This window comes from Streptomyces sp. NPDC058663 (assembly GCF_042716745.1).
Classification (GTDB): Bacteria; Actinomycetota; Actinomycetes; order Streptomycetales; family Streptomycetaceae; genus Streptomyces.
On record NZ_JBHXRV010000006.1, the window covers coordinates 1 to 112,524 of the forward strand.

At 69.5% G+C, this 112,524-nt stretch carries 107 protein-coding genes, 4 tRNA genes and 1 pseudogene; 84 read left to right on the plus strand and 28 right to left on the minus strand.

Annotated elements, in window-relative coordinates; genetic code table 11:
- The first annotated feature begins 203 nt into the window (after nt 1-203).
- The gene (locus ACFWVV_RS05840) at nt 204-815 is read left to right on the plus strand and encodes a TIGR03086 family metal-binding protein (RefSeq protein WP_384350736.1); all 612 of its coding nucleotides are present in this window, start codon (nt 204-206) and stop codon (nt 813-815) included.
- Nucleotides 816-926: 111 nt separating this feature from the next.
- On the opposite strand, the gene ACFWVV_RS05845 is transcribed toward ACFWVV_RS05840, so the two are convergent.
- Entirely contained in the window at nt 927-1,793 is an 867-nt protein-coding gene (locus ACFWVV_RS05845) for a C40 family peptidase (RefSeq protein WP_384350739.1), read from the minus strand.
- 750 nt (nt 1,794-2,543) lie between these two features.
- On the opposite strand from ACFWVV_RS05845, the gene ACFWVV_RS05850 reads away from it, so the two are divergent.
- From ACFWVV_RS05850 to recQ, 15 genes are all read left to right on the plus strand, one after another.
- Nucleotides 2,544-2,903 carry an NADH-quinone oxidoreductase subunit A gene (locus ACFWVV_RS05850; RefSeq protein ID WP_384350741.1) on the plus strand — a complete coding sequence of 120 codons (360 nt, stop codon included), beginning with the start codon at nt 2,544-2,546 and terminating at the stop codon, nt 2,901-2,903.
- A gap of 18 nt (nt 2,904-2,921) precedes the next feature.
- Nucleotides 2,922-3,476 carry a NuoB/complex I 20 kDa subunit family protein gene (locus ACFWVV_RS05855; protein ID WP_384350743.1) on the plus strand — a complete coding sequence of 185 codons (555 nt, stop codon included), beginning with the start codon at nt 2,922-2,924 and terminating at the stop codon, nt 3,474-3,476.
- Nucleotides 3,473-4,210: an NADH-quinone oxidoreductase subunit C gene (locus tag ACFWVV_RS05860; protein ID WP_384350746.1), complete on the plus strand. Its 738-nt coding sequence runs from the start codon at nt 3,473-3,475 to the stop codon at nt 4,208-4,210. The genes ACFWVV_RS05855 and ACFWVV_RS05860 overlap by 4 nt, the downstream gene beginning before the upstream one ends.
- Nucleotides 4,207-5,547, plus strand: a complete 1,341-nt coding sequence (locus ACFWVV_RS05865) for an NADH-quinone oxidoreductase subunit D (RefSeq protein ID WP_384350749.1) — start codon at nt 4,207-4,209, stop codon at nt 5,545-5,547. Before ACFWVV_RS05860 ends, ACFWVV_RS05865 begins: the two co-directional genes overlap by 4 nt.
- Before the next feature lie 17 nt (nt 5,548-5,564).
- The gene (nuoE, locus tag ACFWVV_RS05870; RefSeq protein WP_384350865.1) at nt 5,565-6,449 is read left to right on the plus strand and encodes an NADH-quinone oxidoreductase subunit NuoE; all 885 of its coding nucleotides are present in this window, start codon (nt 5,565-5,567) and stop codon (nt 6,447-6,449) included.
- Nucleotides 6,449-7,822 (plus strand): NADH-quinone oxidoreductase subunit NuoF, encoded by a 1,374-nt coding sequence (gene nuoF, locus ACFWVV_RS05875; protein WP_384350752.1) that lies wholly within the window; start codon nt 6,449-6,451, stop codon nt 7,820-7,822. Before nuoE ends, nuoF begins: the two co-directional genes overlap by 1 nt.
- Nucleotides 7,819-10,329, plus strand: a complete 2,511-nt coding sequence (locus ACFWVV_RS05880; protein WP_384350754.1) for an NADH-quinone oxidoreductase subunit G — start codon at nt 7,819-7,821, stop codon at nt 10,327-10,329. The genes nuoF and ACFWVV_RS05880 overlap by 4 nt, the downstream gene beginning before the upstream one ends.
- On the plus strand, nt 10,326-11,687 hold the full coding sequence (gene nuoH / locus ACFWVV_RS05885) for an NADH-quinone oxidoreductase subunit NuoH (protein WP_384350757.1): 1,362 nt from the start codon (nt 10,326-10,328) through the stop codon (nt 11,685-11,687). Before ACFWVV_RS05880 ends, nuoH begins: the two co-directional genes overlap by 4 nt.
- A complete protein-coding gene (nuoI, locus tag ACFWVV_RS05890) occupies nt 11,680-12,330 on the plus strand; it encodes an NADH-quinone oxidoreductase subunit NuoI (RefSeq protein ID WP_384350759.1) in 651 nt (216 codons plus the stop codon). Before nuoH ends, nuoI begins: the two co-directional genes overlap by 8 nt.
- Nucleotides 12,327-13,172 carry an NADH-quinone oxidoreductase subunit J gene (locus ACFWVV_RS05895; RefSeq protein ID WP_384350762.1) on the plus strand — a complete coding sequence of 282 codons (846 nt, stop codon included), beginning with the start codon at nt 12,327-12,329 and terminating at the stop codon, nt 13,170-13,172. The genes nuoI and ACFWVV_RS05895 overlap by 4 nt, the downstream gene beginning before the upstream one ends.
- Nucleotides 13,169-13,468, plus strand: coding sequence for an NADH-quinone oxidoreductase subunit NuoK (gene nuoK, locus ACFWVV_RS05900; RefSeq protein ID WP_384350765.1), 300 nt, complete (start codon nt 13,169-13,171; stop codon nt 13,466-13,468). Before ACFWVV_RS05895 ends, nuoK (ACFWVV_RS05900) begins: the two co-directional genes overlap by 4 nt.
- Before the next feature lie 15 nt (nt 13,469-13,483).
- Nucleotides 13,484-15,379 carry an NADH-quinone oxidoreductase subunit L gene (nuoL, locus tag ACFWVV_RS05905; protein ID WP_384350768.1) on the plus strand — a complete coding sequence of 632 codons (1,896 nt, stop codon included), beginning with the start codon at nt 13,484-13,486 and terminating at the stop codon, nt 15,377-15,379.
- A gap of 5 nt (nt 15,380-15,384) precedes the next feature.
- On the plus strand, nt 15,385-16,959 hold the full coding sequence (locus tag ACFWVV_RS05910; protein ID WP_384350771.1) for an NADH-quinone oxidoreductase subunit M: 1,575 nt from the start codon (nt 15,385-15,387) through the stop codon (nt 16,957-16,959).
- Nucleotides 16,956-18,620: an NADH-quinone oxidoreductase subunit NuoN gene (gene nuoN / locus ACFWVV_RS05915; protein WP_384350775.1), complete on the plus strand. Its 1,665-nt coding sequence runs from the start codon at nt 16,956-16,958 to the stop codon at nt 18,618-18,620. The genes ACFWVV_RS05910 and nuoN overlap by 4 nt, the downstream gene beginning before the upstream one ends.
- A gap of 199 nt (nt 18,621-18,819) precedes the next feature.
- A complete protein-coding gene (gene recQ, locus ACFWVV_RS05920; RefSeq protein WP_384350778.1) occupies nt 18,820-20,883 on the plus strand; it encodes a DNA helicase RecQ in 2,064 nt (687 codons plus the stop codon).
- Nucleotides 20,884-21,037: 154 nt separating this feature from the next.
- Here recQ and ACFWVV_RS05925 read toward each other — a convergent pair whose 3' ends face one another.
- The 3 genes from ACFWVV_RS05925 to ACFWVV_RS05935 form a co-directional block, all read right to left on the minus strand.
- Nucleotides 21,038-21,718 (minus strand): GPP34 family phosphoprotein, encoded by a 681-nt coding sequence (locus ACFWVV_RS05925; RefSeq protein WP_384350781.1) that lies wholly within the window; start codon nt 21,716-21,718, stop codon nt 21,038-21,040.
- Between the two features lie 60 nt (nt 21,719-21,778).
- On the minus strand, nt 21,779-23,017 hold the full coding sequence (gene fahA / locus ACFWVV_RS05930; protein WP_384350784.1) for a fumarylacetoacetase: 1,239 nt from the start codon (nt 23,015-23,017) through the stop codon (nt 21,779-21,781).
- Nucleotides 23,018-23,268: 251 nt separating this feature from the next.
- Entirely contained in the window at nt 23,269-24,447 is a 1,179-nt protein-coding gene (locus ACFWVV_RS05935; RefSeq protein ID WP_384350787.1) for an epoxide hydrolase family protein, read from the minus strand.
- Nucleotides 24,448-24,510: 63 nt separating this feature from the next.
- Between ACFWVV_RS05935 and ACFWVV_RS05940 the strand changes: the two are divergent.
- A pseudogene (locus ACFWVV_RS05940) lies at nt 24,511-25,474 on the plus strand (helix-turn-helix transcriptional regulator).
- Nucleotides 25,475-25,491: 17 nt separating this feature from the next.
- On the opposite strand, the gene ACFWVV_RS05945 reads toward ACFWVV_RS05940, so the two are convergent.
- A complete protein-coding gene (locus ACFWVV_RS05945; RefSeq protein WP_384350790.1) occupies nt 25,492-27,492 on the minus strand; it encodes a CocE/NonD family hydrolase in 2,001 nt (666 codons plus the stop codon).
- A gap of 9 nt (nt 27,493-27,501) precedes the next feature.
- Nucleotides 27,502-29,028, minus strand: a complete 1,527-nt coding sequence (locus tag ACFWVV_RS05950) for a peptide MFS transporter (RefSeq protein ID WP_384350869.1) — start codon at nt 29,026-29,028, stop codon at nt 27,502-27,504.
- 287 nt (nt 29,029-29,315) lie between these two features.
- On the opposite strand from ACFWVV_RS05950, the gene ACFWVV_RS05955 reads away from it, so the two are divergent.
- From ACFWVV_RS05955 to ACFWVV_RS05975, 5 genes are all read left to right on the plus strand, one after another.
- The gene (locus tag ACFWVV_RS05955) at nt 29,316-30,326 is read left to right on the plus strand and encodes a polyprenyl synthetase family protein (protein ID WP_384350793.1); all 1,011 of its coding nucleotides are present in this window, start codon (nt 29,316-29,318) and stop codon (nt 30,324-30,326) included.
- 386 nt (nt 30,327-30,712) lie between these two features.
- Complete coding sequence (locus tag ACFWVV_RS05960) at nt 30,713-32,050, plus strand: outer membrane lipoprotein carrier protein LolA (RefSeq protein WP_384350796.1); 1,338 nt, start codon at nt 30,713-30,715, stop codon at nt 32,048-32,050.
- A gap of 196 nt (nt 32,051-32,246) precedes the next feature.
- Nucleotides 32,247-33,263 (plus strand): ABC transporter ATP-binding protein, encoded by a 1,017-nt coding sequence (locus ACFWVV_RS05965; RefSeq protein ID WP_384350800.1) that lies wholly within the window; start codon nt 32,247-32,249, stop codon nt 33,261-33,263.
- Nucleotides 33,264-33,432: 169 nt separating this feature from the next.
- Nucleotides 33,433-34,284: an ABC transporter permease gene (locus tag ACFWVV_RS05970; RefSeq protein WP_384350803.1), complete on the plus strand. Its 852-nt coding sequence runs from the start codon at nt 33,433-33,435 to the stop codon at nt 34,282-34,284.
- Between the two features lie 208 nt (nt 34,285-34,492).
- Nucleotides 34,493-35,080 (plus strand): TetR/AcrR family transcriptional regulator, encoded by a 588-nt coding sequence (locus ACFWVV_RS05975; RefSeq protein ID WP_384350806.1) that lies wholly within the window; start codon nt 34,493-34,495, stop codon nt 35,078-35,080.
- A 174-nt stretch (nt 35,081-35,254) separates the two neighbouring features.
- Here ACFWVV_RS05975 and ACFWVV_RS05980 read toward each other — a convergent pair whose 3' ends face one another.
- The 8 genes from ACFWVV_RS05980 to ACFWVV_RS06015 form a co-directional block, all read right to left on the minus strand.
- Nucleotides 35,255-36,589, minus strand: a complete 1,335-nt coding sequence (locus ACFWVV_RS05980; RefSeq protein WP_384350809.1) for a M28 family metallopeptidase — start codon at nt 36,587-36,589, stop codon at nt 35,255-35,257.
- A 234-nt stretch (nt 36,590-36,823) separates the two neighbouring features.
- On the minus strand, nt 36,824-38,512 hold the full coding sequence (locus ACFWVV_RS05985) for an ABC-F family ATP-binding cassette domain-containing protein (RefSeq protein WP_384350812.1): 1,689 nt from the start codon (nt 38,510-38,512) through the stop codon (nt 36,824-36,826).
- A 178-nt stretch (nt 38,513-38,690) separates the two neighbouring features.
- Nucleotides 38,691-39,752: an EamA family transporter RarD gene (gene rarD, locus ACFWVV_RS05990; RefSeq protein WP_384350814.1), complete on the minus strand. Its 1,062-nt coding sequence runs from the start codon at nt 39,750-39,752 to the stop codon at nt 38,691-38,693.
- Nucleotides 39,753-39,995: 243 nt separating this feature from the next.
- Nucleotides 39,996-41,075 (minus strand): 2-oxoacid:ferredoxin oxidoreductase subunit beta, encoded by a 1,080-nt coding sequence (locus ACFWVV_RS05995; RefSeq protein ID WP_384350817.1) that lies wholly within the window; start codon nt 41,073-41,075, stop codon nt 39,996-39,998.
- Nucleotides 41,068-43,083: a 2-oxoacid:acceptor oxidoreductase subunit alpha gene (locus tag ACFWVV_RS06000; protein WP_384350820.1), complete on the minus strand. Its 2,016-nt coding sequence runs from the start codon at nt 43,081-43,083 to the stop codon at nt 41,068-41,070. Before ACFWVV_RS06000 ends, ACFWVV_RS05995 begins: the two co-directional genes overlap by 8 nt.
- A gap of 355 nt (nt 43,084-43,438) precedes the next feature.
- Nucleotides 43,439-44,146: a response regulator gene (locus ACFWVV_RS06005; RefSeq protein ID WP_384350823.1), complete on the minus strand. Its 708-nt coding sequence runs from the start codon at nt 44,144-44,146 to the stop codon at nt 43,439-43,441.
- A 126-nt stretch (nt 44,147-44,272) separates the two neighbouring features.
- Nucleotides 44,273-45,583 carry a sensor histidine kinase gene (locus ACFWVV_RS06010; RefSeq protein WP_384350825.1) on the minus strand — a complete coding sequence of 437 codons (1,311 nt, stop codon included), beginning with the start codon at nt 45,581-45,583 and terminating at the stop codon, nt 44,273-44,275.
- Between the two features lie 244 nt (nt 45,584-45,827).
- Entirely contained in the window at nt 45,828-47,027 is a 1,200-nt protein-coding gene (locus ACFWVV_RS06015) for a sensor histidine kinase (RefSeq protein ID WP_384350828.1), read from the minus strand.
- Nucleotides 47,028-47,323: 296 nt separating this feature from the next.
- On the opposite strand from ACFWVV_RS06015, the gene ACFWVV_RS06020 reads away from it, so the two are divergent.
- The 13 genes from ACFWVV_RS06020 (at nt 47,324) to ACFWVV_RS06080 (ending at nt 60,110) form a co-directional block, all read left to right on the plus strand.
- Nucleotides 47,324-47,755 carry an NADH-quinone oxidoreductase subunit A gene (locus tag ACFWVV_RS06020; RefSeq protein ID WP_384350872.1) on the plus strand — a complete coding sequence of 144 codons (432 nt, stop codon included), beginning with the start codon at nt 47,324-47,326 and terminating at the stop codon, nt 47,753-47,755.
- Nucleotides 47,746-48,381 carry an NADH-quinone oxidoreductase subunit B gene (locus ACFWVV_RS06025; RefSeq protein WP_384350831.1) on the plus strand — a complete coding sequence of 212 codons (636 nt, stop codon included), beginning with the start codon at nt 47,746-47,748 and terminating at the stop codon, nt 48,379-48,381. The genes ACFWVV_RS06020 and ACFWVV_RS06025 overlap by 10 nt, the downstream gene beginning before the upstream one ends.
- Entirely contained in the window at nt 48,378-49,982 is a 1,605-nt protein-coding gene (locus ACFWVV_RS06030; protein WP_384422625.1) for an NADH-quinone oxidoreductase subunit C, read from the plus strand. The genes ACFWVV_RS06025 and ACFWVV_RS06030 overlap by 4 nt, the downstream gene beginning before the upstream one ends.
- Entirely contained in the window at nt 49,979-50,947 is a 969-nt protein-coding gene (locus ACFWVV_RS06035; RefSeq protein ID WP_384349848.1) for an NADH-quinone oxidoreductase subunit H, read from the plus strand. The genes ACFWVV_RS06030 and ACFWVV_RS06035 overlap by 4 nt, the downstream gene beginning before the upstream one ends.
- Before the next feature lie 2 nt (nt 50,948-50,949).
- Nucleotides 50,950-51,723 carry a NuoI/complex I 23 kDa subunit family protein gene (locus ACFWVV_RS06040; protein ID WP_384349851.1) on the plus strand — a complete coding sequence of 258 codons (774 nt, stop codon included), beginning with the start codon at nt 50,950-50,952 and terminating at the stop codon, nt 51,721-51,723.
- A gap of 41 nt (nt 51,724-51,764) precedes the next feature.
- Entirely contained in the window at nt 51,765-52,634 is an 870-nt protein-coding gene (locus ACFWVV_RS06045; protein WP_384350154.1) for an NADH-quinone oxidoreductase subunit J, read from the plus strand.
- Nucleotides 52,634-53,011 (plus strand): NADH-quinone oxidoreductase subunit NuoK, encoded by a 378-nt coding sequence (nuoK, locus tag ACFWVV_RS06050; protein ID WP_384349854.1) that lies wholly within the window; start codon nt 52,634-52,636, stop codon nt 53,009-53,011. The genes ACFWVV_RS06045 and nuoK (ACFWVV_RS06050) overlap by 1 nt, the downstream gene beginning before the upstream one ends.
- Nucleotides 53,008-55,005 (plus strand): NADH-quinone oxidoreductase subunit L, encoded by a 1,998-nt coding sequence (locus ACFWVV_RS06055; protein ID WP_384349857.1) that lies wholly within the window; start codon nt 53,008-53,010, stop codon nt 55,003-55,005. The genes nuoK (ACFWVV_RS06050) and ACFWVV_RS06055 overlap by 4 nt, the downstream gene beginning before the upstream one ends.
- A gap of 3 nt (nt 55,006-55,008) precedes the next feature.
- Nucleotides 55,009-56,583: a NuoM family protein gene (locus ACFWVV_RS06060; protein WP_384349860.1), complete on the plus strand. Its 1,575-nt coding sequence runs from the start codon at nt 55,009-55,011 to the stop codon at nt 56,581-56,583.
- On the plus strand, nt 56,580-58,256 hold the full coding sequence (locus ACFWVV_RS06065) for an NADH-quinone oxidoreductase subunit N (RefSeq protein WP_384349863.1): 1,677 nt from the start codon (nt 56,580-56,582) through the stop codon (nt 58,254-58,256). Before ACFWVV_RS06060 ends, ACFWVV_RS06065 begins: the two co-directional genes overlap by 4 nt.
- Before the next feature lie 156 nt (nt 58,257-58,412).
- The gene (htpX, locus tag ACFWVV_RS06070; RefSeq protein WP_384349865.1) at nt 58,413-59,276 is read left to right on the plus strand and encodes a zinc metalloprotease HtpX; all 864 of its coding nucleotides are present in this window, start codon (nt 58,413-58,415) and stop codon (nt 59,274-59,276) included.
- Nucleotides 59,273-59,665 (plus strand): YccF domain-containing protein, encoded by a 393-nt coding sequence (locus tag ACFWVV_RS06075; protein ID WP_384349868.1) that lies wholly within the window; start codon nt 59,273-59,275, stop codon nt 59,663-59,665. Before htpX ends, ACFWVV_RS06075 begins: the two co-directional genes overlap by 4 nt.
- A gap of 172 nt (nt 59,666-59,837) precedes the next feature.
- Nucleotides 59,838-60,110: a GlsB/YeaQ/YmgE family stress response membrane protein gene (locus ACFWVV_RS06080; RefSeq protein WP_384349870.1), complete on the plus strand. Its 273-nt coding sequence runs from the start codon at nt 59,838-59,840 to the stop codon at nt 60,108-60,110.
- A gap of 39 nt (nt 60,111-60,149) precedes the next feature.
- Here the strand turns inward: ACFWVV_RS06080 and ACFWVV_RS06085 are convergent, their stop codons facing one another.
- The 3 genes from ACFWVV_RS06085 to ACFWVV_RS06095 form a co-directional block, all read right to left on the minus strand.
- A complete protein-coding gene (locus ACFWVV_RS06085; protein ID WP_384349873.1) occupies nt 60,150-60,797 on the minus strand; it encodes an alpha-ketoglutarate-dependent dioxygenase AlkB family protein in 648 nt (215 codons plus the stop codon).
- A complete protein-coding gene (locus ACFWVV_RS06090; protein ID WP_384349875.1) occupies nt 60,794-61,339 on the minus strand; it encodes a methylated-DNA--[protein]-cysteine S-methyltransferase in 546 nt (181 codons plus the stop codon). Before ACFWVV_RS06090 ends, ACFWVV_RS06085 begins: the two co-directional genes overlap by 4 nt.
- A gap of 324 nt (nt 61,340-61,663) precedes the next feature.
- On the minus strand, nt 61,664-62,152 hold the full coding sequence (locus tag ACFWVV_RS06095; RefSeq protein WP_384349878.1) for a YajQ family cyclic di-GMP-binding protein: 489 nt from the start codon (nt 62,150-62,152) through the stop codon (nt 61,664-61,666).
- A gap of 191 nt (nt 62,153-62,343) precedes the next feature.
- On the opposite strand from ACFWVV_RS06095, the gene ACFWVV_RS06100 reads away from it, so the two are divergent.
- Nucleotides 62,344-62,425 (plus strand) — tRNA-Tyr (locus tag ACFWVV_RS06100).
- 240 nt (nt 62,426-62,665) lie between these two features.
- On the opposite strand, the gene ACFWVV_RS06105 is transcribed toward ACFWVV_RS06100, so the two are convergent.
- From ACFWVV_RS06105 to ACFWVV_RS06115, 3 genes are all read right to left on the minus strand, one after another.
- Nucleotides 62,666-63,187 (minus strand): GyrI-like domain-containing protein, encoded by a 522-nt coding sequence (locus ACFWVV_RS06105; RefSeq protein ID WP_384349881.1) that lies wholly within the window; start codon nt 63,185-63,187, stop codon nt 62,666-62,668.
- A gap of 110 nt (nt 63,188-63,297) precedes the next feature.
- The gene (locus ACFWVV_RS06110) at nt 63,298-63,954 is read right to left on the minus strand and encodes an SDR family oxidoreductase (protein ID WP_384349884.1); all 657 of its coding nucleotides are present in this window, start codon (nt 63,952-63,954) and stop codon (nt 63,298-63,300) included.
- 212 nt (nt 63,955-64,166) lie between these two features.
- Entirely contained in the window at nt 64,167-65,435 is a 1,269-nt protein-coding gene (locus ACFWVV_RS06115) for an amidohydrolase family protein (protein ID WP_384349886.1), read from the minus strand.
- Between the two features lie 271 nt (nt 65,436-65,706).
- Here ACFWVV_RS06115 and ACFWVV_RS06120 point away from each other — a divergent pair.
- The 6 genes from ACFWVV_RS06120 to ACFWVV_RS06145 all read left to right on the plus strand — a co-directional run bounded on the left by ACFWVV_RS06120 (nt 65,707) and on the right by ACFWVV_RS06145 (nt 68,314).
- Nucleotides 65,707-65,779, plus strand: a tRNA-Thr gene (locus tag ACFWVV_RS06120).
- Nucleotides 65,780-65,827: 48 nt separating this feature from the next.
- Nucleotides 65,828-65,900 (plus strand) — tRNA-Met (locus ACFWVV_RS06125).
- 89 nt (nt 65,901-65,989) lie between these two features.
- Nucleotides 65,990-66,154 carry a 50S ribosomal protein L33 gene (rpmG, locus tag ACFWVV_RS06130; RefSeq protein ID WP_007265873.1) on the plus strand — a complete coding sequence of 55 codons (165 nt, stop codon included), beginning with the start codon at nt 65,990-65,992 and terminating at the stop codon, nt 66,152-66,154.
- 133 nt (nt 66,155-66,287) lie between these two features.
- A complete protein-coding gene (locus ACFWVV_RS06135; RefSeq protein WP_384349889.1) occupies nt 66,288-66,743 on the plus strand; it encodes a MaoC family dehydratase N-terminal domain-containing protein in 456 nt (151 codons plus the stop codon).
- 1 nt (nt 66,744) lies between these two features.
- Nucleotides 66,745-67,173, plus strand: a complete 429-nt coding sequence (locus ACFWVV_RS06140; RefSeq protein ID WP_384349891.1) for a MaoC family dehydratase — start codon at nt 66,745-66,747, stop codon at nt 67,171-67,173.
- Nucleotides 67,174-67,258: 85 nt separating this feature from the next.
- Entirely contained in the window at nt 67,259-68,314 is a 1,056-nt protein-coding gene (locus ACFWVV_RS06145) for a UDP-N-acetylmuramate dehydrogenase (RefSeq protein ID WP_384349894.1), read from the plus strand.
- Between the two features lie 138 nt (nt 68,315-68,452).
- Here ACFWVV_RS06145 and ACFWVV_RS06150 read toward each other — a convergent pair whose 3' ends face one another.
- On the minus strand, nt 68,453-69,472 hold the full coding sequence (locus tag ACFWVV_RS06150; protein ID WP_384349896.1) for an adenosine deaminase: 1,020 nt from the start codon (nt 69,470-69,472) through the stop codon (nt 68,453-68,455).
- Between the two features lie 122 nt (nt 69,473-69,594).
- Complete coding sequence (locus tag ACFWVV_RS06155; RefSeq protein WP_384349898.1) at nt 69,595-70,821, minus strand: pyridoxal phosphate-dependent aminotransferase; 1,227 nt, start codon at nt 70,819-70,821, stop codon at nt 69,595-69,597.
- A 206-nt stretch (nt 70,822-71,027) separates the two neighbouring features.
- Here ACFWVV_RS06155 and ACFWVV_RS06160 point away from each other — a divergent pair.
- The 13 genes from ACFWVV_RS06160 (at nt 71,028) to tuf (ending at nt 88,516) form a co-directional block, all read left to right on the plus strand.
- Nucleotides 71,028-71,100: transfer RNA gene (locus ACFWVV_RS06160), tRNA-Trp, on the plus strand.
- Nucleotides 71,101-71,206: 106 nt separating this feature from the next.
- Nucleotides 71,207-71,485: a preprotein translocase subunit SecE gene (gene secE, locus ACFWVV_RS06165; RefSeq protein WP_384349900.1), complete on the plus strand. Its 279-nt coding sequence runs from the start codon at nt 71,207-71,209 to the stop codon at nt 71,483-71,485.
- Between the two features lie 83 nt (nt 71,486-71,568).
- The gene (gene nusG / locus ACFWVV_RS06170) at nt 71,569-72,516 is read left to right on the plus strand and encodes a transcription termination/antitermination protein NusG (RefSeq protein WP_384349902.1); all 948 of its coding nucleotides are present in this window, start codon (nt 71,569-71,571) and stop codon (nt 72,514-72,516) included.
- Between the two features lie 176 nt (nt 72,517-72,692).
- The gene (gene rplK, locus ACFWVV_RS06175) at nt 72,693-73,127 is read left to right on the plus strand and encodes a 50S ribosomal protein L11 (protein ID WP_185027986.1); all 435 of its coding nucleotides are present in this window, start codon (nt 72,693-72,695) and stop codon (nt 73,125-73,127) included.
- Between the two features lie 109 nt (nt 73,128-73,236).
- The gene (gene rplA / locus ACFWVV_RS06180) at nt 73,237-73,959 is read left to right on the plus strand and encodes a 50S ribosomal protein L1 (RefSeq protein WP_384349906.1); all 723 of its coding nucleotides are present in this window, start codon (nt 73,237-73,239) and stop codon (nt 73,957-73,959) included.
- 500 nt (nt 73,960-74,459) lie between these two features.
- Nucleotides 74,460-74,990 (plus strand): 50S ribosomal protein L10, encoded by a 531-nt coding sequence (rplJ, locus tag ACFWVV_RS06185; RefSeq protein WP_384349909.1) that lies wholly within the window; start codon nt 74,460-74,462, stop codon nt 74,988-74,990.
- 111 nt (nt 74,991-75,101) lie between these two features.
- Complete coding sequence (gene rplL / locus ACFWVV_RS06190) at nt 75,102-75,485, plus strand: 50S ribosomal protein L7/L12 (protein WP_384349912.1); 384 nt, start codon at nt 75,102-75,104, stop codon at nt 75,483-75,485.
- Between the two features lie 632 nt (nt 75,486-76,117).
- Nucleotides 76,118-79,603, plus strand: a complete 3,486-nt coding sequence (rpoB, locus tag ACFWVV_RS06195) for a DNA-directed RNA polymerase subunit beta (protein ID WP_384349914.1) — start codon at nt 76,118-76,120, stop codon at nt 79,601-79,603.
- A 128-nt stretch (nt 79,604-79,731) separates the two neighbouring features.
- On the plus strand, nt 79,732-83,655 hold the full coding sequence (locus tag ACFWVV_RS06200; RefSeq protein ID WP_384349917.1) for a DNA-directed RNA polymerase subunit beta': 3,924 nt from the start codon (nt 79,732-79,734) through the stop codon (nt 83,653-83,655).
- Between the two features lie 441 nt (nt 83,656-84,096).
- Nucleotides 84,097-84,468 carry a 30S ribosomal protein S12 gene (rpsL, locus tag ACFWVV_RS06205; RefSeq protein ID WP_003948652.1) on the plus strand — a complete coding sequence of 124 codons (372 nt, stop codon included), beginning with the start codon at nt 84,097-84,099 and terminating at the stop codon, nt 84,466-84,468.
- 2 nt (nt 84,469-84,470) lie between these two features.
- The gene (rpsG, locus tag ACFWVV_RS06210) at nt 84,471-84,941 is read left to right on the plus strand and encodes a 30S ribosomal protein S7 (RefSeq protein ID WP_185027993.1); all 471 of its coding nucleotides are present in this window, start codon (nt 84,471-84,473) and stop codon (nt 84,939-84,941) included.
- Between the two features lie 38 nt (nt 84,942-84,979).
- Nucleotides 84,980-87,109 (plus strand): elongation factor G, encoded by a 2,130-nt coding sequence (gene fusA, locus ACFWVV_RS06215; protein ID WP_384349921.1) that lies wholly within the window; start codon nt 84,980-84,982, stop codon nt 87,107-87,109.
- 213 nt (nt 87,110-87,322) lie between these two features.
- A complete protein-coding gene (gene tuf / locus ACFWVV_RS06220) occupies nt 87,323-88,516 on the plus strand; it encodes an elongation factor Tu (protein WP_384349924.1) in 1,194 nt (397 codons plus the stop codon).
- Between the two features lie 168 nt (nt 88,517-88,684).
- On the opposite strand, the gene ACFWVV_RS06225 is transcribed toward tuf, so the two are convergent.
- The 3 genes from ACFWVV_RS06225 to ACFWVV_RS06235 all read right to left on the minus strand — a co-directional run bounded on the left by ACFWVV_RS06225 (nt 88,685) and on the right by ACFWVV_RS06235 (nt 92,875).
- Nucleotides 88,685-90,865 carry a PIG-L family deacetylase gene (locus ACFWVV_RS06225; RefSeq protein ID WP_384349926.1) on the minus strand — a complete coding sequence of 727 codons (2,181 nt, stop codon included), beginning with the start codon at nt 90,863-90,865 and terminating at the stop codon, nt 88,685-88,687.
- A gap of 310 nt (nt 90,866-91,175) precedes the next feature.
- Complete coding sequence (locus ACFWVV_RS06230) at nt 91,176-91,769, minus strand: Uma2 family endonuclease (protein WP_384349929.1); 594 nt, start codon at nt 91,767-91,769, stop codon at nt 91,176-91,178.
- Nucleotides 91,770-91,819: 50 nt separating this feature from the next.
- On the minus strand, nt 91,820-92,875 hold the full coding sequence (locus ACFWVV_RS06235) for a hypothetical protein (protein ID WP_384349932.1): 1,056 nt from the start codon (nt 92,873-92,875) through the stop codon (nt 91,820-91,822).
- 1,064 nt (nt 92,876-93,939) lie between these two features.
- Here ACFWVV_RS06235 and rpsJ point away from each other — a divergent pair.
- From rpsJ to rplO, 21 genes are all read left to right on the plus strand, one after another.
- Nucleotides 93,940-94,248, plus strand: coding sequence for a 30S ribosomal protein S10 (rpsJ, locus tag ACFWVV_RS06240; RefSeq protein WP_003948644.1), 309 nt, complete (start codon nt 93,940-93,942; stop codon nt 94,246-94,248).
- A 14-nt stretch (nt 94,249-94,262) separates the two neighbouring features.
- Nucleotides 94,263-94,907 (plus strand): 50S ribosomal protein L3, encoded by a 645-nt coding sequence (gene rplC / locus ACFWVV_RS06245; RefSeq protein ID WP_189821109.1) that lies wholly within the window; start codon nt 94,263-94,265, stop codon nt 94,905-94,907.
- A gap of 7 nt (nt 94,908-94,914) precedes the next feature.
- Nucleotides 94,915-95,565: a 50S ribosomal protein L4 gene (gene rplD / locus ACFWVV_RS06250; RefSeq protein ID WP_384349935.1), complete on the plus strand. Its 651-nt coding sequence runs from the start codon at nt 94,915-94,917 to the stop codon at nt 95,563-95,565.
- Complete coding sequence (rplW, locus tag ACFWVV_RS06255; RefSeq protein ID WP_185028010.1) at nt 95,565-95,882, plus strand: 50S ribosomal protein L23; 318 nt, start codon at nt 95,565-95,567, stop codon at nt 95,880-95,882. The genes rplD and rplW overlap by 1 nt, the downstream gene beginning before the upstream one ends.
- A gap of 40 nt (nt 95,883-95,922) precedes the next feature.
- Nucleotides 95,923-96,759 (plus strand): 50S ribosomal protein L2, encoded by an 837-nt coding sequence (rplB, locus tag ACFWVV_RS06260; RefSeq protein ID WP_384349938.1) that lies wholly within the window; start codon nt 95,923-95,925, stop codon nt 96,757-96,759.
- 12 nt (nt 96,760-96,771) lie between these two features.
- A complete protein-coding gene (rpsS, locus tag ACFWVV_RS06265; RefSeq protein ID WP_138894198.1) occupies nt 96,772-97,053 on the plus strand; it encodes a 30S ribosomal protein S19 in 282 nt (93 codons plus the stop codon).
- 41 nt (nt 97,054-97,094) lie between these two features.
- Complete coding sequence (gene rplV, locus ACFWVV_RS06270) at nt 97,095-97,442, plus strand: 50S ribosomal protein L22 (protein ID WP_004571827.1); 348 nt, start codon at nt 97,095-97,097, stop codon at nt 97,440-97,442.
- Nucleotides 97,442-98,284 (plus strand): 30S ribosomal protein S3, encoded by an 843-nt coding sequence (rpsC, locus tag ACFWVV_RS06275; protein WP_384349941.1) that lies wholly within the window; start codon nt 97,442-97,444, stop codon nt 98,282-98,284. Before rplV ends, rpsC begins: the two co-directional genes overlap by 1 nt.
- A 5-nt stretch (nt 98,285-98,289) precedes the next feature.
- Nucleotides 98,290-98,709, plus strand: coding sequence for a 50S ribosomal protein L16 (gene rplP / locus ACFWVV_RS06280; protein ID WP_119286204.1), 420 nt, complete (start codon nt 98,290-98,292; stop codon nt 98,707-98,709).
- On the plus strand, nt 98,709-98,933 hold the full coding sequence (rpmC, locus tag ACFWVV_RS06285; RefSeq protein ID WP_138894199.1) for a 50S ribosomal protein L29: 225 nt from the start codon (nt 98,709-98,711) through the stop codon (nt 98,931-98,933). The genes rplP and rpmC overlap by 1 nt, the downstream gene beginning before the upstream one ends.
- A complete protein-coding gene (rpsQ, locus tag ACFWVV_RS06290; protein ID WP_028812368.1) occupies nt 98,933-99,217 on the plus strand; it encodes a 30S ribosomal protein S17 in 285 nt (94 codons plus the stop codon). Before rpmC ends, rpsQ begins: the two co-directional genes overlap by 1 nt.
- 128 nt (nt 99,218-99,345) lie before the next feature.
- Nucleotides 99,346-99,714 carry a 50S ribosomal protein L14 gene (gene rplN / locus ACFWVV_RS06295; RefSeq protein WP_003966950.1) on the plus strand — a complete coding sequence of 123 codons (369 nt, stop codon included), beginning with the start codon at nt 99,346-99,348 and terminating at the stop codon, nt 99,712-99,714.
- Nucleotides 99,715-99,716: 2 nt separating this feature from the next.
- The gene (rplX, locus tag ACFWVV_RS06300; protein ID WP_384349946.1) at nt 99,717-100,028 is read left to right on the plus strand and encodes a 50S ribosomal protein L24; all 312 of its coding nucleotides are present in this window, start codon (nt 99,717-99,719) and stop codon (nt 100,026-100,028) included.
- Nucleotides 100,028-100,585, plus strand: a complete 558-nt coding sequence (gene rplE / locus ACFWVV_RS06305; RefSeq protein WP_345228946.1) for a 50S ribosomal protein L5 — start codon at nt 100,028-100,030, stop codon at nt 100,583-100,585. Before rplX ends, rplE begins: the two co-directional genes overlap by 1 nt.
- Nucleotides 100,586-100,590: 5 nt before the next feature.
- Nucleotides 100,591-100,776 (plus strand): type Z 30S ribosomal protein S14, encoded by a 186-nt coding sequence (locus tag ACFWVV_RS06310; protein WP_030368403.1) that lies wholly within the window; start codon nt 100,591-100,593, stop codon nt 100,774-100,776.
- A gap of 221 nt (nt 100,777-100,997) precedes the next feature.
- Nucleotides 100,998-101,396 (plus strand): 30S ribosomal protein S8, encoded by a 399-nt coding sequence (rpsH, locus tag ACFWVV_RS06315; RefSeq protein WP_384349951.1) that lies wholly within the window; start codon nt 100,998-101,000, stop codon nt 101,394-101,396.
- 21 nt (nt 101,397-101,417) lie between these two features.
- The gene (gene rplF, locus ACFWVV_RS06320) at nt 101,418-101,957 is read left to right on the plus strand and encodes a 50S ribosomal protein L6 (protein ID WP_266659724.1); all 540 of its coding nucleotides are present in this window, start codon (nt 101,418-101,420) and stop codon (nt 101,955-101,957) included.
- Nucleotides 101,958-101,960: 3 nt separating this feature from the next.
- Nucleotides 101,961-102,344 (plus strand): 50S ribosomal protein L18, encoded by a 384-nt coding sequence (rplR, locus tag ACFWVV_RS06325; RefSeq protein ID WP_384349955.1) that lies wholly within the window; start codon nt 101,961-101,963, stop codon nt 102,342-102,344.
- A 46-nt stretch (nt 102,345-102,390) separates the two neighbouring features.
- Nucleotides 102,391-102,993, plus strand: coding sequence for a 30S ribosomal protein S5 (gene rpsE, locus ACFWVV_RS06330; RefSeq protein WP_097866720.1), 603 nt, complete (start codon nt 102,391-102,393; stop codon nt 102,991-102,993).
- A complete protein-coding gene (gene rpmD, locus ACFWVV_RS06335) occupies nt 102,993-103,175 on the plus strand; it encodes a 50S ribosomal protein L30 (RefSeq protein WP_345228942.1) in 183 nt (60 codons plus the stop codon). The genes rpsE and rpmD overlap by 1 nt, the downstream gene beginning before the upstream one ends.
- A 1-nt stretch (nt 103,176) precedes the next feature.
- Entirely contained in the window at nt 103,177-103,632 is a 456-nt protein-coding gene (gene rplO, locus ACFWVV_RS06340) for a 50S ribosomal protein L15 (RefSeq protein WP_384349957.1), read from the plus strand.
- A gap of 106 nt (nt 103,633-103,738) precedes the next feature.
- Here rplO and ACFWVV_RS06345 read toward each other — a convergent pair whose 3' ends face one another.
- The 3 genes from ACFWVV_RS06345 to ACFWVV_RS06355 form a co-directional block, all read right to left on the minus strand.
- A complete protein-coding gene (locus ACFWVV_RS06345; RefSeq protein WP_384349959.1) occupies nt 103,739-104,398 on the minus strand; it encodes a LuxR C-terminal-related transcriptional regulator in 660 nt (219 codons plus the stop codon).
- Between the two features lie 339 nt (nt 104,399-104,737).
- Nucleotides 104,738-105,388, minus strand: a complete 651-nt coding sequence (locus ACFWVV_RS06350; RefSeq protein ID WP_384349962.1) for a hypothetical protein — start codon at nt 105,386-105,388, stop codon at nt 104,738-104,740.
- Nucleotides 105,389-105,491: 103 nt separating this feature from the next.
- Nucleotides 105,492-105,986, minus strand: coding sequence for a hypothetical protein (locus tag ACFWVV_RS06355; protein ID WP_384349965.1), 495 nt, complete (start codon nt 105,984-105,986; stop codon nt 105,492-105,494).
- Between the two features lie 411 nt (nt 105,987-106,397).
- Between ACFWVV_RS06355 and secY the strand changes: the two genes are divergently transcribed.
- The 8 genes from secY to ACFWVV_RS06395 all read left to right on the plus strand — a co-directional run bounded on the left by secY (nt 106,398) and on the right by ACFWVV_RS06395 (nt 112,464).
- The gene (secY, locus tag ACFWVV_RS06360) at nt 106,398-107,717 is read left to right on the plus strand and encodes a preprotein translocase subunit SecY (RefSeq protein WP_384349967.1); all 1,320 of its coding nucleotides are present in this window, start codon (nt 106,398-106,400) and stop codon (nt 107,715-107,717) included.
- Nucleotides 107,717-108,385: an adenylate kinase gene (locus ACFWVV_RS06365; protein ID WP_384349970.1), complete on the plus strand. Its 669-nt coding sequence runs from the start codon at nt 107,717-107,719 to the stop codon at nt 108,383-108,385. Before secY ends, ACFWVV_RS06365 begins: the two co-directional genes overlap by 1 nt.
- 119 nt (nt 108,386-108,504) lie before the next feature.
- Complete coding sequence (gene map, locus ACFWVV_RS06370) at nt 108,505-109,341, plus strand: type I methionyl aminopeptidase (protein ID WP_384350157.1); 837 nt, start codon at nt 108,505-108,507, stop codon at nt 109,339-109,341.
- Nucleotides 109,342-109,789: 448 nt separating this feature from the next.
- Nucleotides 109,790-110,011, plus strand: coding sequence for a translation initiation factor IF-1 (infA, locus tag ACFWVV_RS06375; protein ID WP_003956442.1), 222 nt, complete (start codon nt 109,790-109,792; stop codon nt 110,009-110,011).
- A 58-nt stretch (nt 110,012-110,069) separates the two neighbouring features.
- The gene (rpmJ, locus tag ACFWVV_RS06380; RefSeq protein WP_003956441.1) at nt 110,070-110,183 is read left to right on the plus strand and encodes a 50S ribosomal protein L36; all 114 of its coding nucleotides are present in this window, start codon (nt 110,070-110,072) and stop codon (nt 110,181-110,183) included.
- 220 nt (nt 110,184-110,403) lie between these two features.
- Complete coding sequence (gene rpsM / locus ACFWVV_RS06385) at nt 110,404-110,784, plus strand: 30S ribosomal protein S13 (protein ID WP_384349973.1); 381 nt, start codon at nt 110,404-110,406, stop codon at nt 110,782-110,784.
- Between the two features lie 72 nt (nt 110,785-110,856).
- Entirely contained in the window at nt 110,857-111,261 is a 405-nt protein-coding gene (gene rpsK, locus ACFWVV_RS06390) for a 30S ribosomal protein S11 (RefSeq protein ID WP_003948617.1), read from the plus strand.
- 180 nt (nt 111,262-111,441) lie between these two features.
- Nucleotides 111,442-112,464: a DNA-directed RNA polymerase subunit alpha gene (locus ACFWVV_RS06395; RefSeq protein WP_185028035.1), complete on the plus strand. Its 1,023-nt coding sequence runs from the start codon at nt 111,442-111,444 to the stop codon at nt 112,462-112,464.
- Nucleotides 112,465-112,524: the final 60 nt, after the last annotated feature.

Genomic DNA, 112,524 nt, shown 5'->3' on the forward strand with positions numbered 1-112,524 from the left:
CGCCCCCCCCGCGGGGGGGGCCCCCCCTTGCCCCCAACCAACACGGCCGGGGCTCGGGGCCCCCCCAACACGTGGGGGGGGGGCGGGGGGGCCCCGGCCCGCGGGCCTGCGCCGCCCGCGTCTCCCGTATCCCGTCCCGCCGAAGCACGCCGCGATGGCCGTTCGGCGGTACGGAACGGTCCGGCGCCGCTAGCTTCGGAGCCATGACACCTACGCCTTCCCAGTGGGACGTACTCGACGAAGCCCATCGCGCGCTGCGCGCGGCGGTCTCCCAAGTGCCCGCGGACGCCTGGAAGTCGCCCACCCCGTGCGCGGAGTGGAACGTGGCCCAGGTGCTCCAGCACGCGGCCGGCGACCAGCTCGCGTACGCGGCCAAACTGACCGGCGGCGCGGGGCCGGACTACGACCCGTTCGCTCCCACGGGCACCTTCGCCGAGTCCGGGGGCGGCACCCCCCAAGCGCTTCTGGAGGACGCGCTCAGCCGCACCGCGGAGGCCTTCGCGGTCGTCGCACCGGCTGACGAGAGCGTCCCCGTGCCGCTGCCGCCCTTCCAGCTCCCCGCCGCGCAGGCGGCAGCTGCCGCCGCGCTCGACGCCGCCGTGCACGCCTGGGACATCGCGGTGGCCACCGGAGGCCCGTCCCCGCTCGCCCCGGCACTGGCCCGCACCCTGCGCCCGGTCGCGGACGCCCTCGTCGAACCCCTCCGCGGCTTCGCGTTCGCCGCCGCGCTGCGCCCGCGGCCCGGCGCCGACGAGGCGACCGCCCTTCTCAACCACCTGGGCCGCGACGCCCACTGGGCCCCACCGGCGCACTGACCCGGCGGAAACCCGCACGGCCCTCGGCCCGTTCCCCGAAACCGGAAGGGCCGCCGTCCCCGAGCGGGGGGACGACGGCCCTTCAGCCGTACTCAGAGGCGAACCGGGGGATCAGAGAACGCGCACCGCGCCGGTCGGCGGGTCGTAGGAGAGCGGACGCTCCACCACACCGGTGCTGGAGTTCTGCGCGCCGACGAAGTTGCCGCCGCCGACGTACACGCCCACGTGGTAGGCGCTGCCCGCGGCACCCCAGTAAAGGATGTCGCCGGGCTGGAGGTTGTCGAGGCCGACCTGCGTGCCCGCGGTCGACTGACCCTGGGAGACGCGCGGCAGGTCCACGCCGATGGAGCCGAACGCGGCCTGCATGAGGCCCGAGCAGTCCCACGCGTTCGGGCCCGTGCTGCCCATGACGTACGCGTCGCCGACCTGGGCGCGCGCGAACGCGATGACGGCGGCGGCGCTGCCGGTGGCGTTGGAGGTGGACTTGGCGGAGCTGCCGGAGCCCTCGGAGCTCCTGGAGGTGCCCGTGGAGGCGGAGGTGGCGGTGAGCGTGGTGCGCTCGGTGGAACGCGAGGCACGCTCCTGCTGGGCCTGCTCCTCGGCCTTCTGACGGGCCTCCTCGGCCTTCTTCTTGGCCTCGGCCTTGCGGTCCGCCTCGGCCAGGGCCTGACGGGCGTCCTTCATGGCGTCGTCCGCGGCCGCCTGCTGGCGGGCCTCGCGGTCGTACTCGAAAGCGATCTGCTGGGTGGCCTCGGCACTGGCCGAGGCCGGAGCGGTGGTCGTCGTGGCAGCAGCGGGGGCCGCGGCGAGCGCGGGCATCTCGATGGTCTCGTGCACCGGCTCGGCGTATGCCGGAGCGGCCGCACCAGCCACCGCGATGGTGCTGAGGACGCCACCGGCAACTCCGGCACGGAGCGCCATCTTCGAGGCGCTGCGGCGGGGCTTCCGGTGGCTGGGTATGTGAGCGGTGTGGGACATGAGAACAACCGCTATCAGAGGTAACGAGTCGGCATCAAGAAACGTGGTGTCCGCCACAGTTGCCAACGCGCGGCCCGAATTCGGCGTCCGCGCGCCCTTATTGACGCCGTAAAGGGCAAATCGGGCAGGACTGTTCAACCCTGTGATCATGGGTTTTCCGCGATACGCCCGAATTGCCCTGACGCCTACCATCCGTTCACACGCATGGCCAAGCCCGGCTTTCTGACGGATCATCGACTGTGATGCAGGTCACAGCTCGGGGGTCACTCGCCGACCCGTCGCCGGTCCGTCACCGGCTCGTGAACGCGTGCACGTGTCCACCCGTCGCCGCGAACCCCCTCGCGAGAGTGAGTGGCGGGATCGCGCGGGCCACTATCACCGGATCGCGTCCAGCTCCAATTTGCTTGTAGCGGCCACCCCTTGATAGAGCAACACGCCTCCGACCAGGGATGACGCGGCCGAATGTCACGTCTGGTGATCACTCGCGCGCTTCCGGTACGTAGATCACCGTGCATCCGGCTTCATGATCCTTCGTCAGGTGGTGGAGATCACAAAGCAGTTGTCGCACCCCGTGTCGCAGATCACAGACCGGCAGGCATAGGATGCGGGGCAGTCAGGCTTGTGAACTGCCTCACATATCCGCGATCTTCATATCGTCCTCGCGGCGAGGCGCACCGGCCCCCCGCGACGGGGTTATGCACGAGCCCGGCGCGGTCCAACGGTCAAGGACGACTGGAAGGAGCGAGGAGGGTGAATGCTTACGCGCCCATCCTTGTGCTCGGCGCCCTCGGGGCAGGGTTTGCGATCTTCTCCGTGGTCATGGCCACGCTTATCGGCCCCAAGCGCTACAACCGGGCAAAGCAAGAAGCGTACGAGTGCGGCATCGAGCCCACTCCCACGCCGGCCGGCGGCGGCCGCTTTCCCATCAAGTACTACCTGACGGCGATGTTGTTCATCATTTTCGACATCGAGATCGTCTTCCTCTACCCCTGGGCGGTCTCCTTCGACGCCCTCGGGATCTTCGGGCTCGTCGAGATGCTGCTCTTCGTGCTCACCGTTTTTGTCGCGTACGCGTACGTATGGCGTCGCGGCGGCCTGGAATGGGACTGAGGGGCTGAGGGAACACCCATGGGACTCGAAGAGAAACTGCCGAGCGGCTTTCTGCTGACGACGGTCGAACAGGCGGCGGGCTGGGTGCGGAAGTCCTCCGTCTTCCCCGCCACGTTCGGCCTCGCCTGCTGCGCCATCGAGATGATGACGACGGGAGCGGGCCGGTACGACCTGGCCCGCTTCGGCATGGAGGTCTTCCGCGGCTCACCGCGGCAGGCGGACCTGATGATCGTGGCGGGCCGGGTCAGCCAGAAGATGGCGCCCGTCCTGCGGCAGGTCTACGACCAGATGCCCAACCCCAAGTGGGTCATTTCCATGGGGGTCTGCGCCTCCTCGGGCGGCATGTTCAACAACTACGCGATCGTCCAGGGCGTCGACCACATCGTCCCCGTGGACATCTACCTCCCGGGCTGCCCGCCCCGCCCCGAGATGCTGATCGACGCGATCCTCAAGCTCCACCAGAAGATCCAGGGCTCCAAGCTCGGCGTGAACGCGGAGGAAGCGGCCCGCGAGGCGGAGGAAGCGGCCCTCAAGGCGCTCCCCACCATCGAGATGAAGGGCCTGCTCCGGTGAGCGACAGCCAAGTCAACGGCAAGCATCAGGACGAGAGCGCCCCGCAGGGCGTCCCCGCCCAGCGCGACGAGAACGGCGAGGTGCTGCGCGTCCGCAAGGGCATGTTCGGCGCCAACGACGGCGGGGACACCACGGGTTACGGCGGCCTCGTCCGCACCTTCACCTTCCCGGGCGCCTCCGCACGACCCTACGGCGGCTGGTTCGACGAGGTCGCCGACGAGCTGGAGGGCGCCCTGGAGGAGCAGGACCTGCTCCCCTCGCACGTCATCGAGAAGACGGTCGTCGACCGGGGCGAGCTCACCTTCCACATCGCCCGCGAGCACCTGCTCACCGTCGCCCGCACCCTGCGCGACGACCCGGCGCTGCGCTTCGAGCTGTGCACCGGCGTCAGCGGCGTGCACTACCTCGAGGACAAGGGCCGGGAGCTGCACGCGGTCTACCACCTGCGCTCGCTCACCCACGGCAGGCTGATCCGCCTCGAAGTCAGCGCCCCCGACGCCGACCCGCACGTCCCCTCGCTGGTGCCGGTCTACCCGACCAACGACTGGCACGAGCGCGAGGCGTACGACTTCTTCGGCCTGGTCTTCGACGGCCACCCCGCCCTGACCCGGATCATGATGCCGGACGACTGGCAGGGCTTCCCGCAGCGCAAGGACTACCCCCTCGGCGGCATCGCCGTCGAGTACAAGGGCGCCCAGATCCCGGCTCCGGACCAGCGGAGGTCGTACTCGTGACCACTCCCCCCACTTCCCCCTCCTCCGCCTCGGCCCGCGAGACCACCGAGGGCACCGTCTACACGGTCACCGGCGGCGACTGGGACGAGGTCGTCCAGGCCGCCACGAAGGCCGACGACGAGCGCATCGTCGTCAACATGGGCCCCCAGCACCCGTCCACGCACGGCGTGCTCCGCCTCATCCTGGAGATCGACGGCGAGACCGTCACCGAGGCCCGCTGCGGCATCGGCTACCTCCACACCGGCATCGAGAAGAACCTCGAATTCCGGAACTGGACGCAGGGCACCACCTTCGTCACGCGCATGGACTACCTGACGCCGTTCTTCAACGAGACGGCGTACTGCCTGGGCGTCGAGAAGCTGCTCGGCATCACCGACCAGATCCCCGACCGGGCCAGCGTCATCCGGGTGCTCCTGATGGAGCTCAACCGGCTCTCCTCGCACCTGGTGTGCATCGCCACCGGCGGCATGGAGCTCGGCGCGACCACGATCATGATCTACGGCTTCCGGGACCGCGAACTCATCCTGGACGTCTTCGAGCTGATCACCGGACTGCGGATGAACCACGCGTTCGTCCGCCCCGGCGGCCTCGCCCAGGACCTGCCGCCGGGCGCCCTGGACAAGCTCGGCGAGCTCCTGAAGACGATGCGCAAGAACCTGCCGGAGTACGACAAGCTCGCCACCGGCAACCCCATCTTCAAGGCCCGCATGCAGGACGTCGGCTACCTCGACCTCACCGGCTGCATGGCGCTGGGGGCCACCGGGCCCGTGCTCCGCTCGGCCGGTCTGCCGCACGACCTGCGCAAGACCGACCCGTACTGCGGCTACGAGACGTACGACTTCGAGGTCCCCACCGCCGACACCTGCGACTCCTACGGCCGGTTCCTCATCCGGCTCGAAGAGATGCGCCAGTCACTCGACATCGTCGAGCAGTGCCTGGCCCGCCTCAAGGAGCCGGGACCGGTCATGGTCGCCGACAAGAAGATCGCCTGGCCCGCCCAGCTGGCCATCGGCGCCGACGGCCTCGGCAACTCCCTCGACCACATCCGCAAGATCATGGGCACCTCCATGGAGGCCCTGATCCACCACTTCAAGCTGGTGACGGAGGGCTTCCGGGTGCCGACGGGGCAGGCGTACGCGGCGGTCGAGTCGCCCAAGGGCGAACTCGGCGTGCACGTCGTCTCCGACGGCGGCACCCGCCCCTACCGGGTCCACTTCCGCGACCCGTCCTTCACCAACCTCCAGGCCATGGCGGCGATGTGCGAGGGCGGCCAGGTCGCCGACGTCATCGTCGCCGTCGCGTCCATCGACCCCGTGATGGGAGGCGTAGACCGATGACCGATGTGTCACTGGGCATGCCCCAACTGCCCGCCCCCGCCTACCCGGACGAGGTCCGGGCCCGCCTCGAAGCGGACGCGAAGGAGGTGATCGCCCGCTACCCCGACAGCCGCTCCGCGCTGCTGCCGCTGCTGCACCTCGTGCAGTCCGAGGAGGGATACGTCTCCCGCACCGGCATGCGCTTCTGCGCCGAGGTGCTCGGCCTGACCACCGCCGAGGTCACCGCGGTCGCCACCTTCTACACCATGTACCGGCGCAAGGCCTCCGGCGACTACCAGGTCGGCGTCTGCACCAACACGCTGTGCGCGGTGATGGGCGGCGACGCCATCTTCGACGAGCTCAAGGCGTACCTGGGGGTCGGCAACAACGAGACCACCGGCGACGGCAAGGTCACCCTCGAACACATCGAGTGCAACGCGGCCTGCGACTACGCCCCCGTGGTGATGGTCAACTGGGAGTTCTTCGACAACCAGACCCCGGAGTCGGCCAAGCAGCTCGTCGACGACCTGCGCGCGGGGCGCCCCGTCGAGCCCACCCGCGGCGCCCCGCTCTGCACGTACAAGGAGACCGCCCGCATCCTGGCCGGCTTCCCCGACGAGCGCCCCGGGGCCGTCGAGGCGTCCGGCGGTGCGGGCCACGCCTCACTGCTCGGACTCAAGCTGGCCAAGGGCGAGGCGCCGGGCCTGGCCCGCGTCGTGGCCCCGCGCGGCGAGGCCCAGCAGGAGAGCAAGCAGCAGGAGAGCAAGCAGCAGGACGCCCCGCAGGACGCCGAGCAGGACACGCCGCAGGGCGGCTCCCAGCACCTCAGCTCGCACGACGCACCGCAGGAGACCTCGGCCTCCGACCCGGCTGCCGCTCCCGAGCAGCACCCGGCAGGACCTTCGTCCGAGGAGGGGGAGTGATGACCGTGACCACGGAGATCAGTGGCGGCGGCAGCAACGGGGACAGCCCCGAGAAGCTGCTCTCGCCCGTCCTGTCCGCCTTCTGGGACGACCCGAAGTCGTGGACGCTGGAGACCTACCGCAGGCACGAGGGGTACGAGGGCCTGCGCAAGGCCCTCGCCATGACCCCGGACGACCTCATCGCGTACGTCAAGGACTCCGGTCTGCGCGGCCGCGGCGGCGCCGGATTCCCCACCGGAATGAAGTGGCAGTTCATTCCGCAGGGCGACGGCAAGCCCCACTACCTGGTCGTCAACGCCGACGAGTCGGAACCGGGCACCTGCAAGGACATCCCGCTCCTCTTCGCGAACCCGCACAGCCTCATCGAGGGCATCGTCATCGCGTGCTACGCGATCCGGTCCAGCCACGCGTTCATCTACCTGCGCGGGGAGACCGTCCCCGTGCTGCGCAGGCTGCACGAGGCCGTGCGTGAGGCGTACGAGGCGGGCTACCTCGGCAAGGACGTCCTCGGCAGCGGACTCGACCTCGAACTCACGGTGCACGCGGGGGCGGGTGCGTACATCTGCGGAGAAGAGACCGCGCTGCTGGACTCGCTCGAAGGCCGCCGCGGCCAGCCCCGGCTGCGTCCTCCCTTCCCCGCGGTCGCCGGTCTTTACGCCTGTCCCACTGTCGTGAACAACGTCGAATCGATCGCATCGGTTCCCGCGATCCTGAACCGGGGCAAGGAGTGGTTCCGCTCGATGGGCAGCGAGAAGTCCCCGGGCTTCACGCTGTACTCGCTGAGCGGCCACGTCGCCAACCCCGGCCAGTTCGAGGCCCCGCTGGGCATCACCCTGCGCCAGCTGCTCGACATGAGCGGCGGCATGCGGCCCGGACACCGGCTCAAGTTCTGGACCCCGGGCGGCTCCTCCACCCCCATGTTCACCGACGAGCACCTCGACGTACCCCTGGACTACGAGGGCGTCGGCGCCGCCGGCTCCATGCTCGGCACCAAGGCGCTCCAGTGCTTCGACGAGACGACCTGCGTCGTCCGCGCGGTCACCCGCTGGACCGAGTTCTACGCCCACGAGTCCTGCGGAAAGTGCACCCCCTGCCGCGAGGGCACCTACTGGCTCGTCCAGCTGCTCCGCGACATCGAGGCCGGCAAGGGACAGCTGTCCGACCTCGACAAGCTCAATGACATCGCAGACAACATCAACGGCAAGTCCTTCTGCGCGCTCGGGGACGGAGCGGCCTCGCCGATCTTCTCCTCGCTCAAGTACTTCCGCGAGGAGTACGAGCAGCACATCACCGGCAAGGGCTGCCCCTTCGACCCCGCCAAGTCGACCCTCTGGGCCGACCGGCACGCCGGCAACACGGAGGTGAACGCATGACCGTCACGACTAACAGTGCTCCCTCCGGGGGCGGCGAGGCGGCGGTCCCGTCCGAGGATCTCGTGTCCCTGACGATCGACGGCATCGACATCAGCGTCCCCAAGGGCACCCTGGTGATCCGCGCCGCCGAACTCCTCGGCATCGAGATCCCCCGGTTCTGCGACCACCCCCTCCTCGACCCGGCCGGCGCCTGCCGCCAGTGCATCGTCGAGGTCGAGGGCCAGCGCAAGCCGATGGCCTCCTGCACCATCACCTGCACCGACGGCATGGTGGTGAAGTCCCAGCTCACCTCGCCCGTCGCCGACAAGGCACAGCGCGGCGTGATGGAACTCCTCCTCATCAACCACCCGCTGGACTGCCCGGTCTGCGACAAGGGCGGCGAGTGCCCGCTGCAGAACCAGGCCATGTCGCACGGCGACGCCGACTCCCGCTTCGAGGGCAAGAAGCGGACGTACGAGAAGCCCGTCCCGATCTCCACCCAGGTGCTCCTGGACCGTGAGCGGTGCGTGCTGTGTGCACGCTGCACCCGGTTCTCCAACCAGGTGGCGGGCGACCCGATGATCGAGCTGATCGAGCGCGGCGCGCTCCAGCAGGTCGGCACCGGCGAGGGCGACCCCTTCGAGTCGTACTTCTCCGGCAACACCATCCAGATCTGCCCGGTCGGCGCGCTCACCTCGGCGGCGTACCGCTTCCGTTCCCGGCCCTTCGACCTGGTGTCCTCGCCGTCCGTGTGCGAGCACTGCGCCGGCGGCTGCGCCACCCGCACCGACCACCGGCGCGGCAAGGTCATGCGGCGCATGGCGGCCGAGGACCCGGAGGTCAACGAGGAGTGGCTGTGCGACAAGGGGCGCTTCGGCTTCCGCTACGCCCAGCGCCCCGACCGGCTCACCACCCCGCTCGTACGGAACGCGGAGAGCGGTGAACTGGAGCCCGCGAGCTGGCCGGAGGCCCTGGAAGCCGCGGCCGAGGGGCTGTCCGCGGCACGCGGGCGTGCCGGAGTGCTCACCGGCGGCCGGCTGACCGTCGAGGACGCGTACGCGTACAGCAAGTTCGCCCGCGTCGCACTCGACACCAACGACATCGACTTCCGCGCGCGCGTGCACAGCAGCGAGGAGGCCGACTTCCTGGCCGCCCGGGTCGCCGGACGCGGCCGCGATCTCGACGGCACGGGACTCACGTACACGGCCCTGGAGAAGGCGCCGGTCGTACTCCTCGCGGGGTTCGAGTCCGAGGAGGAGGCGCCCGGCGTCTTCCTGCGGTTGCGCAAGGCCCACCGCAAGCACGGCCAGCGCACCTTCGCCCTCGCCTCGCACGGCACCCGGGGCCTGGAGAAGGCGGGCGGCACCCTGCTCCCCGCCGCCCCGGGCACCGAGACCGAATGGCTCGACGCCCTCACGGCCCGCACGGGTCTGGACGGCGACGGGGCCGCGGCGGCGGAAGCCCTGCGCGAGCCGGGCGCCGTCATCGTGGTCGGTGAGCGGCTGGCCGGTGCGCCCGGCGCCCTCACCGCCGCGGTGCGGGCCGCCGCGGCGACCGGCGCCGAACTGGTGTGGATTCCGCGCCGGGCCGGTGAGCGCGGCGCCGTCGAAGCCGGGGCGCTCCCCTCGCTGCTGCCCGGCGGACGCCCCGCGACCGACCCACGCGCGCGTGAAGAGGTCGCGAGCGCCTGGCGGGTGGCCGAACTGCCGCACCGCTACGGGCGCGACACCGGCCAGATCGTCGAGGCCGCGGCCACCGGCGAACTCCTGGCCCTGGTGGTCGCCGGCGTCGACCCGGCCGACCTGCCGGACCCGGCACGCGCACGGGAGGCGCTCGACGAGGTGCGCTTCCTGGTCTCCCTCGAGCTGCGGCCCAGTGAGGTCACCGCGAAGGCGGACGTCGTCCTCCCGGTGGCGGCCGTCGCAGAGAAGCCGGGCACCTTCCTCAACTGGGAGGGCCGGGCGCGGATGTTCGAGGCCGCGCTGAAGCCGGAGCAGATGACACGCACGCTCCCCCCGGGCGACGCGCGCGTGCTGCACATGCTGGCCGACGCGCTGAACGTGCACTTCGCGCTGCCGGACCTGAAGGCCGTACGGCTGGAGCTGGAGCGGCTCGGCGGCTGGGACGGCCCCTACGCCTCCGCACCGCTGGAGACCGCGGGCCCGCTGCCCCGCGCGGGAGCGGGCGAGGCCGTGCTCGCGGGGCACCGCCTGCTGCTCGACCAGGGCAGGCTCCAGGACGGCGACGAGGCGCTGGCCGGCACCCGGCACGCCGCCGTGGCCAGGCTCTCCGCAGCCACCGCCGCCGAGACGGGCGTCAAGCACGGTGACGTACTCGCCGTGACCGGTCCCGCGGGCACCGTCGAACTGCCGCTGGAGGTCAGCGAGATGCCCGACCGGGTGGTCTGGCTGCCGATGAACTCGACCGGCGGCGGCGTCCTCTCCGACACCGGCGCCCGCCCCGGCCGGCTCGTCACCCTGGCCCCCGCAACGACCCCGCCAAGCGCTCCGACGGAGGTGACGGCATGACGTCGTACCCACTCGCCGCGGAAGACCTGTCCATGTTCGGCACGGACCCCTGGTGGCTCGTCGCGATCAAGGCGGTCTTCTGCTTCGCCTTCCTGATGATCACCGTGCTCTTCTCCATCGTGTGGGAGCGCAAGGTCGTCGCCTGGATGCAGCTGCGCATCGGCCCCAACCGGCACGGCCCCTGGGGCATGCTCCAGTCGCTCGCCGACGGCATCAAGCTGATGCTGAAGGAAGACGTCGTCGTCAAGCGGGCCGACAAGGTCGTCTACATCCTCGCGCCGATCGTCGCGGCCATCCCGGCCTTCATGGCGATCGCGGTCATCCCCTTCGGGCCGGCCGGCAACGAGGTGTCGATCTTCGGCCACCGCACCACGATGCAGCTCACCGACCTGCCCATCGCGATGCTGTACGTCCTGGCCTGCGCGTCGGTCGGCATCTACGGCATCGTGCTGGCGGGCTGGTCGTCGGGTTCGACGTACCCGCTGCTCGGCGGTCTGCGCTCCTGCGCGCAGATGATCAGCTACGAGATCGCCATGGGTGCGGCGTTCGCCTCGGTCTTCCTCTACTCCGGGTCGATGTCGACCTCGGCGATCGTGGAGGCGCAGGCGGACCGGTGGTTCATCATCCTGCTGCCGGTGTCGTTCATCATCTACGTCGTCACCATGGTCGGTGAGACCAACCGGGCCCCGTTCGACATGCCGGAGTCCGAGGGCGACCTGGTCGGCGGCTTCAACACCGAGTACTCGTCCATCAAGTTCGCGCTGTTCATGCTGGCCGAGTACGTCAACATGGTCACCGTCTCGGCGGTCTCGGTCACCCTCTTCCTGGGCGGCTGGCGGGCCCCGTACCCGATCAGCGGCTTCTGGGAGGGCGCGAACCACGGCTGGTGGCCGATGCTCTGGTTCGTGCTCAAGGTGCAGCTGCTGCTGTTCTTCTTCATCTGGCTGCGCGGCACGCTTCCCCGGGTCCGCTACGACCAGCTGATGAAGCTGGGCTGGAAGGTCCTGATCCCGGTCTCCGTGGTCTGGCTGATGCTCGTGGCGACCGTACGGGCGTTGCGCAACGCACAGGTCGAGTACCAGCAGATCGTGCTGTACGTCGCCGGGGGTGTGATCGCCGTGCTGCTGCTGTCGTTCCTGTGGGACTTCTTCCGGCGCGGCAAGGACGAAGAGCCGCACCGGACACCCGAGTTCGACCCGATGGCCGGTGGATTCCCGGTGCCGCCGCTGCCCGGACAGACCCTGCCACCGGTACCGCGCAGGCGTTCGCGCCACGAGCGGGAGCTCGTTGTCAGTGGCGGCGGCAATACTGGCAAGACTGCTACTGAGAGTGACGGAAAGGAGGCGGACGGTGTCTGAGGCATCTTCCCGGGGCGAGGACCCCCGGACCCCCTGGCAGAATCCCGTGGCCGGCTTCGGCGTGACCTTCAAGGCCATGTTCAAGAAGCGGCTGACCGAGCAGTACCCGGAAACGCCGAAGGTGACCGCGCCGCGCTTCCACGGCCGCCACCAGCTCAACCGGCACCCGGACGGCCTGGAGAAGTGCATCGGGTGCGAATTGTGCGCCTGGGCGTGCCCGGCCGACGCGATCTACGTCGAGGGCGCGGACAACACCGAGGAGGAGCGCTACTCCCCGGGTGAGCGGTACGGCCGCGTCTACCAGATCAACTACGCCCGCTGCATCCTGTGCGGGCTGTGCATCGAGGCGTGCCCCACCCGGGCGCTCACGATGACCAACGAGTTCGAACTGGCCGACAGCAGCCGCGAGAACCTCATCTACACCAAGGAGCAGCTTCTCGCCGGGCTGACCGAGGGCATGGTCGAGGCGCCGCACTCCGTTTTCCCCGGCACCGACGAGCAGGACTACTACCGGGGCCTGGTCACCGAGGCCGCCCCGGACACCGTGCGCCAGGTGGCGCTCAGCAAGGGGGAGCGGCCCCAGGAGGGCGCGTCCACCTTCGGTGCGGACGAGCCCGCTTCGAAGAAGGTGGTGGGGGCATGAGCGCACTCGCCGCCGCCGGTTCGGCCGCCTCCACCGGGGAGGCCGTGCAGTTCTGGATCCTCGGCACGGTCGCCGTCATCGGCGCACTGTGCACCATCCTGATGAAGAGGGCCGTGCACAGCGCGCTGTGCCTCGCCGGGACCATGATCATCCTGGCGGTCTTCTACCTCGCCAACGGCGCGTACTTCCTGGGCGTCGTCCAGATCGTCGTCTACACCGGCGCGATCATGATGCTCTTCCTCTTCGTGGTCATGCTCGTCGGCGTCACCGCGGCGGACTCCCTCAAGGAGACGCTGAAGGGGCAGCGCTGGCTGGCCCTCGCCTGCGGGCTCGGCTTCGGCATCCTGCTCATCGCCGGCATCCGGCACGCCCAGCTGGGCGAGTTCACCGGCCTCGGCAAGGCCAACGCCGCAGGAAACGTCCAGGGCCTGGCGGAGCTGATCTTCACCAAGTACGTCTTCGCCTTCGAGATCACCGGCGCCCTGCTGATCACCGCCACCGTCGGCGCGATGGTCCTCACCAACCGTGAGCGCACCGAGCGCGCCAAGACCCAGCGCGAGCTGGCCGAGCAGCGCGTCCGCGAGGGGAAGCACCTGCCGCCGCTGCCCGCCCCCGGCGTCTACGCCCGGCACAACGCGGTGGACATCGCCGGTCTGCTTCCCGACGGCACCCCCTCCGAGCTGACCGTCATGAAGACCCTGCGCGAGCGCGGTCAGATCCGCGACGTGTCGACTCAGGCGCTCAATGACCTGAAGGCCCTGGAGCAGCGCTCCGAGGAGCGCCTGGGCCGGGACACCGACAGCCACCCCGACCGCGGTCGAGCAGAGGAGGCAGCCAAGTGAGCCCGGTCAACTACCTCTATCTCGCCGCACTGCTGTTCACCATCGGCGCGGCGGGCGTGCTGATCCGGCGCAACGCCATCGTCGTGTTCATGTGCGTGGAGCTGATGCTCAACGCCTGCAACCTGACGCTCGTGGCGTTCTCCCGGATGCACGGCAATCTCGACGGCCAGATCATCGCCTTCTTCACGATGGTCGTCGCCGCCGCCGAGGTCGTGGTCGGCCTGGCGATCATCGTGTCGCTGTTCCGGTCCCGCCACTCGGCCTCGGTCGACGACGCCAGCCTGATGAAGCTGTAAGGGGCGTTAAGAAAAGTGGAGAACCTGATCGCGCTGCTCGTCGCGGCGCCACTGCTCGGAGCGGCCGTACTGCTGTGCAGCGGGCGCCGGCTGGACAAGACCGGACACTGGCTGGGCACTGCGCTCGCCGCCGGGTCGTTCGTCATCGGCGCCGTGCTCTTCGTCGACATGCTCGGCAAGGGCGCGGAGAGCCGCACCCTGCACCAGAAGCTGTTCAGCTGGGTCCCGGTCGCGGACTTCCAGGCGGACATCGCCTTCCAGCTCGACCAGCTGTCGATGACCTTCGTCCTGCTGATCACCGGCGTGGGCACCCTGATCCACGTCTACTCGATCGGTTACATGGAGCACGACGAGCGCCGCCGGCGCTTCTTCGGCTACCTGAACCTCTTCCTCGCGGCGATGCTCCTGCTCGTCATCGCCGACAACTACCTCCTGCTGTACTTCGGCTGGGAGGGCGTCGGCCTCGCCTCGTACCTGCTCATCGGGTTCTGGCAGCACAAGCCCAGTGCGGCGACGGCGGCCAAGAAGGCCTTCCTCGTCAACCGGGTCGGCGACATCGGCCTGTCCATCGCGATCATGCTGATGTTCACCACGTTCGGCACCTTCGCCTTCGGTCCCGTGCTCGGGGCGGCGGAGGGCGCGAGCGAGGGCAAGCTCACCGCGATCGGCCTGATGCTGCTGCTCGCCGCGTGCGGCAAGTCGGCGCAGGTGCCGCTCCAGTCGTGGCTCGGCGACGCGATGGAGGGCCCGACCCCGGTCTCGGCCCTGATCCACGCGGCGACCATGGTGACGGCGGGCGTGTACTTGATCGTCCGGTCCGGCGCGATCTTCGACGCCGCCCCTGACGCCCAGCTGGTGGTCACCGTCGTCGGAGCGGTCACGCTGCTGTTCGGTGCGATCGTCGGTTGCGCCAAGGACGACATCAAGAAGGCGCTCGCCGGATCGACCATGTCGCAGATCGGCTACATGATCCTCGCGGCCGGACTCGGTCCGATCGGCTACGCCTTCGCGATCATGCACCTGGTGACGCACGGCTTCTTCAAGGCCGGTCTCTTCCTCGGTGCGGGTTCCGTCATGCACGGCATGAACGACGAGGTCGACATGCGCAAGTACGGCGGCCTGCGGAAGTACATGCCGGTCACCTTCATCACCTTCGGCCTCGGCTACCTCGCGCTGATCGGCTTCCCCGGCCTGTCCGGCTTCTTCTCCAAGGACAAGATCATCGAGGCGGCCTTCTCGGCGGGCGGCGCCCAGGGGTGGGTCCTCGGCGGAGCCACCCTGCTGGGCGCAGGACTCACCGCGTTCTACATGACGCGCGTGATGCTGATGACCTTCTTCGGCGAGAAGCGCTGGCAGCCCGACGCAGAAGGCAACAAGCCGCAGCCGCACGAGTCCCCGAAGTCGATGACGATCCCGATGATCGTGCTGGCCTTCGGGTCGGTCTTCGCGGGCGGCTTCTTCGGCATCGGCGACCGGTTCGTCAACTGGCTGGCCCCGGTCACCAAGTTCGAGCACCCGCACCCGCCGATCAGCATCCCGGTGATCACCGGAGCGACGATCGTGGTCCTGCTGCTCGGCGTGGTCGCCGCGTACTTCCAGTACGGCCGCAAGCCCGTGCCCGTCGTCGCCCCGCGCGGCTCGCTGCTCACCCGGGCCGCCCGCCGCGACCTCCTCCAGGACGACTTCAACCACGTGGTCCTGGTCCGCGGCGGCGAGCACCTCACCCGCTCGCTGGTCTACCTGGACCACTCGGTGGTCGACGGCGTGGTCAACGGCACCGCCGCCTCGGTCGGCGGGCTCTCGGGCCGGCTGCGCAAGCTCCAGAACGGCTACGCCCGCTCGTACGCGGTCTCGATGTTCGGCGGTACGGCGATCCTCATCGCCGTGACCCTGCTGATGAGGGCGGTCTGATCACGATGTCCTTTCCCCTGCTCACCGCGACGGCGGTCCTCCCGGCGGCCGGTGCCATCCTCACCGCCGCTGTCCCGGCCGCCCGTCGCACGGTCGCCAAGTGGCTGGCGCTGCTGGTCTCGCTCTGCACGCTGGTGCTGGCCGCGATCGTCGTCGTACGGTTCGAACCGGGCGGCGACCGCTACCAGCTGACCGAGTCGCACTCCTGGATCAAGGACTTCGGCGTCCGCTACGAACTCGGCGTGGACGGCATCGGGGTGGTGCTGGTCGCCCTGACCGCGCTGCTGATCCCGTTCGTGATCATTGCCGGCTGGAACGACGCCGACCCCCTCGAATCCAAGGACAACAGGCGCTGGCGCCCCACCCAGGGCTTCTTCGCGCTGATCCTGATGGTCGAGGCGATGGTGATCCTCTCCTTCGAGGCCACCGACGTCTTCCTCTTCTACATCTTCTTCGAAGCCATGCTCATCCCGATGTACTTCCTCATCGGCGGCTTCGGCGACCGGGCGCACGCGGGCACGGACGAGGCGGCGGCGACCCAGCGGTCGTACGCGGCCGTCAAGTTCCTGCTCTACAACCTGGTCGGCGGGCTCATCATGCTGGCCGCCGTCATCGGGCTCTACACGGTCACCGGGACGTTCTCGCTCTCGGAGATCGCCGAGATGCGGGCGGCCGGCACGCTGGAGATGTCGACGAACCTGGAGCGGCTGCTGTTCCTCGGGTTCTTCTTCGCCTTCGCGGTGAAGGCCCCGCTGTGGCCGCTGCACACCTGGCTGCCCAACGCGATGGGCGAGGCGACCACCCCGGTCGCCGTCCTCATCACGGCCGTGGTGGACAAGGTCGGCACCTTCGCGATGCTGCGCTTCTGCCTCCAGCTCTTCCCGGAGGCCAGCAAGTGGGCGACGCCCGTCGTCCTCGTACTGGCGCTGATCAGCATCGTGTACGGAGCGCTGCTCGCGGTCGGCCAGCGGGACATCAAGCGGCTGATCGCGTACGCCTCCATCTCGCACTTCGGCTTCATCATCCTGGGCATCTTCGCGATGACCAGCCAGGGCCAGTCCGGCGCGACGCTCTACATGGTCAACCACGGACTCTCGACGGCCGCGCTGATGCTGGTCGCGGGCTTCCTGATCACCCGGCGCGGCTCGCGGCTCATCGCGGACTACGGGGGGGTGCAGAAGGTGGCCCCGGTGCTGGCCGGCACCTTCCTGATCGGCGGTCTGGCCACGCTGTCACTGCCGGGGCTCGCGCCGTTCGTCAGCGAATTCCTGGTCCTGGTCGGGGTGTTCGCCGCCTACCCGGTGGTCGGGATCATCGCCACCTCCGGCATCGTCCTCGCCGCGCTCTACGTCCTGGTGCTGTACCAGCGCACCATGACCGGCCCGGTGAAGGCCGAGATCTCCGGCATGCCGGACCTCAAGGCGAGGGAACTGGTGGTGGTCGTTCCGCTGATCGCGATGCTGATCGGGTTCGGGGTCTACCCCAAGCCGCTGACCGACATCGTCAACCCGGCCGTCACCCACACCATGCAAGACGTGAACAAGCAGGACCCGAAGCCCGAAGTGGAGGCCGCGAAGTGAGCGCAGTGTCTGTCCACAGCCTGTGGACGAATCTGGCGGCGGCCGCTCCGACGGTGCCGGGGGAGACCTTCGAGGCCCCCACCATCGAGTACGCCCAGCTCGCGCCGATCCTGATCGTCGTGGGGGCGGCCGTCATCGGCGTCCTCGCGGAGGCGTTCGTACCGCGCAAGGGGCGCTACTACGCCCAGCTGTTCATCGCCGTGGTCGCCATCGCCGCCGCTTTCGCCGCCGTCGTCGGACTCGCCGCCAGCGGGTTCGCCACCACCAAGGCGCAGATCTCGGCGATGGGCGCCATCGCCGTCGACGGGCCCGCGCTGTTCCTCCAGGGCACGATCCTGCTGGCCTCGCTGGTCGCCGTCTTCACCTTCGCCGAGCGCCGCCTCGACCCGGTCGAACACGGCAACCGCAGCGACTCGTTCGCCGCGGACGCCGCCGCCGTACCGGGCAGCGACGCGGAGAAGGCCGCGGTCAAGGCCGGGTTCACCACCACCGAGGTCTTCCCGCTCGCCATGTTCGCGGTGGCGGGACTGCTCGCCTTCCCGGCGGCCAACGACCTGCTGACCCTGTTCATCGCGCTCGAAGTCTTCTCACTGCCGCTCTACCTCCTGTGCGCCGTCGCCCGCCGCAAGCGGCTGATGTCGCAGGAGGCGGCCGTGAAGTACTTCCTGCTCGGCGCCTTCTCCTCCGCGTTCCTGCTGTTCGGCATCGCCCTGCTGTACGGGTACGCGGGCTCGGTCTCCTACGCGCGCATCGCCGACATCGTCGACGGCACCGCCCAGCGGATCGACCCGGCGCTCGCCGGCACCATGGGCAACGACGCGCTGCTGCTCATCGGCATGGCGATGATCCTCATGGGCCTGCTCTTCAAGGTCGGCGCCGTCCCCTTCCACATGTGGACCCCGGACGTCTACCAGGGCGCCCCGACCCCGGTCACCGGCTTCATGGCGGCGGCCACCAAGGTCGCGGCGTTCGGTGCGCTGCTCCGGCTCCTGTACGTGGTGCTGCCGGGCCTCACCTGGGACTGGCGTCCTGTCATGTGGGGCGTCGCGATCGTCACGATGCTGGGCGGTGCGATCGTCGCGATCACCCAGACCGACATCAAGCGGCTCCTCGCGTACTCCTCGATCGCGCACGGCGGGTTCATCCTGGCCGGTGTCATCGCGGCCACCCCGGCCGGGATCTCCTCCGTCCTCTTCTACCTGCTCGCGTACTCCTTCGTGACGATCGGTGCCTTCGCCGTCGTCACGCTGGTGCGCGACGCGGGCGGCGAGGCCACCCACCTGTCCAAGTGGGCCGGACTCGGCCGGCGCTCGCCGCTGGTCGCCGCGGTCTTCGCGGTGTTCCTCCTCGCCTTCGCGGGCATCCCGCTGACCTCCGGGTTCTCCGGCAAGTTCGCGGTCTTCAAGGCGGCGGCCGAGGGCGGTGCCGGGGTGCTGGTCGTGGTCGGTGTGCTGTCCTCGGCCATCGCCGCGTTCTTCTACATCCGGGTCATCGTGCTGATGTTCTTCAGCGAGCCGAAGGCGGACGGCCCCACCGTCGCCGTGCCGTCGCCGCTGACCATGACGGCGATCGGCGTGGGTGTCGCCGTGACGCTGGTGCTCGGCGTCGCCCCGCAGTACTTCCTGGACCTGGCGGGGCAGGCGGGCACCTTCGTCCGCTAGCCGTCCGCGCGGTGTGCGACCGCGTGGTGTGAGTACGCACGGTGGGCGTCCGCTGCCCGGCATCCCTTCTTCGGGGTGCCGGGCAGCGGCTTTTGGTCGGGGTTGTCGGTGGGTGCCTCTACCGTGGGTGGTGGGTGTGAAACGAGCACGGGGACCAGGGACCACTGCGGGGGACGGCGCGATGAACGGGACGAGCGGTATGGACGCAATGACGGTGACCGGCGGGGCGGAATCGGAGAGCGAAGCGCTCCGGACACTGCACCGGGTCTTCGGGTACGACGCCTTCCGGGGCGAGCAGGCCGAGATCATCGAGCAGGTGGTGAGCGGCGGTGACGCCGTCGTGCTGATGCCCACCGGCGGCGGAAAGTCGCTCTGCTACCAGATCCCCTCCCTGGTCAGGCCCGGCGTCGGCGTGGTGATCTCACCGCTGATCGCCCTCATGCAGGACCAGGTCGACGCGCTGCGGGCACTCGGGGTGCGCGCCGGGTTCATGAACTCCACGCAGGACTTCGACGAGCGGCGGACGGTCGAGGCCGAGTTCCTGGCGGGCGAGATCGACCTGCTCTACCTGGCGCCCGAGCGGCTGCGGCTCGACTCGACGCTGAACCTACTGGGCCGGGGCAAGGTCTCCGTCTTCGCCATCGACGAGGCGCACTGCGTGGCCTCCTGGGGCCACGACTTCCGCCCCGACTACCTGGCCCTCTCGGTACTGGGCGAGCGCTGGCCCGACGTACCGCGCATCGCCCTGACGGCGACCGCCACGGCGGCCACCCACAAGGAGATCACCGAGCGGCTCGGCATGCCGGACGCCAAGCACTTCGTCGCCAGCTTCGACCGGCCCAACATCCAGTACCGCATCGTCCCCAAGCTCGAACCGAAGAAGCAACTGCTCGCCTTCCTGAAGGAGGAGCACGCCGGGGACGCGGGCATCGTCTACTGCCTCTCGCGGAAGTCGGTGGACGCGACGGCCGCGTACCTCCAGGGGCAGGGCATCGAGGCCGTGCCGTACCACGCGGGGCTCGACGGGCCGACCCGGGCGCGCAACCAGGCGCGCTTCCTGCGCGAGGACGGCCTGGTGGTCGTCGCGACCATCGCCTTCGGCATGGGCATCGACAAGCCGGACGTGCGCTTCGTCGCGCACCTGGACCTCCCGAAGTCGGTCGAGGGCTACTACCAGGAGACCGGCCGGGCCGGCCGGGACGGTGCGCCGTCCACGGCCTGGATGGCGTACGGACTCCAGGACGTCGTCCAGCAGCGCAAGATGATCCAGAGCAGTGAGGGCGACGAGGCGTTCCGGCGCCGGGCCGCCGCCCATCTGGACGCGATGCTGGCGCTCTGCGAGACCGCCGAGTGCCGGCGTGGCCAGCTGCTCGCGTACTTCGGGCAGGAGCAGGGGGCCGCCGGGTGCGGCAACTGCGACACCTGCCTGAGCCCGCCGGAGACGCTGGACGGCACCGTGGCGGCGCAGAAGGTGCTGTCGACGGTGGTGCGGCTCAAGCGGGAGCGGAACCAGAAGTTCGGGGCCGGGCAGATCATCGACATCCTGCTCGGGAAGAAGTCCGCCAAGGTCATCCAGTTCGACCACGACCAGCTGTCCGTCTTCGGCGTGGGCGAGGAGTTCACCGAGGGTGAATGGCGGGGCGTGGTGCGCCAGTTGCTCGCGCAGGGCCTGCTGGCGGTCGAGGGCGAGTACGGGACGCTGGTCGTGACGGACGCGAGCGCGGAGGTGCTCGGCGGCCGGCGCGAGGTGCGGCTGCGCAAGGAGCCGAAGCGGGCCGCCGCGGCACGCGGCGGATCCGGGGCGCGCGGCGAGAAGAAGCCGAAGGCGGCGGCGGTGGACCTGCCGGCGGAGGTGGTACCGGTCTTCGAGGCGCTGCGGGAGTGGCGGACGGCGCTGGCCAAGGAACAGGGCGTGCCGCCGTATGTGATCTTCCACAACGCGACGTTGCAGGAGATCGCGACGGTCCGGCCCGGGTCGATGGAGGAACTGGGGCGGATCGGCGGGCTCGGGGAGAAGAAGCTGGCGACGTACGGGGAGGGCGTGCTGGGTGTCCTGGCGGAGCTGGGCGAAGGGGGAACGGCGGACGCGGCGCCTGCTCCTGTCCCGCCGACCACGACCGCAGCCACGACCGTGACCGCAGCCACGACCACGACCACGACCTCGGCTCCGGCTCCGGCCAAGGTGCGGGAGTCGGGGTCCGAACCCGAGTGGGACTGGGACGCGGAGCCGGACTGGGGAATGGAGCCGCCGCCGGAGGACTGAGGGGCGAGGGAAGGCAGGGCTGCGGGGCGGACGGGGAGGGCCTGCTGGGCGAACGAAGGGCGGGCCTGCAGGGGTGCCGGGCGGGAGAGGGGACACCCGCCAGTGCGGGGACACCTGGCGGGGCCGGCAGGGTGGCGGGCGTGAGTCCGGAGGGTCAGCCCCCACCACCACTGGCCGCCGCCTCGTCGTTCTGGACCTCCTTGCGGACCGCCTTCGCGGTCCACTCGCGCCGCGCGAACTCCCGCATGCGGGCGCGCGGCTCCCGCCCCGCGCGCCCCGGGAAGAGGCGTCCGGCGAGCCCGGTCGCGTAGAGGAAGGCGCACAGCAGCTGGTCGCGGTGCTCGGGGAAGCCCGACTTCGCCGCGACGGCGAGCCGGTCGCGCAGCGCCGTCGGCCAGTCCTCGCCCGCCACCGGGTACCGGACCACCGGGAAGACGCCCCACACCTTCTTCGCCTCCTGCCGCAGCAGGCCCCGTTCGACCAGACGCTCCAGACAGCGGTCCATGACGGTCTGCCGGGAGCGCCGCACGAAGTGCGAGGTGCGGACCCCGCCGTGCCGCCCCTTCCCCGGCTCGCCCAGCCGCTCCAGAGCCGCCACCGCCACCGGGTCCGCGGTGGGCCCCGACAGCAGCCGGGCCGGCGGGATCGGGTTGCGGACGTGCACCCTGCCCCGTTCCTGCACGACGCAGCCCGCCAGGTCGAGTTCGGCGAGTACGGCGCCGGCGACGCCGTACTCCACGTAACTTCTGCTGACCCGGGTCGAGCCCCGGTCCGGGCGCAGGCCCAGGAGGAGAAGTTCTTCCGCCAGGGAAAGGTGCGGCAGCGGTTTCTTCACGGCGTCGGCCTCCTCGGAGGCAGGGAAGCCTCCAGAACTCCAGGATTCCCCGACGGTCGTTCAGTCACGCCCCGCGATGCGCCCGGTCACCTCGCCGAGTCCCACCTTCGTTCCGTGGGGCCCCGGTGCCCACGCCGTCAGCGTGACCTCGTCGCCGTCCTCCAGGAACGTCCGCTTGCCGGAGGGCAGTTCGAGCGGTTCGCTGCCGTTCCAGGTGAGCTCCAGCAGGGAGCCCCGCTGCCCGGCCTCCGCGCCGCTCACGGTCCCCGACCCGTACAGGTCGCCGGTCCGCAGTGACGCCCCGTTGACCGTCATGTGCGCCAGCATCTGCGCCGCCGACCAGTACATGGTCGAGAACGGCGGTTCGGAGACGACGTGCCCGTTGACGGCCACCGAGATGCGCAGGTCGAAACCCCCGCCCTCCTCCTCGTCGGAGTCGTCCAGGTACGGCAGCACCGGGACGTCGCGCGCGGGGAGTGCGACCCGCGCCTCCTCCAGGGCCTCCAGCGGAGTCACCCACGCGGACACCGACGTTGCGAAGGATTTGCCGAGGAAGGGACCCAGCGGCACGTACTCCCACGCCTGGAGGTCCCGCGCCGACCAGTCGTTGAGGAGACAGAGGCCGAAGACGTGGTCGCGGAACTCCCCCAGCGCGACCGGCTCGCCCAGCTCCGAGGGCGTGCCGACGACGAAGCCGACCTCCGCCTCGATGTCGAGCTTCACCGAGGGGCCGAAGACCGGAGCGGCATCCGCCGGGGCCTTCCGCTGGCCCGAGGGGCGTACCACGTCCGTCCCGGAGACCACGACGGTGCCGGACCGGCCGTGGTAACCGATCGGCAGGTGCTTCCAGTTGGGGGTGAGCGCGTCGCCGTCCGGGCGGAAGATCCTCCCGACGTTCGTGGCGTGGTTCTCGCTCGCGTAGAAGTCGACGTAGTCGCCCACCTCGTACGGCAGGTGCAGCGTCACCGCGCCCAGCGGGTGCAGCAGCGGCTCTATGTCGTCGCGGTGCGCGGGGCTCGTGACCCACGCGGTGAGCGCGCGGCGCACGTCGCGCCAGGCGGTGCGGCCCGCCGCGAGCAGCGGGTTCAACGAGGGCTGCGCGAGGAGCTGGGCGTACGGGGAGCCGAGCGCCAGCGCGGCGGCGCCCGCGTCCAGCACATGGTCTCCGATACGGACGCCGACGCGGCGGCGCTCCGGCGCGTCCGCGGTGGAGAAGACGCCGTAGGGGAGGTTGTGCGGACCGAAGGGGTCGCCTTCGGGGACGTCGAGCGCGGACGTGAGCGGGGACTGCTCGGGCATGGGGTGCTGCCTCGCTTTCCAGGTCGTTGGCACACACGTTACGTGGGGGAGGCCGGAGACGGCAGTGGCCAAAGCCTGCCCGGCCTCCGACAGCACGCCCGCACCCCGGCATCCCCCAGCACGCCCGCACGTCGGCACGCCCGTACGGCCGCACGCCCAGCGAGCCCCGCACCCAGGGGCCCCCACGCCCAGCGAGCCCCATGCCCGGCGCCCCCGCGCCCAGCGGCCCCCGCGCCCAGCGGCCCCCGCGCCTAGCGCAGACCGCGGAAGAACTCCCGTACGTCCTGTGTCAGCAGCCCCGGCTCCTCCAGTGCGGCGAAGTGGCCGCCGCGGTCCTCCACGTCCGTCCACCGGATCACGGTGTGCTCCCGCTCCGCGTACCGCCGGATGCCCACGTCGTGCGCCAACGTCAGCACGCCCGTCGGCACGCCCGAGTTCTCCGCGGTGACGCCCCAGCCCTGGTTCTGGGCGTAACCGACATAGGCGGCCGAACCCGCCGTCCCCGTCAGCCAGTACAGCATCACGTTGGTGAGGAGCCGGTCCCGGTCGATCACCGTGTCCGGCAGCGCGGCACGCGGGTGCGTCCACTCGCGGAACTTGTCCATGATCCAGGCGAGCTGGCCGACCGGAGAGTCCACCAGCCCGTACGCCAGCGTCTGCGGACGCGTCGACTGGATCGCGATGTACCCGAACTCCTCCTGCATGAAGGCCTCGATCCGTGCGACCCGGCCCCGTTCCAGCTCCGTCAGTGCGGCGGACTCCTCCTCGGAGAGCGGAAGGCCGGGCATCGGCCCGGGGTCGCCGTTGACGTGGATGCCGACCACGCGCTCGGGTGCCACCCGCCCCAGCTCGGGGGCGATCGCCGCCCCGAGGTCGCCGCCCTGGGCCCCGTACCGCTCGTAGCCGAGCCGGTTCATCAGCTCCGTCCAGGCGCGTGCGATCCGCGTCGAGTCCCAGCCGCCCTCGGAGAGCGGGCCGGAGAAGCCGAAGCCAGGAAGCGAGGGAATCACCAGGTGGAAGGCATCGGCGGGGTTTCCGCCGTGGGCACGCGGGTCTGTCAGCGGGCCGATCACGTCGAGGAATTCGACCACCGATCCGGGCCACCCATGGGTGAGGACCAGCGGCAGCGCGTCGGGCTCGGGGGAGCGGACGTGCAGGAAGTGGATGTTCTGGCCGTCGATCTCGGTGCGGAACTGCGGGTACGCGTTCAGCTCGCGCTCCGCCGCCCGCCAGTCGTACTTCTCCCGCCAGTACGAGGTCAGCTCGCGCAGCCATCCGGTCGGAACCCCAGTGTCCCAGTCGTCGCCCGGCAGCGGTGCGGGCAGGCGGGCGGCGTCCAGCTTCGCGTGCAGCGCGTCGATCTCGTGCTGCGGGATCTCGATGCGGAACGGAGTGATCAGGGGGCTGGGGGCCTGCTCGTTTCGGCTCATGAATCCAAGGTATCGACCACCTAGGACAACTACTGTCCTAGGCAACTGGCAGACTGCACCAGCATGTTGGAAACCTCCGCACGCCTCCTCAGACTCCTCTCGCTGCTCCAGACCCCGCGCGACTGGCCGGGCTCCGACCTCGCGGCACGCCTCGACGTCGACATCCGTACCGTCCGCCGGGACGTCGAGAAGCTGCGCGCCCTCGGCTACCCCGTGCACGCCACTCCCGGCCTCCCCGGCTACCGGCTCGGCGCCGGGGCGGACATGCCGCCCCTCCTGCTGGACGACGACGAGGCGGTCGCCGTGGCGGTGGGGCTGCGGACGGCGGTCGGGGGAGGCGTGGCGGGCGTGGAGGAGAACGCGCTCAGCGCCCTGACCAAGATCCAGCAGGTGCTGCCCTCCCGGCTGCGGCACCGCATCGGCGTGCTGGAACCGGTGACGGTCACCCTCGTGCCGGACGGCGGCCCGGGGGGTCGACCCCGACATGCTCACCGCGGTCGCCGCCGCCTGCCGTGCCCACCAGCAGCTGCGCTTCGACTACCGCGGACACGGCGGCGAGACCTCCGTGCGCCGCACCGAACCGCACCGCCTCGTGCACGCCGGTCACCGCTGGTACCTGGTCGCCTGGGACCTCGACCGGGACGACTGGCGCACCTTCAGGGTCGACCGGCTCACCCCCCGCGTTCCGACGGGACCGCGTTTCTCCCCGCGTGAACTGACCGACGAGGACGTGGCCGCCCGCACGTCGTACGGAGTGTCGAACGCCGTCTACCGTTACCGCGCACGGGTCACCCTGCGCGTGCCGCTCGCCGAGGCGGCGGCCGAGATCCCGCCCACGGTCGGGGTGCTCGAGGACATCGACGGCCATTCCTGCACCCTGCGCGCAGGCTCGGACTCCCTCGGTGAACTCGCTCTCCACCTCGGGCTGTTCGGCTTTCCCTTTGAGGTGCACGAGCCCCCGGAGCTGGTGCGCAGGGTCGGTGAACTCGCCGCACTGCTCGCAGCGGCGGTGCCGCCCGGTGAGTAGTCCTGGTCCGCCACGGCTCAGCCCGCCGTCCGGGGGATGCTGCGTTCCCAGACGCGGTGGAAGACGACCTCGCCGCCGTCCCTGCACGTCACCTCGTTGAACGTGTGGAAGTCCCTGGCGTCGCAGGTGATCTCCGAGCGGGTGACGATCTCCACGTCCCATGCCATCTCCGGCCGCCGGAGCCGGATCGTCCAGTCCGAGCGGGTGCGCGCCGACAGCGGGTCCCGCTCGTCGGTCGTGTACGTCTCCAGGGCGTCCTCGGTGAATTCGAGTCCGTCCGGGTAGACGCGGGTGCCGCCGTAGCGCGGGTCCACCTCCAGCCGCCATTCGCCCTTGGCCACGTCCCGTACGACCAGCCGTTCCGGACGCCGATCGGCGGCGGCGGCGGGAAACTCCACGCCGAGCGGAGCCGACTGTTCCGGCTCCTCGAAGGTGATCTCGGGGTGCTCGCTGTGCGCCCGCACCGGGAGTTCGAGCGCCGAGCCCGCAGGGTCCAGTACGAAACCTGACGCGTCCGCCTGCGGCCAGATCCACGGCCAGTACGCCGAGGAGACCGCGAGCCGGATCCGGTGTCCCGGCGGGAAGGTGTGCCCGCTGCCGTTCAGCTCGAACTCCACTTCCTCCGTCGCTCCCGCCGGCCACGCCTGCGCCCGGTCCCGGCCGTGCCGTGAGGAGAGGTTGAGGACACCCCGGGTGACCAGCGTGGACGAACCGTCCGGCGCCACGTCGCAGAGCCGTGCGACGGCCTGGCCCGCGGGGGCGTCCATGGTCAGCCGCAGCCGCAGCCGGACCCGCGCCCGGCCGAGGATCTCGATGGGGGTCCCGGTGACCGGGAAGTCGAAGGCGGCCGACTTGGCGTCCTCGTCGCGCTGGTCCGGCGGCAGGTCCGCGTCGTTGCCGAAGGGGAAGAAGCGGCCGGCGTCGAGCCCGGTGTGCAGGGGCGAGTCGACCACGACGGGCAGTCCCTGGAGCCCGTACGTCACGGGCGTGACCCGCGGGGACGGCCAGGCCGTGTCGCCGACCCAGCGCCCCGGCAGTTCGCGGTAGGCCGTGGCGGGCGGGTGGGACCCGCTGATCCAGGAGCGCAGCAGCGGCTCCTCCATGACACCCGTCGGCTCGTCCTTGAGGTGGTGGTCCCACCAGCGCAGGGTCTCCTGGAGGAAGCCGATCGCGGGCCCCGGCGGAAGCCCCCGGTCCGGGTACTGGTGCGACCACGGGCCGATGATCCCCCGTACCCGTGCCGGGTCCAGGTGCTCGACCAGCCGCAGCACGGTGTCCCGGTACGGGTCGTGCCAGCCGCCCACCGCCAGCACCGCCGCGCCGATCGCCGCGTAGTCCTCGCAGACGCTGCCGTGCTTCCAGTAGTCGTCGCGGGTCTGGTGGGCCAGCCAGGTGTGGATGAGCGGGTCGACCGCCGCCAGCCGCTTGCGCCACATGTCCTTCCACACGTCGCCCACCTGCGCCGGGTCGGGCGGCCTGGACACGAAGGCGAGCATGGTCGCCGCCCAGGCGTGCATGTCCACGGCCAGTACGGAGCCGCCCATGTAGTGGACGTCGTTGTCGTAGCGGTCGTCGGCCGAGCAGACGGTGACGACGGCCTTGAGCGGCTCGGGGGCCAGTGCGGCGATCTGGAGCGAGTTGAAGCCGCCCCAGGAGATGCCGAACATGCCGACCCTGCCGGTGCACCAGGGCTGCTCGGCCAGCCAGTGGACGACCGCGACGCCGTCGGCGAGCTCCTGTGCGTCGTACTCGTCGCCGGGCAGGCCCTCGCTGTTGCCGTGGCCACGCACGTCGACCCGTACCGAGGCGTAGCCGTGACCGGCGTACCAGGGATGGCGCTGGAAGTCCCGGGGCGCGGTCCAGTCGCTCAGCCGGTACGGCAGGTACTCCAGCAGCGCCGGGACGGGTTCCCCGGTGACAGGACGCCAGATCCGGGCGTACAGGCGGGTGCCGTCGGGGAGCGGGATGCGGACGTCCTCGCAGGTCGTCTCATGGGGGAAGGTGTGCCGGATGATCATTGCGTGACCTCAGTGGACGGGGTGCATGGTGCGCTTGAGCCAGGCGCCGGCGCCGATCACGGCGAGGCCGACCGTGACCGCGAGGGCGCCGTTGACGCCGAAGTACGCGGGGTCGGAGACCTTGCCGTACAGCTTCACGGTCTGCGCCTGGATGCCGTTGGCCAGCGCGAGGGACAGGAACCACAGGGCCATCGTCTGGCTGGAGAAGGCCTTCGGCGCGAGCTTGGTGGTGGCCGACATGCCGGAGGTCTGGAGGATCACATCGCCGAGACCCAGCAGCAGGTACGAGCCGACGATCCACCAGGCGGCCATCTTGTACGCGTCGCCCTCGTGCCCGCTGGTGGGCAGGACGAGCAGCAGGAAGGACAGTCCGCCGAGGATCACCCCGATCGCGATCTTGCGGGAGGCGTGCGGCTGCCGGTGGCCCATCCGCAGCCACAGACCCGCCACCACCGGAGCGAGCAGCACCTCGAAGGCGCCGAGCGCGGAGGCGTACCAGCCCGTGGGGAAGGTGAAGCCGAGGATCCGGGTCTGGGCGTTGGCCGCCGCGAGAAGCATCATCGTCGAGTACGCCTGGAAGAGGATGAAGTTGAACGCCACGGACGCCAGGAACAGCACCACGTAGCCGCGAAGCCGGCGCTTCTCGTCGGGTTCCACCCGGGGGCTGCGGAACATCACGTAGAAGTAGACGACCGGGGCGATCACCGAGATGAGCGTCAGTACGTCGACGAAGCGGTCCATGGTGAGCCAGCCGGCCCACACCAGGAGCACCGCCAGTACCGCCGCCGCGACCAGTCCGGCGAGGATCGCGCGGACCGTGCCGCGCATCTTCTGCGGCGGCAGCGCGAACTCGGCGGCGGCCCTGCGCCCCGCCAGGTGCCGGCGCCCGCCGACGTACTGGATCAGGCCCAGTGTCATGCCGACGGCGGCGGCCGAGAAGCCCCAGTGCCAGCCCTTGTGGTCGGCCAGCCAGGCGGTGACCAGCGGGCCGAGGAAGGCGCCGATGTTGATCGCCATGTAGTAGAGCGCGAAACCGGCGTCCCGGCGCTCGTCCTCGGTGCGGTAGAGCTTGCCGACCATGTTGGCGACGTTGGGCTTGAGGAGGCCGGTGCCCGCGCTGATCAGGCCGAGGCCCGCCCAGGTCGAGGCGTCGACCGGGACCGCCATCGCGTAGTGGCCGCAGGCGATCAGGACACCGCCCCACAGCACAGCGCGGTACGAGCCGAGGATGCGGTCGGCCAGCCAGCCGCCCGCCACCGAGACCAGATAGACGAGCGTGCCGTACGCGGCTCCGACGGAGGCGGCCGTTCCGGCGGCCATGCCCATGCCGCCGTCAGCGACCTCGGCCGCGAAGTAGAGCACCAGGATCGCCTGCATGCCCAGGAACGAGAACCGCTCCCAGACCTCCAGGCCCGAAAGTGTCAGGAGTCCCTTGGGCTGGCCGAAGAACGCGGTGTCGTCACCGGGCGGCGGCTGCGTCGATTCCGCCGCGAGGGTGGCGCCCGGCGGACCGGTGGGATCGGGGTGGGGCTCCATGTCTGACAAAGGGCTCACTCCTGGTCGAATCAGCTCAAAATGAACATACCGGTATGCTTCCGGCCGTGCTCAGGGGGAAGACGTAGACGGGGACAGGGCCGGCGGTGGTGGGGGGAAGGGGCGGCGGCCGGGCGGGGAACCGGCGTGGTGCGGGCGCGGGGCGGGGAGACGGAGGGCACGGACGGGGGGCTCGGTGATCGAAAGTCGACGGGATAGGCTGACTTGTTGAGTGATGCCAGCGACAGATCGACAATCCGTTTGATCGTCAGCAGACAGGAGTAACCCTCGTGACCGTCGTCGGGCCGTTCGGACTGAGCGTGCGGGACCAGGCTCTTGAGACCGATGTCCAGACCGGACTGGCAGCCGTCGAGGAGGGACTGCTCGACGCGACCAAGAGTGACGTCCCCTTCATCACGGAGGCCGCGCAGCACCTGGTCCGCGCAGGTGGCAAGCGTTTCCGGCCGCTCCTCGTCATGCTGGCGTCGCAGTTCGGCGACCCCCACGCGCCGGGCGTCGTGCCCTCCGCCGTGGTCGTGGAGCTGACCCACCTGGCGACGCTGTACCACGACGACGTGATGGACGAGGCGGACGTGCGCCGGGGGGTGCCGAGCGCCAATTCCCGCTGGGACAACTCCGTCGCGGTGCTCACCGGTGACTTCCTCTTCGCCCGTGCGTCGCACATCCTTGCGGATCTGGGCCCCGAAGCGGTGCGCATTCAGGCCGAGGCGTTCGAACGCCTCGTCACCGGCCAGATCCTGGAGACGGCGGGCGCCGGCGACGGCCGCGACCCGATCGCCCACTACCTGGACGTCATGTCCGGGAAGACCGGCTCGCTGGTCGCCGTCTCCTGCCGTTTCGGCGCGATGATCGCCGGCGCGGACGACGCGGCCGTGGACATCCTCACGCAGTACGGCGAGCGCCTGGGCACCGCCTTCCAGCTCGCCGACGACGTGCTCGACATCGCCAGCGACAGCCACGAGTCCGGCAAGACCCCCGGCACCGACCTGCGCGAGGGCATCCCCACGCTGCCGGTGCTGCACCTGCGGGCGATGGCCGAGGCGCACGGCCGCCCGGAGGACATCGAGCTCTGCGCGATGCTCGACGGCGACCTGTCGGGCGACGAGGAACTGGCCGAGGTGCTGCGGCGGCTGCGGGTGCACCCCGCGCTGGAGCAGGCGCGCCGGGACACCGTGCGGTACGCGGAGGAAGCCAGGGCAACCCTGACACCGCTGCCGGACTGCTACGCGAAGTCCGCGCTGGCCGAACTGTGCGACGCCGTGGTGCACAGGGCCGGTTGAGACGGTGCCGCACCTGGCCGGATGACGTGGTGCACCTGGCCGGATGGCAGGGTGCACCTGTCCGAATGGCACGGCGCACCGGGCCGGATGGCACGGCGCACCGGGCCGGATGGCACGGCGCACCGGGCCGGTCAGGGCCGGTGACGGACGCCTGAGGTTAGATCGCTGTAGGAGCCACCTGTTTTCTGCCCCACCGACGGGGGAGAAGCGGGTGGCTTCTGTCATCCCGTGGGTGTAGGCGAGGTTGCTCCCGGGGGTTGACGCTTTCCGCCGCCCAATTTGGTCTGATTGACCTCACCACTCCTCACCAATTCGGGCGAGAATGGCGGCGCGGGAGTGGGACGAGTGCATGGATGACGGCCGCCAACCACGGAGGTAGAGCACACATGGCACCCAACGGCAACGCACCACTGAGCACCGAGGGCGCGGACACCGCGGGCACCGTCCCGGTACGCCGCCGCAAGGCAGCGCGGTACATCGTCCCGGTCGCGGTGGCGGGGGTGGCCGCGGCGACCATCGGCCTCGTTCCGGCACTCGCCAATTCCGGCGACCCCGACCTCCCCAAGATCAGCGCCCAGCAGCTGATCGAGAAGATCGCCGCCTCGGAGACCCAGCAGCTGTCGGGCACGGTCAAGATCAGCACCGACCTGGGCCTGCCCTCGCTCGACGGCCTGGCCGGCAGCCTCGGCGGCGCCAAGGGCGGCCCGGGGGGCGGCTCCTCCGCCGACCCGAAGTCCAAGCTGATGGAGCTCGCCTCCGGCACCCACACGCTGCGCATCGCGGCCGACGGCCCGGACCGGCAGCGGGTCTCCCTGCTCGACGACGCCGCCGAGTACAGCCTGATCCACAACGGTGACGAGGTCTGGGCGTACGACAGCGCCTCCAACGAGGCGTTCCACGCGAAGGCCCCCAAGGACGCGGGCAAGGGCCACGGCGCGGACAAGGGCGGCGTGGAGAAGGGACAGGGCGCGGGCAAGCACGGGAAGCTGCCGGATTCCCTGCCCACCACCCCCAAGGCCTTCGCCGAGCAGGCGCTGAAGGCCGCCGAGAAGGACACCTCGGTGACCGTCGGCGGCACCGCCCAGGTGGCAGGCCGGGACGCGTACCAGCTGGTCATCAAGCCCAAGCAGACCGGCTCCACGGTCGGTGAGATCCGCGTCGCGGTGGACTCGCTGACCGGTACGCCGCTGAAGTTCACGCTCACCTCCAGCAGCGGCGGGAAGGCCGTGGTCGACGCGGGCTTCACCAAGGTCGACTTCGCCAAGCCGGCCGCGGACACCTTCAAGTTCAGCCCGCCCAAGGGTGCGAAGGTCACCGAGGCCGACGACCTGAAGGCCCAGGAAGGCCACCAGGGCGACAAGGGCAAGGACTTCGGCGGACCGCTCGGCAAGGACTTCGGCAAGGACCTGGAGAAGCAGTTCGGCAAGGGCGGGCCCGAGGGCAACGCCAAGGTCATCGGCGAGGGCTGGACCTCGGTCCTGCACGTGTCCTCCGGCGCGGAGGCCGGCCAGAAGGCCCCTGGCGCGGCGGCGAAGAAGGACGGGATGCCGGCCGAGGCCCAGGGGCTCCTGGACTCGCTCGGCGACAAGGTCAGCGGCAAGTTCGGCGAGGGCCGGGTCTTCTCGACCCGTCTGGTCAACGCCCTGATGACGGACGACGGCCAGGTGTTCGTCGGCGCCGTCACCAAGGACGCCCTGGTGCAGGCCGCCAACGAGGCCAAGTAACCCCTTCGGGCCGACGCCCCGCCGGGCGTCGGCCCGAGCGGCATGCGTGCACCCTGCGGCACGTACGAAGCGGGTGGCACCAGCGGTGCGGGTGGCACCAGCGGTGCGAGGGGCACGCTTGCGTGAACGGCACGAGCGCGTGAACGGTACGCGTGCGGATCGAGCGGTACGGACGTGACGAAAGGCCGGGTGACGGATGGGGGACGGGCTGTCCAGCGCGGAGGGAGCGGGAGGACCCGCACAGGGGTCGGCGGCGCGTGCGCCGGTGATCGACACCCGGGGTCTCACCAAGCGGTTCCGCGGCGGACAACTCGCCGTCGACGGGCTCGACCTGTCCGTCCCGGCGGGCAGCGTGTTCGGCTTCCTCGGGCCCAACGGCTCGGGGAAGACCACCACCATCCGGATGCTGATGGGCCTCATCGAACCGACCTCGGGCACCGCCCGGGTGCTCGGCAGCCCGATGCCGCACGCCGCCCGCGCCGTACTGCCGAAGGTCGGTGCCCTCATCGAGGGCCCCGCGCTGTACGGGTTCCTCTCCGGCCGCGACAACCTGCTGCGGTACGACTCCGCCGACCCGACCGCCGACCCGCGCACCCGCCGTGCGCGGGTCTCCGCCGCTCTGGACCGGGTCGGGCTGACTCCCGCCGGAGCGAAGAAGGCGCGTGCGTACTCGCTCGGCATGAAGCAGCGGCTGGGCCTGGCGGCCGCCCTCCTCCAGCCCCGCGAACTGCTCGTCCTCGACGAACCGACCAACGGCCTCGACCCGCAGGGCATGCGGGAAATCCGTTCCCTGGTACGGGAGCTGGCGGCCGACGGCACCACCGTCTTCCTCTCCTCGCACCTCCTCGACGAGATCGAGCAGGTGTGCACGCACGCCGCCGTGATGGCCCGCGGCCGGCTGCTCACCCAGGGCCCCGTCGCCGCACTGGCGGCGGGCGTACGGGGCAGGCTCGTCGTCACCACCGCGGACACGGGCGACGCGGCCGGGGTGCTGAAGGAGCACGGGGTGACGGACCTGGAGGTGGGGGAGGGGCGGGTCAGCGGGACCGTACCGCCGGACGCCGAGGGCGCGGGCCCGGCTCCTGCCCTGGCCGACCTCAACGCCGCGCTGGTGCGCGCGGGGGTCCGGGTCAGCGGCTTCGCAATGGAACGGGCCTCGCTGGAGGACGCGTTCGTGGCGCTGACGGGGGAGGGGTTCGATGTCGCGGGCTGAGGCGGGAGCGGGGCGGGGACCGGAACAGGGGTCGGAGCGGGGGTCGGAACAGGGGGCGGGGCGAGGGTCGGAACAGGGGTCGGTGCAGGCGCAGGGGCCGGGGCAGGGGCAGGGGGCTCCCGCGCGTCCACCCGTGCGGTCCGTGAGTCCTGAGCGTCCCGTGCGGCCGATGCGCCCCGTGAGTCCCCTGTGGACCCTGGGACTTTTGAGGTCCGAGCTCACCGTCACCTTCCGGCGCTGGCGGACCCTGGCGCTCCTCGTGGTCCTTGCCGGGGTGCCCGTACTGATCGGCATTGCCGTGAAGATCGAGACCAGCGGCGATCCCGCCGGGGGCGGACCCGGGGGCGGCGGTCCCGCCTTCCTTTCCCAGATCACCCAGAACGGCCTGTTCCTGGTCTTCGCCGCCCTCGCCGTCACCCTCCCGGTCTTCCTGCCGATGGCCGTGGGTGTCGTCGCGGGCGACTCCGTCGCCGGTGAGGCGCACAGCGGTACCCTGCGCTATCTGCTGGTCGCCCCCGCCGGACGTACTCGCCTGCTGCTCGCCAAGTACGCCACCACGCTCGTCTTCTGCCTGGTCGCGACCCTGGTCGTGGCGGCGTCCGCGCTGGCGGTGGGGGCGCTGCTGTTCCCTGTCGGGGAGGTCATGACGATCTCCGGCGTGCCGATCGGCTTCGGCGAGGGGCTGCTCCGTGCACTGGCCGTCGCCGTCGTCGTGGCCGCCTCGCTCATCGGATTCGCGGCACTGGGGCTCTTCGTCTCGACCCTCACCCACAGCGGTATCGCCGCGATGGCGACGACCGTCGGACTGCTGATCACGGTGCAGATCCTGGACACGATCCCGCAGCTCGACGGAATCCAGCCCTATCTCTTCCCGCACTACTGGCTGTCCTTCGCCGACCTGCTGCGCGAGCCCGTCTACTGGGACGAGCTGTGGAAGAACCTCGGCCTGCAAGGGGTGTACGCGGCGGTGTTCTGCTCGGCGGCCTGGGCGCGCTTCACGACGCGCGACATCACGGCGTAGGCACGAGGCGCGACCGTATGGCACGAGCGCACGGCGCGACTGTATGGCACGACCGCATGGCACGAGCGGGACGGTCCGGGGTCGTGTCGAGCCGTCCCCCCACGCAGCTCGACACGACACGGATCGTTCCCCCCAGGTTGGCTATTCTTGGAGGCTGCCGTTCCGCTGTCAACACGTTACGTATCGTCGCCCCGGCTAGACTCCGTTCGTGAGCGCGACGCCGAACCCGCAGCGACGCAGCGAGAAGTCCCGGCAGGCGATCCTCGCGGCCTCCATCGACCTGTGCAACCAGAAGGGGTACGGGGGCGTGACCATGGAGGCGATCGCTGCCGGAGCGGGCGTCAGCAAGAAGACGATCTACCGCTGGTGGCCGTCGAAGGGCGCCGTACTCCTGGAAGCGCTCGGCCAGCAGACGGACAGCACGGCGCCGTTTCCGGACACCGGGGACCTCGCGGCCGATCTGTACGCGCAGATGACCGGGGTGGTGGGGTTCCTCACCACTCCGCCGTTCGGCCCCGCGTACATCGGGATCCTCTCCGAGCTGCACCACGACGAGGACCTGACCCGGGCCGTCCACACCCAGGTCATCACCCCGCGCTTCACGGCGGCTGTGGAACGACTCGGGAGCGCCCAGCGCCAGGGCCGGCTGCCGCCGGATGCCGATCTGGAGCTCGCCGTCGAGCTGCTGTACGGACCGCTCTACTACCGGTACGCGCTGCGCAAGCCGCCGCACACCCCCGAGGAGATCGCGAAGCTGGTCGGGCACGTGCTGCGCTCACTGGACTGCCGCCCCTGACGCGGGAGTTATCGCGCGTCGGGGGCGGCAGGTTCTGGAGGGCCGCACGGGGCCGGCCCGCCCGGCCCGGTCCGGCTGTGCTCGGGCCGGTCCGGTGCGGCTGTGCTCGGGCCGGTGCGGCTGTGCTTGGGCCCGGCCGGTCTGGTGCGGTCCGGTTCTCTTGGGTCTGCTCGGCTAGAAGGTGAGCTTCCAGCTGGTCAGCGTGCCGGTGTCCTGGCTCGCCACGTCCTGCACGCGCAGCTTCCACGTGCCGTTGGCGACCTCGCTCGACGCGTTCACCGTGTAGGTCTGCACGATGTTGTCGGCCGAGTCCCCGCTGCTGGAGTTCTTCAGCCGGTACGCGGTCCCGTCCGGGGCCAACAGGTCGATGACCACGTCACCGCGCCAGGTGTGCTGCACGTTCACCGCCACCTGGAGCGTGGCGGGCGCGTTGCCCGTCCGCCCCGAGACGGTGATCGGCGAGGTGACGGCGGCACCCGCGTCGGGGATCGCGAGGGGCGTGGTGTTCTCGTAGTCGTCGCCGGTCGGAGGCGTCGTACCACCCGCGGACAGCGTCCAGACGGCGTGCGCGACCGCGTCGCTGTTGCGGTCCAGGGCGGTGTCGTTGATGTTCGAGGTGGTGTCGCAGGAGGAGTGGTAGCAGCGGTCGAAGGCGACGCCGGACGTGCCGCCCCACTTCTGCGCCTGGGCAGCCGACTTGGTGCGGCTGGCGCCGGTGAACAGGCCTCCGACCGGTATGCCGACGTTCTTGAAGCTCGCGTGGTCGGAGCGTCCGTCGCCCTCGGTCTCGATCTCGGTGGGGACGCCGAGACCGGTGTAGAAGTCCTTGAAGGTCTTCTCGATGGCGGGGTCGTCGTCGTAGACGAAGTAGCCGGGGTTCGGCGAGCCGATCATGTCGAAGTTGAGGTAGCCCGCGAACTTGGCGCGCTCGGTGGACGGCAGGCTGTTCACGTACGCCTTCGAGCCGATCAGGCCCAGCTCCTCCGCGCCCCACCAGCCGAACCGCAGGTGCTTGTCCGGCTTCAGCTGTGCGCGGGAGACGGCGAGCGCGGTCTCCAGGACGGCGGCGGAACCGGACGCGTTGTCGTTGATCCCCGCTCCGGAGGACACGGAGTCCAGGTGGGCGCCGGCCATCAGGACCTTGTTCGGGTCGCCTCCGGGCCAGTCGGCGATCAGGTTGTAGCCGGTGGCACCGCTCGCGGTGAAGGTCTGCAGCGAGGTGGTGAACCCGGCGGCGTCCAGCTTGGCCTTCACGTAGTCGATGGAGGCCTTGTAACCGGCCCGGCCGTGGGCGCGGTTGCCGCCGTTGGCGGCGGCTATGTTCGAGAACTGCGTGAGGTGCGCCTTGACGTTGGCCAGGGGTATGTCGGGGGCGGCGGCAACGGCGGTCGCGCGAGCGGGGACGGCGGTCGCGGTACTCGAGGCGACCGGGGCGAGCAGTCCTGCTACGGCGAGCGCGGCGACCGCCGCGACTCTGCGGGACGATATACGGGCGGGGACGAGCGTCATGTGGGGGCTCCGGATTCCGAACGGGGACGGGACGGAAGTGCGGGAACGCGCTGTGCTGGTAAGGCGGTTGAGCACTGAGCATGAGCACTGAGCCACGAGCGCTGTGCAGCACTGAGCTGTGAGCGCTGTGCGTGCCTGATGTTCAGCGAGAGTTTGACCGGACGTCAAGGGCCTAATCCGGTCACGGCCGCCCGCATATCGAACACCCGCATATCGAACACCCTCTGGCCCGCTCTACGCCCCGACTCCGGGGCCGATCACCCGCCCCGCCCTCAACTCCACCCGTCCCCCCACGAACCCCCTGCGGAACCGCCGGTCGTGCGACACCGCCACCACCGCCCCGAGATACCCCCTCAACGCCTCCTCCAGCTCCTCCACCAGAGCCGGGGAGACATGGTTCGTCGGCTCGTCCAGGACGAGCAGATCCGCCGGCCTGGACACCAGCCTCGCCAGTTCGAGCCTCCGCCGCTGCCCCACGGACAGTGCCGCCACCGGCACCCCGAGGTCCTCCTCCCGGAACAGCCCGAGCGCGAGCAACTCGTCCGCGTACTCCTCCGGGAAACCGGGCCGCCCGGCCGCGTACGCGGCAAGCAGACCGGACGCACTCCCCGCACTTCCCGCAATCCCCGCACGGGCCGCGCCGCCCCCGCCCAGCGGCTCGGCCGACTCCTGCGGCAGGTACCCCACGTGCCCCGGCCGTACGACCTCCCCGGTGTCCGGTGTCAGAGCACCGGCCAGCACCCGCAGCAGCGTGGATTTGCCCGCCCCGTTCGCCCCCGAGACGAGCAACCGTTCTCCGGCCTTGATCCGCAACTCCGGTACGGACAGCCGTCCACCCACCGAGACGCCGCGCAACTCGGCCAGCGCTCCGCCCTGTTCGTGTCCTGGCTGCACCCCGGCTGTGTCGAGTTTCACGTGAAACCGAAGCGGAACCGGAGGTGCCGGCACAGGTGCGGCCCGCAGTACCTCCAGCCGCTGCCCGGCCGCCCGCACCCGCCCGGACAGCTTGGCCTCGCTGGAGCGCCGGTGCTTGCCGAAGCCCTGCCGCGGATCCTTGCCGGTGGCGGCGAGCCGTTGCCCGGACGCCTCGACCAACGCCTCCGTACGGGCCAACTCGTCCACCCACTCCTGATGGTCCTGCGCCCAGCGGGCCCGGGCGGCGGCCCTGGCGGTGCGGTACCCGTCCCAGCCGTCGCCGTACCGGCGCACGGTGCGCAGATCGCGGTCGACCTCCAGGACCGTGTCCGCGACCCGCTCCAGGAAGTCACGGTCGTGCGTCACGGCGACGACCGTCCCGCGGTGTGCGCGCAACTGCTTCTCCAGCCAGGTGGTGGCCCGCAGATCGAGGTGGTTCGTCGGCTCGTCGAGCAGCAGGAGTTCGGGCGCGGACGCCAGTACGCAGGCGAGTGCGAGCCGCGACCGCTCGCCGCCGGAGAGCGAACCGAGGGTCCGTCCACGGGCGATCCCGGCCAGCCCGAGCCCATGGAGGGCGCTGCCGACGCGGGCGTCGGCCTCGTAACCGCCCCGGTCCTGGTAGGCGGTGAGCAGTTCGCCGTACGCGTCGAGCGCCGCCTCGGTGGGTTGGTCGCCGAGCTCCGCCCCGGCGTCCCGGATCGCGGCCTCCAGCGCGCGCAGCTCGGCGAGCGCGGTGTCGACCGCGTGCTGGACGGTGAGGTGGGGGGCGAGGCCCAGAGTCTGGGTGAGATGGCCGACACCGCCGGGGAAGGCGACGGTGACCTCGCCCTCGTCGGGCGGCAGTGCCGCGGCCATCAATCGCAGCAGGGTGGACTTCCCGGACCCGTTCTCCCCGACGACACCGGCCTTCTCACCGGGGCGCACGGAGAGCGAGACCCGGTCGAGGACGACGCGGTCGCCGAAGGAGAGCGAGACATTGCGCAACGAGAGCTGGGCGCGAGGGCGCATGGGAATTCCTCAGGGGGTACGTCAGCGGTCTGTGGCCCGAGAGCGCGCGGACGGCAGCGGCGGAGGCGAGGGCTCAGCCGCTCGCGGTCACGCCGCGTCCACGCGAGGAATCACAGAAAGAGAAAGTACGTACCCATGCATCGACCCTAACCCTGCCCGGGTCGGCCCGTCCTGCCCTTTACCGCGGCACGGCCCCGCTGGGCGGCACGGCCCCGCTGGGCGATACGGCCCCGCTGGGCGATACGGCCGCGTGCGGAGGCAGGGGCTCGTCCGGCGGCACGGCCGCGTCCGTCCCCGTGACCACGTCCGCCGCTTCCGGGGGCAGTGCCGCCGCCGCGATCAGCGCGTTCCGCCGCCCCTTGCGCGCGGTGCGCAGCACATCCCACGTCAGCAGGATCAGCGCGAGCCACACCAGGGCGAACCCGGCCCACCGCTCCGGTGGCATCGCCTCGTGGAAGTACACGACCCCCAGCACGAACTGGAACACCGGCGCCAGATACTGCAGCAGCCCCAGCGTGGACAGCGGCACCCGGATCGCCGCCGCGCCGAAGCACACCAGCGGCACCGCCGTCACCAGCCCGGTCGCGGCGAGCAGCGCCGCGTGGCCCGCCCCGTGCGCCCCGAAGGCCGGGGAGCCCGCAGTGCCCAGCCACACCAGGTACGCCAGCGCGGGCAGGAACTGGATCGCCGTCTCGGCGGCGAGCGATTCGAGACCGCCCAGGTTGACCTTCTTCTTCAGCAGCCCGTACGTCGCGAACGAGAACGCCAGCACCAGCGAGATCCACGGCGGTTGCCCGTACCCCACCGCCAGCACCACGACCGCGGCCGCGGCGATGCCCACCGCGGCCCACTGCACCGGCCGCATCCGCTCACCGAGCAACAGCACGCCCATGGCGATGGTGACCAGCGGGTTGATGAAGTAGCCGAGCGAAGCCTCCACGACATGGCCGGAGTTGACCGACCAGATGTAGAGCCCCCAGTTGACGCTGATGACGATCGCGGCCAGGGCTATCATCCCGAGCTTCCGCGGCTGGCCGAGCAGCTCCCGCACCCATCCCCAGCGGCGTACCACCAGCAGGGCGATCCCCACCACGGCCAGCGACCACACCATCCGGTGGGCCAGGATCTCCACCGCGCCGGCGGGCTCCAGCAGGGGCCAGAAGAGGGGAACCGCGCCCCACATGCCGTAGGCCCCGATGCCGTACAGCAGCCCCGCCCGCTGCTCCTTCTTGGTCTCCACCGGTCCGGCCTCCCGCCCTGGAACATGCACCCTGCACACACCCGTCGCCGACGACGGTAAGCCCCGCCGGCCCCGCATGTCATGTCCGTTCCGCAATACGGTCATGACGCCCGGGGGAGTAAGGAAGCACGAAAGGGGCGCCCGGCCGTGGAAGGTCGGGCGCCCCTTTTCGCACAGGGCGTGGTCGGGCTCAGCCGACCACAGGGCGTGGTGGGACTGAGCCGACCACAGGGCGTGGTCGGCTCAGCCGACGACGGTCCAGGTGTCCTTGCCCGCGAGCAGTGCCCCCAGGTCGCCCTTGCCGTCCCGCTCGATCGCAGTGTCCAGCTGGTCGGCCATGAGCGTGTCGTACACCGGTCGTTCGACCGAGCGGAAGACCCCGATCGGAGTGTGGTGCAGGGTGTCCGGGTCGGCGAGCCGGGACAGCGCGAACGCCGTGGTGGGCGAGGCGTTGTGCGCGTCGTGGACGAGGATCTGCGACTGGTTCTCCTCGGTCACCGCGACCACCTTCAGATCACCGGTCTGCTGGTCCCGCACGACGCCCTTCGCGCCGTCGGCCCCGAAGCGGATCGGCTCGCCGTGGGTGAGGCGGATGACCGCTTCCTCGGCCCGGTCCTTGTCCTTGAGGGCATCGAAGGCGCCGTCGTTGAAGATGTTGCAGTTCTGGTAGATCTCCACCAGCGCCGTGCCCGGGTGGTCGGCGGCCTGGCGCAGCACCTCGGTGAGGTGCTTGCGGTCGGAGTCGACGGTGCGGGCGACGAAGGACGCTTCCGCGCCGATGGCGAGGGAGACCGGGTTGAAGGGTGCGTCCAGGGATCCCATCGGCGTCGACTTGGTGATCTTGCCGACTTCGGAGGTGGGGCTGTACTGGCCCTTGGTGAGCCCGTAGATCCGGTTGTTGAACAGGAGGATCTTGAGGTTCACATTGCGACGCAGGGCGTGGATGAGGTGATTGCCGCCGATGGAGAGTGCGTCGCCGTCACCGGTGACCACCCAGACGCTCAGGTCGCGCCGGGACGAGGCGAGCCCGGTCGCGATGGCCGGGGCGCGGCCGTGGATGGAGTGCATCCCGTAGGTGTTCATGTAGTACGGGAAACGGGAGGAACAGCCGATTCCGGAGACGAAGACGATGTTCTCCTTCGCCAGCCCGAGGTCGGGCATGAAGCCCTGCACCGCGGCGAGCACGGCGTAGTCGCCGCAGCCCGGGCACCAGCGCACTTCCTGGTCGGACTTGAAGTCCTTCATGGACTGCTTCGTCTCGGCCCGCGGGACCAGGGACAGAAGCGTCCTCCCGGTCTGCGGCCCGGTCGTCGTCTCAGTCATCAATGGCCTCCTTGAGGGCCGTGGCCAGCTGCTCGGCCTTGAACGGCATACCGTTGACCTGGTTGTACGAAATCGCGTCCACGAGGTACTTCGCCCGGATCAGCGTGGCGAGCTGCCCCAGGTTCATCTCCGGGACGACCACCTTGTCGTAACGCCCCAGCACCTCCCCGAGATTCCTCGGGAAGGGGTTGAGGTGGCGCAGGTGCGCCTGGGCGATCTGCACGCCGTCGGTGCGCAGCCGCCGGACCGCTGCCGTGATCGGGCCGTACGTGGAGCCCCAGCCGAGCACCAGGGTGCGCGCGCCTGTGGGGCCTCCCCTGCTCGAACGAAGTTGAGAGCTTGGGGAAGGGTCGTCGACCTCCAGGTCCGGGACCGCGATGCCGTCGATCTTGGCCTGGCGGGTGCGGACCATGAAGTCGTGGTTGGCCGGGTCGTAGGAGATGTTGCCCGTGCCGTCCTGCTTCTCGATGCCGCCGATCCGGTGCTCCAGGCCCGGGGTGCCGGGCACCGCCCAGGGGCGGGCCAGGGTCTGCGGGTCCCGCTTGTACGGCCAGAACACCTCGGTGCCGTCCGCCAGCTCATGGTTCGGTCCGGTCGCGAACTGCACGCGCAGGTCCGGGAGTTCGTCGACGTCCGGGACGCGCCACGGCTCGCTGCCGTTGGCCAGGTAGCCGTCGGAGAGCAGGAAGACCGGGGTGCGGTACGTCAGCGCGATGCGAGCCGCGTCCAGGGCTGCGTCGAAGCAGTCGGCGGGCGTCCGCGGGGCGACGACCGGCACCGGCGCCTCGCCGTTGCGGCCGTACATCGCCTGCAGCAGGTCGGCCTGCTCGGTCTTGGTCGGCAGCCCGGTGGAGGGGCCGCCGCGCTGGATCGCCACGATCAGCAGCGGCAGCTCCAGCGAGACCGCGAGGCCGATCGTCTCCGACTTGAGCGCCACCCCGGGGCCCGAGGTGGTGGTCACCGCGAGCTGCCCGCCGAACGCCGCCCCCAGCGCCGCCCCGATGGCCGCGATCTCGTCCTCGGCCTGGAAGGTCCGCACACCGAAGTTCTTGTGCTTGGAGAGCTCGTGCAGGATGTCGGAGGCCGGGGTGATCGGGTACGAGCCGAGGTAGAGCGGCAGGTCCGCCTGCTGGCCGGCCGCGACCAGGCCGTAGGACAGGGCCAGGTTCCCGGAGATGTTCCGGTACGTGCCCGGGGCGAACGCGGTCGTGGCCGGGGCCACCTCGTAGCTGACCGCGAAGTCCTCGGTGGTCTCGCCGAAGTTCCAGCCCGCCCGGAAGGCGGCCACGTTCGCCTCGGCGATGTCCGGCTTCTTGGCGAACTTCTGCCGCAGGAACGCCTCCGTGCCCTCGGTGGGCCGGTGGTACATCCAGCTGAGCAGGCCCAGCGCGAACATGTTCTTGGACCGGCCGGCGTCCTTGCGGGACAGCCCGAAGTCCTTGAGCGCCTCCACCGTCAGGGTGGTCAGCGGCACCGGGTGCACGCTGTAGGCGTCCAGCGAACCGTCCTCGAGCGGGGACGTCTCATATCCCACTTTGGCCATCGGCCGCTTCGTGAACTCGTCCGTGTTGATGATGATCTCGGCGCCGCGCGGCACATCGTCGATGTTCGCCTTGAGTGCGGCCGGGTTCATCGCCACCAGCACGTTCGGGGCGTCTCCCGGGGTGAGGATGTCGTGGTCGGCGAAGTGCAGCTGGAAGCTGGAGACACCCGGCAGTGTCCCGGCGGGGGCGCGGATCTCGGCCGGGAAGTTCGGCAGCGTCGACAGGTCGTTGCCGAACGACGCCGTCTCCGATGTGAAGCGGTCGCCAGTGAGCTGCATGCCGTCACCGGAGTCGCCCGCGAAGCGGATGATCACCCGGTCCAGGCGGCGGACCTCTTTCTCCGGGGCCTGCGAAGTGCCCTCCGCGACGTGTCCGCGCTGCTCACCGACGACGGAGTCGTGGGCTCCGTCGGCGCCATTGGCTCCGTCGGCCTGCTCGGCCGGGCTACTGACCTGGCTGGTCACTGAACTGGACCTCCCTCAGAGGCGGCTGCTCCGGGACGGCCGGTCGCCCGGCCATTCCGTGGCCACCCTACGTCGGTAAGGGTGGCCTTCCTCGGCCTGCTCACATGATGGACCTGCTGATGAGACACTCCTGTGTCTCGATTCGTCATGATTTATCCGCCCCCCGGCGCGTTGTCGAAGACGCTCCGCCCTCATCCTTTGGTCCTGGTCCTCCCGTCCTGGCCGAAACCCTCCCGACCTTGCTACCTGACGGAGTGTCAGGCCGCCAGTGGGGAGGGTCCGGCCGCCCACCCGGGCCACCGGCCGCGCGGTGTCCCGCCGGCCGTGCCGATCTCCGTCAGGCTTCACACGCTGTTCACGAATTCAGGTACGTCAGCACCGCCAGCACCCGCCGGTGGTCCCCGACGCTCGGCGAGAGCCCGAGCTTCAGGAAGATGTTGCTGACGTGCTTCTCGACCGCCCCGTCGCTCACCACCAGCTGCTTGGCGACCGCCGAATTGGTGCGCCCCTCCGCCATGAGTCCCAGGACCTCCCGCTCACGGGGGGTGAGCCCGGCGAGCACGTCCTGCTTGCGGCTTCGCCCGAGCAGCTGTGCCACCACCTCGGGGTCCAGGGCGGTCCCGCCCCTGGCCACCCGTACGACGGCATCCACGAACTCCCGGACCTCCGCCACCCGGTCCTTGAGCAGATAACCCACCCCCGTGCTGGACCCGGCCAGCAACTCGGTCGCGTACTGCTCCTCCACGTACTGCGAGAGCACGAGTACCCCGATTCCGGGATGTTCCCGCCGCAGCCGCACCGCGGCCCGCACGCCTTCGTCGGTGTGGGTCGGCGGCATCCGTACGTCCGCCACCACCACGTCCGGCAGCTCCCCCTGCGCGGCCAGGTCGCCGACCGTCTTGACCAGCGCCTCCCCGTCCCCGACGCCCGCCACCACATCGTGTCCGAGATCGGTCAGCAGCCGGGTCAGGCCCTCCCGAAGAAGTACCGAATCCTCGGCGATGACCACGCGCACCCTGTCTCCCACGACTTTCCCTGCCCCCAGCTCCGGTGTGTACCGCATCTACTGCCCCCCAGCATCCCAGCATCCGGACCGGGGCGTGCCCGGATGACGGGAAAGAGAGGGGTCGGCACTCCGGAGCCGGACGTGACGGGCGGCTGTCCGCGGCCCGTCACGCCTCTGCTCGGATCAGCCTCGCCAGGGGAGCTCCGCGGTGATCGTCGTGGGACCACCGACGGGGGAGTTCACGACCAGGACTCCGTCCACGGCATCCAGCCGCTCCATGAGGCCCGCCAGACCCGAACCGCCGCTCGTGCTCGCACCGCCCCGGCCGTCGTCGGTGACCTGGAGCATCAGCCGGCCGTCCGTCTCCCACACGTCGACCGAGGCCCGCGAGGCCCTGGCGTGCTTGCTGACGTTCTGCAGGAGCTCGGAGACGGTGAAGTACGCGATGCCCTCGATGGCAGCCGCCGGCCGGGCCGGCAGGTCCACCTCGACCTGCACCGGCACCGTGCACCGGGAGGCGATCGCGGAGAGCGCCGCGTCCAGGCCCCGGTCGGTGAGCACCGCGGGGTGGATGCCACGGGCCAGGTCCCGCAGCTCCTGCAACGCCACCTTCACCTCACCGTGCGCCTCGTCCACCATGAGGGCCGCCGCCTGCGGGTCGTCGGCCAGCTTCTCCTTCGCCAGCCCCAGGTCCATGGCCAGCGCCACCAGCCGGGCCTGCGCCCCGTCATGCAGGTCCCGTTCGATGCGGCGCAGGTCGGCGGCGGCCGTGTCGACCACCACGCCGCGGTCCGACTCCAGCTCGACGACCCGGTTGTCCAGGGCCGAAGGACCGAGCAGCCCGGCCACCATCAGCCGGTCCACCGACACCAGTGCCCGGGTGATCCAGGGGCAGGCCAGCACGACGAGCAGGCCGATCACGCTGACGAGGGCTATCTCGGGAGGCGAGTCGAGATAGATCTGGTGGTCGGCGTCGCCGTAGAACTGCACGCCGTTGCTGCCGTCGGCGGCGCTGAACGTCCACTGGTACAGCGGGTAGGTCAAGGCCGCCAGACCGTACATCCAGAAGGTCACCGAGACACCGAAGGCGAAGATCGCCCACGGCATGTGCAGCAGCCCGTACAGCAGGTGCCGCCAGGACACCCCGCTCTTGAGCACGGACCCGACCCAGCCCATCAGCCCCGGCTTGGCGCCCCGCAGCGGCCGGGGCGAGGGCACGTCCAGACCGAGCAGGAGTCGGGCGCGGGTCCGCTCCATCGCGCCGAAGCCGCGAGACAGGGCGAGGCCGGCCGCCAGCACCGGTATGCCGAGGAAGGTTACCAGCAGTCCGGCACCCAGCGACAGCGTCAGGATTGCACTGACGAAGATCATGATGCTGATCGGCAGGCTGAGCAGCACGTAACCGAATTCGCGCCAGGCGCGGGGCTCGAACGGCGCGCGCAGTACCGCCGGGAGCCGGTGTTCCCGGATCCGAGGTGCGTAGTCCGTGGCCATGGGTGCCGTCCGTTTCTTCTGCATAAGGGTCTTATGAGGGTCTGACGAAGTCTGTTGGTGTCCTCCAAGACTGCCGGTCGGGGACACCCCGGGACCATGCGGTAAGTCGCAGTCTTTTCCTGGGGTTTTCCCCACCCCCCGCCCTGCGGTCCACCACGCCCCGCCGTGTGGTCCACCACGCCCCGCCGTGTGGTTGACCACGCCCCGCCGTGTGGTCCACCACGCCCCGGAGCGGCGCGCGGGCCTACCGGGGCACCCGGATACTGGCCGGTACCCGCTCCCGCCACGGGAGTTCCGCCGTCACCGTCGTCCCCGCCCCGCTCGGCGAGTCCACCGTGAACAGGCCGTCCACCGCGCCCAGCCGGTCCGCCAGCCCGGACATTCCGGTGCCTCCGTCCAGCCGCGCACCGCCGCGCCCGTCGTCCCGTACCTGAATCAGCAGCCGGTCCCCGGAGCGCCACACATCCACCGACGCCGCCCGCGCACCGCTGTGCTTGCTGACGTTCTGCAAGAGCTCGGAGACCGTGAAGTACGCGATGCCCTCGATTGCCTCGGTCGGCCGCTCGCTCAGCTCCGCCGTCACCGTCACCGGCACCGTGCACCGGGAGGCGATCGCGGAGAGCGCCGCGTCCAGGCCCCGGTCGGTGAGCACCGCGGGGTGGATGCCACGGGCCAGGTCCCGCAGCTCCTGCAGGGCCAGCTTCACCTCGCCGTGCGCCTCGCCGACCATCTGCGCCGCCGCCTCCGGATCGTCGAGCAGCTTTTCCTTCGCCAGCCCGAGCCCCATGGCCAGCGCGACGAGCCGGGCCTGTGCCCCGTCGTGCAGGTCCCGTTCGATGCGGCGCAGGTCGGCGGCGGCCGTGTCGACGACCACGCCCCGGTCCGACTCCAGCTCCGCGATCCGCCGCTCCAACTCGCCCGAAGGCGACAGCAGCCCGCGCACCATCGCCCGGTCCACATTGCTCAGCCCCCGGGTCACGTAACCCAGCACCGGCCACAGCACAATCAGACTCACCAGCGTCAGCGCGAAGGTCAGCACCCCCCACGGCAGCCGGATCACCGAGTACAGCACCGACCGCCAGCCCACCGGATCCTTGAGCGCAGTCCACAGCCACGGGAAGAAACCCTCCTGCGCCTGGGCGGCCCGCAGCGGACTCGGCTCCTCCACCCGCACGCCGAGCAGTGCACGCGCGCGTGCCCGCTCCGAACGCCCGATCAGCCGCGCCCCGCCGAGCCCCGCGGCCAGCAGCGGCAGCCCGACCACCGTCACGGCCAGACCACTGCCCAGCACGATGACGATCACCGTGGCCAGAAAGCCGAAGAGCGCCGCCGGGAAGTCGAGCAGCAGATGCGCGGCCTCCTTCCAGGTGTGCCGGCCGAAGGCGAAGCTGTGGGGAGGGGGCAGGTCGGAGCCGGGCTTGTGCGCACCGGAGCTGGCGGTCATGCGCTCCAGCCTGCCGCGCCGCACACCCCGGCGCCATGGGGTGGGCCAGCGACCAGGGGTGGGGACAGCCCCACCCCTGCGCGTGGTCCGCCGGGACACGGTGCCGCGGCCCGGCTCACCCGGGTCACCGGCTGCGCTCGAACAGGAGGGATCCCACCCAGGCCCTAGACTCCCGTGCGTACAGATCGACGACCGACCGCGGCCGATACCGACGAGCGACTGCGGTCGTACCACGAAACACACCACAGGGCGCCGAAAGGCCGGGGAGCGAGGGACGGGACGTGCCGGATTGGACCGTGCCGATCGAATGGGCCGCCGCGCAACCGGCGACCGCGCAGACGGCACCAGCGCACTTGGCGGCGGACTACTTCCAGAGCTACTCGGTGGTCGGCCTGCTCGCCGTCATCGGCGTGCTCTTCGTCGCCGTGGCCTTCGGCGCAGGACGCCTGCTGCGCCCGGTGGTGCCGACACCCGAGAAGCTCCTGACGTACGAGTGCGGAGTCGACCCCGTCGGCGAGGGCTGGGCGCACACCCAGGTCCGCTACTACGTCTACGCGTTCCTGTACGTGATCTTCGCCGTCGACTCGATCTTCCTCTTCCCGTGGGCGACGGTTTTCGCGGCCGCCGGGTACGGCGCCACGACGCTCATCGAAATGTTCATCTTCCTCGGCTTCCTGACCGTGGGCCTGCTCTACGCATACAAGAAGGGCGTCCTCGAATGGACGTGACCCCCGCTCCCCGGGCGGCCGCTCAGGAGACCGCCCCGGCGGGCGCTCCGGTGGACCTGCCCACCCCCCAGCGCCTCGGTGTCCTCTCCCGCCTGGCGCCCGAGTCGATGAAGGTGGTCCTCAACTGGGGCCGCCGCTACAGCCTCTGGGTGTTCAACTTCGGCCTGGCCTGCTGCGCCATCGAGTTCATCGCGGCCTCGATGGCCCGGCACGACTTCATCCGGCTCGGCGTGATCCCCTTCGCCCCCGGCCCGCGCCAGGCGGACCTGATGATCGTGTCCGGCACGGTCACGGACAAGATGGCCCCGGCCGTGAAGCGTCTGTACGAGCAGATGCCGGAGCCCAAGTACGTGATCTCCTTCGGCGCCTGCTCCAACTGCGGCGGCCCGTACTGGGACTCGTACTCCGTCACCAAGGGCGTCGACCAGATCATCCCCGTCGACGTGTACGTACCGGGCTGCCCACCCCGCCCCGAAGCGCTCCTCCAGGGCATCCTCAAGCTCCAGGAGAAGATCGCCCGCGAATCGCTGGCCGACCGGTACGGGAACTCCGGGCCCCGCCCGTCCGTTTCCTCGTTGCAGAGCGGTCTGGTCACGCCCCCGCCCGCCCCGGGAGCCGACCGGTGACCGCCTACGACGCCCTGCCCGACCACGTCACCGAGATCTTCGGCGAAGAGGCCACCGCGGAGCGGACGTACGACCTGCTCACGGTCGACGTGCCCCCCGGCTCGTGGATCACCGCGCTGCAGATCAGCCGTGACGAGTTGGGCTGCACCTACTTCGACTGGCTGAGCGCGGTCGACGAGCCCGGCACCGGTTTCCGCGTGTCCGCACACGTCGTCTCCCTCGAAGGCCGTACGGTGCGACGCCTGATGGTCCGTACGACGGTTCCGCACGAGGCCCCCGTGCTCCCGACGGCCGTCGACGTCTACGCCGGTGCCTCCTGGCACGAGCGCGAGACGCACGAGATGTTCGGCATCGAGTTCGCCGACCACCCCCACCTCGTGCCCCTCCTGCTGCCCGACACCTTCGAAGGCCACCCGCTGCGCAAGGACTTCGTCCTCGCCGCCCGCGTGGCCAAGGCCTGGCCCGGCGCCAAGGAGCCCGGTGAGTCGGAGCACGGCGGCCCCAAGCGCCGCCAGATGCTGCCCCCCGGCGTCCCCGACCCGAACGAATGGGGCCCCCTCAAGGGCCAGCTCCCGCCCGCCCCGGCCCGCCCGGCCAGGGGCGCCCGCGCGGCGGGCGCCGCCGGGGCGGGGGCGGACCGCCCGGCCAGGGGCGCGCGTGCGGCGGGTGCCGCCGGAGCCGCGGGCGCAGCGGGCGCCGCAGGTGCTGCCGACCGGCCGCCCCGCCGCAGCCGCAGTGTGAGCGAGGGCTCGGCGTCCCAGACCCCGGAGCCGACCCCGACGCCGGTGAGTCCTGTGGTCGCCCCGGGGACCCCGGCCGTACCGGGGACCCCGGCCACCCCAGCCACCCCAGCCACCCCAGGGACCCCAGCCACCCCAGGGACCCCGGCGGCACCGGAGGCCTCCGGTGCCCCGGCCGCCCCTGCGCTCCCTGCGGAACCGGAAGCCACCGCCGCGTCCGCCGCACCCGGGGACTCCGCAGAGGCGACGGCTCGGCCCGCCAGTCCGCGCCGCTCGCGCAGCGCGGCAGACGGCTCGGTCGGCCAGACGCCGACTCAGGCGTCCCCCGCGGCCCCGGAAGCGACCGCCGCACCCGGTGCCTCTGCCGCCCCCGTGCCCCCGGAAGCAGACAGCGGTACGGCCAAGCCGCCCCGGCCCGCACGCGCAGCCTCCTCGGACGCCCCGTGGCACGACCCGAAACCCGCCTTCGGAGCCGACCCGGAGCCCGAGCGGGCCCCGGCCGGGACACCTGAGTCCGCCCCGGACGCGGCACCCGAGCCGTCCCCAGCTGCGAATCCCGAGCAGAATCCGGCCGCAGCGCCCGAGCAGGACCCTGCGCCCGAGCGGGACCCTGCCCCCGAGCGGGACCCTGCGCCTGAGCGGGACCCTGCGCCTGAGCGGGACCCTGCGCCTGAGCGGGACCCTGCGCCTGAGCGGGACCCTGCCCCCGAGCGGGACCCTGCCCCCAAGCAGGACCCTGCGCCTGAGCGGGACCCTGCGCCTGAGCGGGACCCTGCCCCCGAGCAGGACCCTGCCCCCGAGCCGTCCGCCCGTGACGAAGACCCCGACCACCCCACCCCCGCCGGAGGCGATACCGCGTGAACGACGTACTCGACGTCGCCCTCCGGCTGGTCCTCGTCTTCGTCCTCTTCCTGGTCCTGCCCCTCGTGGTCGGCCAGGCCGAGCACAAGGTGATGGCGCACATGCAGGGCCGGCTCGGCCCGATGTACGCGGGCGGCTTCCACGGCTGGGCGCAGCTCGTCGCCGACGGCGTGAAGTTCGCGCAGAAGGAAGACGTGGTTCCGGGCGGTGCCGACCGCCGGATCTTCCAGCTGGCGCCTGCCGTCGCCCTCCTCCCGTACCTCCTGGTCCTGCTCGTCATCCCGATCGGCCCGAGCGAGACCGCGGTCGGCCAGGCCATCGACGCGGGCATCTTCTACGTGCTCGCCGTCATGGGCGTCGGCGTCCTCGGCTCCCTCATGGCGGGCTGGGCCTCGGCCAACAAGTTCTCGCTGCTCGGCGGCCTGCGCACGGCCGCCCAGCTCCTCGCGTACGAGCTGCCCATGCTGCTGGCCGCCGCCTCGGTCGCCATGGCCGCGGGCACGGTCTCGCTCGGCGGCATCCTGAACGCGTGGGAGTGGTGGTGGCTGCCCTGGCAGATCATCGGCGCCCTCGTCTTCTTCACGGCCGGGCTCGCGGAGCTGCAACGCCCGCCGTTCGACGCCCCGATCGCCGACTCGGAGATCATCTTCGGCGCGTACACCGAGTACACGGGACTGCGCTTCGCGCTGTTCCTGCTCGCCGAGTACGCGGGCATCGTCATCGTCTGCGGCCTGACCACCGTCCTGTTCCTCGGCGGCTGGCACGGCCCGTGGGGCGCGGACGGTCTCGGCTGGGTCTGGACACTGCTGAAGACCGCGGTACTCGCCTTCGTCGTGATCTGGCTCCGGGTCAGCTATCCGCGACTGCGCGAGGACCAGTTGCAGAAGCTGTCCTGGACCGTACTCATCCCGCTCGCTCTCGCGCAGATCGCGCTCACCGGCATCGTGAAGGTGGCGATCCAGTAGTCATGGCACCCATCCCAGGGAGTGGCCTCGCCAAGGGCCTCGCCGTCACCCTCCGCACGATGACGAAGAAGACCGTCACCGCGCAGTATCCCGACACGCAGCCCGAGCTCCCGCCCCGTACGCGCGGCGTGATCGGCCTCTTCGAGGAGAACTGCACGGTCTGCATGCTGTGCGCCCGCGAGTGCCCCGACTGGTGCATCTACATCGACTCCCACAAGGAGACGGTGCCGGCCGCCACCCCCGGCGGCCGCGAGCGCAGCAGGAACGTCCTCGACCGCTTCGCCATCGACTTCTCGCTGTGCATGTACTGCGGGATCTGCATCGAGGTGTGCCCCTTCGACGCCCTCTTCTGGTCGCCGGAGTTCGAGTACGCGGAGACCGACATCCACGAACTCACCCACGAGCGGGACAAGCTCCGCGAGTGGATGTGGACGGTGCCGGAACCGCCCGCTCTCGACCCGGGCGCGGAGGAGCCGAAGGAGGTCGCGGCAGCCCGCAAGGCCGCCGAGAAGCTCGAAGCAGCCCAGCAGGCAGCCGCGGCGGAAGCGGAGGCCGCAGCGGCAGCCGCTGCGGCCCCGGAAGCCACCGGAGCTGCAGAAACCACCGGGGCCGCCGGCGCTGCAGAAACCACCGGAGCCATTGAGGCCACCGGAGCCACCGGAGCCGCCGGAGCTGCGCGGGCCGACGCGCCCGCCGAGGCAGCGCCGGTCCGCCCCGACCGGCCCGCCCAGGCCGATCAGCCCACCCGGCCCGACCAGCAGGAGGGCCCGGCATGATCGCGACCGCCACAGCGGCCGCCACGGCGACCGTCACAGCGATGGCCACGACGACAGCGACTACGGCTACGGCGACGACGGCCGCGAGCGCCTCGGCGAAGGCCACCTCGTCCCTCGCCGCGGTCAGCCACGGTTTCCTCTCGCCGACCGGCGTGGAGATCGCCTTCCTGCTGGTCGGCATCGTCACCCTCGGCGCGGCCGTCATCACGGTCACGACCAAGCAGCTGGTGCACGCCGCCCTCTGGCTGGTCGTCGCCCTCGGCGGCCTCGCCGTCGAGTACCTGCTGCTCACCGCCGAGTTCATCGCCTGGGTCCAGGTGTTGATCTACGTCGGCTCGGTCGTCGTGCTCCTCCTCTTCGGGCTCATGCTCACCAGGGCCCCCATCGGCCGTTCCCCGGACGCCGACTCGGGCAACCGGCCGGTCGCCCTCGCCGTGGCCGTCGCGGCGGCGGCCGCCCTGGTCTGGGTGGTCGTTGACGCGTTCCGCACGACCTGGATCGACCTGGACGGGCCGGTCCAGGGCTCCACCAAGCTCACCGGCGAGTTCCTCTTCCAGCACTGGGTCCTTCCCTTCGAAGCCCTCTCGGTGCTGCTGCTGGCTGCCCTGGTCGGTGCCATCGTGCTCTCCCGCAAGGACGCGGACCCGGACGCCCCCGAAGCCCGCCCGGCCAAGCGGAAGCCCCCGCAGAAGCCGAAGCCGCAGGCAGCCACCCGCGGCGCGACCCCGGAGGCCACCCGCGGCGGGACCCCGGAGGCCACCCGCGGCGGGACCCCGGAGGCCACCCGCGGCGGGACGCCGCAGGCCCCCCGCAACGCGACCCGCGAAACCACCCGCAGCGAGACCCCCGGGGCCACCCACGGCGAGACCCGTGACGGCGGCGACGCCGGCAAGTCGAAGGAGCAGAGCTGATGCACCTCGCCTATCCCGCCGTGCTCGCCGCCCTCCTCTTCTGCGTCGGCCTCTACGGAGTCCTCGCCCGCCGCAACGCGATCCTGGTTCTGATGTCCGTCGAGCTGATGCTCAACGCCGTCAACCTCAACCTGGTCGCCTTCGACGTCTGGCTCCGCGACACCCTGCACACCGGCCAGGCCCTGACCCTCTTCACCATCGCCATCGCCGCCGCCGAGATCGGCATCGGCCTGGCGATCGTCCTGATGGTCTACCGCAACCGCGGCACCTCGGACATCGACAAGCTCCGTGACACCGCCGAGACGGCCGCCGACGACGGGCCCGAACCCCCCGCGTCCGGCAACGGCCCGGCACAGAAGGCAGAGGCCGCCGCGTGACCACCACGACCCTCGCCGTCCTCGTCCCCCTCCTGCCGTTCCTGGGCGCGGCCGCCGGGCTGCTGCTCGGCAGAACCGCCCCCGGCTTCGTACGCCCGCTGGCGCTGCTGCCCACCGTGGCCGCCCTCGCGCTGGCGATCACCGTGGCGGTACGGCAGGGCGGGGAAGAGGCCGTCGACGCCGCCACCCGGCTCACCCCGACCGGCTCGGTCCCCATCGACCTGGCCCTGCACATCGACGGCTTCGCCGCCCTGGTCGCCGTCCTGGTGACCGTCGTCGCGACCTGTGTCCAGGCCTACTCGACGGCCTACCTCCGCGACGACCCGCGCTACGGCTCGTACGCCGCTCTCGTCTCCCTCTTCACCTCCGCCATGCTGCTCGTCGTCTACTCCGGCGACCTGATGGTGCTGCTGGTCGGCTGGGAGATCATGGGCATCTGCTCGTACTTCCTGGTCGGCCACTACTGGGAGACGCCCGAAGCCCGCGCCGCCTCCCTCAAGGCCTTCCTGGTCACCAAGCTCGGCGACGTCCCCTTCCTGTTCGGCCTGTTCGCGCTCGCCGCCGACACCGGTACGTTCCGGATCACCGGCATCCTCGAATCGGTCGCCATCGGCGGCCTCGACCACCCCACCCTCATCGCCCTCCTCCTGGTCGTCGGCGTGGCGGGCAAGTCGGCCCAGTTCCCGCTGCACACCTGGCTACCGGACGCGATGGCCGGCCCGACCCCCGTCTCCGCGCTGATCCACGCCGCGACGATGGTCGCCGCCGGCATCTACTTCGTGGCCCGCCTCCTGCCCGTCTTCGCGGCCTCCGCCGCCGCCCTGACCGTGCTCGCCGTGATGGCCGCCGTCACGATGGTCGGATCCGCACTCGCCGCCCTCGCCCAGGACGACATCAAGCGGGTCCTCGCCTACTCGACCATCGGCCAGCTCGGCTACATGACCGGCGCCCTCGCCGTCGGCGACGCCGGAGCCGCCGTCTTCCACCTCCTGTCCCACGGCGCGTTCAAGGCGCTCCTCTTCCTCGGCGCCGGCGTGATCATCCACGCCGCCGGCACCAACTCCCTCGCCGCCATGTCCCGCATGGGCGGCCTGGCCAGGCAGATCCCGGACGCGTACTGGACGATGACGATCGCGCTCCTCGCGCTCGCCGCCATGCCCCCGTTCGCCGGCTTCTTCTCCAAGGAAGCCGTCCTGGTCGCCGCCGAGCACACCGCCCTCGGCGACTCCGCCACCGCCCCCGCGGGCGCCGGCTGGATCGTCCTGGTCTCCGGCCTGCTCACCGCCCTCCTCACCGCCGCCTACGCCACCCGCCTCTGGCTCCTCGCCTTCCGCGGCCGTGGCCCCGCCGCCCCCGCCCACGGCAGGCAGCCGCTCGTCATGAGCGTCACCCTCTGGGTGCTCGCCGTCCCCTCGCTCGCCCTGGGCCTGGCCGTCGGGCAGCTCGCGGGCTGGTTCGACGTCCACTCCCTGACCCCGACCGTCACCACCGCCGTCCTCGGCACCGGTGTCGCCGCCGTCGGCGGGATCATGACGTACGCCGCCTGGCGCGCCCTGCGCTACCGGGCCGGCAGCGACATCCCCCTCGGCGCGGTCGCCGCCCACCCGGACGCAGACCCCGCCACCTCCGAGGAAGAAGCCATCGCCACGCACTCCGCGGTGTACGGCGACATCGCCTCCGCCCAGGACCCCGGCGACCCGGGGCGCCTCCTGCTCGGCCCCCTGCACCGCCACGCGGCCGCCGGCTTCCACCTGGACGCCCTCTACCGCACCCTCTTCGTCCGCCCCGTCCAGGCGGGCGCCGAGCTGGTCCGCTTCCTCGACCGCGAGGTCGTCGACACGTACGTACGCGCCGCCGGCACCCTCCCGCGCTGGCTGGGCAACGCCGTCCGCCTCACCCAGACCGGCAACGTGCAGACCTATCTGGCCGCGCTGCTCGCCGGTTCGGTCGTCCTGGCGATCGCCGCCGTCCTCGTCGCCGCCGCCGGAGCGTGAGCCATGATCGATATCAGCGAATCCGTGATGCAGTTCCTTCTCGCACTGATCGTCGCCGGCCCGCTCATCGGCGCCGCCGCGGCCCTCCTGCCGGCCCCGCCCGGACTGAAGGGGAAGTCCCCCGGCCAGGCCGTGCTCCGCCACGGGATCGTCGTCACCGGCGTGATCCTGCTGGCCACCCTCGTCCTCGCGGCCGGCTTCGACCACAGCCGCCCGGCGAAGATGCAGGCAAGCACCGACATCGCCTGGATCCCGGCACTCGACATCCGGATCCATCTCGGCATCGACGGCATCTCGCTCCCCCTCCTCGTCCTGACCGCGCTGCTGACCTTCCTCTGCGCGCTCTACAGCTACTTCAAGATGCCCGCGGGCCCGTCCCCGAAGGCGTTCGTCGCGCTCCTGCTCGTCCTGGAGTCCGGCACCCTCGCCACCTTCGCCGTCCTCGACCTGATCCTGTTCTTCCTGGCCTTCGAGATGGTCCTCATCCCGATGTACTTCCTCATCGCACGGTGGGGCGGCGCCCAGAGGACCCGGGCGGCCTGGAAGTTCATCCTCTACACCCTGCTCGGCTCCGTCGTGATGCTGCTCGGCCTCCTCCTCATCGGTATGAAATCCGGCACATTCGACATGGTGGCACTCGCCACTGACAACGGCCGCGGGCTGACCACGTCCGTGCAGGTCACGGCCGTATTGGCGATCGCGCTCGGCCTCGCGGTGAAGACCCCGATGTGGCCCCTGCACAGCTGGCTCCCGGACGCCCACACCGCCGCCCCCACCGTCGGCTCGGTGCTCCTGGCCGGAGTCCTGCTGAAGATGGGCACGTACGGGTTCGTCCGCATCGCGCTGCCGATCGCCCCCGAAGGCATGCACACCTTCGCCCCGTACCTCGCGGCCTTCGCCGTCGTCGGCATCATCTACGGATCCCTGGCCTGCCTCTCGCTGGCCCGCAAGGGCAACAAGGGCGACCTCAAGCGCCTGATCGCGTACTCCTCCGTGGGCCACATGGGCTTCGTGCTCCTGGGCATCGCCTCGATGACCCCCACCGGCGTCAACGGTGCTCTCTTCGCCAACATCGCCCACGGCCTCATCACCGGCCTGCTGTTCTTCCTGGTCGGCGCCCTCAAGGACCGCTACGGCACCGCCGACCTCGACACCCTCGCCGGAGCCACCGGCGCCGCCCTCTACGGCAGCGCCCCCCGCCTCGGCGCCCTCCTCGCCTTCGCCGCCGTCGCCTCCCTCGGACTGCCGGGACTGGCCGGGTTCTGGGGCGAGATGCTGACCATGTTCGGCGCGTTCGACCCCGCCGAAGGGCTCAGCCGCCCCGCCTTCCTCACCTTCATGGCGATCGCCGGCCTCGGCACGCTGCTCACCGCCGCGTACCTGCTGATCGTCGTACGCCGCGTCTGCATGGGGGAGCGGCGTGAGAACGCCGAGCCCGTAGCCGACGTCCAGGCCTACGAGTACGCCTCCTGGACCCCGCTCGTCGCCCTCACCGTCCTCGCCGGCCTCTGGCCCGCCGTCCTCCTCGGCCTCACCGACCCGGCCGTCCAGAAGCTCCTCGCAGGAGGCAAGTCGTGACCGTGGCCGCCGAAGCCGTGACAGGGGCCGCCCAGGCCGCCGCCCCGTCCGCCAGCCTCGTCCAGTCCGTCGACTGGTCCGCCATCGCCCCGCCCGCCATCGCGGCGGCCCTCGCGCTGCTGATCCTGGTCGCCGACCTGTTCGTACGGGAGGGCCGCAAGCACCTCCTCGGTATCGTCGCCGTCGCGGGGCTCGCCGCGTCCCTGCTCGCGCTCGTCCCGCTGAGCAAGGGCGATCGCAAGACCTTCTGCCTGATCGACGACGCCGCGGTGTGCAGCTACACCGCCGACGACTTCACCCTGGTCATCCAGGTCCTGGTCCTCGGCGGCGCCCTCCTCACCGCCCTCCTGTCGATCACCGCCACCAAGGACGACAAGCTCCCGGCCGGCGAGTACTGGTTCCTGCTGCTGTCCTCCGCGGCAGGCGCAGCCCTGCTGCCCGCTTCCCGCGACCTCGCCACCCTCGTCGTCGCCCTCGAAGTCGCCTCCCTGCCCGCCTTCGCACTGGTCGGCCTGCGGCGCGGCGACAAGCGGTCCTCCGAGGCGGCGCTGAAGTTCTTCCTCTCGTCGGTCACCGCGACCGCCGTGATGCTCCTCGGCGTCAGCTTCGTGTACGCGTCGACCGGCACCATGCACCTCACCGAGATCGCCACCCGCCTCGACGACGTCCCCGCCCAGCTGGACACCCTCGCCCAGGCGGGCGTCGCCCTGACCCTCGTCGGCTTCGCCTTCAAGACGGCGGCCGCGCCCTTCCACTTCTGGGTGCCCGACACCTACGTCGGCGCCCCCCTCCCGATCGCCGCCTACCTCTCCGTCATCGGCAAGGCGGTCGGCTTCTCCGGCCTCATCCTGGTCACCGTCGTGGCCTTCCCCTCGTACGCCGACGTCTGGGGACCGGCACTCGCCGTACTCGCCGCCCTCACCATGACCGTCGGCAACCTGGCCGCCCTGCGCCAGTCCGCCACGCGCGCGTACAGCGCGGTCCGGCTGCTCGCCTGGTCCTCGGTCGGCCAGGCCGGCTACCTCCTGGTCCCGATCGCCGCTGCCGCGTACACCAGCGACGCCCAGATCGGCTCCACCGTCGCCTACGCGCTGATGTACGCCGTCGTGAACCTCGGCGCCTTCGCCGTGGCGGCCGTCGTCGCCCGTACGAAGCCGCTGCACCGCATCGCCGACTACCGCGGCCTGTACGCCACCAACCCGGTGGCCGCGCTGGCCCTCGGCTTCTTCCTGCTCTGCCTGGCCGGCCTGCCCCCGGGCATCGTCGGCCTCTTCGCGAAGGTCGCCGTCTTCTCGACGGCCGTCGACGCGGGCCTGGGCTGGCTGGCCGCCGTCATGGCCGTGAACGTGGTCGTCGCGCTCTACTACTACCTCCAGTGGACGGCCCTGCTCTTCCGCTCCCCGGAGCCCGCGGGGGCGACAGAGCCCGCGGGGGCGACAGAGCCCGCGGAGGCCACAGAGCTCACGGAGGTCCCTGGAGCCACGGAGGCCCCTGGAGTCACGACGGGGGCCCCTGGAGCCACGCAGGCCACCCCGGCCCGCGTCCGCCCCGGCAGGCTTCCCGTGCCCGCCCCCCTCGCCACCGCGATCGTCCTCACCCTGATCGCCGGACTCGTCCTCTCCGGCGCCCCCCAGCTGATCCTCCGCTTCGCGACCGGCAGCCTCTTCCAGTAGTCGCACGACACCACCCCGGACGGCCTAACCGGCCTCCCCGGTGCACAAGGGAACTAGCACTCCCCGCCTGGCGTTGACCAGTGAGGGAGGGTCCACTGAACGTGGAAGCACCACCGAGCCAGGAGTTCCCCTGCCGCACCATTTGGAGGGCGCACCGTGCACCGCCGGCACAACGGGCTGAAGACAGCCGTACTCCTCGGGGGAATGTCCGCACTCATCCTCGTCATCGGGAGTTTCTTCGGCCGTACGGGGCTGCTCGTCGCGGTCCTCGTGGCGCTGGGCACCAACGCCTACGCGTACTGGAACAGCGACAAGCTGGCCCTGCGCGCGATGCGCGCCCGTCCCGTCAGCGAATTCGAGGCCCCCGGCCTCTACCGCATGGTCCGCGAGCTCTCCACCGCCGCCCGCCAGCCCATGCCCCGCCTCTACATCTCGCCGACCCAGGCCCCCAACGCCTTCGCCACCGGCCGCAACCCGCGCAACGCGGCCGTCTGCTGCACCGAGGGGATCCTGCAGATCCTCGACGAACGGGAGCTGCGCGGCGTCATCGGCCACGAGCTGAGCCATGTCTACAACCGGGACATCCTCATCTCCTCGGTCGCCGGAGCCCTCGCCTCCGTCGTGATGTTCCTGGTCAACTTCGCCTGGCTGATCCCCAGCGGCAGATCCAACAACGACGAGGGCCCCGGCATCTTCGGCATGCTACTGATCATGATCCTGGGGCCGCTCGCCGCTTCGGTCATCCAGCTCGCCGTCAGCCGCTCCCGCGAGTACGAGGCCGACGCGTCGGGCGCCCAGCTCACCGGCGACCCGCTCGCCCTGGCCAGCGCGCTCCGCAAACTCGACGCCGGCACCAAGCAGTTGCCGCTGCCCCCCGAACCGCGGATCGAGACCGCGAGCCACATGATGATCGCGAACCCCTTCAGGCCGGGTCAGGGCACCGCCAAGCTCTTCTCCACCCACCCGCCGATGGCGGAACGCATCGCCCGACTCGAACGGATGGCAGGACACCGCCCATGAAGACACTCCTCAACCTCATATGGCTGGTCCTCAGCGGCTTCTGGCTGTTCCTCGGCTACCTCGCAGCGGGCCTGCTGCTCTGCATCACCGTCATCGGCATCCCGTTCGGCCTGGCCTCGTTCCGGATCGGTCTGTACGCCCTGTGGCCGTTCGGGCAGACCGTCGTGGACCGCCGCGACGCCGGCGCCCCGTCCTGCGTCGGCAACGTGCTGTGGCTGGTCCTGGCGGGCTGGTGGCTCGCCCTGGGTCACATCGTCACCGGCCTCCTCCTGTGCGTCACCATCATCGGAATCCCCTTCGGCATCGCGAACTTCAAGCTGATCCCGGTGTCCCTGATGCCCCTCGGCAAGGAAGTCGTCCCCACCGACCAGCCCTTCGCCGCCCGCTGACCCCCGGCGCCACCTCCGCCCCGACCGCCCCTGCTGAGCCGGGCAACCCTCCGCGCCCCGCCCGCGTCTTCCCGTACAGGAGTCCAGAAGTACAGAGGTACGGCAGTACGGAACACGCGACGGAACACGAGCAGGTGCGCGGCAGCAGCTGCTCCCACAGGGGGAGTCCCACATGAGCATCCTCGGCTGGATAGTCCTCGGGCTGATCGCCGGAGTCATAGCCAAGATCCTGCTGCCCGGCCGCGACCCGGGCGGTCTGGTCGGCACCACCGTGATCGGTGTCGCAGGAGCCTTTCTCGGCGGCTGGATCTCCACGCGCTTCTTCGACCGCGAGATCGCCCAGCAGTTCTACGACGGCCCGACCTGGCTCGCGGCCATCGGCGGCTCGCTCGTCCTGCTGATCGCGTACCGCATCCTCTTCGGCAACTCCCGCGCCCGCCGCTGACGCGCGTGCGACGGCGGCTGCACCCCGCCGGCCGAGGGGTCAGGCCAGCCCCGTCTCCCGCAGCGTGATGTTCAGCCGCCCGCCCGCCAGACCGGTCGCCGGATCCCCCGTCCCCGGCCGCACCTTCGGCACCCCGTGGTACGCGAACCGCGACTCGCCCCCGAAGACGAACAGGTCGCCCGAGGTCAACTCCACATCGGTGTAGGGCCGTCCACGGGTCTCGGTGTTGCCCAGCCGGAAGACACAGCTGTCGCCGATGCTGAGCGACACCACCGGCGCCGACGACCGCTCCTCCCGGTCCTGGTGCATGCCCATCCGCGCCTCGTCGTCGTAGAAGTTGACGAGCGCCATGTCCGGCGCGTACCCGTCCCCGGCGTCCGCCCGCTCGTACGCCGCGACCAGCGCCCGGCGCCCCAGGTCGCCGAGCCAGTCCGGGAATTCGGCCACCGGCACCCCGTCAGCCGTACGGACATAGCGGTACGGCTCCCAGTGCCAGCCCACCCCGACAGAGCGCACCGACATCACCCCGCCACCCGGCAGCCGCGTCCGCCGCAGCGGCACGGGCCCCCGCGCCCACTCACGGCACGCCACCACCAGCTCCCGCTGCTCCGCGAGCGACAGCCACCCGGGCACGTGCACGGCCCCCGGCGTCACCTCCGCCCTGGGCAGCGAGAAGAGCCCGCTCACGGCCGCGAGCCGCCTTCAGCCGCCCGCTCCGGGGCGTTGCCGCCCGCGGCCCGCTCCAGGTCCAGCAGCAGCCGCTTGCGCTCCAGACCGCCCGCATACCCGGCGAGCGAGCCGTCCGCGCCGATGATCCGGTGGCACGGGCGCACCACCAGCAGCGGATTGCGCCCGATCGCGGTGCCGACGGCCCTGACCGCGGCCCGCGACGCCCCGATCGACCCGGCCAGCTGCCCGTACGACGTCGTCCGCCCGTACTCGATCCCGTCGACCGCGTGCCACACCCGCCGCTGGAACTCCGTGCCGACGTCCGGTGCGTACGCCACGTCGAAGCGGGTCAACTCCCCGGCGAAGTACGCCTTCAACTGCTCGCCCACCCCGCCGAACAGCTCCGGCGCGAGCCGCCAGCCGTCCCGTACGACCGCTCCGCCCTTCTGTCCCGGCACGGACAGGGAGCGCAGCGCGATCCCGCCGGGCGCTGCCCCGGCCTCCTCGCCGACCAGCAGCAACTCGCCCAGCGGGCTGTCCAGGGTCGCGTACACCGTCATGACCCGCTCCTTACCGCGCGGCATCCGCCACGCTCTCCACCACCGAGTCTGCGCGCCCGCCGACCGCGCTGCTGGCGGAATTCGGACACGGCGACCCCCGGGAGCCCGAGGGTCCCGACACGGCACCCCCCCCCGGGAGCCCGAGGGTCCCGACCCGGCGCCCCCCGGGGCCCCGAGGGGTCGGGACACGGCGCCCGCCAGGGTGCCCGAGGGGTTCGGACAGGTCCCGCGGACGCGAAGGGGGCGGCGCCGGCCGAAGCCGCCCACCACCCCCGATCGCCGCACGACCCTCCGGCCGCGTCCGCGTCATCCCTGGTCAGGGCCTCAGCGGTAGTTCACGAACTGGATCGCGAACTCGAAGTCCTTGCCCTTGAGCAGTGCCTGCACGGCCTGGAGGTCGTCCCTGCTCTTCGAGCTGACGCGCAGTTCGTCGCCCTGCACCTGCGCCTTGACGCCCTTCGGCCCCTCGTCGCGGATGATCTTGGCGACCTTCTTGGCGTTGTCCTGCGAGATCCCCTCCTCGATGGAGGCGAAGATCTTGTACTCCTTGCCGGACAGCTGGGGCTCGCCCGCGTCCAGCACCTTCAGCGAGATCCCGCGCTTGACCAGCTTGGTCTCGAAGACGTCGAGGATCGCCTTGACGCGCTCCTCGGAGTTCGCCTCCATCAGGATCTTCTCGCCGGACCAGGAGATCGAGGCGCCGACGTTCTTGAAGTCGTAGCGCTGGGAGATCTCCTTCCCGGCCTGGTTGAGGGCGTTGTCGACCTCCTGCCGCTCGACCTTCGAGACGATGTCGAAACTGGAGTCGGCCATGTCCTGTGGCTCCTTGATGTGGGTGACGGGGTACGGCGTAAAGCCTGGGCGATACGTCGCAAAGCCTAGCCACCCGCGCGGATGACGGGCACGGATCAATCGAGTGGCGAAGCACCCCTGGTCATCGGGTATCGTTTACGTCGTCCCCAGGGAAAAGCGCCGCAAGGCGAAAATCCACGGAGACATCCCATGGCGGTGTGCCCGAGTGGCCAATGGGAACGGACTGTAAATCCGTCGGCTTAGCCTACCCAGGTTCGAATCCTGGCGCCGCCACAAAAGAAGGCCCCTGATCTGCGGAAACGCAGTCGGGGGCCTTTGGGTTTTCCCGATCCGCCCGGCGACCGCCGAGGCCGGCGGACGGGCCGTCTTCCGAACCACCCGCCGAGCCTCCGCCGGGCCGTCTGCCGAACCGCGCCGATCCGCCCGCCGCGCCGAACCGCCCGCCGAGCCGAGCGCCGTCCGTCGACCCGAGCGCGCCGATCCGCCGCCCCCCCGGCACGGTCCGCCGGTCCATCAGTCCACCAGCCGGAAGGCCAGCTCCGTCTCCCACTTGTCCGGGTCGGGCTGCACCCGCGGATCCGTCTTGTACGTCTCCAGCCGGCCGACCCAGTGCTCGCCGTCGGCCCTCTCTGTCATGTCCCACGCGAGCCCCTCCGCACGGCCCCACGCGAGCAGCGCCGACGCCACCTCGAAGAGCTGGTCGGGGTGGCCGAAATGCGTCACCGTCGCGTACCTGCCCGCAGGCAGCACACCGGCCTTCACGTCACCCTCCGGGGCCGGCGCCAAGGCGACAGGGATGCCCGCCTCGACCTCGAACTCCCCTTCCGGGGCGATCAGGTTGTACCGGGAGAACGGCCCGCCGAGCGGCTCGGTTCCCCGCGCCGCCAGCCATGCGAAGAGTTCCGGAATGCGGTCGGCGATCTCACCGAAGCCGTCCGTCCGGACCCGGCCCCGGAACGCCACGTAGGGCTGTTCGTCCCGCTCCACGACGAGTGGCTCGACCGCCGGCTGCCCGTCCTCGGCCGTGTGGTGCATCCGTCTCCCTCGCTCCTGCCGTTCGAACTCTCCGCGTACATGCTGACGACCGCAGCGGGCCTCAACTCGTCGGCCGCAACGCGCGGTTGCGGCCTGGAGTGGACGCCCCGTCAGTTCCCGGCGATGTCCTTGACCGCCACCGAAACAGGCACGTTGCCGCCGATCATCTCGAGCGTCAGCCCCGCCGTCGACGGCGTCTCCAGCAACTCCGCCAGCACCGCCGCCACGTCGTCCCTGGCCACCGGGCCGCGCCCGGTCGACGCGCCCAGGCGCACCAGGCCCGTACCCGCGTCGTTGGTCAGGGAACCCGGCCGCAGGATCGTCCAGTCCAGGTTCTTCCTGGACCGCACCTCCGCGTCGGCGGCACCCTTGGCCCGCAGGTACACGTCGAAGACCTCGTCACCCGGGTGCTCAGCGTCGGCACCCATCGACGACACCACCACGTAGCGGCGCACCCCCGCGCGCTCGGCGGCGTCGGCGAACAGCACGGCCGCGTCCCGGTCCACGGTGTCCTTGCGTCCGACGTCGCTGCCCGGGCCCGCGCCGGCCGCGAAGACGGCCGCGGAGGCGCCTTCGAGTGCCTCCGCGACCTGCTCCACGGACGCCGACTCCAGGTCGAGCACGACCGGTTCGGCCCCTGCGGCACGCAGGTCCTCGCTCTGCTCGGGGTCGCGGATGATGCCCGCGACCTCGTTTCCGCGTGCGGCGAGCAACCGCTCCAGCCGCAACGCGATCTGACCGTGTCCACCAGCGATAACAATGCGCATATCACCGACCGTACGCCCCCAAAGCGCCCCCCGCCGCCCGTTCCCCGCAACCCCTGCGGACACCCGCCCCGCTACGCCCCCGCCCCCGCCGGGGCAGCTACAGCTCCAGCCTCCGGCTCCACCTCTCCAGCCTCCGCCCGGCCGGGGCAGCCTCCGTCCCGCCGGGGCAGCTCAGCCCCCACCCCGCCGGGACAGCTACGGCCCCCGCCCCGCTACGCCCCGGCCCGTCCCTGCCGGGGCAGCTCCAGTTCCTCCGCCCCCACGCCGTCGCAGTACTCCCGCACCGCGCTCGTGCGCGCCACCACCCGCCCCCGGTGCACCACGATCCGGCTGTAGGCCAGCGACAGCACGCCCGCCAGCCGCTCCCCGCGGACCGCCACCAGCTCCGCCGGGAACCCCGCCTCGAGCCGCACCTCGGGCAGCCCCATCGCCTCCCTGGCCCCGCCTGCCACCGCCTCGTACGCGTCCCCGGGGCGCATTCCGCTCTGCGACGCCAGCAGATAGGCCGCCTCCAGCGGATCGCCCCGCCCCACCGGGTTCGCCGCGTCCCGCAGTGCCCCGCTGCCCGCCGCCAGCCGTACCCCGGCCGCCCGCAGCAGCCGTACCGGTGCGACTCCCCGCTGGTCCACCCCGCCGCACCCGCCCTGCGGCTGGCACACCACACCCACCCCGGCCGCCGCGAGCCGGTCCGCCGCCCGGGCCGCCACCTCCAGCGGCAGCCGTGAGAGCCCGCCGCACGGACCGATCACCACCCCGGTCCGCAGCCCGCCCGCCATCGCCGCCAGCCGGGCCAGCCGCGCCGGATCGTCCCCGTCCGTGTGCAGGTCGACCGGGCAGCCGTGCTCCGCGGCCACTTCGAGGACCCGCTCCACGTACCCGGCCGGATCGGGGTCCCGGTCCGGGCTGCCGCCCACCACGCCGGCGCCCATCTTCACCGCGTCCCGCAGCATCGCCAGGCCGTCCGCCCCCGCGACCCCGGTCAGCAGCCTCGGCACGGCCACCGCCGACAGGTCCACCAGCCCGCGCAGCGCCCGCCTGGCCTGGAGCACGGCCTCCAGCGGACCCAGCCCCTGCACGTCGCCGATCCGTACGTGCGCGCGCTGCGCCGTCGCCCCGTGCCCGAGCTGCAGGAGAGCCGCGTCCGTGGCGCGGCGCTGGACGTCGGTGACGGCGTACGAGACGGGCCCCTCGACGTCCGCCGTCAGCGCGGTGTCGCCGTGGGCGTGCGGTTCGGCGGGAGCGGGCAGCAGCAGGAACCCGCCGAGGTCGGCCCGGGCTGCCCGGTGCGCCGGCAGGCTCCCCGCCGTGCCGACGGCCTCGATGCGTCCCTCGCTCAGCCGTACGTCGACCGTGCGACCGTCGGTGAGCCTGGCGCCGCTCAGCAGCAGTGCCGTGGTGCCGTCCCCGGCGCTCCCTGCGAAGCCGCCGGAGCTGCCGGGGCTCCCCGGGCGGCGGGGCGGCTGCGGCTGGCTGTCGGACATCGCGCGCTCCTGGCGGGGCTCGGGCGGAAAGGGCGCGGCGGGGGAGCGGGCGGCGCCCCGGGGAGAGCGGCCGGGACCCAAGATCACGCAGCGTGCGATCGAGCCTAGGGGCCCCTTTCCGGGGCTTCGCGGAGGAGCGCAATAGTCGTACCGGAGTGACCTCAGGTGGCCTACGGGACGGGCCGTGGCGGAACGTCCCGGCCAGGGCGATCAGGGCCCCCGATATGGATTTGGGGGATCGGCGCACACCCGTGTAATGTCTTCCTCGCTCGCCCCAATAGCTCAGTCGGTAGAGCGTCTCCATGGTAAGGAGAAGGTCTGCGGTTCGATTCCGCATTGGGGCTCTGGTGTTCGGAGATCCTCCCCCTTGGGGGAGGTGATCCAGACATCAAAGCGGTGTAGCTCAGTCGGTAGAGCAAGCGGCTCATAATCGCTGTGTCACCGGTTCAAGTCCGGTCACCGCTACGCGCAGTAGCCGATTGTAGGGTCGGTCCTCCGATCGGCTACTCTTTTTTGCGTTCATCCGTACATCCGTCCGTCCAAGGAGCACTCACGTGGCTGCCACCGACGTCCGCCCGAAGATCACGCTGGCCTGCGTGGAGTGCAAGGAGCGGAACTACATCACCAAGAAGAACCGGCGTAACAACCCGGACCGCATGGAGATGAAGAAGCACTGCCCGCGTTGCAACTCGCACACGGCGCACCGCGAAACGCGCTAAGCACAGGCTCGTACACGAGGCCGTCCCCTATTGCTGGGGGCGGCCTCGTGTCGTTTGTCACCCGTCACGCCTCACCGGCGTCACGCCTCACCCCCATCAGCTGTCACCACCATTCACAGGAGGTCACGAGTCCATGGCGCTCGACCAGTCCTTCGTGGGGCGGACCTATCCGCCCACCTCTGCGTACGAGGTCGGCCGGGAAAAGATCCGCGAGTTCGCCGAGGCCGTCGGCGACGGCAATCCGGCCTACACCGATCAGGAAGCGGCCAAGGCGCTCGGGCACTCCGATGTGATCGCGCCGCCGACCTTTGTGTTTGCCATCACTTTCAAGGCGGCGAGCCAGGTGATCGCCGATCCGCAGCTGGGGCTCGACTACAGCCGCGTCGTGCACGGCGACCAGAAGTTCGTCTACACCCGCCCGGTGCGGGCGGGCGACCGGCTCTCGGTCACCTCCACGATTGACGCGATCAAGTCGATGGCCGGCAACGACATCCTGGACGTGCGTGGCGAGGTCCACGACGAGAGCGGCGAGCACGTCGTGACCGCCTGGACGAAGCTGGTGGCGCGCGCCGCCGCCGAGGAGGCGTGAGATGGCTGCCAAGATCGCGTACGACGACGTCGAGGTCGGCACCGAACTGCCCGCCCGGACCTTCCCCGTCACCCGCGCCACGCTCGTGCGGTACGCCGGTGCCTCGGGCGACTTCAACCCGATCCACTGGAACGAGAAGTTCGCCGTCGAGGTCGGACTGCCGGACGTGATCGCGCACGGCATGTTCACCATGGCCGAAGCGATCCGGGTGGTCACCGACTGGACGGTCGACCCGGCCGCCGTCGTCGAGTACGGAGTCCGCTTCACCCGGCCCGTCGTCGTACCGAACGACGACACGGGCGCCCTGATCGAGGTCACCGGCAAGGTCGCGGCGCTCCTCGACGACAAGCGGGTCCGGGTGGACCTGGTGGCCATGAGCGCCGGCCAGAAGGTCCTGGGCATGTCCCGCGCCGTGGTGCAGCTCGGCTGAGAGCGGCCGCGGTGCGCCGGAGGCGCGGAGTAAGGGGTGGTCTCCATGGAGGCCGCCCCTTACTCCGCTCTCGTACGCTGGTCGCGTGCAGGAACTCCACGATGCCCCCCTCGCCCCCCTGACCACCTTCCGCCTCGGCGGACCCGCCACCCGGCTGATCACCGCCGGAACCGACGACGAAGTGATCGCCGCGGTCCGTGAGGCCGACCTGAGCGGCACCCCTCTGCTGGTCATCGGCGGCGGCAGCAACCTGATCATCGGTGACAAGGGCTTCGAAGGCACCGCCCTGCGCATCGCCACCCGGGGTTTCCACCTCGATGGAACGAAGCTGGAGCTGGCCGCCGGCGAGGTGTGGACCGACGCCGTCGCCAGGGTGGTCGACGCCGGTCTCGCGGGCATCGAGTGCCTGGCCGGAATCCCCGGCTCCGCAGGTGCGACGCCCATCCAGAACGTCGGGGCGTACGGCCAGGACGTCTCCAGCACCCTCACCGGGGTCGACGCCTACGACCGCCGCACCGGCGAGCGGGTGACCCTCACCAACGCCGAGTGCGCGTTCTCCTACCGCCACAGCCGCTTCAAGGAGGACCCCGAGCGCTATGTGGTGCTCCGCGTCCGCTTCGAGCTGGAGGACGCGGGCGGGCTCTCCGCGCCGCTCAACTACCCGGAGACCGCCCGGGCCCTGGGCACCGAGGCGGGGCAGCGGGTACCGGCGGCGGCCGCCCGGCAGACCGTGCTCGCGCTGCGCGCGGGCAAGGGCATGGTGCTGGACGCGGACGACCACGACACCTGGTCCGCCGGATCGTTCTTCACCAACCCGGTCCTGGACGCGGAGCAGTTCGCGGCCTTCCTCGCCCGGGTGCACGAGCGCCTCGGCCCGGACACCGCTCCGCCCGCCTTCCCGGCGGGGGACGGGATGACCAAGACCTCGGCCGCCTGGCTGATCGACCGCGCCGGATTCACCAAGGGGTACGGGAGCGGCCCGGCCCGCATCTCCACCAAGCACACGCTCGCCCTCACCAACCGCGGCGACTCCACCACCGAGGACCTCCTCGCGCTGGCCCGCGAGGTCGTGGCAGGCGTACGGGAAGCCTTCGGCGTGAGCCTGGTCAACGAGCCCGTGACGGTCGGCTGCGCCCTCTGAGACCACCTGACGCACGGTCCTCGGCACGCGACCCCCACGAGCCCGCCCGGCGGCCGGCCCGGTGGCCGGGGCCGACCGGGGCCGCGCCGGCCACGGCCGGCCGCCGGGTGCCCGCCGCCCGGCCCGGCCGGCTGAGCCTCACATGGCCAGCCACCCGTCGATCCCGCCCAGCAGCTTCTCCCGCACGTCGGGGGGAGCGGCCGAGCCGCGCACCGACTGCCGCGCCAGCTCGGCCAGTTCGGCGTCGGTGAAGCCGTGGTGCTCCCGCGCCAGCTCGTACTGCGCGGCCAGCCGCGACCCGAAGAGCAGCGGGTCGTCCGCCCCCAGCGCCATCGGCACGCCCGCCTCGAACAGGGTCCGCAGCGGCACGTCCTCGGGCTTCTCGTAGACCCCGAGCGCGACGTTCGACGACGGGCACACCTCGCAGGTGATGCCCCGGTCCGCGAGCCGCTTCAGCAGCCGCAGGTCCTCGGCGGCCCGTACGCCGTGCCCGATCCGCGAGGCGTCGAGATCGTCCAGGCAGTCCCGCACCGAAGCGGGCCCGCTCAGTTCACCGCCGTGCGGGGCCGCCAGCAGCCCGCCCTCGCGCGCGATCGCGAAGGCGCGGTCGAAGTCCCGGGCCATGCCGCGGCGCTCGTCGTTGGAGAGGCCGAAGCCCACGACGCCGCGGTCCGCGTACCGCACCGCCAGACGGGCCAGCGTGCGCGCGTCCAGCGGATGCTTCATCCGGTTCGCCGCCACCAGCACGCGCATCCCGAGCCCGGTCTCCCTGGACGCGCTGTCCACCGCGTCCAGAATAATCTCCAGCGCCGGGATCAGACCGCCGAGCAGCGGCGCGTACGACGTCGGATCGACCTGGATCTCCAGCCAGCCCGACCCGTCCCTCACATCCTCCTCGGCCGCCTCGCGGACCAGCCGCTGGATGTCCTCGGGGGTCCGCAGGCACGACCTCGCCGCGTCGTACAGCCGCTGGAAGCGGAACCAGCCCCGCTCGTCGGTCGCCCGCAGTTTCGGCGGCTCACCGCTGGTCAGCGCGTCGGGAAGGTGCACTCCGTGCCGGTCGGCCAGCTCCAGCAAGGTGGAGGGCCGCATCGACCCGGTGAAGTGCAGATGCAGATGGGCTTTGGGGAGCAGGGCCAGATCACGTACACGTTCCATCGCCCGATCCTGCCGTACGCGGGAGGCGCCCGGAAATGCCTTTTCCCCAACGGGTGCGCCCCCGAACGCAGAAACGGTCCCCCGGCCGCCCGGCCGGGGGACCGTCCTGTCGCGCGCAGGCGTCAGTCGCGCGCCTCGGCGAGCAGCTTCTGGATCCGGGAGACGCCCTCGACGAGGTCCTCGTCACCCAGCGCGTACGAAAGCCGCAGGTAGCCCGGGGTGCCGAAGGCCTCGCCCGGAACCACCGCGACCTCCACCTCCTCCAGGATCAGCGCGGCCAGCTCGACCGAGCTCTGCGGGCGCTTGCCGCGGATCTCCTTGCCGAGCAGCCCCTTGACCGACGGGTACGCGTAGAACGCGCCCTCGGGCGTCGGGCAGATCACACCGTCGATCTCGCTGAGCATCCGCACGATCGTCTGGCGGCGGCGGTCGAAGGCGGTCCGCATCTCGGCCACGGCGTCCAGCGAACCGGAGACGGCGGCCAGCGCGGCGGCCTGGGCCACGTTGGAGACGTTGGAGGTGGCGTGCGACTGGAGGTTCGTCGCGGCCTTCACCACGTCCCTCGGGCCGATGATCCAGCCGACCCGCCAGCCGGTCATCGCGTACGTCTTGGCGACACCGTTGACCACGATGCACTTGTCCTTGAGCTCGGGCACGATCGCCGGCAGCGAGGTGAACTTCGCGTCCCCGTAGACCAGGTGCTCGTAGATCTCGTCGGTCAGCACCCACAGGCCGTGCTCGTGCGCCCAGCGGCCGATCGCCTCGGCGTCGGCCTCGCTGTAGACGGCACCGGTCGGGTTCGACGGGGACACGAACAGGACGACCTTGGTCTTCGCCGTGCGCGCGGCCTCCAGCTGCTCCACGGAGACCCGGTAGCCGGTGGTCTCGTCGGCGACGACCTCGACGGGGACACCGCCCGCGAGCCGGATCGACTCGGGGTACGTCGTCCAGTACGGGGCCGGGACGATGACCTCGTCGCCCGGGTCGAGGATCGCGGCGAAGGCCTGGTAGATGGCCTGCTTGCCGCCGTTGGTCACCAGGATCTGCGAGGCGTCGACCTCGTAGCCGGAGTCGCGCAGGGTCTTCGCGGCGATCGCGTTCTTCAGCTCGGGGAGCCCGCCCGCCGGGGTGTAGCGGTGGTACTTCGGGTTCGAGCAGGCCTCGATCGCGGCCTGCACGATGTAGTCGGGCGTCGGGAAGTCGGGCTCGCCCGCACCGAAGCCGATCACCGGACGGCCGGCGGCCTTGAGGGCCTTCGCCTTCGCGTCCACGGCCAGAGTTGCGGACTCGGAAATTGCACCGACGCGGGCGGACACCCTGCGCTCGGTCGGAGGGGTAACAGCGCTCATGCGGCCCATCGTCCCAGACAGTGCGGGCCCCCCGTACAGGGGTTTCGAAGACCGGACGGGAGCGGACGCGCAGCCCGCCCCGGCCGTATCTGTTCGACGCCGGGCCTGGGAGCACGTACACTCACCTGTCGTTGGCCCACAGCAGACCACACCACCGTGCGCACTCCGTGCACTCGGCCGGATGCGGTAGGTTGGGGGAACCACAAAGGGTCGTAGCTCAATTGGTAGAGCACTGGTCTCCAAAACCAGCGGTTGGGGGTTCAAGTCCCTCCGGCCCTGCTACACACTCCTCCGCCAGGATGTGTGCGCATGTACGTACTTCTCTGCATTGTCGTGCGGCTCCACCGGGCGCGGCACGGCCACGACCCGGAATCAGGTGAGTTGCGTGACGGACGCCGTGGGCTCCATCGACATGCCTGATGCCCAGGACGAGGCACCGAAGAAGGCGCGCAAGGGCGGCAAGCGGGGCAAGAAAGGCCCGTTCGGCCGCCTCGCGCAGTTCTACCGCCAGATCGTCGCGGAGCTCCGCAAGGTCGTCTGGCCCACTCGCGGTCAGCTGACGACGTACACCACAGTCGTCATCATCTTCGTTGTGATCATGATCGGTCTCGTGACCGTGATCGACCAGGGCTTCTCCGCGGCCGTGAAGTACGTCTTCGGCTAAAAACCTCGCGTAGGGCGCCTCCGTAAACGGGCGCCCCTTTCGCGCGTTCCACCCATTTGTGTATCCAGGAAGAAGCAGCCACCGTGTCTGACCCGAACCTGAACGACGCCATCGAGTCGGTCGAGTCCGTAGAGGACCAGACCGCCATCGTTGAGGCGGCGGACGCTGTGGAGCCCGACCAGGCCGAAGCTGCCGACGCCGCCGCGGGCGAGCCGGCCGAGGAAGCCGCCCTGCACATCGAGGACGACGCGGTCGCCGTCGCCGAGACCGACGAGGACGCGGCAGCCGCCGCGGACGTCGCCGAGGCCGACGAGACGGACGAAGCCGCCGCCGACGACGCGGAGGCCGACGAAGCCGCCGCCGAGGACGAGGACGCCGCCCAGGCCGAGGCCGACGCGGAGCCCGCCGAGCCGGTCGACCCGATCGCGGCCCTCCGCGAGGAACTGCGCACGCTGCCCGGCGAGTGGTACGTCATCCACACGTACGCCGGTTACGAGAAGCGCGTGAAGGCCAACCTGGAGCAGCGCGCCGTCTCCCTGAACGTCGAAGAGTTCATCTACCAGGCCGAAGTGCCGGAAGAAGAAATCGTTCAGATCAAGAACGGCGAGCGCAAGAACGTCCGGCAGAACAAGCTCCCCGGCTACGTCCTGGTGCGCATGGACCTGACGAACGAGTCCTGGGGCGTCGTCCGCAACACTCCCGGCGTCACCGGCTTCGTGGGCAACGCCTACGACCCGTACCCGCTGACCCTGGACGAGATCGTCAAGATGCTCGCTCCGGAGGCCGAGGAGAAGGCGGCCCGCGAGGCTGCCGAGGCCGAGGGCAAGCCGGCGCCGCAGCGCAAGATGGAGATCCAGGTGCTGGACTTCGAGGTCGGCGACGCGGTCACCGTCACGGACGGCCCGTTCGCGACCCTCCAGGCCACGATCAACGAGATCAACCCGGACTCCAAGAAGGTCAAGGGCCTCGTCGAGATCTTCGGCCGCGAGACCCCGGTCGAGCTCAGCTTCGACCAGATCCAGAAGAACTGACCCCACCCGGGGCACTTCTGACAAGAGCTTCCGAACAGGTCAGATCGGGCTGCGAAAGCCGGTCTGACCTGCTCGGTTTTTAGCCGCACGTCTATACCCGTTATCGTTGTGCGGTATGCCTCCATCCGGATGATCGGATGGTCGGCCGAAACTCTCACTAGGACCCGGAGAGAGCAATGCCTCCCAAGAAGAAGAAGGTCACGGGGCTTATCAAGCTCCAGATCAACGCGGGCGCCGCCAACCCGGCCCCGCCGGTCGGCCCGGCGCTCGGTCAGCACGGCGTCAACATCATGGAGTTCTGCAAGGCCTACAACGCCGCGACCGAGTCGCAGCGTGGCATGGTCGTGCCGGTGGAGATCACGGTCTACGAGGACCGCTCCTTCACCTTCGTGACGAAGACCCCGCCGGCCGCCAAGCTGATCCTCAAGGCCGCTGGTGTGGACAAGGGATCGGGCGAGCCCCACAAGACCAAGGTTGCGAAGCTCACGGCCGCTCAGGTCCGCGAGATCGCCACGGTCAAGCTCCCCGACCTGAACGCCAACGACCTTGACGCCGCCGACAAGATCATCGCCGGCACCGCCCGTTCCATGGGCATCACGGTCGAGGGCTGATCAGCCCCCTTCGTACGACAGTGGCAGGGCCACGCGCCGGCCCGCACCACGACTCCACACCCGCCACGCGGCGGCAGCCGCATGGTGAATACCTGACACAGGAGCAGCAGTGAAGCGCAGCAAGTCTCTCCGCGCTGCGGACGCCAAGATCGACCGGGAGCGTCTGTACGCCCCCCTCGAGGCCGTCCGTATCGCCAAGGACACCAGCTCGGTCAAGTTCGACGGCACCGTCGAGGTCGCCATGCGTCTGGGCGTCGACCCGCGCAAGGCCGACCAGATGGTCCGTGGCACCGTGAACCTTCCGCACGGCACCGGCAAGACCGCCCGGGTCCTGGTCTTCGCGACCGGTGACCGTGCTGCGGCCGCGGAAGCCGCTGGCGCCGACATCGTCGGCTCCGACGAACTGATCGACGAGGTCGCGAAGGGGCGTCTGGACTTCGACGCCGTCGTCGCCACCCCGGACCTCATGGGCAAGGTCGGCCGCCTCGGCCGCGTCCTCGGCCCGCGTGGTCTGATGCCCAACCCGAAGACCGGTACGGTCACCCCGGACGTGGCGAAGGCTGTCACGGACATCAAGGGCGGCAAGATCGAGTTCCGCGTGGACAAGCACTCGAACCTGCACTTCATCATCGGCAAGGTCTCCTTCGACGAGACGAAGCTGGTCGAGAACTACGCCGCGGCGCTGGAGGAAGTCCTCCGTCTGAAGCCGTCCGCCGCCAAGGGCCGCTACATCAAGAAGGCCACGCTGGCCACCACGATGGGCCCCGGCATCCCGCTGGACGCCAACCGCACCCGCAACCTCCTCGTCGAGGAGAACCCGGCCGACGTCTGAGTCCTCCGACTCGGCAGCCGGGTCCTCTGACTCGGCAGCAGCCGCGGGCTTCGTGCACCAGAGCCGCCCCCGTACCTCCTGGAGAGGTACGGGGGCGGCTCTGTCGGTACCGGGCCGGCCCGGGCCGACGGATGGGCCCACAGGGCCCGGCAGAGGTCTTTCCGGCCTGCGGATGTCCCCTGACGTCCCGGGGAATCCGCGGCTGGCGCAGGGCGTCCTGGCGGGCCGCGGGTGCCCGGAGGGCGCGATTTGCCTGGCGGGCGATCCGTCGCGTACGCTCTCGAAGAAGCCAAAGACCGCTGGTCGTTGTCGCGTGCTCGTAAGAGGACGTGGCGGCCGAAGGATCCGCTAGATAACCGCGGACGACCTGCGCAGGTGTTCGTGGAAAGTTCCCGGTTCATTTCGGTAGAGCTCAGCCCCGTGCGCTTGCGCCGGGGCGTTTCGTTTTTCTCCAGCCCCTTCTGAGCGGTCCTCATCACCCGGAAGGAGGCCGACGCTCTATGGCAAGGCCCGACAAGGCTGCCGCGGTAGCCGAGCTCGCGGACCAGTTCCGCAGCTCGAACGCCGCCGTGCTGACCGAGTACCGGGGTCTCACCGTCGCGCAGCTCAAGACGCTGCGTCGTTCGCTCGGTGAGAACGCCCAGTACGCCGTGGTGAAGAACACGCTGACCAAGATCGCGGCCAACGAGGCCGGGATCACTTCGCTGGACGACCAGTTCACTGGTCCGACGGCGGTTGCCTTCATCACCGGTGACCCGGTGGAGTCGGCGAAGGGTCTTCGTGACTTCGCCAAGGAGAACCCGAACCTCATCATCAAGGGCGGTGTCCTTGACGGTAAGGCGCTGTCCGCCGATGAGATCAAGAAGCTCGCGGACCTCGAGTCCCGCGAGGTTCTGCTCAGCAAGCTGGCCGGTGCCTTCAAGGGTAAGCAGACTCAGGCTGCTCAGCTCTTCCAGGCGCTGCCCTCGAAGTTCGTCCGCACTGCGGAGGCTCTTCGCGTCAAGCGTGATGAGCAGGGCGGTGCCGAGTAACTCGGCTCGCGCAATGACCGTCACCCGCTAGGGGGACGGTCGCAGCGGGCCGATCGTACGCCCGCCGACATGTACATCCGGCACCTGCCGAATTAGTGGAAGGACGCCATCATGGCGAAGCTGTCCCAGGACGACCTGCTCGCGCAGTTCGAAGAGATGACCCTCATCGAGCTCTCCGAGTTCGTGAAGGCCTTCGAGGAGAAGTTCGACGTCACCGCCGCCGCGGCCGTCGCCGTCGCCGGTCCGGCCGGCCCGGGCGCCGTTGCCGAGGCCGTCGAGGAGCAGGACGAGTTCGACGTCATCCTCACCGGTGCCGGCGAGAAGAAGATCCAGGTCATCAAGGTCGTGCGTGAGCTCACCTCGCTGGGTCTGAAGGAGGCCAAGGACCTCGTCGACGGCGCTCCGAAGCCGGTCCTCGAGAAGGTCAAGAAGGAAGACGCGGAGAAGGCTGCCGAGTCCCTCAAGGGCGCCGGCGCTTCCGTCGAGGTCAAGTGACTTCTTGAGTCCCAGGACTCTTCTGCCGGAAAAACGCCGTGAGGCGTAACGCCGGCACTGCCAAGGGCGATCACCCAAGTGGGTGGTCGCCCTTCGGCGTTCTCCCGGACGACTGTGCGCATCGCCGCCCGGCGAGTAAGGTGATCTTCGCTGTGCCCCACAGATCCGCTGTGCGCCCGTTGTACGCCGCTGAGGCGGTCCGGGCAGGTGACAAAGCTCTTGGGGGGCGGGGGGCCTTGACGAACGGCACGCAGCGCGCAATTCTCAGGACGCGTCGTCACATCGATCCGCGTCCGAGGCATGGATCGGCGGCGAAGAGGGCAGTATCGAGGTGCGCTCGCAGGGCGCGGAGGGCTCGCCCGTGACGTTGATGCAGCAGCAGTCTTGGCAGTGGCGTTGAGAAGAACAAAGAGGCCGATGAGGGTCCCCAAAAACCCGTCTGGACATCAGTGGGCCAAGTGGCTACACTGACCCTTTGCGCTGCCTGTTAGCTGCCTCCTGCCCGTCACCAGGGGCATGCCCATGCTTGAGCACCGAGGAATGATCCGCCCCGAACAGGGCTTTTCTGTCTCTGTGTCCAACTTGGGACCGGTACGCGCGTAGTGAGTCCGAGCCCTCGGAAGGACCCCCTCTTGGCCGCCTCGCGCAACGCCTCGACCTCCAATACGAACAACGGCGCCAGCACCGCCCCGCTGCGCATCTCCTTTGCAAAGATCAAGGAGCCCCTCGAGGTTCCGAACCTCCTCGCGCTGCAGACCGAGAGCTTTGACTGGCTGCTCGGTAACGCCGCTTGGAAGGGTCGCGTCGAGGCCGCTCTCGAGAGTGGACAGGACGTCCCCACCAAGTCCGGTCTGGAAGAGATCTTCGAAGAGATCTCCCCGATCGAGGACTTTTCCGGGTCGATGTCGCTGACGTTCCGCGACCACCGTTTCGAGCCGCCGAAGAACTCCATCGACGAGTGCAAGGAGCGCGACTTCACGTTCGCCGCCCCGCTCTTCGTCACCGCGGAGTTCACCAACAACGAGACCGGCGAGATCAAGTCCCAGACGGTCTTCATGGGCGATTTCCCGCTCATGACCAACAAGGGCACCTTCGTCATCAACGGCACCGAGCGTGTCGTGGTGTCCCAGCTGGTCCGCTCGCCGGGTGTCTACTTCGACTCCTCCATCGACAAGACGTCCGACAAGGACATCTTCTCCGCCAAGATCATCCCGTCCCGGGGTGCCTGGCTGGAAATGGAGATCGACAAGCGCGACATGGTCGGTGTCCGCATCGACCGCAAGCGCAAGCAGTCCGTCACCGTTCTTCTGAAGGCTCTCGGTTGGACGACCGAGCAGATCCTGGAGGAGTTCGGCGAGTACGAGTCCATGCGCGCCACCCTGGAGAAGGACCACACCCAGGGCCAGGACGACGCGCTGCTCGACATCTACCGCAAGCTGCGTCCGGGCGAGCCGCCGACCCGTGAGGCCGCTCAGACGCTGCTCGAGAACCTCTACTTCAACCCGAAGCGCTACGACCTCGCGAAGGTCGGCCGCTACAAGGTGAACAAGAAGCTCGGCGCGGACGAGCCGCTGAACGCCGGTGTCCTCACCAGCAAGGACATCATCGCCACCATCAAGTACCTGGTCCGGCTGCACGCCGGCGAGGTCGAGACGGTCGGCGAGTCGGGCCGGAACATCGTCGTCGAGACCGACGACATCGACCACTTCGGCAACCGTCGTCTGCGCAACGTCGGCGAGCTCATCCAGAACCAGGTCCGCACGGGTCTGGCTCGTATGGAGCGCGTCGTGCGTGAGCGCATGACGACCCAGGACGTCGAGGCGATCACGCCGCAGACCCTGATCAACATTCGCCCGGTCGTGGCGTCGATCAAGGAATTCTTCGGCACCTCGCAGCTGTCGCAGTTCATGGACCAGAACAACCCGCTGTCGGGTCTGACGCACAAGCGTCGTCTCTCGGCGCTGGGTCCCGGCGGTCTGTCCCGTGAGCGGGCCGGCTTCGAGGTCCGTGACGTGCACCCGTCCCACTACGGACGCATGTGCCCGATCGAGACCCCCGAAGGCCCGAACATCGGTCTGATCGGTTCGCTGGCTTCGTACGGCCGCGTCAACGCCTTCGGCTTTGTCGAGACCCCGTACCGCCGCGTGACCGAGGGTGTCGTCACCGACGAGGTCGACTACCTGACGGCCGACGAGGAAGACCGCTTCGTGATCGCCCAGGCGAACGCGACCCTCGGTGAGGACATGCGCTTCACCGAGTCGCGCGTCCTGGTCCGCCGCCGTGGCGGCGAGATCGACTACATCCCGGGCGACGACGTCGACTACATGGACGTCTCGCCGCGCCAGATGGTGTCGGTCGCGACCGCGATGATCCCCTTCCTCGAGCACGACGACGCCAACCGCGCGCTCATGGGCGCGAACATGATGCGTCAGGCCGTGCCGCTGATCACGTCCGAGGCGCCGCTGGTCGGCACCGGCATGGAGTACCGCTGCGCGGTCGACGCCGGTGACGTCATCAAGGCGGAGAAGGCGGGTGTGGTCCAGGAGGTCTCCGCGGACTACGTCACCGTCGCCAACGACGACGGCACGTACACCACGTACCGGATCGCCAAGTTCTCCCGCTCGAACCAGGGCACCTCGGTCAACCAGAAGGTTGTCGTCAACGAGGGCTCCCGGGTCATCGAGGGCCAGGTCCTGGCCGACGGCCCCGCCACCCAGCAGGGTGAGATGGCGCTCGGCAAGAACCTCCTGGTCGCCTTCATGCCGTGGGAGGGTCACAACTACGAGGACGCGATCATCCTGTCGCAGCGCCTCGTGCAGGACGACGTCCTCTCCTCGATCCACATCGAGGAGCACGAGGTCGACGCCCGTGACACCAAGCTCGGCCCGGAGGAGATCACCCGGGACATCCCGAACGTCTCCGAAGAGGTCCTCGCCGACCTCGACGAGCGCGGCATCATCCGCATCGGTGCCGAGGTCACGGCCGGTGACATCCTCGTCGGCAAGGTCACGCCCAAGGGTGAGACCGAGCTGACGCCGGAGGAGCGCCTGCTCCGTGCGATCTTCGGTGAGAAGGCGCGCGAGGTGCGTGACACCTCGCTGAAGGTCCCGCACGGCGAGATCGGCAAGATCATCGGTGTCCGCGTCTTCGACCGTGAAGAGGGCGACGAGCTGCCGCCGGGCGTGAACCAGCTGGTTCGTGTCTACGTGGCCCAGAAGCGCAAGATCACCGACGGTGACAAGCTCGCCGGCCGTCACGGCAACAAGGGCGTCATCTCGAAGATCCTGCCGATCGAGGACATGCCGTTCCTGGAGGACGGCACTCCGGTCGACATCATCCTCAACCCCCTGGGTGTGCCGTCCCGAATGAACCCGGGACAGGTTCTGGAGATCCACCTCGGCTGGCTCGCCAGCCGCGGCTGGGACGTCTCCGGTTTCACCGACGAGTGGGCGCAGCGTCTCCAGGCGATCGGCGCCGACCGCGTCGAGCCCGGCACCAACGTCGCCACCCCGGTGTTCGACGGTGCCCGCGAGGACGAGATCACCGGCCTCTTCGAGGCCACGATCCCGAACCGCGACGGCGACCGGCTGGTCCAGCCCTCGGGCAAGGCCCACCTGTTCGACGGCCGCTCCGGCGAGCCGTTCCCGGACCCGGTCTCGGTCGGGTACATGTACATCCTCAAGCTCCACCACCTGGTCGACGACAAGCTCCACGCGCGTTCGACCGGCCCGTACTCGATGATCACCCAGCAGCCGCTGGGTGGTAAGGCGCAGTTCGGTGGTCAGCGCTTCGGTGAGATGGAGGTGTGGGCGCTGGAGGCTTATGGCGCCGCGTACGCCCTCCAGGAGCTGCTGACGATCAAGTCCGACGACGTGACCGGCCGCGTGAAGGTCTACGAGGCCATCGTCAAGGGCGAGAACATCCCGGAGCCCGGCATTCCCGAGTCCTTCAAGGTGCTCATCAAGGAAATGCAGTCGCTCTGCCTCAACGTGGAGGTGCTGTCCTCGGACGGCATGTCCATCGAGATGCGTGACACGGACGAGGACGTCTTCCGCGCAGCGGAAGAACTCGGTATCGACCTGTCCCGGCGCGAGCCGAGCAGCGTCGAAGAGGTCTGACGGGCCGGCCGGGAGACCTGCTGAGTCAGGTCTCCCGGCCCTCCCCGGACCCGTTCAGACCATTTGAAGTGCCCATGAATCTCGCTCACGCGAGGGGCTCGAACCCCCGAAAGAGGGATTGACGACAAGTGCTCGACGTCAACTTCTTCGACGAGCTGCGGATTGGCCTCGCCACCGCGGACGACATCCGGACCTGGTCCCACGGCGAAGTGAAGAAGCCGGAGACCATCAACTACCGCACGCTCAAGCCCGAAAAGGACGGACTCTTCTGCGAGAAGATCTTCGGTCCGACCCGGGACTGGGAGTGCTACTGCGGCAAGTACAAGCGTGTCCGCTTCAAGGGCATCATCTGCGAGCGCTGCGGCGTCGAGGTCACTCGCGCCAAGGTGCGTCGTGAGCGGATGGGCCACATCGAACTGGCCGCTCCCGTCACTCACATCTGGTACTTCAAGGGCGTTCCCTCCCGCCTTGGCTACCTGCTCGACCTCGCGCCGAAGGACCTCGAGAAGGTCATCTACTTCGCCGCGTACATGATCACCTTCGTGGACGAGGAGCGCCGGACGCGCGACCTGCCCTCGCTGGAGGCGCACGTCTCCGTCGAGCGCCAGCAGGTCGAGAACCGTCGTGACTCGGACCTGGAGGCTCGCGCCAAGAAGCTCGAGACCGACCTGGCCGAGCTCGAGGCCGAGGGTGCGAAGGCCGACGTGCGCCGCAAGGTGCGCGAAGGTGCCGAGCGCGAGATGAAGCAGCTCCGTGACCGCGCCCAGCGCGAGATCGACCGCCTCGACGAGGTGTGGAACCGCTTCAAGAACCTCAAGGTCCAGGACCTGGAGGGCGACGAGCTCCTCTACCGCGAGCTGCGTGACCGCTTCGGCACGTACTTCGACGGTTCGATGGGTGCTGCTGCTCTGCAGAAGCGCCTGGAGTCCTTCGACCTCGACGAGGAGGCCGAGCGCCTCCGCGAGATCATCCGCACCGGCAAGGGCCAGAAGAAGACCCGTGCGCTCAAGCGCCTCAAGGTCGTCTCCGCGTTCCTGTCGACCAGCAACAGCCCCAAGGGCATGGTGCTGGACTGCGTGCCGGTCATCCCGCCGGACCTGCGTCCGATGGTGCAGCTGGACGGTGGCCGCTTCGCGACCTCCGACCTGAACGACCTGTACCGCCGCGTGATCAACCGCAACAACCGCCTGAAGCGGCTCCTGGACCTCGGTGCCCCCGAGATCATCGTGAACAACGAGAAGCGCATGCTTCAGGAGGCCGTCGACGCGCTCTTCGACAACGGCCGTCGTGGTCGCCCGGTCACGGGCCCCGGCAACCGTCCGCTGAAGTCGCTGTCCGACATGCTCAAGGGCAAGCAGGGCCGCTTCCGTCAGAACCTCCTCGGCAAGCGTGTGGACTACTCCGCGCGTTCCGTGATCGTCGTCGGTCCGCAGCTCAAGCTGCACCAGTGCGGTCTGCCGAAGGCCATGGCGCTGGAGCTCTTCAAGCCGTTCGTGATGAAGCGCCTGGTGGACCTGAACCACGCGCAGAACATCAAGTCGGCCAAGCGCATGGTCGAGCGTGGCCGCACCGTCGTGTACGACGTCCTCGAAGAGGTCATCGCCGAGCACCCGGTGCTGCTGAACCGTGCACCCACCCTGCACCGCCTCGGCATCCAGGCCTTCGAGCCCCAGCTGGTCGAGGGCAAGGCCATCCAGATCCACCCGCTCGTCTGCACCGCGTTCAACGCGGACTTCGACGGTGACCAGATGGCCGTGCACCTGCCGCTTTCGGCAGAGGCGCAGGCCGAGGCCCGCATCCTGATGCTGTCCTCGAACAACATCCTGAAGCCGGCCGACGGCCGTCCCGTCACCATGCCGACCCAGGACATGGTGCTGGGCCTGTTCTTCCTCACGACCGACGAGGAAGAGCGCAAGGTCATCGGTGAGGGCCGTTCCTTCGGCTCCTCGGCCGAGGCGACCATGGCGTTCGACAACCGGGAGCTCTCGCTCCAGGCGAAGGTCGACATCCGCTTCCCCGTAGGCACCGTCCCGCCGCGTGGCTGGACCCCGCCGGTGGCGGAAGAGGGCGCTGCGTCCAATGGCGACTTCGCCGCGGGCGAGTGGCAGACCGGTGACCCGTTCCGTCTCCGTACGACCCTGGGCCGTGCGCTCTTCAACGAGCTGCTGCCCGAGGACTACCCGTTCGTCGACTACTCGGTGGGCAAGAAGCAGCTCTCCGAGATCGTCAACGACCTGGCGGAGCGCTACCCCAAGGTCATCGTGGCGGCGACGCTCGACAACCTGAAGGCGGCCGGCTTCCACTGGGCGACCCGTTCGGGCGTCACCGTGGCCATCTCCGACGTCGTCGTGCCCGAGGCCAAGAAGGCCATCGTCAAGGGCTACGAGGAGCAGGACGAGAAGGTCCAGAAGCAGTACGAGCGCGGTCTCATCACCAAGGAAGAGCGCACGCAGGAGCTCATCGCGATCTGGACCAAGGCAACCGCCGAGGTCGCCGAGGCGATGAACGCGAACTTCCCCAAGACGAACCCCATCTTCATGATGGTTGACTCGGGTGCCCGAGGAAACATGATGCAGATGCGTCAGATCGCCGGTATGCGTGGTCTGGTGTCCAACGCCAAGAACGAGACGATTCCGCGTCCCATCAAGGCGTCGTTCCGTGAGGGCCTGTCCGTACTCGAGTACTTCATCTCGACGCACGGTGCCCGTAAGGGTCTGGCGGACACCGCCCTGCGTACCGCCGACTCGGGTTACCTGACCCGTCGTCTGGTGGACGTCTCGCAGGACGTGATCATTCGCGAGGAGGACTGCGGCACCGACCGCGGCCTCAAGCTGAAGATCGCGGAGAAGGGTGCCGACGGCATCCTCCGCAAGACGGACGACGTCGAGACCAGCGTCTACGCCCGCATGCTGGCGGAAGACGTCGTGATCGACGGCAAGGTCATCGCGCCTGCCAACGTCGACCTCGGTGACGTGCTCATCGACCAGCTGGTCATGCACGGCGTGGAGGAGGTCAAGACCCGTTCGGTCCTGACCTGCGAGTCCGCGGTCGGCACCTGTGCCTTCTGCTACGGACGCTCGCTGGCCACCGGCAAGCTGGTCGACATCGGTGAGGCGGTCGGCATCATCGCCGCCCAGTCCATCGGTGAGCCCGGTACCCAGCTGACGATGCGTACCTTCCACACCGGTGGTGTGGCCGGTGACGACATCACCCAGGGTCTGCCCCGTGTCGTCGAGCTCTTCGAGGCTCGTACGCCCAAGGGTGTCGCCCCGATCTCGGAGGCCAAGGGCCGCATCCGGATCGAGGAGACGGAGAAGACCAAGAAGATCGTCGTCACGCCGGACGACGGCAGCGAGGAGACGGCGTTCCCGATCTCCAAGCGTGCCCGTCTGCTGGTCGGCGAGGGCGACGCGGTCGAGGTGGGCCAGAAGCTCACCGTCGGTGCGACCAACCCGCACGACGTGCTCCGGATCCTCGGTCAGCGTGCGGTCCAGGTCCACCTGGTCGGCGAAGTCCAGAAGGTCTACAACAGCCAGGGCGTGTCGATCCACGACAAGCACATCGAGATCATCATCCGGCAGATGCTCCGCCGTGTGACGATCATCGAGTCCGGCGACGCGGAACTGCTGCCGGGCGAGCTCGTCGAGCGCTCGAAGTTCGAGACCGAGAACCGTCGTGTGGTCCAGGAGAGCGGTCACCCCGCCTCCGGCCGGCCGCAGCTGATGGGTATCACCAAGGCCTCGCTGGCGACGGAATCCTGGCTGTCGGCCGCCTCCTTCCAGGAGACGACCCGAGTCCTGACGGATGCGGCGATCAACGCCAAGTCCGACAGCCTCATCGGCCTCAAGGAGAACGTCATCATCGGTAAGCTCATCCCGGCCGGTACGGGTCTCTCCCGCTACCGCAACATCCGGGTGGAGCCGACCGAAGAGGCCAAGGCAGCGATGTACTCGGCCGTCGGCTACGACGACATCGACTACTCGCCGTTCGGCACGGGCTCCGGCCAGGCCGTTCCGCTGGAGGACTACGACTACGGTCCGTACAACCAGTAGGCGCGGGTAGCTTCTGCGACCGAAGGGCGGTCACCCCGTGGGGGTGGCCGCCCTTCGGCGTTCTCCGGGCGCGCTGAGAGGCCGCTGGGGGCCTGGGCGGCGGACGGCGCGACCCGGGTGCGGAGGCCCGGCCCAGGGGCTCGTACGCGGCTCGTGTCCATGATCGGAAGAGTGCCGCGGGCCCGTGCCGCACAGCTGGACAGCATTTGTTTTGACCCAGGTCGATGAGGTAGGTACGCTCGGACCTTGTGCCTGGGGTGTGCCTGGGCTCGTGTGCGTGTTTACAGCCGCAGAGCGAGCCCGTCTTTATGTGGGCCACCGTGATCCGCGTCATCCTCCCGTTCCGCGGGAGTGTGCCGGGTCCGACACACCCGACCGCGTGGGTCGGGGACTGTTCCAGGTTAGTTTCACAGTGATCGGCACACAGAAACCGGAGAAGTAGTGCCTACGATCCAGCAGCTGGTCCGGAAGGGCCGGCAGGACAAGGTCGAGAAGAACAAGACGCCCGCGCTTGAGGGTTCGCCCCAGCGCCGTGGCGTCTGCACGCGTGTGTTCACGACCACCCCGAAGAAGCCGAACTCGGCGCTCCGTAAGGTCGCGCGTGTGCGCCTGACCTCGGGCATCGAGGTCACGGCTTACATCCCGGGTGAGGGCCACAACCTGCAGGAGCACTCGATCGTGCTCGTGCGTGGCGGTCGTGTGAAGGACCTGCCGGGTGTTCGCTACAAGATCATCCGCGGTTCCCTCGACACGCAGGGCGTCAAGAACCGTAAGCAGGCTCGCAGCCGCTACGGCGCCAAGAAGGAGAAGTAAGAATGCCTCGTAAGGGCCCCGCCCCGAAGCGCCCGGTCATCATTGACCCGGTCTACGCCTCTCCTCTTGTCACGTCGCTGATCAACAAGATCCTGCTCGACGGCAAGCGTTCCACCGCCGAGCGGATCGTGTACGGCGCCATGGAAGGCCTCCGCGAGAAGACCGGCGCTGACCCGGTCATCACGCTGAAGCGCGCGCTTGAGAACGTCAAGCCCTCGCTCGAGGTCAAGTCCCGCCGTGTCGGTGGCGCCACCTACCAGGTGCCGATCGAGGTCAAGCCCGGTCGCGCCGCCACCCTCTCGCTCCGCTGGATCGTGGGCTACTCCCGCGCCCGTCGCGAGAAGACGATGACCGAGCGCCTCATGAACGAGCTGCTCGACGCCTCGAACGGTCTTGGCGCTGCTGTCAAGAAGCGTGAGGACACCCACAAGATGGCCGAGTCCAACAAGGCCTTCGCGCACTACCGCTGGTAGTCGTTACCCACTTCGAGACCGAGAGAAGACTGAGCCATATGGCCACCACTTCGCTTGACCTGGCCAAGGTCCGCAACATCGGGATCATGGCCCACATCGACGCGGGCAAGACGACCACCACCGAGCGCATCCTCTTCTACACCGGTGTGTCTTACAAGATCGGTGAAGTCCACGACGGCGCTGCCACGATGGACTGGATGGAGCAGGAGCAGGAGCGCGGCATCACGATCACGTCTGCCGCGACGACCTGTCACTGGCCGCTCAACGATGTCGATCACACGATCAACATCATTGACACCCCCGGTCACGTCGACTTCACCGTCGAGGTGGAGCGTTCGCTCCGCGTCCTCGACGGCGCTGTCACCGTGTTCGACGGTGTTGCCGGTGTCGAGCCCCAGTCCGAGACTGTCTGGCGTCAGGCGGACCGCTACGGCGTGCCGCGCATCTGCTTCGTCAACAAGCTCGACCGTACGGGTGCCGAGTTCCACCGCTGCGTCGACATGATCGTCGACCGCCTCGGTGCGGTCCCGCTCGTCATGCAGCTCCCGATCGGTGCCGAGGCCGACTTCAAGGGTGTCGTCGACCTCGTCGCGATGAAGGCCCTCGTGTGGTCCGCCGAGGCCGCCAAGGGCGAGATGTACGACACCGTCGACATCCCGGCCACGCACACCGAGGCCGCCGACGAGTGGCGCGGGAAGCTGCTCGAGACGGTCGCCGAGCACGACGAAGAGATGATGGAGCTGTACCTCGAGGGCCAGGAGCCCACCGAGGAGCAGCTGATGGCGGCCATTCGCCGCATCACCCTCGCCTCCAAGGGCGGCGCCGGTTCCGTGACGGTCAGCCCCGTGTTCTGCGGTACGGCGTTCAAGAACAAGGGCGTCCAGCCCCTGCTCGACGCCGTCGTGCGCTACCTGCCCTCCCCCCTGGACGTCGAGGCCATCGAAGGCCACGACGTGAAGGACGCGGACAAGGTCGTTTCGCGCAAGCCGTCGGACGACGAGCCCTTCTCGGGCCTGGCGTTCAAGATCATGAGCGACCCGCACCTGGGCAAGCTCACCTTCGTCCGGGTTTACTCGGGCCGCCTCGAGGCCGGCAGCTCCGTGCTGAACTCGGTCAAGGGCAAGAAGGAGCGCATCGGCAAGATCTACCGCATGCACGCGAACAAGCGTGAGGAGATCGCATCGGTGGGCGCCGGCGACATCATCGCCGTCATGGGTCTCAAGCAGACCACCACCGGTGAGACGCTGTGCGACGAGAAGAACCCGGTCATCCTGGAGTCCATGGACTTCCCGGCCCCGGTCATTCAGGTCGCCATCGAGCCGAAGTCCAAGGGTGACCAGGAGAAGCTGGGTGTAGCCATCCAGCGTCTCTCGGAGGAGGACCCGTCCTTCCAGGTCCACTCGGACGAGGAGACCGGCCAGACCATCATCGGTGGTATGGGCGAGCTTCACCTCGAGGTGCTCGTCGACCGCATGAAGCGCGAATTCCGCGTTGAGGCGAACGTCGGCAAGCCCCAGGTCGCGTACCGCGAGACGATCCGCAAGGCCGTCGAGCGCATCGACTACACGCACAAGAAGCAGACTGGTGGTACCGGCCAGTTCGCGAAGGTGCAGATCGCCCTCGAGCCCATGGAGGGTGGCGACGCGTCGTTCGAGTTCGTCAACAAGGTCACCGGTGGCCGCATCCCCCGGGAGTACATCCCGTCGGTGGGCGCGGGCGCCCAGGAAGCCATGCAGTTCGGCATCCTGGCCGGTTACGAGATGGTCGGCGTCCGCGTCACCCTTCTCGACGGTGGTTACCACGAGGTCGACTCCTCGGAGCTCGCCTTCAAGATCGCCGGTTCGCAGGCCTTCAAGGAGGGTGCCCGCAAGGCCTCTCCCGTGCTCCTCGAGCCGATGATGGCCGTCGAGGTCACCACGCCCGAGGACTACATGGGCGATGTGATCGGCGACCTGAACTCCCGCCGTGGCCAGATCCAGGCCATGGAGGAGCGCAGCGGCGCTCGCGTCGTGAAGGGCCTCGTGCCCCTCTCGGAGATGTTCGGCTACGTCGGAGACCTCCGCAGCAAGACCTCGGGTCGCGCAAGCTACTCGATGCAGTTCGACTCCTACGCCGAGGTTCCGCGGAACGTCGCCGAGGAGATCATCGCGAAGGCCAAGGGCGAGTAACTCCCCGAGTTCCTCAACCGGGCGGCTCCTTCCGGAACTGCCCATCGCGAGTGCGGGTTCCGACCCGTATGAGCACACGCTTTAGGCTTATCACCGGAGCCACTGGGGCATTCAGCGCAACCCGTGCTGAGTGCCCCGGGCGCCGGCATCCCAGCAAAGATCACCTGGCGCCGATGAAGCAAGGCGTACAGAACCACTCCGCAGGAGGACCCAGTGGCGAAGGCAAAGTTCGAGCGGACTAAGCCGCACGTCAACATCGGCACCATCGGTCACATTGACCACGGTAAGACGACCCTCACGGCCGCCATTACCAAGGTGCTGCACGACGCGTACCCGGACCTGAACGAGGCCTCGGCCTTCGACCAGATCGACAAGGCGCCGGAAGAGCGCCAGCGTGGTATCACCATCTCCATCGCGCACGTCGAGTACCAGACCGAGTCGCGTCACTACGCCCACGTTGACTGCCCCGGTCACGCGGACTACATCAAGAACATGATCACGGGTGCGGCGCAGATGGACGGCGCCATCCTCGTGGTCGCGGCCACCGACGGCCCGATGCCGCAGACGAAGGAGCACGTCCTCCTGGCCCGCCAGGTCGGCGTCCCCTACATCGTCGTCGCGCTGAACAAGGCCGACATGGTGGACGACGAGGAGATCCTGGAGCTCGTCGAGCTCGAGGTCCGTGAGCTCCTCTCCGAGTACGAGTTCCCGGGCGACGACCTGCCGGTCGTCAAGGTCTCGGCGCTCAAGGCGCTCGAGGGCGACAAGGAGTGGGGCCAGTCGGTCCTGAACCTGATGGCCGCCGTCGACGAGTCGATCCCGCAGCCCGAGCGCGACGTCGACAAGCCGTTCCTGATGCCGATCGAGGACGTCTTCACGATCACCGGTCGTGGCACCGTCGTCACCGGCCGTATCGAGCGTGGTGTCCTCAAGGTCAACGAGACCGTCGACATCGTCGGTATCAAGGAAGAGAAGACCACCACCACGGTCACCGGCATCGAGATGTTCCGGAAGCTGCTCGACGAGGGCCAGGCCGGTGAGAACGTCGGTCTGCTGCTTCGTGGCATCAAGCGCGAGGACGTCGAGCGCGGCCAGGTCATCATCAAGCCGGGCTCGGTCACCCCGCACACGGAGTTCGAGGCGCAGGCGTACATCCTGTCGAAGGACGAGGGTGGCCGTCACACCCCCTTCTTCAACAACTACCGCCCGCAGTTCTACTTCCGTACCACGGACGTGACCGGCGTCGTGACCCTCCCCGAGGGCACCGAGATGGTCATGCCGGGCGACAACACCGTCATGACGGTCGCGCTGATCCAGCCGGTCGCCATGGAGGAGGGCCTCAAGTTCGCCATCCGTGAGGGTGGCCGGACCGTCGGCGCCGGCCAGGTCGTCAAGATCACCAAGTAATTACCTGGTGATTGACCTGCCAGCTCGCTGACTGAGCTCCACAGTTCCACGGGAAGGGCCCCGGCCCCGCCGCGCAAGCGGTGGGTGCCGGGGCCCTTTCTCGTTGTCCCTCCGAAGTCTCTCCGGGGTCCCTTATGGAATCTCTCCGGAGCTTCGGCCGGTACGGGCCTACGGCCGCCAGAGCCAGGGTGTGGCGTCGGCGCCCAGCCCGACCACGGCGGGGGCGCCTGTCGACGTACGGACCAGGGTGGGCGCGCCCACGCAGGTGCCGCTGCCGCGTGCGCTCGACTTCCCCTTCGCGGAGCGGACCCGCAGGACGCCGTCCTCGTCGCGGCCGAGCAGGACCGGCCCCGCCGGGTCGCTCAGCGTGTCCACAGGTCCGTAGCCCGGGAAGGAAGGGGCCCGCTGCGGGGTTCCGTCGGAGCGTACGGCGGTGAGGGCGGCCTGCACGGGGGCGCGGAAGAGGAGGCCGAGCGAGCCGTCCTGCTGGGCAAGGGCGCGGGGGAGGGACCCGGGCGCCGGCGTGCGGCTCTCCGGGCGCAGGGTCACGGGGGCGCCGAACGCCTTCTGGGACCAGTGCCGGACGGTGGTGCGGGCGGCCGCGAAGAGGTGCACAAGACCCTTGGCGTCGGTGATCGCGGACAGGCCGTCCTGGATGCCGTCGCCGTTGCCGGGGCCGAGGCCGTCGATGGGGGAGAGGCCGCGCTTGTTGACGCGCGGCAGGCTCGGCCCGTCGCCGTCGGGCCCCTCCAGGTCGCGCCACGGGCCCCAGGTGCCGTCGGTGTCCCGGACCCGGGTGCTGACGCTCTTGGCGGCGTTCCGTACGAAGAGGTGGACGCGGCCGTCGCCGGCGGTGACCGCGACCGGGACGCCCAGGCGGCGGCTGCGGTCGGGCCGCTTCTCGGGCGAGCCCAGGCTGGCCCAGACGCGGCCGTCGTGCTGGACGATCTCGCGGTGGTTGGGACCGCCGTGCCCGCCGAGCGCCGCGTAGCGCAGGGCGAACAGGAGCTGCCCGCCGTCCTTCAGGACGGCCTTCCCGACCACAGGCGCCAGGGGGCCGCCGCCGAGGTCCTCGGGGGCGCTCCAGGCGCCGTTGGCGGTGGCCCGCCAGCGGGCCAGGCGCAGCCCGAGCACTCCGTACGCGGTGAGTGAGCCGTTCTGCTGGTGGGTCACCAACTGGGGCCCCGGATAACGGTAGTTGGTGGAGTTGACCCAGCCCTTCCAGTTCTCCAGCGGGCGCCACTGACCGACCCCGTAGTCGCCGCAGCCGGCCGGGTTCCCGCAGTCCCAGTCGACGTCGCCGCCGTACGGGACGAGGGACTCGGCCTTCTTCATCAGGACGCTCTCGGGGAGGTTCTTGGGCCAGTGGTGGTTGTAGTAGCCGCGGAAGGCGGTGGCGGCGAAGCGGGGGAGCGGCCTGTTCTGCTCGGCGCTCTCGGCGACCCAGCGGATCAGCGCGGCCCAGCTGAAACAGGCGACGGCGGTGTGGTCCGGGTGGTCGGAGTAGCCGGGCTGCTCGCTGTCCTTGCGGCGGAAGAGGTCGGGGCTGTTCTGGATGTCCGGGTCCGGGTCGAGCGTCTGCACGACGGTGGGGCTGTAGCGGTCCAGGAGCCCGGTGAGGGCGTCGACCAGTTCGTCGTAGTCGTACGAACTCGCCTTCTTCACGGGGGAGTTGTCGGCCACCATGGTGCGCTGGGTCATCCCGCGGTCCGACCAGAGCGCGGTCATGGCGGGCCGGTTGCGCGAGGAGTTCACCGACACGTTGAGGAAGACCAGCTCCACGCGGCGTTCGCCGTTCGTGAGGGTGTTCAGCTCGGCCTGCTTCTCGCCGCGCAGGGAGAGCACGGTCCGTTGCCACGGGGTGAACTTGGGCAGCCCCAGGAGCGTGGCGTACGCCTGGCGCAGCCCCTGCTGGCGGGCGGAGACGTACGCGGCCTTGTCGGGCTTGGGGCGGGGGTGGCCCGGAGGGTGGTTCACCCCGTTGGCCTCACCCGCGGTGACGTACACCGAGACGACCGGGGTGCCTGCCTCCAGGACCCGCCGGGTGTCCGGGTTCATGAAGTACAGGTCGTCGTCGGGATGCGCGAGGAACTGCATCAGCAGCGCGTGCCGGGAGCCGGCGATGGGCCGCCCGGGGCCGGGGTTGGCCACGGGGTCGCGGCGGCGGGGCGGGGGGACGGTGGCGCAGCCGGAGACGGCCAGGGCACCGACGGTGGCACCGGCTGCGGCGAGGAGCGTACGGCGGGGCAGTCCGGGGGCCTCCCGGCCGGGTGCGCGCGTGCCGGTGCCGCCCATGCCGGGGCCGCCCGTGCCTTCGGGCAGGCCGGGCCCGGGTGTCGTGCTGCTCACGTGTGTAGTTCTCCGTCCGCTTCCCCCGCAGCGGAGGGTCGTTCTCGCTGCGCCTGGTCATTCTGCGCGGCGGGCGGCGGCTTCCCGACAAGGGGTGGCCGCCCTGCTGCGCCCGGCTAGACGAAGGGCGGGGGCTGGGGGTTGCCTGGTCGGGACGGGAGTGGGGCAGTTCACGCGGCGGGGGCGGGGGCGGGGGCGCGGGCGCGGGCAACCCTCGTCAGGCTGCGCGCCTCGATGTACTGGCGAAGGGCCCTGTCGGTGAGGTCGGCACTGCCCAGCAGTGCGGTGTGCCGGAGCTTCCGCCGCCGCCTCAGTCGGCGTAGCGGGGCAGGCCCTCGGTCGAGATCCTCCACTCGGCGATGGTGACGTCCTCGCCGTAGACGAAGTCCCTGCGGGTGGCGTAGCGGGGGCCCTGCGGGGTGGAGTGGATGTCGGTGAGGACGGCGCCGGTGCCGGTGCGGGGATCGAAGATCGCGTAGACGGGGATGCCGAGCAGCGGGTAGTCCCGCATCTTGCTCACCCAGTCGTTGTCCGGGTTGGAGCGGGAGACGATCTCGATGGCGGCGAGGAGGGTACGCGGGTCCACCGAGTCGGGGACGTCCATGTCTGCTTCGGCGATCACCATCACATCCGGGTGGCGCATGATGCCCTCGGACTTGCCCTCCACGTCGGGGGTGCCGGTGTGGGCGACCAGTTCCTCCGGCATGTGCCGTTCGAGGCGCTTCCGTAGGCGCAGGGCCGTCAATTCGTGGGGCCCGGCCGGAGACATCATGTCGTGGACGATTCCTTCTTTGGTGATCTCGAACTTGCCGGGGAGGGCGTCTCCCAGCTGAGCCGCGGCCTCACGCAGCGCGCGGTATTCGGAGCTGCTGGGGACACGGGTGCCGCCGGGGGCGAATGTCATTGCGTGCGCTCCTCGTCGTCCGTGCCCAGGGGCAGGAAGGGTCGTCACGTTCATGCTAGAGCGGCCTCTCCGCTTTCGGGCCGGCAGTCGCGGCAGCGTCCGGGCTGCGGGGCCCGGAACACCCGCCCGCAGCCGTCGCAGTCCTGCATGGGGTCCGGTCGTACGACGACGGGGGCGGGCGGCAGCGCGCCGGGCATGTTCACCGTCAGGCGGTGGGCGATCAGTGCGCGGGGGCTGTCCGGCTGCTGCGGGAGCCCCTTGAGCAGCTCCTGCCGTACCGCGTCCGGGGCCACGTTCCGCTCCAGCCAGCTGGCCACTGCGGGGCCCAGGCGCTCGACGTCCCGGTCGGCGAGGGTGAGCCGCGAGTCGTCCACGCGCAGCGAGGCGAGGAGGTCGCGGGCGGCCTGGTCGCGTTCGGGGTCGAAGGTCTGCGGGGTGGGCAGGGGCAGCTGGGGTTTCCTGGGCTTGGCGGGGACGGGGCCGTTTTCCAGCCGAGCAGCGGGAGCGGGAGCGGGTGCCGGTTCGGGCTCCGTCTCCGGGTCCGGAGCCGGAGCCGGGGGCACGTTCTCGAACTCGGCCCATAGCGGGGGCAGTTCACCGCACGGCAAAGGCTGCGACTTCTCCTGCGGCGGTACGGCGACGGGGTGGGGCGGCCTGGGCCTGCGGCGCGGGCGGGGCGCGTGGTCCTCCCGTACCGCCGCCGTAGCTGTAGCCGCCGTGGCCGCTTCCGGCTGGTTGCGGAACACGGTCTGCGTCACGACCTGCCCGTTCGGCAGTCGTACGCGGTCCCGGGAGAGGTAGCCGGCGGTTTCCAGCTCGCGCAGGGCGGCGGCGATCCGCGCCTCGCTCTCGGGGAAGCGGGCCGACAGGAACTTGATCGCGATGATCACGCCGTCGGGCAGCGACTGGATGTACAGCCCGAGGCCGCGCGCCAGGAAGCTCAGCTCGGTGTGCTGGGAAAAGTGATTCCCGACGACGGTGAAGCGGTTGCGGTGCCGGGTGTTCCGGTGGGTGACGCCGCGTGTGGCGTGTGCACCGGATCGGGCGGCGGGTCGTCGTACGCGGGACGGGGCGCGCGAGGTCGCGTTAAGCTCGTTCGTATCCATCGGGAAGGTGCTACTTCCTTGGTGGTCAGGCCCTCGCTCGGGATGCCAGTCCCGGCCGGGGGCCGACGTGTGTCGGCTGGTGAAGTTGTCGGGGCGAGCATATGCCCGCCAACCCCTGGCAAATCCAGCCGAGTTGGCGTAGATCACCCGTGTGGGTGACGAGCCGCGCGGCAGCCTCGCCGGGAGGTTGGTGGGGTTGGGTCGGGTCCTTGGCTCCCGGGGATTTAAGGTGTTTTACGTCCGACGTCGCCAGGCCGAGGGGGACCAGGTCGAGGCGGACCGCGACCCGGTCCCACCTGCATATACCGCCCCTCACGTCCTCGCCGCGCACTCGGCCCAGACGGTCTTGCAGGGGTGCGGGCCCGGGGTGACGCCCCACTTGTCGGCGAGCAGCTCGACGAGGCGCTCGCCGAGGAGTAGACCGCGCCCGGACTCCTCGTGCGCGTCCTCGGTACGGGAGTGGGCAGCGGGTCGCTGCGTGCGTCGATGACGCTGGGCTGCATGCGTGGCGCACGCCGCTGTTAAGGGCTGACACGGACGCGACGGACGACCTCGCCACGTCACCGACGACGCACCACCGGTTGCGCACAGTGACCATTCGGCCGTCCGCAGGGACCGTCGCCGAGCGGGCGTGCGAGCACCGGTTTGAGCTGCGTCACGTTGGGGGTAATCTCTACCGCCCGATTGGCGTGCACCGTGCCCCGTATGGCAGACTGTCGGGGTTGCTCGGTTGAGTATCGATGCTGCACGCCTCCCGCCGGGAGGACTGGAAGCGAGTCCCACAGTACTCGTCGCCCCAACTGCCCCTCAGGGCAGCGCTGAGGCGGACGTACGGGAATCTTTCGGGAAGTGTTAGTGCGGTGCTGACCAGGCACCCGGTGGGTGTTCTCCCCCGGCTTGCGGTCGCGGACCGCATCCCTTACAGCAGGGAAATTCTTAGGGATTTCGCACTGGCGAGGATGCGACACGCCCGACCGCGTGGGTCGGAAGAGGGCAGTGCTGAGCAAGCAGAGCGCAGCTTCCCGGGTACCAGAGCGTTAAGAGACAAAGGACTACTAGTAGCCATGGCGGGACAGAAGATCCGCATCCGGCTCAAGGCCTACGACCACGAGGTCATCGACTCCTCGGCGAAGAAGATCGTCGAGACGGTGACCCGCACTGGTGCGTCGGTCGCAGGCCCGGTGCCGCTGCCCACTGAGAAGAACGTGTACTGCGTCATCAAGTCGCCGCACAAGTACAAGGACTCTCGCGAGCACTTCGAGATGCGCACGCACAAGCGCCTCATCGACATCCTCGACCCCACGCCGAAGACGGTTGACTCGCTGATGCGTCTCGACCTGCCGGCGGGCGTCGACATCGAGATCAAGCTCTGAAGGGACGGGCCGAGATGAGCAAGAACATCAAGGGCGTCCTGGGCGAGAAGCTCGGCATGACCCAGGTCTGGGACGAGAACAACCGGGTTGTCCCGGTGACCGTCGTCAAGGCCGGTCCGTGCGTCGTGACGCAGGTGCGTACGAACGACAACGACGGCTACGAGTCGGTCCAGATCGCCTTCGGCGAGATCGACCCGCGCAAGGTGAACAAGCCCCTCAAGGGTCACTTCGCCAAGGCCGACGTGACCCCGCGCCGCCACCTCGTGGAGCTGCGCACCCCGGACGCCAGCGAGTACACGCTGGGCCAGGAGATCACTGCCGAGGTGTTCGAGTCCGGCGTCAAGGTTGACGTCACGGGCAAGAGCAAGGGCAAGGGCTTCGCCGGTGTGATGAAGCGTCACAACTTCCACGGTGGCAAGGCCTCGCACGGTGCCCACCGCGTGCACCGCAAGCCTGGTTCCATCGGTGGCTGTGCCACCCCCGGCCGTGTCTTCAAGGGCATGCGCATGGCGGGTCGCATGGGTAACGAGCGGGTCACCACCCAGAACCTGACCGTCCACGCCGTTGACGCCGAGAAGGGTCTGCTGCTCATCAAGGGCGCCGTTCCCGGCCCCAACGGTGGCCTCGTCCTGGTCCGCACCGCGGCCAAGGGGGTTTGAGGAACCGATGAGCACCATTGACATCCTTTCGCCGGCAGGCGACAAGACCGGGACCGTCGACCTCCCCGCGGAGATCTTCGACGCCAAGGTCAGCATTCCGCTGATCCACCAGGTCGTCGTCGCCCAGCTGGCCGCTGCCCGCCAGGGCACGCACAAGACCAAGCGTCGCGGCGAAGTCCGCGGTGGCGGCAAGAAGCCGTACCGCCAGAAGGGCACCGGCCGCGCCCGTCAGGGTTCGACCCGCGCCCCGCAGTTCGCCGGCGGTGGCGTCGTCCACGGCCCGCAGCCGCGTGACTACTCGCAGCGGACCCCGAAGAAGATGAAGGCCGCCGCCCTGCGCGGTGCCCTCACCGACCGGGCCCGCAACGCTCGCATCCACGTCGTCACCGGCGTGGTCGAGGGTGCGGTTTCCACGAAGGCCGCAAAGTCCCTGCTGGGCAAGGTCAGCGAGCGCAAGCACGTGCTCCTGGTTGCCGAGCGCTCGGACGAGGCCGCGTGGCTCTCCGCCCGCAACCTGCCCCAGGTGCACATCCTGGAGCCGGGCCAGCTGAACACGTACGACGTTCTCGTCTCGGACGACCTGGTCTTCACCAAGGCCGCCTTCGAGTCCTTCGTGTCTGGCCCCAAGGCCGATGAGACCGAAGGGAGCGACGCCTGATGAGCGCCGTTACCAGCAAGACCTTCACGGACCACCGCGACATTCTTGTCAAGCCGGTCGTCTCGGAGAAGAGCTACGCGCTGCTCGACGAGAACAAGTACACGTTCATCGTCGCCCCCGGCTCCAACAAGACCCAGATCAAGCAGGCCGTGGAAGCGGTCTTCTCGGTCAAGGTCACCGGAGTCAACACGATCAACCGTCAGGGCAAGCGGAAGCGCACCCGCACCGGTTTCGGCAAGCGTGCCGACACCAAGCGGGCCATCGTGACCCTCGCCGAGGGCGACCGTATCGACATCTTCGGCGGTCCGACCGCCTAACGGCGGTCTGGATCGTCCGGAATCGGACGAGGACTGAGAAATGGGAATCCGCAAGTACAAGCCGACTACGCCGGGCCGCCGTGGCTCCTCCGTAGCCGACTTTGTCGAGATCACGCGGTCCACGCCGGAGAAGTCGCTGGTCCGCCCCCTGCACAGCAAGGGCGGCCGTAACAACGCCGGTCGGATCACCGTTCGCCACCAGGGTGGCGGACACAAGCGCGCCTACCGCGTGATCGACTTCCGTCGTCACGACAAGGACGGCGTGCCGGCCAAGGTCGCGCACATCGAGTACGACCCCAACCGCACCGCGCGCATCGCGCTGCTGCACTACGCGGACGGCGAGAAGCGTTACATCCTCGCCCCGCGTGGCCTGTCGCAGGGTGACCGGATCGAGAACGGCCCCGGGGCCGACATCAAGCCGGGCAACAACCTCGCGCTGCGCAACATCCCGGTGGGTACCACCATCCACAACATCGAGCTGCGGCCCGGTGGCGGTGCGAAGTTCGCCCGCTCCGCCGGTGCGTCCGTGCAGCTGCTGGCGAAGGAGGGCACCATGGCCCACCTTCGTATGCCTTCCGGAGAGATCCGCCTGGTCGACGCCCGCTGCCGCGCCACGATTGGCGAGGTCGGCAACGCCGAGCAGTCGAACATCAACTGGGGCAAGGCCGGCCGCATGCGCTGGAAGGGCGTTCGCCCGACCGTTCGCGGTGTGGCGATGAACCCGGTCGACCACCCGCACGGTGGTGGTGAGGGTAAGACCTCCGGTGGTCGTCACCCGGTCTCCCCGTGGGGTCAGAAGGAGGGTCGTACTCGCTCGCCGAAGAAGGCTTCGAGCAAGTACATCGTCCGCCGCCGCAAGTCGAACAAGAAGCGCTAGGAGCGGGTTTAGATGCCGCGCAGTCTCAAGAAGGGGCCCTTCGTCGACGGACACCTCGTAAAGAAGGTGGACGTCCAGAACGAAGCTGGCACCAAGAACGTCATCAAGACCTGGTCCCGGCGCTCGATGATCATCCCCAGCATGCTGGGTCACACCATCGCGGTGCACAACGGCAAGATCCACGTCCCGGTGTTCGTCACCGAGTCGATGGTCGGCCACAAGCTCGGCGAGTTTGCGCCGACCCGCACCTTCCGCGGCCACGTCAAGGACGACCGCAAGTCGAAGCGCCGCTAAGGCGGGGTGCGATGACTATGAACGACACCGAAGGGACAACCATGGAAGCCAGGGCCCAGGCGCGGTACATCCGCGTCACGCCCATGAAGGCCCGCCGAGTGGTGGACCTTATCCGTGGCATGGATGCCACGGAGGCTCAGGCGGTCCTGCGCTTCGCCCCGCAGGCCGCGAGCGTGCCGGTTGGCAAGGTGCTTGACAGCGCCATTGCCAACGCCGCGCACAACTACGACCACACCGACGCCTCTTCGCTGGTCATCAGCGAGGCGTACGTGGACGAGGGCCCGACCCTGAAGCGGTTCCGTCCGCGTGCTCAGGGCCGTGCCTACCGGATCCGTAAGCGGACCAGCCACATCACCGTGGTCGTCAGCAGCAAGGAAGGAACCCGGTAATGGGCCAGAAGGTAAACCCGCACGGGTTCCGGCTCGGCATTACCACGGACTTCAAGTCCCGTTGGTACGCCGACAAGCTGTACAAGGACTACGTCAAGGAAGACGTCGCCATCCGCAGGATGATGACGTCCGGCATGGAGCGCGCCGGCATCTCGAAGGTGGAGATCGAGCGCACCCGTGACCGCGTGCGTGTGGACATCCACACCGCTCGTCCGGGCATCGTCATCGGCCGCCGCGGCGCCGAGGCCGACCGCATCCGCGGTGACCTCGAGAAGCTCACCGGCAAGCAGGTCCAGCTGAACATCCTCGAGGTCAAGAACCCCGAGATGGACGCTCAGCTGGTGGCCCAGGCCGTTGCCGAGCAGCTCTCCTCCCGCGTCTCCTTCCGCCGTGCCATGCGCAAGAGCATGCAGGGCACCATGAAGGCCGGCGCCAAGGGCATCAAGGTCCAGTGCGGCGGTCGTCTCGGCGGCGCCGAGATGTCCCGCTCCGAGTTCTACCGCGAGGGTCGTGTGCCGCTGCACACGCTGCGCGCGAACGTGGACTACGGCTTCTTCGAGGCCAAGACGACCTTCGGCCGTATCGGCGTGAAGGTCTGGATCTACAAGGGCGACGTCAAGAACATCGCCGAGGTTCGCGCCGAGAACGCCGCGGCCCGTGCGGGTAACCGCCCGGCCCGTGGCGCCGGTGGCGCAGCCGACCGCCCGGCCCGTGGTGGTCGTGGTGGCGAGCGTGGCGGCCGCGGCCGCAAGCCGCAGCAGTCCGCGCCGGCAGCCGAGGCCCCCAAGGCCGACGCTCCCGCCGCCGCTGCTCCGGCTGAGAGCACCGGAACGGAGGCCTGACCGACATGCTGATCCCTCGTAGGGTCAAGCACCGCAAGCAGCACCACCCCAAGCGCAGTGGTATGGCCAAGGGTGGTACTGAGGTCGCATTCGGCGAGTACGGCATCCAGGCGCTGACCCCGGCCTACGTGACGAACCGCCAGATCGAAGCGGCTCGTATCGCGATGACCCGCCACATCAAGCGTGGCGGCAAGGTCTGGATCAACATCTACCCGGACCGCCCGCTGACGAAGAAGCCCGCCGAGACCCGCATGGGTTCCGGTAAGGGTTCCCCGGAGTGGTGGATCGCGAACGTCAAGCCCGGTCGGGTGATGTTCGAGCTGTCCTACCCGAACGAGAAGATTGCTCGTGAGGCGCTTACCCGCGCTGCTCACAAGCTTCCGATGAAGTGCCGGATTGTTCGGCGCGAGGCAGGTGAGTCGTGATGGTGGCCGGTACGAAGGCGACTGAGCTGCGCGAGCTGAACGACGAGGACCTCGTCGCGAAGCTCCGTGAGGCCAAGGAAGAACTGTTCAACCTCCGCTTCCAGGCGGCGACCGGACAGCTCGAGAACCACGGCCGGCTCAAGTCCGTCCGTAAGGACATCGCCCGGATCTACACCCTGATGCGCGAGCGCGAGCTGGGCATCGAGACGGTGGAGAGCGCCTGATGAGCGAGAAGAATGTGACTGAGACGACTGAGCAGCGCGGATTCCGCAAGACCCGTGAGGGTCTGGTCGTCAGCGACAAGATGGACAAGACCGTCGTCGTCGCTGTCGAGGACCGCGTGAAGCACGCGCTGTACGGCAAGGTCATCCGCCGTACGAACAAGCTCAAGGCTCACGACGAGTCCAACGCCGCAGGCGTCGGCGACCGCGTCCTCATCATGGAGACGCGTCCGCTGTCGGCCTCGAAGCGCTGGCGCATCGTCGAGATCCTCGAGAAGGCCAAGTAGGTAGTTCCCGCAAGGGAATACCGACAGATACGCCCTGAAGGGGTTTCCCTTCAGGCAGTTCCGCCAGGCTCGGTGGGGCCGTAGCGATACGGCCCCACCGGGAACCGGCAGACGATCAGGAGATAGACGTGATCCAGCAGGAGTCGCGACTTCGCGTCGCCGACAACACGGGTGCGAAGGAAATTCTCACCATCCGTGTTCTCGGTGGCTCGGGTCGCCGCTACGCGGGCATCGGTGACGTCATCGTCGCCACCGTCAAGGATGCGATCCCCGGTGGCAACGTGAAGAAGGGTGACGTCGTCAAGGCGGTCATCGTTCGCACCGTCAAGGAGCGTCGTCGCCAGGATGGCTCGTACATCCGCTTCGACGAGAACGCCGCTGTCATTCTCAAGAACGACGGCGACCCCCGCGGCACCCGTATCTTCGGCCCGGTGGGCCGTGAGCTGCGCGAGAAGAAGTTCATGAAGATCATCTCGCTCGCGCCGGAGGTGCTGTAAGCATGAAGATCAAGAAGGGCGACCTGGTTCAGGTCATCACCGGTAAGGACAAGGGCAAGCAGGGCAAGGTCGTTCAGGCCTTCCCCCGCGAGGACCGCGTCCTGGTCGAGGGTGTCAACCGGGTCAAGAAGCACACGAAGGCCGGCCAGAACCAGGCCGGCGGCATCGTGACGACCGAGGCCCCGATCCACGTCAGCAACGTTCAGCTGGTGGTGGAGAAGGACGGCAACAAGGTCGTTACCCGCGTCGGCTTCCGTTTTGACGACGAGGGCAACAAGATCCGCGTTGCCAAGCGGACTGGTGAGGACATCTGATGACTGCCACCACCGCACCGCGCCTCAAGCTGCGCTACCGCGAGGAGATCGCGGGCAAGCTGCGTGAAGAGTTCTCCTACGAGAACGTCATGCAGATCCCCGGTCTGGTCAAGATCGTGGTCAACATGGGTGTCGGCGACGCCGCCCGTGACTCGAAGCTGATCGACGGGGCCATCAAGGACCTGACGACCATCACGGGTCAGAAGCCGGCCGTCACCAAGGCCCGCAAGTCCATCGCGCAGTTCAAGCTGCGCGAGGGGCAGCCGATCGGCTGCCACGTCACCCTCCGTGGTGACCGCATGTGGGAGTTCCTGGACCGTACGCTGTCGCTCGCGCTGCCGCGTATCCGTGACTTCCGTGGTCTGTCGCCGAAGCAGTTCGACGGCCGTGGCAACTACACCTTCGGTCTCACCGAGCAGGTCATGTTCCACGAGATCGACCAGGACAAGATCGACCGCGTCCGGGGTATGGACATCACCGTGGTCACCACGGCGACCAACGACGACGAGGGCCGCGCCCTCCTCCGTCACCTCGGCTTCCCCTTCAAGGAGGCGTAACCGAGATGGCGAAGAAGTCTCTGATTGCCAAGGCTGCCCGCAAGCCCAAGTTCGGTGTGCGCGCGTACACCCGCTGCCAGCGCTGTGGCCGTCCGCACTCCGTGTACCGCAAGTTCGGCCTCTGCCGCGTGTGCCTTCGTGAGATGGCTCACCGTGGCGAGCTCCCGGGCGTGACCAAGAGCTCCTGGTAGTCAGTACTGCCCTTTGGGCGTACGGATTTTCCAGGGCTCTCGGTAAGTATCTGGTCGGCGGGAGCCCCACCCTCGATGCCGTAGGCTAGAAGGGTTGGGCGCCCGCCGCCCATAACGACTTACTACGCCGTAGGTCCCCGCACCGCACCCGTCCCGCCTCTGAGTGGGGAGAGGGATGGCGCATACAGGAAACCCCGGCGAGAGAGGCCGATGGCCAACTCATGACCATGACTGATCCCATCGCAGACATGCTCACGCGTCTGCGTAACGCGAACTCGGCGTACCACGACACCGTCGTGATGCCGCACAGCAAGATCAAGTCGCACATCGCGGAGATCCTCCAGCAGGAGGGCTTCATCAGCGGCTGGAAGGTCGAGGACGCCGAGGTTGGCAAGAACCTCGTTCTCGACCTGAAGTTCGGGCCGAACCGCGAGCGTTCGATTGCCGGCATCAAGCGTATTTCGAAGCCGGGTCTGCGCGTGTACGCGAAGTCCACCAACCTGCCCAAGGTCCTCGGCGGCCTCGGCGTGGCGATCATCTCCACGTCGCACGGTCTTCTGACCGGCCAGCAGGCAGGCAAGAAGGGCGTAGGTGGGGAAGTCCTCGCCTACGTCTGGTAGTCGGGAAAGGAAGGAAAGCTCATGTCGCGAATCGGCAAGCTCCCCATCCAGGTTCCCGCTGGTGTGGACGTCACCATCGACGGCCGCACGGTGTCGGTGAAGGGCCCCAAGGGCTCCCTCTCCCACACTGTTGCCGCGCCGATCGAGATTGTTAAGGGCGAGGACGGCGTGCTCAACGTCAACCGCCCCAATGACGAGCGTCAGAACAAGGCCCTGCACGGCCTGTCCCGCACGCTGGTGGCGAACATGATCACCGGCGTGACCCAGGGATACAGCAAGGCGCTCGAGATCAGCGGTGTCGGTTACCGCGTCCAGGCGAAGGGCTCCAACCTGGAGTTCGCCCTGGGCTACAGCCACCCCATCGTGATCGAGGCGCCGGAAGGCATCTCCTTCAAGGTCGAGTCGCCCACGAAGCTCAGCGTCGAGGGCATCGACAAGCAGAAGGTCGGCGAGGTCGCCGCTAACATCCGCAAGCTGCGGAAGCCCGACCCGTACAAGGCCAAGGGCGTCAAGTACGCCGGCGAGGTCATCCGCCGCAAGGTCGGAAAGGCGGGTAAGTAAGCCATGGCATACGGTGTAAAGATCGCCAAGGGTGACGCGTACAAGCGCGCTGCCATCAAGCGTCGCCACATCCGCATCCGCAAGCACGTCTCCGGTACGCCGGAGCGTCCTCGCCTGGTCGTGACGCGGTCCAACCGCAACGTGACCGCCCAGGTCATCGACGACATCGCGGGCCACACGCTCGCGTCGGCGTCGACCCTGGATGTTTCGATCCGCGGTGGCGAGGGCGACAAGAGCGCCCAGGCCAAGCAGGTCGGCGCACTGGTCGCGGAGCGTGCGAAGGCTGCCGGTATCGAGACCGTCGTGTTCGACCGTGGTGGCAACAGGTACGCCGGGCGCATTGCCGCTCTGGCTGACGCCGCCCGCGAAGCCGGGCTGAAGTTCTAAGCCCCGGTTCCGGGACTAACGGACGTAACAGAGAGAGGTAAATCCAATGGCTGGACCCCAGCGCCGCGGAAGCGGTGCCGGTGGCGGCGAGCGGCGGGACCGGAAGGGTCGCGACGGTGGCGCTGCCGCCGAGAAGACCGCTTACGTTGAGCGCGTTGTCGCGATCAACCGCGTTGCCAAGGTTGTCAAGGGTGGCCGTCGCTTCAGCTTCACCGCGCTCGTCGTGGTCGGAGACGGTGACGGCACCGTAGGTGTCGGTTACGGCAAGGCCAAGGAAGTTCCCGCGGCCATCGCCAAGGGCGTTGAGGAAGCCAAGAAGAGCTTCTTCAAGGTCCCGCGTATCCAGGGCACCATCCCGCACCCGATCACGGGCGAGAAGGCCGCGGGCGTCGTCCTGCTCAAGCCTGCTTCCCCCGGTACCGGCGTGATCGCCGGTGGCCCGGTGCGTGCCGTACTCGAGTGCGCCGGCGTCCACGACATCCTGTCGAAGTCGCTCGGTTCTTCGAACGCGATCAACATCGTGCACGCGACCGTCGCGGCCCTTCAGGGCCTGCAGCGTCCCGAGGAGATCGCGGCTCGCCGTGGTCTGCCCCTCGAGGACGTCGCCCCGGCGGCTCTGCTCCGTGCGCGTGCGGGAGCGGGTGCGTAATGGCCCGTCTCGAGATCACGCAGACGAAGTCGTACATCGGCAGCAAGCAGAACCACCGCGACACCCTGCGTTCGCTCGGGCTCAAGCGCCTGAACGACGTGGTTGTCAAGGAGGACCGCCCCGAGTTCCGCGGAATGGTGCACACCGTCCGTCACCTCGTGTCGGTCAAGGAGGTCGACTGACATGGCGGAGAACAACCCGCTGAAGGTCCACAACCTCCGTCCGGCCCCGGGCGCCAAGACCGCCAAGACCCGTGTGGGTCGTGGTGAGGCGTCGAAGGGTAAGACGGCAGGCCGTGGTACCAAGGGCACGAAGGCCCGTTACCAGGTTCCGCAGCGCTTCGAGGGTGGCCAGATGCCCCTCCACATGCGCCTGCCGAAGCTGAAGGGCTTCAAGAACCCGTTCCGCACGGAGTTCCAGGTCGTGAACCTGGACAAGCTGGCCGAGCTCTACCCCGAGGGTGGAGAGGTCACGGTGGCCGACCTGGTCGCCAAGGGCGCCGTGCGCAACAACCACCTCGTCAAGGTCCTGGGCCAGGGCGAGATCTCCGTGGCACTGACGGTTTCGGTTGACGCCGCTTCCGCCTCCGCCAAGGAGAAGATCGCTGCCGCGGGCGGCAGCGTCACCGAGCTCGTCTGAGACCGGCTGACACGCAGTAGAGCCTGATGGGCTGTCCCTCGCTGAGCGAGCGGGCAGCCCATCAGGCTTCTCTGCGTTCCGGGCACCGTTGTTCAGATGTCGTCCGTCAGGCTTGCTGGGCGGCCACGGCCGGCCACCGGTTTGTCAGTCCGCGTGCTTTCAGGCAGGCCTGCAGCCGGCTTTCCACCTGCAACTTGTGGAGCAGACGCGTCACGTACATCTTGACCGTCGATTCCTTGATCCCCAGCGATCTGGCAATGTGCTGATTGCTCAGTCCGTCGGCGAGCAGATCCAGTACTTCGCGTTCCCGCGGCGACAAGTAGGGGATAGGTGCTCTGTGGTGCAGGAATTCCCTGGTCGCCTTGCGGGGGTAATAGACATATCCAGCTTTGACGGCCTGGATTGCTCTTCCGAAGTCTTCCGGTGAGGCCTGGTGCGGAAGCACACCGGAAAGACCTGCGGAAAGCAATTCGGGGTTGAGATAGGACCCGGGTGCGAGGCCGAAGCTCACGACGAGGTGATGTCCCGCGTGGTTGAGCATGTCATTGAATGCGGAAGAAGTGCCGTCGGGTGACGCGGTGGCCGCGCTCACCAGGATGATGTCGGGTTCATGCTCGTCAAGGGCGGCCAGCGGGCTGCGGCACGGGATCGCGGCGAGCACGCGCACTCCTGGCAGGGCGCCGATGATGTGCTGGACGCCGGTACGTGTCACCGGATCGTCGTCCACGATGAGAACCGTCGTCTGTTCGGATGCTGTCAGATCCATTGCTCCCCCGGACTGAACGTTCGCGCATGAGGGCGACACGCCGCTCGCGACTGGTCAGTGTCACCGCGTCGTGCCTCCGAGTGATCAGCTTATCGCGGGGGGTGCAGGCGACGGGGGTGAGTATCGGCGGGCTGCCTGGCTGCCTGGCTGCCGCTCGGGGACCGCAGGTGCGGAATGCGGAATACGGCGGACCGGGAACTCGGGCACGGGGAAACGCTGGGTACGGGGAAACGTCGGCCCAGTGAAACGCGGGACACAGAAAAGCGTCGGTCCCGCGTGGCGCGGGACCGACGATTCGCTGGGGCGCCTACCGCCCTACCGCCCTACCGCCCTACCGCTCTACCGGCCTGGTGGTGGCTGGGAGGGCTTGCAGTCCTGCCAGTCCGGCTGCCAGTCGGGAAGCCCCTTCGAGGTCCCGACGGAACCCTTGTCGATGACCGTGCCCACCTGCCCCGAGGGCCCCTTGAGCTTCACGACCCGGTCGGGGTAGGAGCCGCCGCCGTCGGTGTACTCGGTGGTGACCATCCCGTCGGTGACCTTCCAGGCCGACGTGCCCTTGCCGGACCGCTTGGCGTCGGCCGGAATTCTGGCCGGGCCGAAGATCTCCTCGACCACCATGTCCAGGGTCTCGGGCCGCGGGCCGGGCATCTGCTGGATGGTCTCCGCACAGGCCGACCAGTCCCGGACCGTGATGACCTCCGGGGAGCCGGCCTTCCAGAGGCGCTCCTCGGTCACTCGTCCGTCGACGCGGGAGAGGAAGCGCAGGGTGTCGATCCGCTCGCTGCGGTGGGACGCGTAGATGCTGACGTGACGACCGGGCGGGTCGCCCCCGCTCCCCGCTTCCGTCATCAGGGTCTCGGTGAAGCTCACCAGGGCGATCGCCGCCGGTGCGGGTTCCGGCTTCGGCGCCGGGGCGCGGAGGGCGACGACGGACCCGGCCACGGCGAGGGCCGCGAGCCCGGAGGTGAGGAGCCATGTGCGCTTCGTCATGAGCAGTCCAGCGTGGTCGGTCCGGGACGGCGGGCAGCCGTGGGAGGACGGGGCTCCCCGCCGCGCGAGGTACGGCGGGGAGCACCCGTGGGTGCGTAGGGGGTCAGCAGGTGAAGCGGCTGGACGGACCGTTGCCGTGGCCCACCCGCGGTCCGCTGCCGCCCCTGACGGTGCCGGCCACACGGTAGTTGTGGTTGCCCTCGCCGGCGCACTGCCAACTCAGGATGGTGTACCCGCGGTTACCGGCCCAGGTGTCCTTGTCGAGCGCCGACCAGCCGTGCCAGCGGTGGTACTGGAGCGTGGCGGCGAGACTGAAGCCCGAACAGTTGTTGAGGGTCTTGTAACCGGCGATGGAGCGCGGCTGGGCGTGCGACGTCTTCCACGGCTTGTCCAGCTTGAGCGTGCAGGTGGCCGCTGCCGCGAGGGCGGTGGGGGCGGCGGCGGGCTCGACGGTCACCTCGGCCGTCGGGTTGCCCGCGGGCGCCGTGAGGGACGTACTGTCCGCCGTCGTGGTGGGGGCGCCGCCCGCCGTCGCGGTGGAGGCGCCGAGCAGGAGCAGGCCGCAGGCGGCCGACACGGTAATGAAGGACTTCTTCAAGGATTCCCCCTGGAGGAACTGAGGCGCGGTCTTCGACGTTCCGTTCACGTGGGACGTCTGCGCACCACTGTGATGTCAGGGGCTTTGCCTTGTCAGGACCTTCTTTAGTGCGGCGGGCGCCCGACCAAAGTCGATCCGGCCCCGGTGCAGGTGGGGCGAGTCGTATACGCGTCTCGATCGTTGTGCATCGAGGGGCCCGAAAACCGGGCGGTTCGCCCGTATTGCGGGCACGCCGGGCGGCAGCGCTCGCACCCCCGAGCCCGCTGGTTGTTCCTGCGGCCGGGAGGGCCAGGTAGGGTGGCGTTGCTAATCTCTGGGCAGCCTGCACCATCGTAGGACTGCCTTGTTGTTAACCGCCGATTCTCTTCATCCCGTCACTTCTCGCGCTGAGCGCGAGTCGCAGGAGGCACCGTGCTCACCGCGTTCGCCCGGGCGTTCAAGACGCCTGACCTGCGCAAGAAGCTGCTCTTCACCCTCGGCATCATCGTACTTTTCAGGCTCGGATCGCACATTCCGGTCCCCGGCGTGAATTACAAGAACGTCCAGACGTGCCTGAACCAGGCTGATTCCGGCGCTGGGCTGCTCGGCATGATGCAGATGTTCAGTGGCGGTGCGTTGTTGCAGATCAGTATCTTCGCGCTCGGCATCATGCCGTACATCACGGCGAGCATCATCCTTCAGCTGCTGACCGTGGTCATCCCGCGGCTGGAAGCCCTGAAGAAGGAGGGGCAGTCCGGTACGGCGAAGATCACGCAGTACACGCGGTACCTGACTGTGGCGCTCGCGGTCCTGCAGGGCACCGGCCTGGTGGCAACGGCCAACTCCGGTGCGCTGTTCCAGGCTTGCCCCGAGGCGATCCGGTCGCAGATCGTGCCCGACAAGTCGGTCTTCACCACCGTCGTCATGGTCATCACGATGACGGCCGGCACCGCCATGGTCATGTGGCTCGGTGAGCTCGTCACCGACCGCGGCATCGGCAACGGCATGTCCATCCTGATGTTCATCTCGATCGCCGCGGGCTTCCCTACGTCGCTCTGGGCCATCAAGGACGCCGGCAAGATGGCCGACGGCTGGATCGAGTTCGGCATCGTCATCCTCGTCGGATTCGCGATGGTCGGCCTCGTGGTGTTCGTGGAGCAGGCTCAGCGCCGCATCCCCGTCCAGTACGCGAAGCGCATGATCGGCCGGAAGTCGTACGGGGGGACGTCGACGTACATCCCGCTGAAGGTGAACCAGGCGGGTGTGATCCCCGTGATCTTCGCTTCTTCGCTGCTCTACATCCCCGCCCTGATCGTCCAGTTCTCCGGATCCACCGCCGGCTGGGCCCAGTGGATCCAGAACAACATGGTCAAGGGCGACCATCCCTACTACATCGTCACGTACTTCCTCCTGATCGTGTTCTTCGCCTTCTTCTATGTGGCGATCTCGTTCAACCCCGAGGAAGTTGCCGACAACATGAAGAAGTATGGTGGCTTCATCCCGGGCATCCGGGCAGGTCGACCTACTGCTGAGTACCTGAGTTACGTGCTGAACCGCATCACGTGGCCGGGATCGCTGTACCTGGGTCTGATCGCTCTCGTGCCGACGATGGCGTTGGCAGGTTTCGGTGCCAGCCAGGACTTCCCGTTCGGCGGCACAAGCATCCTCATCATCGTGGGTGTGGGTCTGGAGACCGTGAAGCAGATCGAGAGCCAGCTCCAGCAGCGCAATTACGAAGGGTTCCTCCGCTGATGCGTATCGTCCTCGTCGGGCCGCCGGGCGCGGGCAAGGGAACGCAGGCCGCGTTCCTCGCCACGAACCTGTCGATTCCGCACATTTCGACGGGTGACCTCTTCCGGGCCAACATCAGCCAGGGCACCGCCCTCGGTCTGCAGGCCAAAGCCATCATGGATGCCGGAAATCTGGTCCCCGACGAGGTCACGATCGGTATGGCGCTGGACCGCATGGCCCAGAGCGACGCCGAGCACGGCTTCCTTCTCGACGGCTTCCCCCGCAACGTCTTCCAGGCCGAGGCCCTGGACGCGGCGCTGAAGGAGCAGGGGCAGAAGCTGGATGCCGTCCTGGACCTGGAGGTCCCGGAGGAAGAGGTCGTGAAGCGGATCGCCGGCCGGCGCATCTGCCGCAACGATTCGGCGCACGTCTTCCACGCCACGTACAGCCCGCCGAAGGCCGAGGGCGTCTGCGACGTCTGCGGCGGCGAGCTCTACCAGCGTCCGGACGACACCGAGGAGACCGTGCGCAAGCGGCTCGACGTCTACCACACGCAGACCGAGCCCATCATCGACCACTACAAGGCGCAGGGCCTGGTGGTCACCCTCTCCGCGGAAGGCAAGGTCGCCGAGGTGACCAAGCGCGCGATGGACGCCCTGAAGCGCCCCGAAGAGGGTCAGGGCGCTTAAGCGCAGCCCGGCTCATATACGTACGACGGTGAAGGCCGCGGTGTCCTCAGGGCGCCGCGGCCTCACTGTTGTGGCCGTACTGTGGAAACCGAAGTCATACGAGCGTGGAAGGCACACCCATGGTGGAGATCAAGACCCCCGAGCAGATCGCGAAGATGCGTGAGGCGGGCCTGGTCGTCGCCGCCATTCACGCGGCGACCCGCGAGGCGGCCGTTCCGGGCGCCAGCACCAAGGACCTGGACGAGGTCGCCCGCAAGGTGCTCGCCGAGCACGGCGCCAAGTCGAACTTCCTCGGGTACGGGGGCTTCCCCGCGACCATCTGCACCTCGGTGAACGAGGTCGTCGTGCACGGCATCCCCGACGAGAAGACCGTCCTCAAGGACGGCGACATCATTTCGGTCGACTGCGGCGCCATCGTCGACGGCTGGCACGGCGACGCGGCGTACACCGCCTTCGTCGGCTCGGGACACGCGCCCGAGCTCCTGGAGCTCTCCCGGGTGACCGAGGAGTCGATGTGGGCCGGCATCGCCGCCATGAAGCAGGGCAACCGCCTCGTCGACATCTCCAAGTCGATCGAGGGCTACATCCGCCGCCAGCCCCGCCCGGCCACCGGCAAGTACGGGATCATCGAGGACTTCGGCGGGCACGGCATCGGCTCCGAGATGCACATGGACCCGCACCTGCTGAACTACGTCACGCGCAAGCGCGGCAAGGGCATCAAGCTGGTGCCGGGTGTGTGCCTGGCGATCGAGCCGATGGTCTCGCTGGGTACGGCCCAGACCGAGACCCTCGCCGACGACTGGACGGTCATCACGACGGACGGCACCTGGTCCTCGCACTGGGAGCACTCCATCGCCCTGACCGAGGACGGCCCCCTGGTGCTGACCGCGGTCGACGGCGGCAAGGCGAAGCTGGCGGAGTACGGCATCACGGCGGCGCCGGACCCGCTGGGCTGAGGGTGGGACGTCGGCCGGAGGCCGGCGCAGCGGCACGAAGCAGGTGAGGCGCCTCCGGGCGCCGTGCCCGCGAGGGCTGCGTGGTGAAGGGGCCGGGATCACGGCGGCGCCGGACCCGCTGGCCTGAGGGTGGGACGTCGGCCGGAGGCCGGCGCAGCGGCACGATGCAGGTGAGGCGCCTCCGGGCGCCGTGCCCGCGAGGGCTGCGTGGTGAAGGGGCCGGCATCACGGCGGCGCCGGACCCGCTGGCCTGAGGGCGGGCCGGCGTGGGGCGGGCCCACTGGCGGGCCGGTCCCCGCTGGCGTAACGATCATCAGGGTTGGGCAAACTTGACGGATTCGTCTTTTCGAGTGGCCTGACGTAGACTGACTCGTCGGCTCGCGTGCATCCGTATGCCTGCATACGGAGTGCGTAAGTCGATCAAGGTAGCCGATTCGAAGGGCGAAGCGTGGCCAAGAAGCAAGGTGCCATCGAAATCGAGGGCACCGTGATCGAGTCCCTCCCGAACGCAATGTTCAAGGTGGAACTGCAGAACGGTCACAAAGTCCTCGCGCACATCAGCGGCAAGATGCGGATGCACTACATCCGCATCCTTCCGGATGACCGGGTCGTCGTGGAGCTGTCTCCGTACGACCTGACGCGCGGCCGGATCGTCTACCGGTACAAGTAGATCTTGCCGCGCCCCTTCCGGGGGGCGAGTGGCACTGACCCGGAGAACCTGACATCCCATGAAGGTCAAGCCGAGCGTCAAGAAGATCTGCGACAAGTGCAAGGTGATCCGCCGTCACGGCCGGGTCATGGTCATCTGCGACAACCTGCGCCACAAGCAGCGCCAGGGCTGACGCACGACCTTTCCTGCATCTCGCAGTTCTTCGCGCGACGCAAGCAATTCGTACATACGCAGAGCACGTCCAGTCCGCTCCACGGATGACTGGCGGCACCTCCGGCGGGGGCCGGGGACCCGGACGTACCACGCCCGCTCGGTGACACGTCACCGGGACGGGATCGGCGGTCGGGAGCAGCTCTGTGGAAGACCCCCGAAATAACAACTGGAGCCATTGAATGGCACGCGTTTCAGGTGTTGACATCCCGCGCGAAAAGCGTGTGGAGATCGCACTCACCTACGTCTTCGGTATCGGGCGCACCCGGTCCAAGGAGATCCTCTCCTCCACCGGTGTGAACCCGAACACCCGCGTTCGTGACCTGGCCGAAGAGGACCTGGTCAAGATCCGCGAGTACGTGGACGCCAACCTGCGCACCGAGGGTGACCTCCGTCGCGAGGTGCAGGCCGACATCCGCCGCAAGGTCGAGATCGGCTGCTACCAGGGTCTGCGTCACCGCCGCGGTCTCCCGGTCCACGGTCAGCGCACCAGCACCAACGCGCGTACCCGCAAGGGCCCGCGTCGCGCGATCGCCGGTAAGAAGAAGCCGGGCAAGAAGTAGTCCTCAGCCGGACGCTTATCAAGCGGTCTTCGCTGTAGGACCGATCACCTCCCTCTCCAGCTGGAGTAAGACATGCCCCCCAAGGGACGTCAGGGCGCTGCCAAGAAGGTGCGCCGCAAGGAAAAGAAGAACGTCGCTCACGGCCACGCGCACATCAAGAGCACGTTCAACAACACGATCGTGTCCATCACGGACCCGACCGGCAACGTGATCTCGTGGGCCTCCGCCGGCCACGTGGGCTTCAAGGGCTCGCGCAAGTCGACCCCCTTCGCCGCGCAGATGGCCGCCGAGTCGGCCGCCCGCCGCGCGCAGGAGCACGGCATGCGCAAGGTCGACGTCTTCGTCAAGGGTCCCGGCTCCGGCCGTGAGACCGCGATCCGCTCCCTCCAGGCCACGGGCCTCGAGGTCGGTTCGATCCAGGACGTCACCCCGACGCCGCACAACGGCTGCCGCCCGCCGAAGCGCCGTCGCGTCTGATTCGTCGCCCTTCCCGGGCGTCGCGTCTGCAATACCTCGTGTCGTGAGTGGCCGTGCGGAGACCGACCTCCGTACGGTGCTCGCCTCGCGTTTCGGGCGGTACAGCTCCTTGGAGCCGTACCGCCCGTACCCTTGTGGTAGTTGGCGTCAAATAGTGGGCGCCAAGAACAAAGGAACCCCATGCTTATTGCACAGCGCCCGTCGCTGACCGAAGAGGTCGTCGACGAGTACCGCTCCCGGTTCGTCATCGAGCCGCTGGAGCCCGGCTTCGGTTACACGCTCGGCAACTCGCTGCGCCGTACCCTCCTGTCGTCCATCCCGGGTGCCGCTGTCACCAGCATCCGGATCGACGGTGTCCTGCACGAGTTCACCACCGTGCCGGGCGTCAAGGAGGACGTCACCGACCTCATCCTCAACATCAAGCAGCTGGTCGTCTCCTCGGAGCACGACGAGCCGGTCGTGATGTACCTGCGCAAGCAGGGTCCCGGCCTGGTCACCGCTGCTGACATCGCCCCGCCGGCCGGTGTCGAGGTCCACAACCCGGACCTCGTCCTGGCGACGCTGAACGGCAAGGGCAAGCTGGAGATGGAGCTGACCGTCGAGCGCGGTCGCGGCTACGTCTCCGCCGTCCAGAACAAGCAGGTGGGCCAGGAGATCGGCCGTATTCCGGTCGACTCCATCTACTCGCCGGTGCTCAAGGTCACGTACAAGGTCGAGGCGACCCGTGTCGAGCAGCGCACCGACTTCGACAAGCTGATCGTCGACGTCGAGACCAAGCAGGCCATGCGCCCGCGCGACGCCATGGCGTCCGCCGGTAAGACCCTGGTCGAGCTGTTCGGTCTGGCGCGCGAGCTCAACATCGACGCCGAGGGCATCGACATGGGCCCGTCCCCGACGGACGCCGCCCTGGCCGCCGATCTGGCGCTGCCGATCGAGGAGCTCGAGCTCACCGTCCGGTCGTACAACTGCCTCAAGCGCGAGGGCATCCACTCGGTGGGCGAGCTCGTGGCCCGTTCCGAGGCGGACCTGCTCGACATTCGCAACTTCGGTGCGAAGTCGATCGACGAGGTCAAGATGAAGCTCAACGGCATGGGCCTGGCCCTCAAGGACAGCCCTCCCGGGTTCGACCCGACCGCCGCCGCCGACGCCTTCGGCGCCGACGACGACGCGGATGCCGGTTTCGTGGAGACCGAGCAGTACTAAGCATTGCCCCCGGGCGCGCGCCGTGAGGTGCGCGCCCGGCACAGACTGCCCGTGAGCGTC

Excerpts from the sequence above, each read along its gene's own strand:
- ACFWVV_RS05840 (WP_384350736.1), top strand. The coding sequence starts at position 204 with ATGACACCTACGCCTTCCCAGTGGGACGTACTCGACGAAGCCCATCGC.
- ACFWVV_RS05845 (WP_384350739.1), bottom strand. The coding sequence starts at position 1,793 with ATGTCCCACACCGCTCACATACCCAGCCACCGGAAGCCCCGCCGCAGC.
- ACFWVV_RS05855 (WP_384350743.1), top strand. The coding sequence starts at position 2,922 with ATGGGACTCGAAGAGAAACTGCCGAGCGGCTTTCTGCTGACGACGGTC.
- nuoE (WP_384350865.1), top strand. The coding sequence starts at position 5,565 with ATGCCCCAACTGCCCGCCCCCGCCTACCCGGACGAGGTCCGGGCCCGC.
- nuoF (WP_384350752.1), top strand. The coding sequence starts at position 6,449 with ATGACCGTGACCACGGAGATCAGTGGCGGCGGCAGCAACGGGGACAGC.
- ACFWVV_RS05880 (WP_384350754.1), top strand. The coding sequence starts at position 7,819 with ATGACCGTCACGACTAACAGTGCTCCCTCCGGGGGCGGCGAGGCGGCG.
- nuoH (WP_384350757.1), top strand. The coding sequence starts at position 10,326 with ATGACGTCGTACCCACTCGCCGCGGAAGACCTGTCCATGTTCGGCACG.
- ACFWVV_RS05895 (WP_384350762.1), top strand. The coding sequence starts at position 12,327 with ATGAGCGCACTCGCCGCCGCCGGTTCGGCCGCCTCCACCGGGGAGGCC.
- ACFWVV_RS05910 (WP_384350771.1), top strand. The coding sequence starts at position 15,385 with ATGTCCTTTCCCCTGCTCACCGCGACGGCGGTCCTCCCGGCGGCCGGT.
- recQ (WP_384350778.1), top strand. The coding sequence starts at position 18,820 with ATGGACGCAATGACGGTGACCGGCGGGGCGGAATCGGAGAGCGAAGCG.
- fahA (WP_384350784.1), bottom strand. The coding sequence starts at position 23,017 with ATGCCCGAGCAGTCCCCGCTCACGTCCGCGCTCGACGTCCCCGAAGGC.
- ACFWVV_RS05935 (WP_384350787.1), bottom strand. The coding sequence starts at position 24,447 with ATGAGCCGAAACGAGCAGGCCCCCAGCCCCCTGATCACTCCGTTCCGC.
- ACFWVV_RS05945 (WP_384350790.1), bottom strand. The coding sequence starts at position 27,492 with ATGATCATCCGGCACACCTTCCCCCATGAGACGACCTGCGAGGACGTC.
- ACFWVV_RS05950 (WP_384350869.1), bottom strand. The coding sequence starts at position 29,028 with ATGGAGCCCCACCCCGATCCCACCGGTCCGCCGGGCGCCACCCTCGCG.
- ACFWVV_RS05960 (WP_384350796.1), top strand. The coding sequence starts at position 30,713 with ATGGCACCCAACGGCAACGCACCACTGAGCACCGAGGGCGCGGACACC.
- ACFWVV_RS05965 (WP_384350800.1), top strand. The coding sequence starts at position 32,247 with ATGGGGGACGGGCTGTCCAGCGCGGAGGGAGCGGGAGGACCCGCACAG.
- ACFWVV_RS05970 (WP_384350803.1), top strand. The coding sequence starts at position 33,433 with ATGCGCCCCGTGAGTCCCCTGTGGACCCTGGGACTTTTGAGGTCCGAG.
- ACFWVV_RS05980 (WP_384350809.1), bottom strand. The coding sequence starts at position 36,589 with ATGACGCTCGTCCCCGCCCGTATATCGTCCCGCAGAGTCGCGGCGGTC.
- ACFWVV_RS05985 (WP_384350812.1), bottom strand. The coding sequence starts at position 38,512 with ATGCGCCCTCGCGCCCAGCTCTCGTTGCGCAATGTCTCGCTCTCCTTC.
- ACFWVV_RS05995 (WP_384350817.1), bottom strand. The coding sequence starts at position 41,075 with ATGACTGAGACGACGACCGGGCCGCAGACCGGGAGGACGCTTCTGTCC.
- ACFWVV_RS06005 (WP_384350823.1), bottom strand. The coding sequence starts at position 44,146 with ATGCGGTACACACCGGAGCTGGGGGCAGGGAAAGTCGTGGGAGACAGG.
- ACFWVV_RS06010 (WP_384350825.1), bottom strand. The coding sequence starts at position 45,583 with ATGGCCACGGACTACGCACCTCGGATCCGGGAACACCGGCTCCCGGCG.
- ACFWVV_RS06015 (WP_384350828.1), bottom strand. The coding sequence starts at position 47,027 with ATGACCGCCAGCTCCGGTGCGCACAAGCCCGGCTCCGACCTGCCCCCT.
- ACFWVV_RS06025 (WP_384350831.1), top strand. The coding sequence starts at position 47,746 with ATGGACGTGACCCCCGCTCCCCGGGCGGCCGCTCAGGAGACCGCCCCG.
- ACFWVV_RS06040 (WP_384349851.1), top strand. The coding sequence starts at position 50,950 with ATGGCACCCATCCCAGGGAGTGGCCTCGCCAAGGGCCTCGCCGTCACC.
- ACFWVV_RS06045 (WP_384350154.1), top strand. The coding sequence starts at position 51,765 with ATGGCCACGACGACAGCGACTACGGCTACGGCGACGACGGCCGCGAGC.
- nuoK (WP_384349854.1), top strand. The coding sequence starts at position 52,634 with ATGCACCTCGCCTATCCCGCCGTGCTCGCCGCCCTCCTCTTCTGCGTC.
- ACFWVV_RS06060 (WP_384349860.1), top strand. The coding sequence starts at position 55,009 with ATGATCGATATCAGCGAATCCGTGATGCAGTTCCTTCTCGCACTGATC.
- ACFWVV_RS06075 (WP_384349868.1), top strand. The coding sequence starts at position 59,273 with ATGAAGACACTCCTCAACCTCATATGGCTGGTCCTCAGCGGCTTCTGG.
- ACFWVV_RS06080 (WP_384349870.1), top strand. The coding sequence starts at position 59,838 with ATGAGCATCCTCGGCTGGATAGTCCTCGGGCTGATCGCCGGAGTCATA.
- ACFWVV_RS06090 (WP_384349875.1), bottom strand. The coding sequence starts at position 61,339 with ATGACGGTGTACGCGACCCTGGACAGCCCGCTGGGCGAGTTGCTGCTG.
- ACFWVV_RS06095 (WP_384349878.1), bottom strand. The coding sequence starts at position 62,152 with ATGGCCGACTCCAGTTTCGACATCGTCTCGAAGGTCGAGCGGCAGGAG.
- ACFWVV_RS06105 (WP_384349881.1), bottom strand. The coding sequence starts at position 63,187 with ATGCACCACACGGCCGAGGACGGGCAGCCGGCGGTCGAGCCACTCGTC.
- ACFWVV_RS06110 (WP_384349884.1), bottom strand. The coding sequence starts at position 63,954 with ATGCGCATTGTTATCGCTGGTGGACACGGTCAGATCGCGTTGCGGCTG.
- ACFWVV_RS06115 (WP_384349886.1), bottom strand. The coding sequence starts at position 65,435 with ATGTCCGACAGCCAGCCGCAGCCGCCCCGCCGCCCGGGGAGCCCCGGC.
- ACFWVV_RS06135 (WP_384349889.1), top strand. The coding sequence starts at position 66,288 with ATGGCGCTCGACCAGTCCTTCGTGGGGCGGACCTATCCGCCCACCTCT.
- ACFWVV_RS06140 (WP_384349891.1), top strand. The coding sequence starts at position 66,745 with ATGGCTGCCAAGATCGCGTACGACGACGTCGAGGTCGGCACCGAACTG.
- ACFWVV_RS06150 (WP_384349896.1), bottom strand. The coding sequence starts at position 69,472 with ATGGAACGTGTACGTGATCTGGCCCTGCTCCCCAAAGCCCATCTGCAT.
- ACFWVV_RS06155 (WP_384349898.1), bottom strand. The coding sequence starts at position 70,821 with ATGAGCGCTGTTACCCCTCCGACCGAGCGCAGGGTGTCCGCCCGCGTC.
- rplK (WP_185027986.1), top strand. The coding sequence starts at position 72,693 with ATGCCTCCCAAGAAGAAGAAGGTCACGGGGCTTATCAAGCTCCAGATC.
- rplJ (WP_384349909.1), top strand. The coding sequence starts at position 74,460 with ATGGCAAGGCCCGACAAGGCTGCCGCGGTAGCCGAGCTCGCGGACCAG.
- rplL (WP_384349912.1), top strand. The coding sequence starts at position 75,102 with ATGGCGAAGCTGTCCCAGGACGACCTGCTCGCGCAGTTCGAAGAGATG.
- rpsG (WP_185027993.1), top strand. The coding sequence starts at position 84,471 with ATGCCTCGTAAGGGCCCCGCCCCGAAGCGCCCGGTCATCATTGACCCG.
- fusA (WP_384349921.1), top strand. The coding sequence starts at position 84,980 with ATGGCCACCACTTCGCTTGACCTGGCCAAGGTCCGCAACATCGGGATC.
- ACFWVV_RS06230 (WP_384349929.1), bottom strand. The coding sequence starts at position 91,769 with ATGACATTCGCCCCCGGCGGCACCCGTGTCCCCAGCAGCTCCGAATAC.
- ACFWVV_RS06235 (WP_384349932.1), bottom strand. The coding sequence starts at position 92,875 with ATGGATACGAACGAGCTTAACGCGACCTCGCGCGCCCCGTCCCGCGTA.
- rpsJ (WP_003948644.1), top strand. The coding sequence starts at position 93,940 with ATGGCGGGACAGAAGATCCGCATCCGGCTCAAGGCCTACGACCACGAG.
- rplC (WP_189821109.1), top strand. The coding sequence starts at position 94,263 with ATGAGCAAGAACATCAAGGGCGTCCTGGGCGAGAAGCTCGGCATGACC.
- rplD (WP_384349935.1), top strand. The coding sequence starts at position 94,915 with ATGAGCACCATTGACATCCTTTCGCCGGCAGGCGACAAGACCGGGACC.
- rplW (WP_185028010.1), top strand. The coding sequence starts at position 95,565 with ATGAGCGCCGTTACCAGCAAGACCTTCACGGACCACCGCGACATTCTT.
- rplB (WP_384349938.1), top strand. The coding sequence starts at position 95,923 with ATGGGAATCCGCAAGTACAAGCCGACTACGCCGGGCCGCCGTGGCTCC.
- rpsS (WP_138894198.1), top strand. The coding sequence starts at position 96,772 with ATGCCGCGCAGTCTCAAGAAGGGGCCCTTCGTCGACGGACACCTCGTA.
- rplV (WP_004571827.1), top strand. The coding sequence starts at position 97,095 with ATGGAAGCCAGGGCCCAGGCGCGGTACATCCGCGTCACGCCCATGAAG.
- rpsC (WP_384349941.1), top strand. The coding sequence starts at position 97,442 with ATGGGCCAGAAGGTAAACCCGCACGGGTTCCGGCTCGGCATTACCACG.
- rplP (WP_119286204.1), top strand. The coding sequence starts at position 98,290 with ATGCTGATCCCTCGTAGGGTCAAGCACCGCAAGCAGCACCACCCCAAG.
- rpmC (WP_138894199.1), top strand. The coding sequence starts at position 98,709 with ATGGTGGCCGGTACGAAGGCGACTGAGCTGCGCGAGCTGAACGACGAG.
- rpsQ (WP_028812368.1), top strand. The coding sequence starts at position 98,933 with ATGAGCGAGAAGAATGTGACTGAGACGACTGAGCAGCGCGGATTCCGC.
- rplX (WP_384349946.1), top strand. The coding sequence starts at position 99,717 with ATGAAGATCAAGAAGGGCGACCTGGTTCAGGTCATCACCGGTAAGGAC.
- rplE (WP_345228946.1), top strand. The coding sequence starts at position 100,028 with ATGACTGCCACCACCGCACCGCGCCTCAAGCTGCGCTACCGCGAGGAG.
- ACFWVV_RS06310 (WP_030368403.1), top strand. The coding sequence starts at position 100,591 with ATGGCGAAGAAGTCTCTGATTGCCAAGGCTGCCCGCAAGCCCAAGTTC.
- rpsH (WP_384349951.1), top strand. The coding sequence starts at position 100,998 with ATGACCATGACTGATCCCATCGCAGACATGCTCACGCGTCTGCGTAAC.
- rplF (WP_266659724.1), top strand. The coding sequence starts at position 101,418 with ATGTCGCGAATCGGCAAGCTCCCCATCCAGGTTCCCGCTGGTGTGGAC.
- rplR (WP_384349955.1), top strand. The coding sequence starts at position 101,961 with ATGGCATACGGTGTAAAGATCGCCAAGGGTGACGCGTACAAGCGCGCT.
- rpsE (WP_097866720.1), top strand. The coding sequence starts at position 102,391 with ATGGCTGGACCCCAGCGCCGCGGAAGCGGTGCCGGTGGCGGCGAGCGG.
- rpmD (WP_345228942.1), top strand. The coding sequence starts at position 102,993 with ATGGCCCGTCTCGAGATCACGCAGACGAAGTCGTACATCGGCAGCAAG.
- rplO (WP_384349957.1), top strand. The coding sequence starts at position 103,177 with ATGGCGGAGAACAACCCGCTGAAGGTCCACAACCTCCGTCCGGCCCCG.
- ACFWVV_RS06345 (WP_384349959.1), bottom strand. The coding sequence starts at position 104,398 with ATGGATCTGACAGCATCCGAACAGACGACGGTTCTCATCGTGGACGAC.
- ACFWVV_RS06350 (WP_384349962.1), bottom strand. The coding sequence starts at position 105,388 with ATGACGAAGCGCACATGGCTCCTCACCTCCGGGCTCGCGGCCCTCGCC.
- ACFWVV_RS06365 (WP_384349970.1), top strand. The coding sequence starts at position 107,717 with ATGCGTATCGTCCTCGTCGGGCCGCCGGGCGCGGGCAAGGGAACGCAG.
- map (WP_384350157.1), top strand. The coding sequence starts at position 108,505 with ATGGTGGAGATCAAGACCCCCGAGCAGATCGCGAAGATGCGTGAGGCG.
- rpmJ (WP_003956441.1), top strand. The coding sequence starts at position 110,070 with ATGAAGGTCAAGCCGAGCGTCAAGAAGATCTGCGACAAGTGCAAGGTG.
- rpsM (WP_384349973.1), top strand. The coding sequence starts at position 110,404 with ATGGCACGCGTTTCAGGTGTTGACATCCCGCGCGAAAAGCGTGTGGAG.
- rpsK (WP_003948617.1), top strand. The coding sequence starts at position 110,857 with ATGCCCCCCAAGGGACGTCAGGGCGCTGCCAAGAAGGTGCGCCGCAAG.
- ACFWVV_RS06395 (WP_185028035.1), top strand. The coding sequence starts at position 111,442 with ATGCTTATTGCACAGCGCCCGTCGCTGACCGAAGAGGTCGTCGACGAG.